The following is a 114,364-nucleotide window of genomic DNA, read 5'->3' on the forward strand; positions in this document are numbered from 1 at the left end:
CTGCGACGTCGACGACGACGTCCTGCCCGGCATGCAGCTGAAGTGGCTCAAGGCGTCGAACCAGCTCGACCGCTCCGAGGACATGGTCGAGAGCCTCGACCCGGACGGCTCCGACTACCGCGCCGACGGAGACGACTCCCAGGTCTGAGCCTGCGGAGCGTCAACCCACCGCGGTCCGCCGCCCCACGACGGGCATGCTGGGCACAGGCAGTCACCAACACCGAGGCAGGGACCACGTGCCGATCTTTGAAGTCAGGGACGGCGGGCTGACCAAGCTCGACCAGTCGAGCCTGGGAGCAGAGCACCTCTGGGAGCGCCGCGACCTCCAGGCCTACCTCCGCATGCACCTGCACCAGATCGAGGGCACGAGCGACCTCCTGGTCATCGCCGAGGAGTTCGCCGACTGGGCCGACTCCAAGCGTCGCATCGACCTGCTCGCCGTGGACCGGCGCGGGAACCTCGTCGTCATCGAGCTCAAGCGCGGCAGCACCGGCGAGCACATGGAGCTCCAGGCCGTTCGCTACGCCGCCATGGTCTCCACGCTGACCCTCGACCAGGCCGCGCACGCGTTCGCGCAGTTCCGGTCGACGACCGGCGAGGCGACCACGTCCGACGCCGCGCGCGATCTGATCATCGGGCACATCGACTCCGACCAGCCCGAGGAGGACTTCGGCCGTGACGTCCGCATCGTGCTGGTTTCAGAGGACTTCTCGCTCGAGGTCACCTCGGCGGTGATGTGGCTGAGCGCGAAGGGCGTCGACATCACGGCGATCCGGCTCTCCGTGCACAAGCTCGGCGACCGGGTGCTCCTCGACTTCCTCCAAGTCATCCCGTTCAAGGGCGCGGAGGACTACCAGGTCCGGGTGCGCAACAAGGAGCAGTCGGAGCAGGAGATCCGCCGCAACAAGGTCGACTGGAACGGCGAGTGGTACGTCGCCTACGGGGGTCGACCGTGGGACGAGGCCCGCGACCTCGGCTTCGTGAGCGCCGGCGGGCGGAGCCCGTCAGGTCGCCTCTTCAGTCGCGGCCTGTTCCGCCTCCCGGTGGGCGCCCGCATCTGGGTCCACGCTCCCGGCAAGGGCTACCTCGGAGTCGCCGAGGTCGCGGCCCACCCGGTCCCGTTCGCCGACTTCGAGGTGGTCGTCGACGGCGTGCGTCGCCGCTACTCGGAGGTGACGTCGTTCGACGAGTGGTACGGGCCGGAGCACGGCGACGCCACTGAGCACTTCGTCGCGGTCAGATGGGTGGAGCGGGTCGCGAGGGAGGGCGACGCCTTCAACGAGGCCGGACTGTTCGGCAACCAGAACATCGTCGTGCAGCCACAGGACCCGAAGTGGCTCCACACCGTCGATCGGCTCAAGCAGCGGTTCCCGTCGTGGGACGCGCAGGCGTGACGACGAACAGGGGCCGATGACTCCGCACCCCGCCGCCGGTCGAAGCTCCTGACGACAACCGAGGAGCACCACGTGACGCAACTGGTCAGGGTCCACAACGTCACCGTGTCGAGCGACGGCTACGCCGCGGGGGAGGGCCAGCGCCTCGAGCGACCGTTCGGCAGCGTCGACCCGATGGACCTCATGGGCTGGGCGGTGGGCACGGCGAGCTGGCCCGGGCGCAGCGAGCCCGGCGGCAGCCGCGGCATCGACGACCACTTGGTCCGCGAGTTCCACCGCGACATCGGCGCCGAAATTATGGGGCGCAACAAGTTCAGCCCCCACCGCGGACCGTGGGCCGACGAGGAGTGGCAGGGCTGGTGGGGCGACGATCCGCCGTTCCACACCCCGGTCTTCGTGATGACCCACCACCCGCGCCCCTCCTTCACCCTGGGCGACACGACGTTCCACTTCGTCGCCGGTGAACCCGCGTCGGTGGTGGCCCAGGCCCTCGAGGCCGCCGACGGCAAGGACGTCCGCCTCGGCGGCGGCGCCGACACCGTGCGCCAGTTCCTCAACGCCGGCCTGGTCGACACCCTCCACGTCGCGGTCGCCCCGATCGCGATCGGCGGCGGCTCCCGGCTCTGGACCTCGCCCGATGACCTCCTCGACCGCTACCACCGCGACGTCGTCCCGAGCCCGAGCGGCGTGGTCCACCACCTCTTCTGGCGCGACTGACCGTCCCCGGCCGGTCCGCACCGCGACCGGAACCACCCCGCGCCTACCGTGAGCGCGTGCCCCGCCCACCCGTACGCCGCCCCGGCCGGGCCGCCCACGCCGCCGCTCGCTGCGGCGCGGTCGCCCTGATGGTGCGGCCCGCCTACATCGCCACTGAGTTCATCGTCGCCGCAGCGACCACCGGGGGCTACAGCTTCGTCGCCGACTCGGTCAGCCGACTCGGTGAAGTCGGTTGCACCGCCGCGTACTGCTCACCGCGCCACGAGCTGATGAACCTCTCCTTCATCGGCTTCGGCCTGCTGCTGGCAATCGGCGCGCTGCTGCTCGCCCGGTCGCTCGGCTGGTGGGTCACCGCGCTGCTGGTGGTCTCCGGGCTGAGCTCCGTGGCCACCGGTCTCGCGCCACTCGACCGCGACGCCACCCTGCACGCCCTGGCCGCGACACCGCTCTTCGTGGCCCAGCCGCTCTCCCTACTGATCCTCGGTGCGCGTCTGCGACGCCGCGAGCCGCGGTTGGGGAGGGGCCTGCTCGCGACGGGGGCGGTGACGGCCGCCGCCGCGGTGACGTTCGTCCTGTCCGGCGAAGCGACGACATCCGGCCTGCTCGAGCGTCTGGCGCTGTGGCCGGTCCTCGTCGCGCTTGCAGTCGTCGCCTGGACCCGCATGCGGAGAAGCTCCGCGTTTTCGGCTCAGAGCTGACGGTGTTTCCGAAAGCCGCATCTCAGCAGCACCAGGCGCTGGCAGCATAGGTTCTGGCGGTCAGCCCTCCGCCGTCATCACCCCGCCCCTCCAGGCCGGCGATGGCTGGGTCATTCCGCCCAGAATGACGCACTGCTTACCCGAGGGCGGGATGCGCCGCCGTTCGGCTACGCGAGCGAGCAGGACGTGGCGTTCACCCGCCTCAGTGGACGCGTGTTTTGGATTCACGAGTGAATTGACCTTGCTGTCGGCGGTGGCGCCTAGTCTTTCGACAGTGCGACTCACCGCCATCTGGTGACGCGATCGCAAAACGAACGGGGACACCGGTGCGAATCAAGACGCTCTACATCAGGTTTTACAAGTCGTTCAACTATGACTATCTACGTAAGAGCCACCCCCAGGCCAAGCCCCACCCGTGGGACGTCTTCGACGGCGACAGGTTCTACCCGTTCGTCACCATCCCAATGGAACGCGGCATCACCACCGTCGTAGGAGCGAACGAGTCCGGCAAAAGCCAGACCCTCTCTGCCATCAAGTGCCTGCTCACCGGCGAAGGCATCCAGCGCAAAGACTTCTGCCGCTACTCCACATTCTTCTCCGTCAGTAAGGACATGGCGGTCCCCGAATTCGGTGGCGAGTTCAGTGACCTGACAAGCGAGGAGGCCACGACCATCCGGTCTCTGGCCGGACTCAACCAAGACAGCGCAGTCGACTCGTTTTGCCTGTTCCGCTTCAACAAGCGCAACGTCCTCTACGTCCGGCACGGCGGCGGCTGGGCTGAGCACGAACTCAAGGTCGCCGAGGCCAAGCAGATTTCACTGCCCACCTACTTCGAGATCGATGCCAACATCCCGCTTCCAGACAGCGTCCCCATCGACTACCTCACCGATACGCGAGTCGCCAAGAGCGCGCGACCCCGCAGACAGGCACTTCGCCTCGTCGAAGAGTTCCGCGATGTGTGGGACAACTTTGGCAAGAAGCCAGACACTGCAGAGCAGTTCGCGTCGACGCTGGCGGCCCGACTGACGGCCGGAGCGGGCGACGACGCTGATGACCAACTGGCCTCGCGACTGAAGCTCGCTGAAGACCTCCTAACCCGCGTAGCAGGGATAGACCGGTCCGCCTTCGAAGAACTCGCGAAGGCCGTCAAGAACTCCGAAGGCTATGCGAACGGTCTCGTCTCAAAGATGAACGTCCGGCTCGCAGAAGCCCTCAACTTCCCCAAGTGGTGGTCGCAGGACAGCGAGTTCTCCCTCTACCTCACCCTGCGCGACTTCGACCTCGTCTTCACCGTCCGCGACCGAACCGGGAGCGACTACTCCTTCGGGGAGCGCTCCGGCGGCATGAGTTACTTCCTGTCCTACTTCGTCCAGTACCTCTCGCACGTCCACTCCGGCGGGCAAGAAATTCTCCTGATGGACGAACCCGATGCCTACCTGTCCACAATGGGCCAACAGGACCTGCTCGGCATTTTCGACTCCTTCGCAGCACCAGAAGACCCGACGCACAACCCGGTGCAGGTTGTCTACGTCACTCACTCACCGTTCCTCATCGACAAGAATCACGGCGAGCGGATCCGCGTGCTGGAGAAAGGCGACGGCGAAGAAGGAACCCGCGTGGTCAGCAACGCCGCACGGAATCACTACGAGCCGCTCCGATCCGCGTTTGGAGCGTTCGTTGCCGAGACGACCTTCATCAGCAATTGCAACCTGATGTTGGAGGGCTCCGCCGACCAAGTGCTCCTCGCCGGGGTCAGCTCCATGTCGCGACGACTCGGCACCAACGGTGAGACGCTCGACCTGAACACGCTTAGCCTCGTGCCCTCCGGGGGAGCCGAGCACATCCCATACATGGTCTATCTCGCCACAGGCCGCGACGTCGACACCCCAGCCATCACCGTGCTCCTCGACGGCGATAAAGAAGCCGACGGCATCGCCGCAGAACTCAAGCGCGGCTACCGTGACCGACGACTGATCGACGACGACTTCATCATCCAAACCAGCGACCTCGACCTGACCGAACTCGACGTGGACGTCGACTCCGTTCGTGAGATGGAAGATCTGCTCCCGGCGGAAGTTGCTCTCCTTGCCCTGTATCAGTTCGCAACCGATGTCCTGTCTGAGCCCGACGCCAAGAAGTTCGTGGAGACGCTCACCGAGATCAAAGTGAAGACAGGAGACAAGGTCTTCAAGACAGCCCAAGTCGCTGCTACAGACACGGGAGCCGCGCTCGACGGCCCAGCCATTCGGCTCGACAAGGTTGGATTCGCCCGTGCCGTACTCCGCGTGCTCGATGACGAGGCCAACGCCGATCTGCGTGCTCGAACCTTGAAGAACTTCGAAGTCCTCTTCCGGCACATCAACACAGCCAAACGCTCCGCGGAACGGAAGAACACACGCGAGCGCACAACCAAGACCATGAACCGACTGCGCCGCAACTTTCTCAAGGACCATCCCAGCGGTGCGCGCCGCCGTGACGTTCAAGAACTGCTGGAGAACATCATTGCCCAACTCCAGGAGGGACCCGAAGCAGAGAAGATTCGAGACGACGTGCGTGCCATCCGCGCCGACTTCAAGGTCACCTCGGAACCCGCAACGCCGGTTGAAAAATACGACGACCTCAAGCAGCGTCTTGAGGCCCTCACCTACGCACCCGTGGTTCGGGTCCAGGAGAGCGCACCCGTGTGACCAGCTAGCAGCGGCGGGGACACTCGTTCGAGCAGATGGAAGAACACGGTCGCCCCTGGTGCGTCAGTCCGCCGCGATGCCCCGGGCTGAAAGCCCGCCGCCGACGCAACTGGAGTAGACCGTCGCCCAGCCCGGGCGCGCTGTCCACCCTGTTCAGCGGCATCACGCGCGGTCGAGTGGGAGCATGCCACCGACTTAGTGAGGTGGCGTCGGATGCCACACGAGCGGCACTTGCGGTTGGGTAGATGTATGACGGATCCAATTCCTGCCCCGATGGAGGGGATCTACCCACTTGGGTCCAATCCCGCCAGTGGTGTTTTCGGCGTGCACTCGGGCCGCATGTTGGTCGTCGGTCAAGACGAGCAGGGTGCCGACGTGGAGCTTGCTGCTGGCGAAGGGAGCGTCTGGCTCGACATGAACGACGGACTCACCATGCGGTGGCGCGTAGACACCCCGCAACGGCTGCAGCTGGAGGATGTTCGTCTGCGCCTTTCCCGACGCGGCCTTGGCTCGGTCGATGTCCCAGCCACCGTGACGAACTCGAGCGGATCGGGTCATATCAAGCCGGCCAACCTGGGAAGGTCGGAGAACTTGAGTCATGTGATCGTGCACTGGTTCAACACCCCAGCGATCCTCCCGAGCTCACCGCTGGCGCTGCCGAACGTGACGTTCGCCGGTCGCTGGGTCAGCGAAGCGGCCGGTTGGCGTCTCACGTTCGACCAACGTGCCGACCACACCCAAGCGACAGATCAGGTCCGCGGCACCTCCCGGTCGGTGTTCACACACGTCGGCAAGCTCGAGCGGATTGACGGCTCGGGCTTCACCGCCGATGAAGCCGATCATGTGCTCAGTGGTTGGCAGGTTGCCTTGTCGTTCGCGACCGGACGGTGGGTCGCCCCCGTACTGCCTGTTGGGTACCGGCCCGACGGTGCTCTCGCGTGGGAGCAGTGGGCTCCCTGGTACTGCAGCCGGTACCACGGCCACTTCGGATTCTGGGACACGCACAGGTCGGAGGACCTCAACGAGCTGTGCAGCAAGTTCATGACCCATTGGCTGGACCCGAGCCTGCACGCAGCGGCCCGTCACACTGCCCGCCACGCGATATGCGCGAGCAGTGACGACGCAATGCTGGAAGCCAAAGTGTCGCTGGCCCAGTCGGGCATCGAGTACTTGGCCTGGGTCCAGAACGTCATCGAAGGGACCTCCAGCGCTACGAGCTACAAGGGTTTGCCCGCGCACGCCAAGCTGAACGACATGCTCTCGGTTGCTCAGGTCCCGCTGATCATCCCACCAGAGTTGGAAGGTCTGGCTCGGTTGGCGCCCTCGAACATGCAGACCGGGCCCCTAGCGACAACCTGGCTGCGCAACAAGCTCGTCCATCCCAAGGATGCAGCCCAGCCGTACAAGATCGAATCCGCGTTGTGGTCATGTTGGCTGCTTTCGCTCGAGTACCTCGAGCTGCTTCTCTTACACCGCCTCGACTATCGCGGGCACTATCTCCCTAAACGCCCGCACATCTGGGCGCATCAGTCGATTCCCGTCCCCTGGGCTTAGTAGCCGGATTCGTCGCACCGTTATGTGACTCGGACCGCGGCGCGCCATCAAATCAGGACCAACGGTAATGTGGGTGCGCAGTGCCACGTCGCGACGTCCGTGTCTGTCGCACCGGGTAAGACATTCCGCCGCCTGTCGGGAACGTCTGGATCGGCCGAGTTGGGGGTGTAGACCGAGCGCGGGCTAGGTGGGCAGGGCTGAGGCGCCTACGCGGACTCAACCGCCCGTGCTCTTAAGCGCTTGTGTGCCTCGTAGACGAAGAACGCCTCGTGCTCGTTCGCATCCGCTCGATCCTTAAAGGTGGCAGCGGCTGCTTTGACGATGGTGGGCAATGCGGCCACACCGAACCCAGCCAAGGCGGTCACGCCCACGGTTCCTGCCGCTGCAGCAGCCGCGATCCCGACACCGATACCGATTGCCGCATCCGGTCCTTCGGCCAAGGTGCGCCCGAGGTTGCGCCTGAAAGGGCGCGAGTCAATTCGGTTCTTGAGTTCGTCAATTGAGGGAGCGACCTCGTTCTCCCACGCCAAGGACACGAGTCGCCGGCGTTCCGCAAGTGGCATCGACGAGTCGGCAGGAATGTCTGCACCCTTGCGCATGATGAACCTTCGGAACGGCGTCATATGTTCGGCTAGGTCGGCGCGCAGATCGACGACCTCGTCCAAGGTTGCGTCCGAGAGACCGTCAATCATCGCCATCAAATCGCTGGCATTGCGCAGCACGTTGGCCGAGCGAGGGTCTGAGATCATTCCGTGTGATCCGCTGACGCGTTCGCCGATGCCTGCGTCCAGCATGACTGAGCCAGAGTCCCCGTTTCCCTGCAGCGTCTCAACGAGGTCGATCCATCCGGCGTCGGCGGCGTTCGTGCGGAACTCGAACGACGCTTCCGGAATGCTGCGGCCCTCGCGACCTCGGGGATCCCAAGGTAGTTCCTCGACGATGCCCTGTTCCTGCAGCGCCTGGAGAGCCTTCGATTCAAGCGACCGAGCATTTTGACGATGGTAGGTGAGCTTGTTGTTGGCGAACTGGGAAATCGCTTCGCTGTTGAGCAGTCTCTCCTCGGGAAAGCCGGTCCTGGATCCGTACATGTCGACAACCAGACGGAGCTCCCGGTGAAGTCGGTCGTCGATGCCATACAGTTCCAACTCCGCCGGAGAGTTGCGTACCAAGACCCCGTGCACAGTGGCTGCGAGCGGGACCGGCAGCCGAGACTTCCAACTCTCGACCGCTTCGTTTGAGAGCAGGTCGACGCGCCAGGTTCGCAGCCGGATGTGATCCGCCAAGAGGAGCGCTGGCTTGACCACCTCCTCGTCGTAGCGCGCAACTGACCTAGCCCCCTCGGATGTCACGCCAGCCGGTCCTCCAACGCCCCACACAGGGTCGCTGAACACCGATAAGTCCACAACGTTCTCCATTCCCCCGGGGTGATCGACGCCCGGCGCCCGAGCATAGAACCGATGACCCGTGCCGAAAGGGCGCCGTCGAGACATCCCCATCTAGCCGCGGTGAGTACAGTCTTTCCGCCGCTTATGTGCCCGCTCGCGCCAGCGTCTCTCGGGCACCGCGTACGACCGCGCCGTCGATCAGCCGCCCCGAGTTGTCCAGGGCAACGCTGCTGCCTGAGGCCTCGTAGCGGCTGACGACGTCGTGAGCCGCGGCGACCTCGTCGGCGGTGGGGGTGAGGGCGTCGTGGATGACGGGCACCTGGGCGGGGTGGATCGCCGTACGGGAGCGGAAGCCGAGGTCGAGGGCGAGGCGGGTGCTCTCGGCGAAGGCCTCGAGGTCGCGGAAGTCGGTCGATGTCGGGGCGACCGGGGCCTTCAAGCCGGCGGCGGCGCCGGCGACGACGACCTGGGTGCGCAGGGCGAGGACCACGGCCTCGGTGCGGTGGGTGCGGGTGACGCGGAGGTCGCCCAGGAGGTCGACCTCGCCGATGCCGAAGGCGGTCAGGGCTGGGTGGGTGGACATCTGCTGGAGGGTCTGGAGGCCTTCGGCGGATTCGATGAGGGCTACGACGCTTGGTGGTTTCGAGACGCTCGCTGGCGCTCGCTCCTCAACCACCGGGTGATCGCTCGCTGGCGCTCGCTCCTCAACCACCGGGCGACCGGTCGCTGGCGCTCGCTCCTCAACCACCGCGGGGGTGGGTGGTTTCGAGACGCTCGCTGGCGCTCGCTCCTCAACCACCGCTTGCTCCTCGACCACCGGGCGACCGCTCGGGTCGTGGTTTCGAGACGCTCGCTGGCGCTCGCTCCTCAACCACCGGGGGTGGGCGGTGAGGGCGTCGAGGGCGGTGGGGGTGGCGGTGGCGAGGAAGAGGCCGTCGAGGTGGGGGTGGAGGACGGCGTCGAGGTCGGCGGTGAGGGCGGCGGGGTCGACGCGGACCCAGGCCTGGGCGCCGGTGGTGGGGTCGCGGGTGTCGAGCCAGCGGCGTACGGCCTCGCGGGCCTCGGCCTTGGCGGGCAGGGGCACGGCGTCCTCGAGGTCGAGGACGACGGCGTCGGCCTGGCCGCCGGCGGCCTTGTCGAAGAGGTCGGGGCGGTTGCCGGGCACGTAGAGGAAGGAGCGGGGGAGCACGGGGGTCCTTAGCGGAGGCGGTCGGTGATGTCGTTGGCGGCCTCGACCACCAGGCGGGTCTGGCGCTCGTCGGCGCCGTCGGCGAGGTCGGCGTAGCGGAAGACCGGGCCCGAGGAGCTGACCGAGCCCAGCACGTTGCCCGCGACGTCGAAGAAGGGCGCGGCGATCGAGGCGGCGCCGGTGTTGCGCTCGTTGAGGGAGACGGCGTAGCCGCGCTCGCGGGAGGTGGCGAGGTCGGCGAGGTAGGCCTCGACGTCGGTGTCGGGCTTGAGCGCGACCAGCTGGCGCACGGCCTCGTCGATGAGCGGCTGCGGCAGGTGGGCCAGGATCGCGCGGCTCGAGGCGCCCGAGTGGAGCGGGAAGCGGGGGCCGATCTCGACCACCATCTTGATCTCCTGCGGGCTCTCGAACTGGTCGAGGTAGATGCGCTGGTCGCCCACCAGCACCGAGAGCGTCGTGGTCTCCCGGGTCGCGTCGCGCAGCTTGCGCAGCACCGGCGAGGCCACCGAGCGCACGTCGAGCTGGCTCCAGGCCCGCGCGGCCAGCCCGGCCGCGGCCGGGCCGAGCACGTAGCTGGAGCCGCCCGGCACGGGCTGCACCAGCGAGCGCGACGACAGCGACTGCAGGATGCGGTGCACCACCGCCTTGCTCAGCGCCAGGTCGCGGGCGATGCGGGAGACGCCGAGGGGGTCCTCGGAGCGCGCGAAGAGCAGCAGCACGTCGGCGACCCGGTCGGCCGACTCCGTTCCGCCCGGGGTCTCCCGGGCGGCCTCTCCGCGGATCGGGTCTGTGCTCACGGCGCCTTCTTTCGTCGTAGCGTTTCGCTGACCGGAACTGTAACGCTTGCGTTTCGCGGGGGATAGCCCCTAGAAATCCCCGTGAGAGGCGTGCATACTCACTGGAACGTCGATCGAGGGCCACTCGGGTGCCCGTCAGACGCTCCGCTCAGCGGAACGCACCGACTCAGGCCACTGTTCCCCCAAGAGGAACGCACACTGTGCCCCAGGCACGAAAGGTTGGTCCAGCACCATGAAGAAGGTCTCCCTCGCCGCGGCGTTCGCCGCGAGCGCCCTCGCCCTCTCCGCCTGCGGCGGCTCCGGCTCCTCCGGCAGCGCCGACGGCGAGATCATGATCGGTGCGGTCCACCCGCTCACCGGCGCCCTGGCCGGGGTCGGCTCGCTGATGAACAACGGCGCCCAGATGGCCGTCGACGACATCAACGCCGCCGGCGGCATCGAGGCCCTCGACGGCGCCCAGCTCACCCTCGGCGAGGGCGACAGCAAGGGCGTGGCCGACAGCGGCCAGAGCGAGGCCCAGCGCCTGATCAGCGAGGGCGCGGTCGCCCTGGTCGGCACCTACCAGAGCGACGTCACCGCCAACGTCTCCGCCGTGGCCGAGCGCTCCGGCGTGCCGCTGGTCATCGACGTCGCGGTCGACGACTCGATCCTCGAGCAGGGCTACCAGAACACCTTCCGCATCCAGCCCAACGCCACGAGCATGGGCACCGACGGCGCCAAGGCGCTCATCGCGCTGGCCGAGGCCAACGACGAGCCGATCGAGTCGGTCTCCTACATCCACATCGAGGGCGCCTTCGGCCAGAGCGTCTTCGACGCCTTCGCCGAGGAGGCCGAGGCCAACGGCGTGGAGGTGCTGGAGGAGGTCACCTACCCCGGCACCAACTTCACCGACGCCACCACCCAGGTGCGCGAGGCCGCCGCGGCCGACCCCGACGTCATCGTCGCCACCGGCTACTACCCCGACAGCCTCCTCATCGCCCAGGCCGTCGAGGCCCTCGGCCCCGACGTCGACGCGGTCTACGGCGTGGCCAACGGCGGCTTCGACGACGGCGCCTTCCCCGGCGACGCCGGCCAGGCGGGCAACCAGGTGCTCAGCGCCAACTACCACTACGCCGCCACCGACGAGCGCGTGCAGGACATCCGCACCCGCTTCGAGGAGGAGTACGGCAAGCCCATGGAGACGGCCTCGATGCTGTCCTACCAGGCCGTCGTCGTCATCGCCCAGGCCCTCGAGGAGGCCGGCTCCGACGACCCCGAGGCCGTGCGCGAGGCGCTCGCCGGCATCGAGGTCGACGACCCGCTGCTGGCCTTCGACGGCCCCATCACCTTCGACGAGACCGGGCAGAACGAGAACGCCACCGTCATCGTCATGCAGATCCAGGACGGCGAGGTCGAGCAGGTCTTCCCCGAGGACTTCACGACCAGCGAGCCCGTCTACCCGACCAACCGCTGAGGCGGCCCCCGCCGTCAGGAACGGATGACACCCGGATGACAACGAGCCCCACCGCCACCGATCCCGGAGGCCCCACCATCGTGGAGCCCGACCGGGAGCGCCGCAGCCTGAAGCTGCCGGCGGCGCCCCTCTTCGTCCTGGCCGCCGTCGTGGTCGCGCTGGCCCTCGTCTACACCGTGGGCCAGCGCGAGACCGGCCTGGTCACCCAGTCGGTGGCCACCGGCCTCCTGCTCGGCGGGGTCTACGCCCTCGTCTCGGTCGGGCTCACGCTGATCTTCGGCGTGCTCGGCATCGTCAACTTCGCCCAGGGCGCCATGCTCACCATGGCGATGTTCCTGGTCTACGAGATGTCGACCTCCGGCGGCATCCCGGTCTACGTCGCGACGCTGCTGGCCGTGCCGGTGATGTTCCTCTTCGGCGTGCTGGTGCAGGCCACCCTGCTCAACAAGCTCACCATGGCCGGCAACGAGGAGGGCCCGCTGCTCATCACGCTCGGGCTCTCGCTGCTCATCGTCAACGTGCTGCTGATGATCTTCGGCGGCCGCCCGCTGCGCGTGCCGGGCTCGGTCAGCGGCCGCGTCGAGATCCTCGACGCGATCATGTCCTACGAGCGGCTCATCGCCTTCGGCGGAGCGCTGCTCGTGGCCGGGGCGCTCACCCTGCTGCTGCGCGGCACGTCCTTCGGCCTCTCCATCCGCGCGGTCTCCGCCAACACCCAAGGCGCCTCCCTGGTCGGCGTCGACGTCAGCCGGGTCTACGCCCTGACCTTCGGCATCGGCTCGGCCTGCGTGGCCGTGGCCGGCGGCCTCATGGCGCCCTTCCTCAGCCTGACCCCGTCGGTGGGCGAGCAGTTCACCATCCTCGCCTTCGTCATCGTCGTGCTCGGCGGCCTCGGCAACGTCGCCGGCGCCGTGGTCGGCGGGCTGATCATCGGCCTCGTGCAGACCGTCGGGGCGCTCTACCTGCCCGGCACCGGCTCGCTGATCCTGGTCTTCGGCGTCTTCGTCCTCGTCCTCTTCTTCCGCCCCCAGGGCATCTTCGGAGCGACCCGATGAGCGCCACCAGCACCGCCGGCACGCCCGGCACCCCCGACCCCGGCGCCACGCGCCGCCCCAGCGTCGGTCTCGACGACCCGCGCCTGAAGGACCGCTCCACCTCGCGCACCTACGCCGCGCTGGCGCTCATCGTCGCGCTGCTCGCCGTACTGCCCCTGCTCCTCGACGAGCAGACCGAGGCCGTGGCCATCCGCACCCTGATCTTCGCGATCCTGGCGGTGGGGTGGAACCTGATGAGCGGCTACGGCGGCATGTTCAGCTTCGGCCACGCCGCCTTCTTCGGCATCGGCGCCTACACCGACGCCTACCTCCTGGTCGAGCACGGCGTCTCGCCGTGGATCTCGATGCTGGTGGGCGCGACGATCTCCGCGGCCGCCGGCACCCTCATCGCCTTCCTGTGCCTGCGCTACCGCCTGGCCGGGGCCTACTTCGCGCTGGCCACCTTCGCCTTCGCCCAGGTCTTCCTGCTCGCGGTGCAGAACCTCGACTTCCTGCGCCGCACCGAGGGCTTCAACGTGCCCCTGCTGCTGGAGGACTCCTGGTCGATGATGCAGTTCGAGCAGGGCAGCCCGATCTACTTCTGGATCCCGCTCGCCGTGCTCGCCCTCGGCCTCTTCGGCACGGTCGCCTTCGTCAACTCCCGCGCGGGGCAGTACGTGCAGGCCGTGCGCGACGACGAGGTCGCCGCCGCCTCCCTCGGCATCCGCGTCATGCGCTACCGCCTCGTCACCGTCGCGCTCAGCTGCGCCTTCACCTCGCTGGCCGGCGCCTTCTACACCCAGTACTACTTCTTCGTCGGCCCCGAGCAGGCCTTCGGCTCCGGGGTCTCGGTCAACGCGATCGTGCCCGCCGTCATCGGCGGCATCGGCACCGTCTTCGGCCCGCTCGTCGGCGCCCTGGTCGTCGGCCCGCTCTCGGAGTGGATCGCCCAGATCCTGCGCGACCCGCCGGAGTCCCTCGCCTTCCTCCAGGGCGTGACCGGCCTCGACGTCGCCATCTACGCCGCCCTGCTCGTCCTCATCGTGCTGTTCATGCCCAAGGGCATCTACGGCACCCTGCGCGATCGGTTCCGCTCATGACGCTGCTGCACGTGGAGTCGCTGACCAAGACCTTCGCCGGCCTCACCGCCGTGCGCGACGTCGACGTCGACGTCACCGACGGGGAGTTCCTCGGCATCGTCGGGCCCAACGGCGCGGGCAAGACCACGCTCTTCTCGCTGCTCGCCGGCCAGCTCGAGCCCACCCGCGGCCGCGTCGTCTTCGACGGCCAGGACATCACCGGCTGGGGGCCGGCCAAGGTCGCCTCCGTCGGGCTGGTGCGCACCTTCCAGCTGATGCGGCCCTTCGAGTCGATGAGCGTGCTCGACAACGTCGCCATCGCCGCCCACGGCCGCCACCGCTCCCGCAAGGCCGCGCGCCGCGCCGCGCTGGAGGTCATCGACCGGGTGCAGCTGGACCGCTACGTCCACTCCCCGTCGGGCAGCCTGCCCACCGCCGGCCTCAAGCGCCTCGAGCTCGCCCGCGCCCTGGCCCTCGAGCCGCGGCTGCTGCTGCTCGACGAGGTGCTCGCCGGGCTCGTGCCCGCCGAGCGCGCCCCCATGATCGAGCTGCTGCGCGAGATCCACGCCGACGGGATGACGGTGATGTTCGTGGAGCACATCATGGCCGCGGTCATGGCGCTCTCCGAGCGCCTGCTGGTCATGGCCGAGGGCGCCGAGCTCGCCCTCGGCGACCCCCACGAGGTCATCACCGACCCCCGGGTCGTCGAGGCCTACCTCGGAGAGGACTACGCATGAGCACCCCCACTCCCACCCCGGGTACGGCGCCCGCGCCGCACCGCCCGCCGGGCGACTCCCTGCTGCAGCTGCGCGACCTGCACGCCGGCTATCGCCGCCTGGAGATCCTGCACGGCCTCGACCTGCACGTCGCGCGCGGCGAGATCGTCTCCCTCATCGGCGCCAACGGCGCGGGCAAGACCACCACGCTGCGCGCCGTCGCCGGGCTGGTCTCGGTCACCGGCGGCGAGATCCTCTTCGACGGCGCCGCGGTGCACAAGATGAAGCCCCACCAGGTCGTGCGCGCCGGGCTCGTCCACGTGGCCCAGGACCGCGCCCTCTTCGGCGACCTCCAGGTCATTGAGAACCTCGAGATGGGCGCCTACTCCCAGCCCCGCTCCACGGTGAAGGCCTCCCTGGAGGAGGTCTTCGACCTCTTCCCGATCCTCGCCGCGCGGCGCGCCCAGAAGGCCGAGACCATGTCGGGCGGGCAGCAGCAGATGCTGGCCATCGGGCGGGCCATGATGGCGCGGCCCACCTGCCTGACCCTCGACGAGCCCTCGGTGGGCCTCGCGCCCAACCTGGTCGCCCAGGTGCTCGAGGCCATCGGCCGCATCCGTGACTCCGGGGTCACCGTGCTCATCGTGGAGCAGAACGCCTCGCAGGCCCTCGCCATCTCCGACCGCGCCTACGTCATCGAGAGCGGCGCCATCGTGCTCGAGGGCACCGGCGCCGAGCTGGCCGACGACCCGCGCGTGCGCGAGGCCTACCTCGGGGTCTGACCCCGACCGCACAGCCCGACCGTCGGTCGAGGGGCGCGAGCAGAGAGAAGAGGAGGGGAGCGCGTGGAGTTCCTGGTGCACATCGAGATCGTCTGGCCGCCCGAGACGCCGGTCGAGCAGCGCGAGGAGGTCTTCGCCCGCGAGCTGGCCCAGGGCCAGCGCCTCGCCGCCGCCGGACAGCTGCGCCGGCTCTGGCGCATCCCGGGCCGCTGGGCCAACTGGAGCCTCTACGACGTCGCCGACGCCACCGAGCTGCACGCCTGCCTGACCTCGCTGCCGCTGCATCCGTGGATGGACATCACCGTCCACCCGCTCGCCGCGCACCCCAACGACCCCCGCGCCCTGGGCCTCGGCCCCGAGGCGCAGCCGCCCGGCGCGGCGACGGCGTACGCCGCCCCCGGCACGCCCGCACCGCCCGCCGGCCCGACCCACCCGACCCAGGGAGACCCCGCCTGATGCGACTGCTCGCCATCACCCCCATCGTCGTCGACGACGCCGAGCTGGCCCGGCGCCAGGCGCGCTACGACGCCCTCGCGCCCGCCGGCGTCACCGTCGTGCTCGAGCACCTCGACCCCGGCAGCTCCGGGGGAGGCGCGACGGGCGAGCCCGACGGCCAGACCCCGCGCCTGCCGCGCGCCCTCGACACCGCCGACGACGTGCGGGCCAGCGAGCGGGCGCTCCACGCCCGCTACGCCGCCGTCGACCCCACCGGCTGGGACGCCTACCTCCCCGACTGCGTGCTCGACCCGCTCGCCGACCTCGCCGAGGACGACGGCGAGGGGGCCGGGGGCGAGGGCCTGGCCGGGCTCGCGCGACCGGTGCTCGGCCTGGGCCGGCTCACCGCGGCCTTCGTCACCGGCCAGGGCGCCCGCCTCGGCGCCGTGGCCCGCAACGCCCCGATCGCGGCCGAGCTCGACCGCCGCCTGGGCCAGTACGCCGCCGCGACCGTCGCCCCGACCGCCGTGCTCGACCTGTCGGTCGACGACATCGCCGACGACGCCACCTGGGCCGCGGCGGTGGAGCGCGCCGTCGAGGACCTCGACTGCGACTTCGTGCTCAACGCGTGCTCGGCGGTCGACGTGGCCGAGCAGGCGCGGGCGCCGTACGTGCTCGACCCCACCGCCACCGCCCTGGCCCTCCTCGGGCTGCGGGCGCGGGTGACCGGCCGGCTCGACGACCCCGGCCCGGCCGCGAACGCCGGCACCGCCGCGACGGGGGCGACCCGATGAGCGCGGAGGGTCCCGACCTCGTCGTCGCCGGCGCCGGCGGCGGGCTGGTGGCCGCGCTGCGCGCCGCCTCGCTCGGCCTCTCGGTGCTGGTGGTGGAGCGCAACGAGCACTTCGCCCGCGGCAACAACACCGCCATGTCGACCGCGATGGTGCCCGGCGCCGGCACCCGCTGGCAGCGCGAGGCCGGGGTGGAGGACTCCGCCGAGCGCTTCGTCGACGACATCCGCGCCAAGACCCACGGCCAGGCCGACGAGCGGCTCGCCGTGGCCCTGGCCGGGGTCAGCGCCCGGCTGGTGGAGTGGCTGGCCGACGAGGCCGGGCTGCCGCTCTCGCTGGTCACCGACTTCGGCTACCCCGGCCACTCCGCGCTGCGCTGCCACACCGTGCCCGGCCGCGCCGGGCAGGCGATGCTGGCCGACCTCGTGCGCGCCGCGCGCGCCAGCGACCTCGTCGACCTGCTCGTGCCGGCCCGGCTCGTCGACGTCGTGCTCGACCACGACGGCGCGGTGTGCGAGGCCGTGGTCGAGACGCCCAACGGCGAGGAGCGCGTGCCGACCCGCGCCGTGCTGCTGGCCACCAACGGCTTCGGCGCCGACCGCCAGCTCGTGGCGCGCCACCTGCCCGAGATCGCCGGCGCGACCTACCACGGCAGCGAGGGCTCCACCGGCGACGCCCTGCGCCTGGGCGAGCGGCTCGGCGCGCAGACCGCCTACCTCGACTCCTACCAGGGCCACGCCGCCCTCACCCCCGCCGCCACCCTGGCCGGCTGGGCCACCGTCATGCACGGCGCCGTCGTCGTCGACACCACCGGGCGCCGCTTCGGCGACGAGACCACCGGCTACTCCGAGTACGCCGCGGCGCTCCAGGCCGCCGAGGGCGGGCGCGGCTGGCTGGTGCTCGACGAGCGGATCCACGAGGCGTGCCAGTCCTTCACCGACTACCGCGACACCGTCGAGTCGGGGGTCACCCGCACCGCCGCCGACGTGGCCGGGCTGGCCGCCGCGATCGACGTCGACGCCGGCGTGCTGGGCGCGACGCTCGAGGCGGCCCGCGCCGCGGCGAGCGGCGAGGCCGACGACCCGCACGGGCGCACGCGGTGGGAGGCGCCGCTGGCTGCGGCGTACCGCGCCGTGCCCGTCACGCCTGCGCTCTTCCACACCCAGGGCGGGCTGGTCGTCGACGAGCACGCCCGCGTGCAGCGCGCCGACGGCCCCGTGACCGGGCTCTACGCCGCCGGGGGCGCCGCCGCCGGTATCTCCGGGCACGGCGCCGCGGGCTACCTCGCCGGCAACGGCCTGCTCCCCGCCCTCGGGCTGTCGTTCCTCGCCGCCGAGCACGTGGTCGCGGGGCGCTGAGCCCGGGGGCGGCGCGTCTTACTGATCGTTGCGACTACTGGCAGGGCGTTGTGACGGTCAGGTAGTGGTCGCAACGGTCAGTAAGACGCGGACGCGGCCGCGGACGCCGCTGCCGCGGCGGGGGTCAGGCGCCGAGGGCGGCGGAGACGACGTCGCGGGCCTCGGCCTGCACCTGGGCGAGGTGGTCGGGGCCCTGGAAGGACTCGGCGTAGATCTTGTAGACGTCCTCCGTGCCCGACGGGCGCGCGGCGAACCACGCCGAATCCGTGGTCACCTTGAGCCCGCCGATGGCGGCGCCGTTGCCGGGGGCCTCGGTGAGCTTGGCGGTGATCTCCTCCCCGGCCAGGGTGGTGGCGGTGACGTCGTCGGGGGAGAGCGCGGCGAGCGCGGCCTTCTGCTCGCGGGTGGCGGGGGCGTCGATGCGGGCGTAGGCGGGGTCGCCGTGCTGCGCGACGAGGTCGGCGTAGTGCTGCGAGGGGGTCCTGCCGCTGGTGGCGAGGATCTCCGAGGCCAGCAGGCAGAGGATGAGGCCGTCCTTGTCGGTGGTCCAGGCCGAGCCGTCGCGTCGCAGGAACGACGCCCCGGCCGACTCCTCACCGCCGAAGCCGAAGGAGCCGTCGAGCAGCCCGGGCACGAACCACTTGAAGCCCACCGGCACCTCCACCAGCGGCGTGCCGATCGAGGCCGCGACCCGGTCGATCATCGACGACGACACCAGCGTCTTGCCGATGCGTGCCGAGGCCGGCCAGTCGGGGCGCGCGCCGCCGAAGAGCTGGCCGATGGCGACGGCGAGGAAGTGGTTGGGGTTCATCAGGCCGGCGTCGGGGGTGACGATGCCGTGGCGGTCGGCGTCGGCGTCGTTGCCGGTGGCGATGTCGTAGGCGTCCTTCTGCGCGACCAGCGAGGCCATCGCCGAGGGCGAGGAGCAGTCCATGCGGATCTTGCCGTCCCAGTCGAGGGTCATGAAGCGCCAGGTGGCGTCGACCAGCGGGTTGACCACGGTGAGGTCGAGGCCGTGGCGCTCGGCGATCTCGCCCCAGTAGTGCACCGCCGCGCCGCCGAGCGGGTCGGCGCCGATGCGCACGCCCGCGGAGCGGATCGCCTCGAGGTCGACCACCTGGGGCAGGTCGTCGACGTAGCCGCCCAGGAAGTCGTACGTCGACACCGCCGCCCGCGCCCGCGCGAAGGGCACGCGGCGCACGTCGTGCAGCCCCGCGGCGATCAGCTGGTTGGCGCGCGCGGCGATGACCTTCGTGGCGTCGGAGTCGGCGGGCCCGCCGTGGGGCGGGTTGTACTTGAAGCCGCCGTCGGCCGGCGGGTTGTGCGAGGGGGTCACGACGATGCCGTCGGCCAGGCCCGGCCCGCTCGTGCGGCCCCGGTTGGCGCGCAGGATCGCGTGGGAGACCGCGGGGGTGGGGGTGTAGGCGTCGCGGTCGTCGACGAGCACGGTGACGTCGTTGGCCACCAGGACCTCCAGCGCGGTGGCCCAGGCCGGCTCGGAGAGGCCGTGGGTGTCGCGGCCGATGAAGAGCGGGCCGTCGTAGCCCTGCTCGCGGCGGTAGTCGCAGATCGCCTGGGTCGTGGCCAGGATGTGCGCCTCGTTGAACGACGTCTTGAGCGAGGACCCGCGGTGCCCGGAGGTGCCGAAGGCGACCTGCTGGTCGACGTCGTCGGGGTCGGGCTCGCCGGTGTAGTAGGCGGTGACGAGGTGGGCGACGTCGACGAGGTCGGCGGGCTCGGCGGGCTGTCCGGCGCGGGGGCTGCTCATGGGGCTCATCATGGCCTCGAAAGCCCAGCGGGGGCACCACCCCTCGGCCTACGATCGCTCCATGTCGTCACTCCAGTCACACGCGTCCCACGGGGGCGGCGTGGTCGACGGAGTGACTGGCGGAGTGACTGGCGGTGTCGCTGGCGGGGCGACCGGCGGGTTGACGAGGGGTACGACGGGCCGGGTGGCGGGCGGCGCCGACGCCGGCCGGGTCGCTCACCGGGTCGCTCACGTGGTCACGGGCGCGGTGCGTCGCGGGGGTCCGGGGGCGTGAGGCACCAGCGCACGGCCGCCCTCGTCGGGGTGGCCGTCCTGTGGCTCGCCCTGGGCCCGTGGGTGCTGCTGCTCGCGCTGGCGAGCCTGCTCCACCCGGCGGTGCGCGCCTGGCTGCGACCGACCCCGCGGGTCGCCGCGGCGTGGGTCGGCGCGGTGGCCGCGGCCGTCGGCATCGCGGTGGTCGCCCCCGCCGGCTGGCTGCCTGTGCCGCCCGGGCCGGGCGCGCTGGTGACCCCGGCCTACGTCGGGCGACCCGTCGCCGCCCAGCCGCCGCTCGACGTCGCGGGCGGGCCGGGCCCGCGCGGGGAGTCGCCCGGGGTGACCTCGCGCTGGTTCGGCTGGGGCGGGCGCTGCTGGGGCGTCACCGCGGCCGGCGACGCGCTGCTCGCGCGCTGCGGCTCGACCCTCCGACTGGTCGGCGCCGACTCGCTGCGCGCTCGCGACACCCTCGACCTGGCCGCCGGAGGAGCCGGCGAGTCCGACTCTGCGGGCGGGTCCGACGGGGCGGCGGAGGAGCCCGCGGGCGCCTGCGCCTCGGCCTTCGCCACCACTTCCTCCGTGGCCTCCGTGCTCGGTGCCGGGGGCTCCGGCGCGGGCTCCGGGGGTGCGGCCGCGGGCGACGGCGGCGAGGCCGCTGGTGACGACGCCGCTGGGGACCTCCCGGCCACCGCCGACGGCACGGGCGCCGTGGTGCCGACCCTCGACCGGCGGGTGCTGGTCGTGGCGATCGGCGACGACGGGGGCGAGCTCACGGTGGTGCGCGACGTCGACGTCTCCGCCGCCGTGCCCGCCGGCGACTGCCTGGTCTCCGCCGCCGCGGCCGGCGGGCCGACGGGCGTGAGCGGCGGCGGCGGCGGGCGGCTGTGGTTCGTCACCCGCGACGGCCGCGTCGGCGTCGTCGACCCCGACGGCACCGTGCGCACCACCGACCTCGGCGAGACCGTCGGGCAGCCGCTCGTGGTCGCGCCCGCAGGTGGCTCTGCGGGCGGCTCGGCTGGCGACGCCGCGGGCGCCGCAGGAGGCACGACCGGCGGGTCGGCGGCCTCGCCCAGCGGTCCGGGCGGCGGCGCGGCGGGCGGATCGGCCGGCGGCTCGACCGGCGGATCGGCCGGCACCGCGGGGAGCGAGGTGCTCGTGAGCAGCACGGCCGCGACGTACCGCCTCGCGCTGCGCGGCGGGCGCCCCGCCGTGGTGTGGCGCGCGGCCTACGACCGCGGCCAGGAGGTCAAGGACGGGCAGCCCGACCAGGGCACCGGCACGCCGCCGGTGCCGCTGGCCGGCGGGCTGGTCGCCCTCACCGACAACGCAGAGCCGCGGATGCACCTGCGCGTGCTCGACGCGCGCAGCGGCTCCGAGGTCTGCTCGGCGGCGCTCTTCGAGGACGACCACAGCGCCACCCGCGGCCCGCTGGTCTCGGTGGGCCGCGGGGTCGTGGTCGCCAACACCGCCGGCTCCTCGGGTTGGTCGCCGACCCTGCTCGGCCGCGCGCCCAGCGGCGGCGTGGCCCGCGTCGACGTCGTCGACGGCGAGTGCGTGGAGCGTTGGAGCACCGACCTGGTCGCCCCGTCGGCCGGCGCCGTGGTCTCGCCGGTGACCGGGCTGGTCTACCTGCCGACCAAGCGGCGCAGCTGGTGGGGCGCCGACGCGTGGTACCTCACCGCCGTCGAGGCCGCCACCGGCCACACCGCCTTCGGCGTGCGCCTGGGCCTCGGCCCCCTCGTCGACCCCGCCGACCCCACCGGCTCCCCGGTGGCTCTCGGCCCCGACGGCGCGGCCTACGTCGGCACCCGTGGCGGCCTCGTCCGCGTCCGCGACGCCGACTGAGCCGTCGGCCGCCGTGCGGACCGGGATCGGGCTGGCCGGGTGGGCGGTCAGGGGTAGGTGATGCCGGTGGCCCGCTCGCTGACCTCCCACAGCCGGCGCTGGGCGTCGGCGTCGTGGGAGAGGGCGTTGCTGGTGACGACCTGGGGGGCGCCGCCGAGCTCGCCGAGCCCGCTCGGCCCGCAGTACGTCGAGCCCGGCAGGTCCGCCGTGGTCGCCATCAGCGTCGGCCAGGCGCCCGCGGCGGCCGACTGCGAGACCGCCCGCGTGGCGCCGCCGAGGATGGAGGCGAGGCCGCCGCTGGCCCGGCCGACCGCGCCGTTGGCCACCAGGTGGGTGCCCGCGAAGCCGGGGTGGGCCGCCAGCGCCTTGACCGGCAGGCCGGCCTCGCGGGCGCGCCGGTCGAGCTCGTAGGTGAAGAGCAGGTTGGCCAGCTTGGTCTGGCCGTAGACCAGCCAGCGGCTGTAGCGCCCGGAGGTGTCGCGGGGGTCGCCGAGCGGGGCGCGGCGCGCCATCCGGTGACCGAGGGAGGAGACGGCGACGACGCGGGCCTCGCCGCTGGCCACCAGCTGGGGCAGCAGCAGGCCGGTGAGCAGGAAGGGGCCGAGGTGGTTGGTGGCCAGCTGCAGCTCGAAGCCGTCGGCGGTGCGGGTCCGCGGGGTGGCCATGACCCCGGCGTTGTTGACCAGCGCGTGGATCGGCCCGAGGCGGGAGGCCTCGGTGGCGGCGCGGCGCACCGAGGCCAGGTCGGCCACGTCGAGCACGAGCCGCTCCACGCGGGGCTCGCTCACCTCGGCGCGGATGAGCCGGTCGGTCTCGGCCAGCTTCGACTCGGTGCGCCCGGCGAGCACGACGCGGGCGCCGCGGCGGGCCAGCTCGAGGGCGGTGTGGTGGCCCAGTCCACCGGCGCTGGTGCCGGTCACGACGATCGTGCGCCCGGCCTGGTCGGGGATGTCGGCGAGGCGCCAGGTGTCGGTGGCGGTCATGGGGTCTCCGGGCTCTGTGCGGGGCTGGGTGTCGGGCTGGTCGGGGTGGTGCCGGTCGTGGTGGGGCTGGGAGGGCGGGTGCGGGGATCTCGAGACGGTCGCTGGCGCTCCCTCCTCGATCGCCGTGGGGTGCCGGTGCGTGGCTCCCTCCTCGATCGCTGCGGGTGCCGGTGCGTGGCGCTCCTCGATCGCCGTGGTCGCCGGTGTGTGGCTCGCTCCTCGATCGCCGGGGAGGCGTCGGTCGTCGCGGGGTGACGACGCGGGTCAGGGGGTGGTGGCGATGCGGGCGAGGAGGGTCTCGGCGAGGTCGGCGTCGCCCTCGACGACCAGCCGCCCGTCGGCGCGCAGGCCGGCGAGGGTCTCGGTGCCGTGCAGGCGGCCCCCGGCGAGGCGCACGAAGGTGCCGCGGTCGGTGCGCAGCCGCAGGGTCGGGTCGGCGGGGGCGGCGTCGAGGCGGTGGCCGCGGCCGTCCTCGCCGATCCCGAAGGCCTTCGGCGCGTGGCCCTCCAGCTCCAGGACCAGCGTCGTGCCGGGGGCGGCGCCGGCGCGCTTGGCCAGCACGAAGCCGAGGCCGTCGGAGAGGTAGTCGGCGGTGTGCACCGCGGCCGGGGAGTCCTCGCCGCCGGGGCGCCCGACCGCGTCGCGCACGTCCTGCTCGTGCAGCCACACGTCGAGCGGGCGGTTGCGCAGCAGCGTGCGCCAGTCCCAGGGCATGCCGCCGAAAGCCACGTCGGGTCGCGCCGAGGCGTCGGTGGGCGGGTGCTCCTGCAGCCACGCGTGGCGGGTGGCCGTGGCGCGGCGGATCTCGTCGACGAGGGCCGCGGGCTGCGTCGTCCGCCGGTTGACCACGCCGATCTCGGTGTAGTGGCCCATCACGCCGCGCGCGTGGGCGGGCTCGCCGACCTCGGCGGTCTCCTCCTCGCCCGTGGCGAGCACGGTCTCGAGGTGGGCGACGTGGGCGGCCACGGCGCGCACGTCCCATCCGGGCAGCGCCGTGGGGCGCTCCCAGTCCTCGGGGGAGAGGGAGTCGAGCAGCGTGGTGAGGTCCTCGACGGCGCTCCACCACACGGCGACCCACCCGGCCAGCAGCTCACGGTCGTCCATGCCGTCACCCTAGGGCCCGCCCGGTCGCCGGCCGGGACGCCTCAGCCCGTGAACCGTACGGCGAGCAGCGCCACGTCGTCGTCGTGGGCGTGGTCGCTGTCGTCGGCGGCGTCGGCCAGCACGGCGTCGAGGAAGTCGGGCAGCGCCAGCGCGTGGTGGCGCGCGGCGACGGCGGCGAGGCGGGCCAGGCCGGCGTCGATGCTCTCGCGGCGGCGCTCGATGAGGCCGTCGGTGTAGAGCAGCAGCGTGGAGCCCGCCTCCACCCGCGCGGTGTGCTCGCGGCGCTCGACGGTGGCGTCGACCCCCACCATGAGGTCGGCCGGCTCGGGGGCGAGCAGGCGGGCGGTGCCGTGGGGGTCGAGCAGCAGCGGCGGCACGTGGCCGGCGTTGGTCCAGCGCAGCACGGCGTCCCCGGGCCGGGCGCCGTCGCCGGTGTCGGGCTGCACCCACAGGTGCACCAGGGTGGCCATGCCCTCCACGCCCAGGTCGCGCATGGCGGCGTCGAGGCGCGAGACGTTCTGCGCGGTGGCGTCGCCGTGCGACCAGGTCAGCGCGCGCAGCATCGTGCGCAGCGTGCCCATGGTGGCGGCCGCGGCGACGTCGTGGCCCACGACGTCGCCGATCATCAGGCTCGTGGCACCCGAGGCGAGGGTGACGGCGTCGTACCAGTCGCCGCCCACCTGGTCGCGCTCGGCCGCGGGGCGGTAGCGCGCGGCGAGGCTGAGGGCGCCGCCCTCGGGCAGTCGTGGCAGCAGGGCCCGCTGCAGCGTCACCAGCGAGTCGGCCTGCGACCCGGTGAGCAGGGCGCGGCGGGCGGCCTGCGCGGTGTAGGCGGCGAGCGCGCCGAGGGTGACGAGCTCGTCGTCGGTGAGGACGCGCCGCTCCTCCCAGACCAGCGCCATCGCGCCGAGCACCTCGCCGCGCTCGACGAGCGGCCAGAAGCTGCGCGCCTGGCCGACCTGCTCGCTGTAGTCGAGGTCGGGGTAGCGGCGGTTCTGCGTCTCGGTGTCGGGGAAGCTGATCGCCCGCTGGTCCACCACGCTGTGCCCCACGGGGTTGGAGTCGTCGAGGCCCAGGGCGTGGTTGAGCCGCGCCGAGCCCCAGGTGTCGCCCGCGGGGCTGACGTAGCGCAGCATCCCCCGGGTCGCGGGCTGGGCCAGCGGCAGGTCGGCGGAGCGGATCGGGTCGTGGGCGTCGGTGACCCACAGGCCGGCGCGGATGCAGCCGAGCTGCTCCAGGGCGGTGCGCTGGAGCGCGGCGGCCACGTCGGTGAGGGTGAGGGTGGCCGAGAGGGCCTCGCTGAGCGCGAGCAGCACTCTGCTGCGGCTGGAGAGGTCGTGGGCGCGACGCGCCGACTCCGAGGCCAGCTCGCGCAGCCGGCGCTCCGACAGCGCCGCCGAGCAGGCCGCGGCGACGTCCTCGAGCACCGCGAGGTCGTCGTCGCTCCAGGCCCGGGGCCGGTGGTCGATGGCGCACAGCGAGCCGACCACGAGGCCGGCGTGGTCGGTGAGCGGCCAGCCGGCGTAGGCGATCACGTCGAGGTCGACGACCGCGCCGTTGCCGCGCAGCCGGTCGTCGAGGCGGGTGTCCTCGATGACCAGGGGGGAGGCGTCGGCCACGACGTACTGGCACACCGAGTGCGACAGCGGGGTCTCGCGCACGGCCTCGACCTCGGCCGGCAGGCCCACGGCGCCGGGGAACCACTGCCGCTCGGGCTCGACCAGGGTCACCAGGGCCACCGGCACGTCGAGCAGGCGCTGCACCATGCGGGCATACGCGTCGTACGGCGCGGGGTCGAGGACCCCGGTCGTGACGACGCTGCTCATCGGCGGGGTCTCCTCGGTGTGGACAGGGTCGACGGTACCGCCTGCCGAGCCTCTCACCTGCGTCTTCGGCGGTTCTCCCCAGGCTGGCCCGCACGCGCCCGGCGCCCTCCCCCGACCGTCGGGGCGCCCTCCTGCGCACCCTCCTAGGCTGGAGCCCATGAGTCGTCGACCCCGTGTGCGCGCCCCCGAGCTGGTCGGGCGCGGCTGGCTGAACACCGACGGGCCGCTGGCCCTGCGCGACCTGCGCGGGCGCTTCGTGCTGCTCGACTTCTGGACCTTCTGCTGCGTCAACTGCCTCCACGTGCTCGACGAGCTGCGCCCGGTGGAGGAGCAGTGGGCCGAGGAGCTCGTCGTGGTCGGCGTGCACTCCCCGAAGTTCGTCCACGAGGCCGACCCCGACGCCCTGGCCGCCGCGGTGGAGCGCTACTCCGTGCACCACCCGGTGCTCGACGACCCCGACCTGGTCACCTGGCAGGCCTACACCGCCCGCGCCTGGCCGACCCTGGTGCTCATCGACCCCGAGGGCTACGTCGTCGCGCAGTACGCCGGGGAGGGCCACGCCCACGCCGTGGCCGCCCTGCTCGAGGAGCTCGTCGCCGAGCACCGCGAGCGCGGCACCCTGCAGCCGGCCGGCTCGCCCTACGTGCCGCCCGTGGTCGAGCCCACCGACCTGCGCTTCCCGGCCTCGGCGGTGCCGCTGCCGGGCGGGTCGGTGCTGGTGGCCGACGCCGGCCACGACGAGGTGGTCGAGCTCGACGCCGACGGCGCGGTGGTGCGCCGCGTCGACGGCTTCCGCGAGCCCAACGGGCTGTGCCTGCTGCCGTCCGACCTGGCCGCCGAGGTGGGCTACGACGTCGTCGTCGCCGACACCGTCGGCCACCGGCTCCAGGGGTTGACGCTGGCCACGGGGGAGACCCGCGTGCTCGCCGGCGACGGCCACCAGGCCACCGACCTCGACGGCACCAGCCGGCTCTCCTCGCCGTGGGACGTCGCCTGGTGGCGCGGACGGGTCTGGATCGCCATGGCCGGGGTGCACCAGCTGTGGACCTTCGACCCCCGCACCGGCGACGTCGAGGTCGCCGCAGGCACCAGCCACGAGGGCCTGCTCGACGGGCCGGGGCCCGAGGCGTGGTTCGCGCAGACCTCGCGGCTGGCCCCCGCCGGCGACCGGATGTGGCTGGCCGACTCCGAGACCTCCTCGCTGCGGTGGATCGACGCCGACGGGCAGGTCGGCACCGCGGTCGGCTCCGGTCTCTTCGAGTTCGGCTTCCGCGACGGTGCGGGCGGCGCCGACGGGCCCGCCTTGCTGCAGCACCCGCTCGGCGTCACGGTCCTGCCCGACGGGAGCGTCGCGGTGTGCGACACCTACAACGGCGCCGTGCGGCGCTGGGACCCCGCGACCGGCCGGCTCACCACGCTCGCCACCGACCTGGCCGAGCCCAGTGCGGCGTACGTCGAGGTCGGCGGGCAGCCCGGTGACGCCGCCGTGCTCGTCGTCGTGGAGTCGACCGCCCACCGCCTGACCCGTGTGCCGCTGGGGCGCGAGGTCGCCCGGGCCGGGGGGTTCGCCCACGTCACCCAGCGCCCGGTCACCGAGGTCGCCGGCGGCGTGGAGCTGGTGGTGAGCTTCGAGCCGCCGCCGGGGCAGAAGGTCGACGACCGCTTCGGCCCCGCCGCCCAGCTGGTGGTGGAGGCGACGCCGCCCGCGCTGCTGCGCTCGGGCTCGGGTCGCGGCACCGACCTCACCCGTGTGCTCGAGCTCGACCCCCACGTGGGCGAGGGCGTGCTCCACGTGGCGGCGCGCGCCGCCTCGTGCGACGCCGACGGCGGGGAGGGCGCGGCCTGCCGGATGCACCAGCAGGACTGGGGCGTGCCCGTGCGGATCGCCGCCGGAGCCCCTGCCGTGCTCGAGCTGCCGCTCGGTGGTGCCTCGTGAGCGCTGCCGCCGACCGGGCCGCGGACGCCGGTGCCGGGGGCGTGCGTCTCGACCCGGTCACGGGGGAGAACATCGACGCCCTGCTCGAGGTCGCCGTGCGCCCCGACCAGGACCACTTCGTCGGCTCGGTCGCGAAGTCGCTGGCCGAGGCCTACGCGCACGGTCCGGTCGCCTGGCCGCGGGCGATCGTCGCGACGCGGCCCTCGGGCGGGACCACCGGTGAGGCAGCCACCGGCGGTGCGGCCCCCGGTGACGACGGACCGTCCGCGCGGCCGACCCGGCCCTCGGGCGAGGAGGTCGTCGGCTTCGTCATGGCCTTCCTCGACGTGGAGTGGGACGACGACCCCGCCGACGTCCGCAGCGGTCTGTGGCGGCTCAACGTCGACGCCGCCCACCAGGGTCGCGGCCACGGCGCCGCCGCCGTGAGGGCGGTCTGCGCCGAGCTCCGCTCGCGTGGCTGCTCGGCGGCCTACGTCACCTACCACGAGGGCCCCGGCAGCCCCGCCCCCTTCTACGCGGGCCTCGGCTTCGTCCCCACCGGCGAGCTCAGCGAGGGTGAGACCGTCGCCCGTCTCGACCTCCACCAGGACGTCGCCGACCCGGGTGCGCGGGACGCGTAGGCGGGCCCGGCCGCACGCTCCGGCCGACCTGCGGGCGAGATCGCGTCGCGCTGCGCTCGCGTGCCGCGGCGCCCGTGGCGACTAGCCTCACCGTCGTGAGCGCCACCCTCCGGTCGATCCACCGCTACCCGGTCAAGTCCTGCCGCGGCGAGAGCCTCGCCGACGCGGCCGTCGAGCCCTGGGGCCTCGCGGGCGACCGGCGCTGGATGTTCGTCGACCCCGACGGTGACGCGCTCACCGCGCGCGAGGTCAACGGGCTGCTGCTCGTGCGCCCCGAGGAGACGGCGTACGGCGTGCGCCTGCACGCCCCCGGTGCCGAGCCGCTCGACGTCGCGCTGCCTGCCGGAGCCGAGCGGGTCACCGCGCACCTGTGGGGGTCGGTGCTCGACGTGGCCGTCGCCGGGCCCGACACCGACGACTGGAGCACCCGCGTGCTGGGCCGCCCGGCCCGGCTGGTGCACCTCGACGACCCGGCCCAGCGCCCGACCGACCCCCGTTTCTCGGACGCGGACGACCGGGTGTCGCTGGCCGACGGCTACCCGCTCCTCGTCACCACCGAGGCCTCGCTGGCCGCCCTCGACGACGCCGTGCTCGAGCGCAGCCAGGAGACCCACCAGCCCGCCGGTGAGCCGCTGGGCATGACCCGCTTCCGTCCCAACCTCGTCGTCGCCGGCACCAGCGCCTGGGCCGAGGACGACTGGCGCCGCGTCCAGGTCGGCGACGTCGTGCTCCGCGCCGTGAAGGGCTGTGCGCGCTGCGTGATGACCACCGTCGACCCCGACACCGCCGAGCGCGGCCGCGAGCCGATCGCCTCCCTGGCCCGGATCCGCCGCTGGGACGGCGCCACGTGGTTCGGGGTCAACCTCGTCCCCGACCTGACCGGTCTCCCCGCCGGGGCGCCACCGCCGGTCGTGCGCGTGGGCGACCCCGTCGTCGTCCTCGAGGCCGCTGCGCCCGGCGGCGGACCCGTGCGCCCCGCCTGAGCCCTCGGGCCTGGACCCTCGGGCCTTGACCCTCGGGCCTGGACCCTCGGGCCTGGACCCTCGGTCCTGGACCCTCGGTCCTGGACCCTCGGGCCTGACGCGTGGATCGCACGCACCAGCCGCCTGCGATCCACGCGCCGAGCCTGCGCTCGCGGAGTCGCTGAGTCGCGGAGTCGCTGAGTTGCGGAGTCGCGGCGACCCGGCCCGGACGACCTTTCTGCGTGCTAGGGGGAGGGGCACGACTGTGCCCCTGGCTCCAACCCCTGCCCGCCTGCTCGGCCGTCCCGCCCGCCTCGCAGCGACTCGGCCCGGGCCGGTCGCGACGTGACCGGGGTCGCCCCGCCCGGGGGGCCGGCTCCGTTTGCTGCTGGGAGCCCGGGGTATACCAGAGCGCGGGGGGAGGGGTTCCGCGTGCCGCGGCGCCCCTCGACTCGGCTCCCGTGCGAACCTGACGCCTCGCCCGATGGAGCCCTCGTGTCCCCCAGCGCCTCCCACGCCGCTCGCCCGGCCGGGCAGCTGGTCGACGCCGCGCCCGCTGGAGGGTTGGTCGCCGACTGGCACGACCTCGCCGCCCGTGCGCGCCACGCCAACCCCTTCCACGGCCCCGACATGCTGCCACCGGCGCTGCGCCACCTGGGCGGCGACGACGTGCGGCTCCTGACGGTGCGCGACGACGCCGGCCGCCTCGCGCTGCTGCTGCCCGTGGCCGGCCGCCGTCGTCACCGCCGCCTGCCCGTGCGGGCGACCACGACCTGGCAGCACACCCAGCACTTCCTCGGCACCCCGCTCGTGGCGCCGGAGCTCGGCGTCGGCGGGTGGCGTACGGCGCTCGAGCGCCTGGCCCGCGACGGCGAGGACCCCTGGCTGGTGCTGACCTCCCTCGACGCCGACGTGGCCCGCGACGTCGAGGCGGCGGCGGCCCGGACCGGTCGCTCGACCCGCCGCCTGGACTCCCTCCGGCGGGCGGTGACCCGCCGCGACCCGACCGGCGCCCCCTCGCCCGACCACCCCGTCGACCACCCCGTCGACCACCCCGTCGACTACGTCGCCCGGCAGCTGCCGGGCAAGCGCCGCAAGGAGCTGCGCCGGGTGTGGCGCCGCCTTGACGAGAGCGTCGGCGGAGGCCTGCAGGTCGTGGACCTGGCCGAGGCCGGCCGTGCCGACGAGGGCGTCGAGACCTTCCTGCGTCTCGAGGCCGCCGGGTGGAAGGGCGCCGACGGCGGCGCCATCGCCCACCACGCCGACCAGCGGGCGTTCTTCGTCGAGGCCTGTCGCGCCCTCCACGCCCGCGGCGCGCTCTCGGTGCTGGCCCTGCTCGCCGGCGACGGCAGCGCCGTCGCGGTGCTCGTCGACGTGCGCGAGGGCGACACGGTCTTCACCTGGAAGACGGCCTACGACGAGCAGCACGCCGCCCACTCCCCGGGCCTGCTGCTCTATGTCGAGCAGCTGCGCCGCTTCCCCGACACCGGCGCCGCGCTGGTCGACACCTGCGCCGACCCCGGGCACCCGATGGCCGACCGCCTGCACCCCGACCGCCGCGAGCTGGTCACCCTCGCCGTCGCGCTGCGGCCCGGGGCCGGCGAGTGGGCGGTCCGCACGGCACCCCGCCTGCTGGAGACCGTCGACGGGGTCCGCCACCGGTGGCGCGCCCGGCACGACCGCCCCGCTCCCGACCGCACCCGCGCCCCCACCGCGACGACGTCCGCCGCGCCACGCACCACCGTCACCGGCACCGCCAGCACCGCCACCGCACCCACGACCCCGGAAGAGGCACGACCATGACCCTGCTCCACCTCGACGAGCAGTCCACCGCCGCCCTGCGCACCGCCGGCGAGACCGGCGAGCCGCAGGAGGTCAGTCACCAGCTGCGCAGCCACGAGCTGCTCACCCTGGAGTCGCTGGCCGACCTCGCGGTGTCGCTGCCGGCCGACAGCATCGAGCACAACGTGGGCGCCCTGCCCGACGTGGTGGCCGACGGCAACGCCCCGCGGCTCGACCTGGAGCTGCGCGAGATGATCCTCGGCCTGGAGACCAACGGCGCGTGGTGCGTGATCAAGAACGTCGAGCAGGACCCGCGCTACAGCGCCCTCCTCGACGCCTGCCTCGACGAGATCGAGGACCTCGTCTCCGGGCCCGGCCAGGCCTACAACCGCGAGGGCTTCGTCTTCCTCTCCGCCCCGGGCTCGATGACGCCCAGCCACATCGACCCCGAGCACAACGTGCTGCTGCAGGTGCAGGGCAGCAAGACGATGATCACCGGCACCTGGATGAGCCCCGAGGCGCGCGCGGCCGAGGCGGAGCGCCTCGTGGCCGGCGGCCACCGCAACCTCAAGGCCGACGTGCAGGACCCCGTCGACCACGTGCTCGAGCCGGGCCGCGGCATCTACGTGCCGCCCTACACCCAGCACAAGGTCGTCAACGGCCCCGCGCTGTCGATCTCGCTCTCGGTGACGTGGCGCAGCCCGGCCCTGGCCACCGAGGCCAAGGTGCTGCGCGCCAACTCCTACCTCCGCAAGGCCGGTGTCACCCCCGCGGCCCCCGGCGCCCGCACCGGCGTCGACAAGGCCAAGGCCGGCGCCATCACCGCCGCGGAGAAGGCCAAGGCCGCCCTGCGGCGCGCCCGCTGAGACGCGACCGCCGGGGCCCGGCCCCGGGGCTCACCGCAGCGCGAGCGAGACCGCGATCAGCAGCATCACGACGCCGATGACCACGTCGAGCACCTGCCACGCCCGCGGCCGGGCGAAGAGGCCCGAGGCCAGCCGCGCGCCGTAGCCGAGCCCGGCGAACCACAGCACCGACGCCGCGCACGCGCCGGCGGCGAACCACCACCGTCCCTCGGGCCCGTGTGCGCTCGCGATCGAGCCGAGCAGCAGCACGGTGTCGAGGTAGACGTGCGGGTTGAGCCAGGTCAGCGCGGCCGCCGTCGCCACCGTCGAGCCGAGCGCGGCCGACGCGGCGCCGGTGGTGCGCAGCGCCGAGGAGCTGCGCGCGGCGAGCAGCGAGCGCAGGCCGTAGGCCGTCAGGAACGCCACCCCCAGCCACCGCACCACCTCGAGGGCGAGCGGGGCGCGCTCGACCAGGGTGCCGATGCCGGCGACCCCGGCGAGGATCAGCACGAGGTCGGAGACCGCGCACACCGCGACGACGGCCCCGACGTGGCGGCGCAGCAGTCCCTGGCGCAGCACGAAGGCGTTCTGCGCGCCGATGGCCACGATGAGGGAGAGCCCGGTGAGCAGGCCGGCGCCGAGGTCGAGGATCACGGCCCCGACGCTAGGGCCGTGCGGTGGTGAAGGCCAGCGAATGATCCTCAGGGTGCCTTAGCGTGGCTTCATGGACCTGCAGCCCGCCCAGCTCGCCGCCCTGGTGGCGATCGCCGACACCGGCAGCTTCGAGGCCGCGGCCCGCGCGCTGAGCGTGACGCCGAGCGCGGTCAGCCAGCGCATCCGTGCGTTGGAGTCGGCGGCGGGCCAGGTCCTCGTCCGGCGTACGGCGCCCTGCGCCCCCACGCCCGCGGGCGAGCGGCTGGTGCGGCTGGGGCGCGAGACCAGCCTGCTGTGGGCCGAGGCCCGCGAGGAGCTGAGCGCCAGCGGCGCGGTGGTGGAGCTGCGGGTGGCGGTCAACGCCGACTCGCTGGCCACGTGGTTCGGCGGGGTGCTCGGCGCCGTCGGCGGCTGGCCCGGTGTCGCGCTGCGCCTCGACGTCGAGGACCAGGCCACCTCGACCGAGCTGCTGCGCCGCGGCGAGGCCCTGGCCGCGGTCACCAGCGACCCCGTGGCGGTGCAGGGGTGCACGGTGGGGCCGCTGGGGGTGCTGCGCTACCGCCCGGCCGCCTCACCCGCCTTCGCGGAGCGCTGGGTGCGCGCGGGCCGGGCCGACTGGGCCGCGATGCCGGTGGTGGTCTTCAACGAGAAGGACGCTCTCCAGGACGACCTGCTCGCCGCCCGCGGCCACGTCCGGCCCCCGGTGGTGCACCGCGTGCCGACCTCCGCCGACTTCCACGAGGCGGTGCGCCGCGGGCTCGGCTGGGGGCTGGTGCCCGAGCCGCAGCTCGGGCCCGACCTCGCGTCCGGTCGGCTGGTGCTGCTCGCCGCCGGCGACCGACCGGGCCGCGACCGGGTCGACGTGGCGCTGCACTGGCAGCGCTGGCGGCTCGACTCGCCCCTGCTGGGGCGCCTCAGCGACGTGGTGAGGACCGAGGCGGCCGCCGCCCTGCGCCCCCTCACCCCCCGCCCCCGCTGACGCCCGCCCCGCCCGTCAGCCGCGCAGCCCGTCAGCCGTGACGCCGAGTCACCTCGTCGGCCGCCCCGTCACGACGGGTCGGCAGACGAGGCATCGGGGCGTGACAGCCGGCAGGTCGGCGGCGGCTCGGCGTGCAGGTCGGCCGCGGGCAGCCACGGCCCTACGGCGCGCCGCGGGGCTCGTCGCCGAGGTCGCGGACGCCCTCGGAGAGCTCGTCGACCACCAGCCGCTCGCGGTCGACCTGGTCGCCGCGGAAGGCGGCCCGGCCCACCATGTGGGCGGCGACGGGGGCGGTGGCCATCTGGAAGAGCACGACCAGCACGAGCATGCCCAGCGCCTCGGGCTCGCGCAGCCGCAGGGCGAGACCGGCGATGACGAGCACCAGGCCGAGCACCTGCGGCTTGGTCGCGGCGTGCATGCGGGTCAGCAGGTCGGGCAGGCGCACCATGCCGATCGCGGCGATGAGCGAGAGGGCGCAGCCGGCCAGCAGCAGCACCGACCCGACGACGTCGCTGACCTGCGCCGCCACCTCGGGCACCGAGGTCATGGCGGCCAGGGGGGTCAGGGCGGTCAGGGCGCTCACAGCCGGCCCCCCTCGGCCTCGTCGCCGCTCTCGGCGTCGACGTCGTCGCTGCCCTTGGCGAAGCGCGCCACCGCGACCGACCCGACGAAGCCGACCAGGGTCAGCACGAGCAGCACGGGCAGGGTGGTGGAGGTGTCGCGCTCGACGGCGTCGACGGCGATGGCGCAGATGACCACGGCGACGAGCACGTCGAGGGCGACGGTGCGGTCGAGCACGGTGGGGCCGCGGGTGATCCGCACGACGAGCAGCACGGCGGCGAGGCCGAGCATCACCACGCAGGCGGTGGTCACGAGGTCGCTGGGGCTCACGGGGCGGCCTCCCGGTCGCGGTCGGTGTCGCGTGACGGGGGTCCGGACGTGCGGCCGGCGGCCGACCCGCCCCCGGCCGACCCGCCCCCGCCGTCGGCGGCCAGCCCCGCCGCAGCGGCCGCGGCGGCGTCCGCGCCCGGGTCCTCGGGGGCGAAGGCGGCGAGCACCCGCGCCTCCAGGGCGAGCACGTCGTCGCGGTAGCGCTGGGCGGCGCCCTCGTCGGCGACGTCGAGCACGTGCAGGTAGAGGGTGTGGGTGGAGCGGCGGGTCTCGACGACCACGCTGCCGGGCACGAGCGAGACCAGGACGGCGACGGTGGTGAGCACCAGGTCCGACTCCGCGCGCAGCGGCACGGCCACCACGGCGCTGCGCGGCACGCAGCGCGGGCGCAGCACGATGAGCGCGACCTGCACGCTGGCGGCGACCACGTCGACCGCGAAGCGGCCCAGCAGTCGCGCCAGCGCGAGCGGGCGCAGCCGCCCGCCCAGCCGCAGACGCGGCATCGGGAAGACCAGGCACACCAGCACCGCCACGAGCACCCCGGAGAGCACGATCAGCACGTCGGGGAAGCCCCACAGCAGCGTCCAGACGACGGTCAGCCAGACCACCGAGACCGGCTGCACGGCGTGACGCCGCGAGGGGGTGCTGCTGCCGTCGCGGCGGGTGCGCATGCGCGGGCTCACGAGGGCACCTCGGCGAGCACGGTCTCGACGTAGGCCGTGCGCTCGCGCAGGTCGGCGGCCGCGCGGTCGGTGAAGCCGAAGAGCGGCCCGGCCACCACGCTGAGCACCAGGCTGAAGGCCACCAGCCCGGCGGTCGGCAGCACCATCGACAGCGGCAGCCGCTCGGGCAGGTCGCCGTCGCACAGGCGCTGGTGCAGGTCGCGGTCGGGCGTCTCGTCGCTGACGATCCGCTCGGCCTCGGCGACGTCGCTCACCGACAGCGCCGCACCGGGCAGGGGGCCGCCGTCGTCGGCGGCCACGCGGGCCAGCGAGCCGCCGCCGACCTGACCGGTGTGGGGGCCGGTGTCGAAGCCCGGGTCGGGCAGGCTGGCGGCGGCCTCGTGGGCCTCCTCGGGGGAGCGCCAGAAGGCCACGGCCCAGGTCTTGGCCACGGCGTAGAGGGTCAGCAGGCTGGTCGCCACGGCCCCGGCGACCAGGGCGTAGGCCAGGGGCGTCCCGACGTCGACGCCGGCCTGGAGCAGGCCGACCTTGCCCAGGAAGCCCGAGAGCGGCGGGATGCCGGCGAGGTTCATCGCCGGCACGAAGAAGAGCAGCCCCAGCAGCGGCGCGAGGCGCGCCAGCCCGCCGAGGCGGATCAGCGAGGTGCTGCCCGCGCGGCGCTCGACCAGACCGACGACGAGGAAGAGCGCGGTCTGGATGGTGATGTGGTGGGCGACGTAGAAGATCGCCCCGGAGACGCCGGCGTCGGTGGCCAGGCCGATGCCGAAGATCATGTAGCCGATGTGGCTGACCAGGGTGAAGGACAGCATGCGCTTGATGTCGCTCTGCGCGATGGCGCCGAGGATGCCCACGACCATGGTCAGCAGCGCCGCCCACAGCAGCAGGTCGGTGAGCGGGCTGTCGGGGAAGAGCAGCGTCTGCACGCGCAGGATGGCGTAGACGCCGACCTTGGTGAGCAGGCCCGCGAAGACGGCCGTGACCGGCGCCGGCGCGGTGGGGTAGCTGTCGGGCAGCCAGAACGACAGCGGGAAGACGGCCGCCTTGATCGCGAAGGTGGTCAGCAGCAGCAGCTGGAGCATCAGCGCGACGTGGTCGGGCAGCTCGGCGATGCGCTGGGAGAGCTGGGCCAGGTTGAGGCTGCCGGTGGCGGCGTAGACGACCGCGATGGAGATGAGGAAGAGCATCGAGGACATCAGGTTGACGACGACGTAGATCGTGCCGGCGCGGATGCGGGCCTCGGTGCCACCGAGGGTCAGCAGCACGTAGCTGGCGAAGAGCAGCATCTCGAAGCTCACGAAGAGGTTGAAGAGGTCGCCGGCCAGGAAGGCGTTGGAGACGCCGGCCACCAGCACCAGGAAGGTGGGGTGGTAGATCGACAGCGAGGCGTGCTCCTCGTCGTCGCCGGTCATGCCCTGACCCAGCGAGTACGCCAGGACCGCCGTGACCACCACGGCCGAGACCAGCAGCATCAGCGCCGAGAGCCGGTCGGCGACCAGCGAGACGCCCAGCGGTTCCGGCCAGCCGCCGATCCAGATCACCTGCGGGCCGCTGCGGTCGGCGGCCACCAGCAGCACCGCGGCCAGCACGGTGACCGCCACGAGGCTGCCGAGGCTGATCGCGCGCTGGAGCTGCGGGCGGTGCGAGAGCATGAGGGTGGCGCCGGCGCCGAGCAGCGGCAGCACGACGGGCAGGGGCACGAGGGCCTCGACGTTCACGGGCGGCTCCCCTCCTCGGCCGGGCGCTCGGAGGTGTCGGCGGAGTCGAGGTCGTAGCCCTGGGAGGACTCGTCGAGGTCGGCGCGGCGGCGGATCGAGGCGTCCTCGACGTCGTCCTGCACGTCGTCGTGGCCGTTGAGCTGCCAGCTGCGGTAGGCCATGGCCACCACGAAGGCGGTGGTGCCGAGGGTGATGACGATGGCGGTGAGCACGAGGGCCTGGGGCAGCGCGTCGCTGAGGCGGCCCTCGGCCTTCCCGACGATGGGGGCGTTGCCGGCCTTCCCGCCGGCCACGAGGTAGAGCAGGCTGATGCCGTTGCTGAGCACGACCAGCCCGACCAGCACGCGGGTGAGGCTGCGCTCGAGCAGCAGGTAGACCCCGCAGCCCACGAGCGCCGCCCCGGTCAGGGTGAGGGTGAGGTTGACCTCCTCCATCAGCGGGCTCCTTCCGGGGTGGCCTGGTCGGTGGGCTGGTCGGTCGGCTGGGTCGTGGGGCCGCGCGCGGGGTCGGGGGCGGTGTCGCCACGGCGCTCGGCCAGGGCGGCGCGCTCGTCGGCCAGGATGTGGCGGTCGATGCGCGAGCCGAGCGCGCGCAGCAGGTCGAGCACCAGGCCGATGACCACGAGGTAGACCCCGATGTCGAAGAAGACCGAGGTGACCAGGTGCGGCTCGCCCAGCGGGCCGAGGTGGATCGTGATGTCGGCGCTCTGCAGCACCGAGCCGCCGAAGGCCAGCGGCGCCATCGCGGAGGCGGCGGCCACGGCGAGACCGGCGCCGATGAGGCGGCCGGCGTCGATCGGGGCGGCCTCGTCGAGCTCGTAGCGCCCGCCCGCGAGGTAGCGCACGGCCAGCGCCAGCCCCGTGACCATGCCCGCGGCGAAGCCGCCGCCGGGCAGGTTGTGGCCGGCGATGAGCAGGTAGACCGAGAAGACGACCATGGCGTGGAAGAGCAGCCGGGTGATGACCTCGAAGACGATCGAGCGGCGGTCGGGGCTCAGGGTCCGCGAGCCGGGCAGCCAGGCGCGCCGGCCCGGGCGGGTCGGGATCTTGCGCACGCCCGCGGGGTAGGGGATCTCGTGCACGCGCCGGATCCCGGCGTCGCGGGCGGTGACGAAGACGAGGCTGGCGACGCCGGTCGCGGCGGCGACCAGCACCGAGAGCTCGCCGAGCGTGTCCCAGGCCCGCACGTCGACCAGCACGACGTTGACGATGTTCTTGCCCCCGCCGTACGACACCGCCTCGGGGGGGAAGGCGATCGAGACGGGGGCGGCGGTGCGCGCGGAGCCGGCGACGAGCATGAAGCCCGCGACCGCCGTGCCCACCGCGACGGCGAGCGCCACGCGCCACCAGCGGCTGCGGGCCAGCGGCCGGTCGGTGAAGTACTCCGGCAGCCGGCGCAGCACGAGCACGAAGACCAGCAGCGAGACGGTCTCGACGAGGATCTGGGTCAGCGCCAGGTCGGGGGCGCCGTGGAGCACGAAGAGCAGGGCCGCGCCGTAGCCGGTGACCCCGGCCAGCACGACCGCGCGGAGGCGGCGGCGGGCGCGGGTGGCCATGACCGCGGCGCCCACGGCGACCAGCCCGACGACGGCCTGCGCGGGGGTGTCCCAGGCGACGACGTCGATCTCGGAGGCGTCGGCCAGCAGCAGCGTCGAGCCCGGCACGACGAGCACGACGAGCAGGATGATCGCGAGGTACGTCGACACCGACCCGCGCTGGGTCAGGCCGGTGACCTCGACCGCGGCCCGGTCGACGCCGCGCATCACCAGCCGGTAGCCGTGCTCGAGGCTGCGGTCGGTGCCCCAGCTGCCCTGGAGGCGGGCCACGGGGGCGCGTCCGACGTGGGCCGCGGCGCCCAGGGCCAGCACGACCACCGAGAGCAGCAGCGCCAGGCCGGGGCCGTGCCACAGCGTCAGCTCGGGCTCGTGGGCTCCCTCGGGGAAGACCTCGACCGCGGGGGCGAGCAGCCCGGTGAGGGTCGGCCCGAGCAGGCCGAGCGCGACGGTGAGGCCGGTCAGCAGCACCGGGCCGGCGGCGAACCCGGCCGGCACGTGGTCGACCCGGGTCGGCTCCACCCCGGGCTTGGTGGCGAAGGCGCCCCACACGAAGCGGGCGGAGTAGGCCGCGGTGAGCACCGAGCCGGCCACGACGCCGAGCAGCACGGCCCAGCCGGCGACGGGGCCCAGACCGGTGCCCTCGCCCTCGCGGGCCAGGTCGACCAGGGCCACCAGGGAGGCCTCCTTCGACACGAAGCCCAGCAGCGGCGGCACCCCGGCCATCGAGGCGGCGGCCAGTGTCGCGGCCGCCGCCAGCACGGGCAGGCGCCGGCCGAGGCCGGAGAGCTCGTGCATGTCGCGGGTGCCGGTGGAGCGGTCGATGACGCCGACGACGAGGAAGAGCGCGGCCTTGAAGAGCGTGTGGGCCAGCAGCAGCCCGAGGCCGGCCAGGGTGGCGCTGCGCGTGCCGAGACCCAGCACGACGAGCAGGAAGCCCAGCTGGCTCACCGTGCCGTAGGCCAGCAGCAGCTTGACGTCGATCTGGCGCAGCGCGCGCCAGCCGCCGAGCAGCATGGTGGCCACCCCCAGCACGAGCAGGGCCGGGCGCCAGCCGGCGGAGGCCGCGAAGGCGGGGGCGAGCAGGGCCACGAGGTAGACGCCGGCCTTCACCATCGAGGCGGCGTGGAGGTAGGCGCTCACCGGGGTCGGGGCGACCATCGCCCCCGGCAGCCAGAAGTGGAAGGGCAGCAGCGCCGACTTGGTCGCGGCGCCCACGAGCACCAGGAGCACGGCCACGGTCACCGCGGTGCCGGTGGGCGGGTCGGCCAGGATCTCGCTGATGCGGAAGGTGCCGGCGGCGTGGCCGAGCAGCAGCATCCCGACCAGCATGGCCAGACCGCCGAAGGTCGTGACGAGCAGTGCCTGGAGCGCCGACTGGCGGTGGGCGCGCCGGGTGGGGTCGTGGCCGATGAGCACGAAGGAGAAGACCGTGGTCAGCTCCCAGAAGACGTAGACCAGCAGCAGGTCGTCGGCCAGGACCAGCCCGAGCATCGCGCCGACGAAGGCGACCAGCACGCCGGCGAAGCGGCCCAGGTCGCGCGAGTCGGGGGAGAAGTACCACCGGCAGTAGGCCAGCACGACCGCCCCGATCCCGGCCACCACCAGCACCAGCAGCCACTGCAGGGCGCCCATGCGGAAGGCGAGGTCGAGCCCCAGCGAGGGCACCCACCCGGTGACCTCGACGCGCGCCCGACCGTCGGCGACGCGTGAGGTCTGCGTCAGGGCCCACACGGTGGTCGCCGCGGGCACGGTGGCGACCAGCCAGAAGGCCCGGAGGCCGAGGGTGCGGACGAGGACGGGGCACAGCGCCGCCACCAGGAGGTGGGCGGTCACGAGGAGCAGCAAGCGGGGCCCTTCCGGGTCCGAGGAGCGAGAGGCGTGCCTCGATCCTACGGGGCCGCGGGGGACCACGGGTCCCCCCGACGGGGGGCCGGGACGCACGCCGACCCGCCCGGAGGACCGGGCGGGTCGGCGGTGGTGCGGGGTGGTAGGGCTCCGGGCGGGGCTCCGGGCAGGGGGCCTGCCGGGGGTCAGCCGGCGATCGGCCGGTGGGTCAGAACGACGCCTCGTCGAGGTCCATCAGGTCCAGGCCGGTGGCCTCGGCGATGGCGCGCTCGGCGCTGATCTTGGGCAGGTTGTACTGCGCGAAGAACTGCGCGGCGGCGACCTTGCCCTCGTAGAACGCCTTGTCCTTGGCGCTCGGCTCGCCGCCGAGCTTCTCCAGCGCGACCTCGGCCTGGCGCAGCAGCAGCCAGCCGCAGACCACGTCGCCCAGGGCCATCAGCAGGCGGCTGGTGTTGAGGCCGACCTTGTAGATGTTGCGGATCTCGTCCTGGGCCGACATCAGGTCGTTGATCATGTGCCCGACCATGGCGTTGGTGTCCTCGAGCGCGGTCGCGAGCAGCGCGCGCTCGTTCTTCAGCCGGCCGTTGCCGCCCTCGGCGTCGAGGAAGGCCTGGACCTGGCCGGCGAGGTGGCCCAGCGCCCGGCCCTGGTCCTTGACGATCTTGCGGAAGAAGAAGTCCTGGCCCTGGATCGCGGTCGTGCCCTCGTAGAGGGTGTCGATCTTGGCGTCGCGGACGTACTGCTCGATGGGGTACTCCTGCAGGAAGCCGGAGCCGCCGAAGGTCTGCAGCGACTCGGTGCCCAGCAGCACCCACGAGCGCTCCGAGCCGTAGCCCTTGACGATCGGCAGGAGCAGGTCGTTGACCGCGGCGGCGAGCTTGACCTCGTCGGTGTCGGTCGTGCCGGCGTGCTCGGCGAGCATCACCTGGTCCTGGTAGGAGGCGGTGTAGAGCACCAGGGCGCGCATGGCCTCGGAGAAGGACTTCTGCACCATCAGCGAGCGGCGCACGTCGGGGTGGTGGGTGATGGTGACGCGCGGGGCGGTCTTGTCGCCCGACTGGGTCAGGTCGGCGCCCTGCTGGCGGGTCTTGGCGTAGTCGAGGGCGTTGAGGTAGCCGGTCGACAGCGTCGCGATGGCCTTCGTGCCCACCATCATGCGGGCGTTCTCGATGACCTGGAACATCTGCGCGATGCCGTTGTGCACCTCGCCGAGCAGCCAGCCCTTGGCCGGCTCGCCGCCGCCGACGGAGGGGTCGCCGAAGGTGACCTCGCAGGTGTTGGAGACCTTGATCCCCATCTTGTGCTCGACGTTGGTGACGTAGACGCCGTTGCGCTCGCCGGTGAGCTCACCGGTCTGGTGGTCGAAGTGGTGCTGGGGGAGCAGGAAGAGCGAGAGGCCCTTGGTGCCGGGCCCGCCGACGCCCTCGACGCCCACGGGGCGGGCGAGCACGAGGTGCATGATGTTCTCGCTCATGTCGTGCTCGGCCGAGGTGATGAAGCGCTTGACGCCCTCGATGTTCCAGGAGCCGTCCTCGTTGGGCGTGGCCTTGGCGCGGCCCGCGCCGACGTCGGAGCCGGCGTCGGGCTCGGTGAGCACCATGGTGGCGCCCCACTGGCGCTCGACCATGATCTCGGCGATGCGCTTGTCGCGCTCGTTGCCGTTGCGGTGGACCACGCCGGCGAAGGGGGCGCCCGCGCCGTACATCCACACGGGGGCGTTGGCGCCGAGCACCAGCTCGCCGAGGGCCCACACCAGCGAGGAGGGGGCCGGGGTGCCGCCGAGCTCCTCGGAGATCTGCAGGCGCCAGTACTCGGAGTCCATCCAGGCCTGGTAGCTCTTCTTGAACGACGCGGGGATCGGCGCGGTGTTGGTGGCCGGGTCGAAGACCGGCGGGTTGCGGTCGCTGTCCTCGTACGACGCGGCCAGCTCCTCGCGGGAGAGGCGGTCGACCTCGGCGAGGATCTCGCGGGCGGTGTCGCCGTCGACCTCCGCGAAGGGGCCGGTGCCGAGGATCTCGTCGCGTCCGAGCACCTCGAAGAGGTTGAACTCGATGTCGCGCAGGTTGCTCTTGTAGTGGCTCACTGATCCACACCTTCTGGTTCGTCGCTGGGGTTCGGTCGCCGGTGGGCGGGCCGGTCGGGGTGCTGCCGGTGGTGCTGCCGGCGGTGGCGCCGGGGACCGGTGGTGACGTCGGTTACCCGTCGGTTTACTGGTCGGTAACATCATGGTAGGAGCGGCCGCTCGCCCGCGCAAGCGAACGGTCGGGGTCGCGACGGCCCGCGGGTGGGTCTGCGGGAACAGGTGGTGGGGCGCGCCGCTGCGCGCTAAAGTCGACCGTCTTGATCGAATTAGTCGGTCGACGGCGCGTGCGCCCCGACCGACGCCGACCGGAGGGGGACGTGGTGCGCAGGCTGGTCGTGCTCGCCCTGGTCGGACTGGCCGCGCAGCTGGTCGACGGCTCGGTCGGCATGGGCTACGGCGTCACCTCGGCGACGCTGCTGCTGGCGGCCGGGATGGGCCCGGCCGCGGCCTCGGCGGCGATCCACCTCTCCGAGATCGGCACGACGCTGGTCTCCGGGGCCGCCCACCACGCGCTGGGCAACACCGACTGGCGCACGGTCGGCATCCTCGCCGTGCCCGGCTTCGTGGGCGCCTTCGCGGGCGCGACCTTCCTGGTGGGCCTCGACGCCGACGTGGCGGTGCCGGTGGTCGCCGTCGTGCTGCTCGTGCTGGGCTGCTGGGTCACGCTGCGCTTCCTCGCCCAGGGCACCCGCACCCCGCGCCCCGGCCCGCCCCCGCGGGCCGCGCTCCTCGCGCCCGTCGGCCTGGTGGCCGGTGCCCTCGACGCCGTCGGCGGGGGCGGCTGGGGCCCGGTCGGCACCAGCACGCTGCTCTCCTCGGGCCGCCTCGAGCCGCGCAAGGTCGTCGGGTCCGTCGACACCGCCGAGTTCGTGGTCGCCGTGGGCGGCTCGCTCGGCTTCCTCCTCGGCCTCGGTCGGGCCGGCATCGACGGCGCGGTCGTGCTCGCGCTCATGCTCGGCGGGGCCGTGGCCGCCCCGGTGGCCGCCCTCGTCGTGCGGCACCTGCCCGCCCGGGTGCTGGGCGTCGTCGCCGGCGGCGTCATCGTGCTCACCAACGTCACCACCCTGGCCGGCCTGCGCGACGCCGACGCCGTCACCACGGGGCTGCTCGCCGCCCTCGTGGTGGTGCTGTGGGTGCTGTGGGTCGCCTGGGCGGTGCGGCTCGAGCAGTTCGCGCGTGAGGGGGTGCGGCTCGACGTGCCCGACGTACGCCGGGCGCAGCGGGCGCACTGACCCGGCCCGGCACGTGCCCGGTCAGGGCTACTGAGTCGCGTGAGTCGCCAAGGTCGACTGGAGGGGTCGACTCATCTGACAGACTGGCCCCATGCGCGTCTCCGCCAAGTCCGACTACGCCCTGCGGGCCCTCATCGAGATGGCCTCGCGCGCCGACGGTCGCGCGGTCAGCGCCGAGGAGCTCGGCCGGCTCCAGGAGATCCCCCACGGCTTCCTGCAGGCGATCCTCGCCGACCTGCGACGCGCCGGCATCGTGATGTCGCAGCGCGGTCAGTCCGGCGGCTGGCGCATGGGGCGCGCCGCGGGCGACGTGTCGGTGGCCGACGTCATCCGGGCCGTCGACGGCCCGCTGGTCTCGGTCTACGGCCTGCGCCCGGAGGCCGTGACCTACAACGAGGCCGCGGGGGAGCTGCAGCACGTCTGGATCGCCGCCCGCCGCGCCCTGCGCGACGTCTTCGAGCAGGTCTCCATCCAGCAGCTCGCCGACCGCGAGCTGCCCAGCACCGTCACCGAGCGGACCTCCGACGAGGACGCCTGGCAGCCGCACTGACCTGCGGCGACCTGCCCGCGGCCGCTGGTCGTGCGGGCTCGGGCCCCGGTCCGTCAGCCCCCGTCGGCTGGGCCGGCTGGGCCGGCTGGGCCGGCTGCGGTGGCGGCGGCCAGCCGGGTCTTGAGCTTGGTGCGCTTGCGCTCGAGCTTCGCGGTACGGCGGGCGAGGGCGTCGTTCTCCTCGCGCAGGCGGGCCACCTCGACCAGCAGGTCGGCGACCGAGTCGGTCACCGAGGCCAGCCGCGCGCCGGGGCCGACCTCGTCGGGGTCGACCGCGCGGGTCGGCAGCGCCGGCACGAGGTCGGCGGCATCGCCGTACAGCAGCCAGCCGGCGTCGGCCACCGCCTTGGCCCAGCGCTCGGCGAGGTCGCGCAGCTCGCCGTGGAGCTCGGCGGGGAGCGTCGGGAGCTCCGGGCCCGAGGCCTCCTCCTCGCGGCGGGCCAGGTGGTCCGACACCACGCGTCGCTGCGCGCCGGGGGCCACGCGGCCGTCGACGGCCCGGTTGACCCCGCGCAGCACGGCCAGGCCGGTCGCGTCGAGCCGGGCGCCGGGGTCGGTGTCGACCTCGGTGAGCGGGAGCGCAGCGGCGTCGAAGCCGACCACGCGACCGAGGTCGGCCCACACCGAGGCGGCGCGGTCGCGGCGGGAGACGGGGGCGCTGGCGTCGTCGGCGCGGGGTGCGACGACCACGTGCACCCGGTCGGGGCGGCGCAGCGCGGCGGACCACCGGTGCAGCACGCCCTCGAGGTCGTGCTCGGCCCAGAAGGCGACGGACTCGGGCGCCTCGCGGGCGGGGTCGAGCACCCGACGGGTCCAGCGGCGCAGCGAGCGGGTGGCCCCGGCGCGGATGGTGTCGGCCCAGGCGCCCACCAGCTGGGAGGCGGGGTCGGCGACGACGGCCACGACGTGCACCTCCCACCCGCTCAGCGCGTCGAGGAGCAGGGCGATCTGGTCGGTGTCGGCGCCGGCGAGGTGCTCCTCGCCCAGCACGACGCTCTCGCCCTTCGCGCAGGCCTTCCGGGCGCGGTGGCACAGGGCCGCCCAGGTGCCCTCGACCTCGCGGCGGCGGTAGCCGTGCTGCTTGTGGTCGCGCCGCAGCTCGACGGCGGCCCGCAGCACCTCGTCGCCGGCGCGGGTCGGCACGTGCACGCCCGCGGCGGCGAGCGCCGAGGCGTGGTGGGCGAGCGCCGCGGGGAGGAAGGCGCCGCCGGCGCCGGGAAGACCGATGTGGAGGTAGATCCTGCGCTTGGCCATGGCCCGCACGGTGGCAGCGGCGGGCGGCCGGCCGGTGAACTCCCGGCCACGACCGGTGGGCGGCTCGGTGCGGTGCGCCGCGCGCCGCCGGTCGACGCCCCCGCCCGCGTCCTACTGACCGTTGCGACCACTGGCAGGGCGTCACAACGGTCGGCCAGTGGTCGCAACGGTCAGTAGGACGGCCGGCGCGCGGCCAGGACGGGCGGAGTCAGTCCTGGCAGTGGCGCCGGGCCCAGTCGACGAGGGGTCGCAGGGTGCGCCAGTCGTCGCGGACGAGGTCGAGGGCGGCGGGGGTGTGGATGACCGGCTCGAAGCCGTGGGACCGCCCGACGGTCAGGGAGCGGTGGCGCAGCAGGTCGATGCGCGGGTGGTCGGCGTCGTAGCCGCGCGGCGAGGTCTTGAGCCGGTCGCCGCCCACCTCGAAGCCCTCGCCGACCAGCGTGGCGAGGAGCGACTCGAGCTCCGCGCCGTAGAGGTCGTGGGCGACGGCGGCGCGGAAGGCCTGGAGCCGACCCCCCGAGGCCTCGTAGAAGCCGGCGCCGGTGCGCAGGCCGCGCGGGGAGAGCTCGACGTACCACCCGGTCGACGGGCCCGCGGCCGCGAAGGCGCCCTGGTGGGTCTTGTAGGGCGTCTTGTCCTTGGCGAAGCGCACGTCGCGGTAGGGACGGAAGACCTTCACCGCCCCGAACTCCGGGGCCAGCACCTCGGCGAGCGCGGCGAAGGGGGCCTTCACCGACTCCTCGTAGACCCCGCGGTGCCTCTCCCAGAACGACTTGGTGTTGTCGACCTCGAGGTCGTCGTAGAAGTCGAGCGCTGCGACGGGGAAACCGGTGAACTCCACCCGGCGAGCCTAGGCCGCGCCGGCGCGCGACCCGGGCGGGCCCGGGTCGCGGGGGAGCCCGGGCCGGGTCAGGGGGTGGCGCCGGCGCCGTCGTCGTCCCAGGCCTGGTGGCCGAGGTCGTCGCGCTGGTCGGTGTCGAGGCCCAGCAGCTCACGGGCGGTCCGGTGGTCGTCGGGGCCGCCCGCGGCGGTCATGACGGCGCGGGCCTCGGACTCGATGGTGTCGGGCGGCACGACGACGAGACGGACCCGCCGACCCGAGGCCAGCTTGGCCACGACGAGGTGGGTGTCGTCGCTGGGGAAGGAGCCGGTCTTGACCGTGCCGCGGGCCGCGCGGACCCGGCGCGGGGTGGCGACGCCCTCCGGGTCGTCCCAGTCGGGGCGGGAGAACAGCAGCCGGTCGAGGCGCCCGACCTCGACGGGGAAGTGGTCGACGAGGTCGGCGACCTCGGTGACCAGGTCGCGCGAGCGTGGCCACCACGCGCCGTCGACGGGACCCTGGGGATCCTCGGCGATGCTCAGGCGCAGCGGCTGGCTGGCGACGGCGGTGCCGCCCGGCGCGGAGGCGACCGGGGCAGCGGGGGACGGGGCGTGCGGTGACGTCGTCATGACGTCCACCTTCCGCACCTGCGTCTCGGCGGACCCGACGGGCCCGGCGTCGCGGGTGATGCTCCCCACCGTACTCCTGCCCGGGGGCGCCTGCCGGTCGCGGGAGGAGCATTGGAGCGGACGGCGTCAGCGAGTGGCGGCCCGGGCGAGGACCGGGAGCCGGGCCGGGTGGCAGCCGCGACGCTAGGAGCCCCGGGGCGGGGGCGGGGGGCGGCGCTTCGACCGGTCGAGGGGTCGTGGTGCGGCCGGGGAGCCGCCAGGGCGGTCGGGCCCGGTCGTGATGGCGGTGAGGTCCCAGCCGGGCGGGATGGCGGCCATGATGTCGGTGACCATCGAGAGGTAGTCGGTGCCCTGGCGCACGTAGCACTCCTGCGCTGGTCCGCCGGGTGGTCCCGCCGTGGCTTCGATCCTCACGTCGTGAGGCTAGGGGGCCGGTGGTGAGCTGTGCCCCGCTCGGACGGCTCCGGGGGGACAGCGCCGTCCGAGCGGGGACCGCGCCGCGAGGAGACCTCGGGGCGAGACCGTCAAATTTCTGTGACAAGCCCCACTGTGCCCCCGGCGTCACCCCGTGTAAAGCCCCCCGTCGCCGGGGTCACCGGGGGACGGTGGCGCTGCCGAGGGCCGACCGCCGCCACGCGGGCGGGGATGTGACGGCGATCGACCGCCGGTGCCTCCCCCCGGATCGCACCGACCCCTCCGGTCTAGCAGGTGTCGGAGCCGCGCGCCACGTCGTCGGGCGGCCCGGAGGTCCGACCGACCCGGAGGGTGCCGGCGGGGTGCAGCGCCGCTGGAGCAGGAACCGGCAGGCGGCCCGGGTGGGGGCCGGCCTGCCGGTGTGTGGAGCGGATGACGAGACTCGAACTCGCGACATCGACCTTGGGAAGGTCGCGCTCTACCAACTGAGCTACATCCGCAACATCACCGAGGGGCGGCCCCGGCGACGGCGTCATGCTAGACGATCACGCCCCGGAGGGTGCAGAGGAGGGTGCGGACCGGGCGGTCAGGTCGCGGGTCAGCGTCGGGTGCTTGGGGGAGAGGCCGTCGCCGGAGGAGCGTCCGGTGAGCCGTCGGTGCACCCACGGTACTGCGCTCTCGCGCAGCCACGTCGCGTGCGCGGCGGCCTGCTCGCGTCGCGTCGTCGGCGCGGCCTCGCGCAGGGGCAGCGGCGCGAGGTCGTGCGCGACGCCGAGGGCGTCGAGCACCTCGACGGCCATCCGCTGGTGGCCGGCGGGGCCCATGTGCATGCGGTCCTCGTCCCACAGCCGCCAGTCGCGGTACTCCTTGAGGCGCCAGAAGTCGACGATGGTGGCGCCGTGGCGGTCGGCGGCCTCGCGCACCAGCTCGTTGTAGAGCGCGAAGCGGGGGCGCACCGGGCGGTAGATCGCCGAGCCGCCCGGGTCGAAGGCGGTCCACACCAGCAGGCGCGCGCCGGTGGCGGCGAGGCGGCCGAGCGCGGCGTCGTAGCGCTCGGCGAGGGCGTCGAGGTCGACCGAGGGGCGCAGGATGTCGTTGGCGCCGGCGTAGATCGTGACCAGGTCGGGCTCGAGGGCCAGCGCCGGCTCGAGCTGCTCGGCGAGGATCCCGTCGAGCTTGCGGCCGCGGATGGCGAGGTTGGCGTAGCCGAAGTCGGGCGAGGCCGCGCCGAGGACCTCGGCGACGCGGTCGGCCCAGCCCCGCAGGCCGTTGGGGCGGTCGGGGTCGGGGTCGCCGACGCCCTCGGTGAAGGAGTCGCCCAGGGCGACGTAGCGCTGGTAGGTCACCGATCCATGATGCGGGAGCGGGCCGAGCCCCGGACGTCAGGGTCCGGTCGGCGCGGGGCCGGTAGGTTGAGGCGCGTGCTGCTCAGCGACCGCGACATCCTGGCCGAGATCGACGGCGGCCGTGTGGCCCTCGACCCGTGGGAGCCGCAGATGCTCCAGCCGTCGAGCATCGACGTGCGCCTCGACCGGTACTTCCGTGTCTTCGAGAACCACAAGTACCCCCACATCGACCCCGCGGCCGACCAGTCCGACCTCACCCGGATCGTCGAGCCCGAGGGCGACGAGGCGTTCATCCTGCACCCGGGCGAGTTCGTGCTGGGGTCGACGTACGAGGTCGTGACGCTGCCCGACGACATCGCGGCGCGCGTGGAGGGCAAGTCCTCGCTGGGGCGCCTCGGGCTGCTGACCCACGCCACCGCCGGCTTCGTCGACCCCGGCTTCTCCGGCCACGTCACCCTGGAGCTGGCCAACGTGGCGACGCTGCCGATCAAGCTCTACCCCGGCATGAAGATCGGGCAGTTCTGCTTCTTCCGGCTCTCCTCGCCCTCCGAGCACCCCTATGGCTCGGAGAGGTACGGCTCGCGCTACCAGGGCCAGCGCGGCCCGACGCCGTCGCGCTCCTTCCAGGGCTTCCACCGCACCTCGATCTGAGGCGGCCGCGGCCCCGGTCGCCGCGAGCAGGACGATCGGGGCCGGACAGTCGGAGCAGGACGGTCGAGGCAGCCCGTCGCGGCGTCAGGTAAGGTTTGCCTTACCTCATCTCGACCGCTCCGGGAGCACCCCATGGCCACAGCCACCTCCACCGCGCGCACGGCGCTGCCGATGCTGCTGGAGACGGTGACCGTGCGCCGTGTCGAGCGGCTCTCGCCCAGCTTCGTGCGCCTCGAGCTCGGCGCACCTGCGCTGGCCGACCTCGGCGTCGACGGCCCGCTGCTCGACCAGCGCTTCAAGCTCGTCCTGCCCGACGGCGACGGGCCGCTGCCGTCCTTCGAGGCCGCCGACAGCGGCTGGTACGCCGCCTGGCAGGCCCTGCCGCAGGCCGAGCGCGGCCACATGCGCACCTACACCATCCGCGACATCGTCGGCGAGGGCGAGGACACCCGCCTGGTCGTCGACGTCGTGCTCCACGACGAGGGCCCCGACGGCGAGCACCCGCTCGGCCCCGGCGCTCGCTGGGCCTCGCGCGCTCGCGTCGGCGACCGGGCCGTCGTGCTCGCCCCGCGCCGTGGCGTGGCCTACGGCGGCATCGAGTTCGCCCCCACGCCGGGCGCCCGCGTGCTCCTCGTCGGCGACGAGACCGCCGTGCCGGCCGTCGCGGGCATCCTCGCGGGCCTCGACGCCGACGCCGAGGGTCACGCCTTCGTCGAGGTGCCCTGCGCCGCCGACGTGCAGGACCTGCCGCGCCCGGCCGGCGTCGAGCTGACCTGGCTGCCCCGCGACGGCGCGCCCCGCGGGGTGGCGCTGCAGCGCGAGGTGCTGGCCTGCCTGGAGTCGCCCGTGGTGCCGATCGGGCAGGTGGAGGTCGACGAGGTCGACCCCGACCTGTGGGAGACCCCGACGTACTCCTCCTCCGGCGAGGTCGTCGCCGAGGACGGCGGGGGCGGGGCCGGCGGGCCGGGCGCGCGTCGCTCGGAGCGGGCGGCCGCCGACCGGCAGGCGGTCTACGCCTGGATCGCCGGGGAGTCGAAGGTCGTCACCGGGCTGCGCCGTGTCATGGTGCGCGACCTCGGCATGGACCGCCGCCAGGTGGCCTTCATGGGCTACTGGCGCGAGGGCGTCGCGATGCGCTCCTGACCCGCCCGGTGCCGGCCCCGGTCGATCGGGCCGCGGGGTCGGGTCGTGCGTGGGGCCGGGGGCGTGCGCCGGACGTGCGTCCGGTGGGCTTCCTGGGGGGCCTTCGGTGGACGGTCAGGCGTCGAGGGCGTCGGCGACGCGGCGCAGGCCGCGGGCGAGTCGGCGGCGGCGCGGCACGGTGGGCAGGTGGCGCTCGTCGGCACGGGCGACGCGGTCGGCCACGACCTGGCGGGCCTCGTCGCGGTGGATGCTGGGCGGGTAGCTCATGGTGGGTCCTTCGGTCGCTGGGAGGTGCCGGGTGTGGGCCGCCTCGGAACGGCGGGGTCGGGCCGGCTGGTCAGGGTGGGCTGGTCTGGTGGGCTGATCAGGGCGGGGTCGGCCGGTCTAGGTCGGCCGGTCGGGGTCGGCTCGTGCCACGCTCGCGGCTGACCCAGGGGCAGGATCGAGCGCTCGGCGCGCGGCGTCGGTTCCGGCCTCAGCGCCGTGAGAGGCGCACGTCGCCCGAGACGGTGGTGGCGCGCACGAGCAGGTGGTCCTGGCCCGGGGCCGGCTCGCCGACCGCCTCGAGCTCGGAGGCGACCTCGCCGCTGACGGAGCCGACGTCGGTCCAGGTGGGGAGGCCGGCGGGCACGCCGACGTGCACGTCGCCCGAGGCGCTGCGCGCGGAGACCGAGCCGTGCTCGGCCCGCTCGACGGTGAGGTCGCCGCTGGCGGTGCTGAAGGAGAGCGCCCCCTGGAGGCTGCCGACGTGGAGGTCGCCCGAGCCGGTCTTCACGACGAGCTCGTGGGTGCAGGCCTTCACGGTGACGTCGCCCGACCCGGTGGAGACCTGGGCCGCGCCGCCGACCCGTCCGAGCTCCACGTCCCCGGAGCCCGACTGCACGGTGACGTCGGCGCAGCGTGGGAGCCGGACGTCGCCGGAGCCGGTCTCGACGCGGGAGGCCCCGGCGAGGTCCTCGACGGTCACGTCGCCCGAAGCGCCCTGCACGGTCGCGGTGGCGAGGGGGCCGACGGCGCTCAGCTCGCTGGAGCCGAGCCGCGCGGTCAGGCGGGAGCCGGCCGGCACGCGGATCGTGAGGTGGTAGTGGCCCTCGGCGCTGCGCCCGGTGGGTGCCGCGACCTCGACCCGGCCGTCCTCGGAGCGGACGTCGACGGTGTCGGGGGCGGGGCCCGTGACCGAGACGGTGACCGGCTCGGCGTCGCCGGCGGCTGCGGGTGTCGCGGTGACGGCGTTGACGGTGACGACGCCCCGGGGGTTGCGGACGACGAGGTCGACGGGTCCGTCGACGTCGAGGCGGTGCTCGCGGGTGCTGCTCATGGCTGCTCCTGGGTGGTCGGGGTGCGGGTGGTGCACGGGGTGGGTCGGTGCGCGGTGTGGGGCGGTGGACGTCATGCGGAGAGTGGAGGCGCATCCACGGGTCGCATGACGCACGGCGCGGCGAGCGGGTGGGTGTGCGGGGTGGGGCGGTGGACGTCGTGCGGAGGGTGGAGGCGCATCCACGGGTCGCATGACGCACGGCGCGGCGAGCGGGGGGTGTGCGGGGTGGGGCGGTGGACGTCGTGCGGAGGGTGGATGCGCTTCTACGGGTCGCATGACGCACGGCGCGGCGAGCGGGGGGTGTGCGGGGTGGCGGGGATGGGGCGTCGCGCGTCTCGTGGGCCGTCGGCGCGCGGCGTCGTGGGGGTGCGGTCAGACCCAGCCGGTAAGCCGGCGGCTGCCGGGCCGGCGGGTGAAGACCGGCCCGCCCCCGGGGCCCGGCTGGGCGCCGGGGTGGGCGGTGCTGGTGAGGTCGAGCGGCTCGGAGGGCTGCTGCGTGGCTCGTCGTACGGCGTGGACGAGCCAGGTGTTGAGCGACTGCCCGGCCTCGGCGGCGAGCTCCTCCGCGCGCGCCTTGACCGGCTCCGGGAGTCGCAGCGTGACCCGTGAGACCGCCGCGTCGTCGAGCTCCTCCGAGGGCGGGGCCGGCGGCGCGGGGGATGCGGGCGGGGCCGGCGGCAGCAGCGGCGCGGGGGGCGTGGCGTCGACGACGAAGGCCAGCTCCCGCCCGTCGAGGCGTACGTCGACGCCGCCGACCGGCATCTCTGCCGTGATCTGGGCCGCCGCGTGGGAGATGGCCTCCATGAGCGCGAGCCGCGCGGCCGGGTCGAGCGCGTGGCCCAGCCGCTGGGCCAGCGCACGGGCCTCCTCGCCCGAGGCGTCGGCCGCGGCGAGGAGGTCGCGGCGGAGGCTGTCGACGTACGGGGTCAGGTCCATGCGCACCACCATGACATCACAGTGACGTCATGGCAAGGGCATGGCGACATCAGATGACGTCGTCGTGGCGCTGATGGTTGACGCCGTCACCCGAGGGGGTGGCGCTGGTCGGCACGGCCGGGCGTATGTTCAGCAGGTTTGCTCATCCCCGAAAGGACGCTGCATGTCGATCTCCGCCCCCACGGCGATGGCCGGCGACACGCTGATCTCAGCCCACTTCGTCGACTACCTGCTCATTGCCATCTACTTCGCCTTCGTGCTCGGGATCGGCGTCGTGGCCCGCCGCAACGTCTCCGACTCGGTGGACTTCTTCCTCTCCGGCCGCTCGCTGCCCGCCTGGGTGACCGGCCTGGCCTTCATCTCCGCCAACCTCGGTGCGGTCGAGATCATGGGCATGTCGGCCAACGGTGCGCAGTACGGCCTGCCGGCGGTGCACTACTTCTGGGTCGGGGCCATCCCGGCCATGCTGTTCCTGGGCGTCGTGATGATGCCGTTCTACTACGGCTCGAAGGTGCGCTCGGTCCCCGAGTTCATGCTGCGCCGCTTCGGCACCGGCGCCCACCTGGTCAACGCGGTCTCCTTCGCCGTGGCGCAGCTGCTCATCGCCGGCATCAACCTCTATCTGCTCGGCAGCATCATCCAGGCCCTGCTGGGGTGGAACCTCACCCTCGCCCTGGTCGTCGCCGCGGTCATCGTGCTCTCCTACATCACCCTCGGCGGGCTGAGCGCGGCCATCTACAACGAGGTGCTCCAGTTCTTCGTCATCGTCGCGGCGCTGCTGCCGCTGACCCTGATCGGGCTCAACCGCGTCGGCGGCTGGGACGGGCTCAAGGCCGGCATCACCGAGGCCGCGGGCAAGGGCGACGCCCCCTCGGCCGCCGAGCAGCTCAACTCCTGGCCCGGCACCGCGCTGACCGGCTTCGACTCCGAGCTGCTCTCGGTGATCGGCATCGTCTTCGGTCTCGGCTTCGTGCTGTCCTTCGGCTACTGGACGACCAACTTCGTCGAGGTCCAGCGCGCGATGGCCACCAACTCGATCTCGGCGGCCCGCAAGACCCCGATCATCGGCGCCTTCCCCAAGATCCTCATCCCCTTCATCACGATCCTGCCCGGCATGATCGCCGCCGTCCTGGTCTCGGACATCGCGCGCACCAAGGCCGGCGAGACGGTGGCGGGCGGAGCCGACGGCACGGTGAAGTACAACGACTCGCTGATCCTGCTGATGCGCGACGTGCTGCCCAACGGCCTGCTCGGCGTGGCCATCGCCGGTCTGCTGGCGGCCTTCATGGCCGGCATGGCGGCCAACATCTCGGCCTTCAACACCGTGCTCAGCTTCGACCTCTGGGAGCGCTACGTCGTCAAGGACCGCTCCGACGGCTACTACCTGCGCGTCGGACGCTGGGCCACGGTCGCGGCCACGGCGATCGCCATCGCCACCGCCCAGCTCGCGGCGAGCTTCTCCAACATCATGGACTACCTGCAGACGCTCTTCGGGTTCTTCAACGCCCCGCTCTTCGCCACCTTCATCCTCGGCATGTTCTGGAAGCGGATGACGCCCACGGCCGGCTGGACCGGCCTCGTGTCGGGCACCCTGGCGGCCGTCGTCGTCGCCTTCCTGTCGGAGGGCACCCTGGGCTCGCTGAGCATCGGAGTCCTGCCCCTCAGCGGCCAGGGTGCCTCCTTCGTGGCCGCCGGTGCCGCCTTCGTGGTCGACATCGTGGTCAGCGTGGTCGTCACCTCGATGACCAAGCCGAAGCCCTACGCCGAGCTCAAGGGCCTCGTCTACTCCGAGACCCCCCGCGAAGACCTCGTCGACCCCGACGAGGCGTCGCACCCGTGGTACCAGCGCACCATGCCGCTCGCCGGCCTCGCGCTCGCCCTCGTCGTCGTCCTCAACGTGGTCTTCTGACCCCCACCTGATCGGAGATCGTCATGGCCCGGAGCCAGCACACCGCGGGTGCCTTCGACATCCGCAACATCATCGGTGCCCTCATCGGCATCTACGGCGTCATCCTCACGTTCATGGGCATCTTCGGAGACCCCGAGACCGAGAAGACGGGTGGCTGGAACGCCAACCTGTGGGCGGGCATCGCGATGCTCGTCGTCGGCGCGGTCTTCCTGGCGTGGGCGCGTCTGCGCCCCGTCGTCGTCCCCGAGGACCCGCAGGGCTGAACCGCCCCGCCCCGCCCGCGGCCCGCGTCGACCTCCGTCGGCGCGGGCCGCGGTGCGTCTGGGTGCGTCTGGCTGCCTCCAGAGGGGGGCGGGCGGTGCGTCCTGCGCGCATGGTCGGTGCTGGCCGTCGTCGCCGTGCGAGTGCGCGGGTCGAGCGATGGCGGGGGTCCGGGGGTCTGGGGCCAGTGCCGGGTGCCGGGGGCGGGGTCGGCGCGCGGTGGTCGGTGTCGTCGGCTCGGCCGCTGGGGGCTTTGCGCGGTCAGGACTGTCGGTCGGGCCGGTGGGGTGCGTGGATCGCGCCATCGTGGGGGCGGGGGTGCCGAGCCACGCAATTGCGCGGGTTGGGCGGTGGTGGTGCGGGTGCGGGTGCGGGTGCGTCGGTCGCGGTGGACTCGCCTGCTGGGGGCTTTGCGCGGTCGGGACTGTCGCTCGGGCCGGTGGGGTGCGTGGATCGCGCAATCGTGTGCGGGGGATGGTGCCCAGCCGCGCAATTGCGCGGATTGAGCGGTGGCGGGGGCGCGAGGGGCGGGGTGCGTCGGCGTCGCCGCGACTCGTCTGTCGGAGGCTTTGCGCGGTCGGGACTGTCGCTCGGGCCGGTGGGGTGCGTGGATCGCGCAATCGTGTGGTCGGGGTGGTGCTCAGCCTCGCAATTGCGCGGTTTGGGCGGTGGTGGGGGCCGGGGTGCGGGTGGGCGCTCCCGGCCGCCGGGGGAGAGCGTCATGCGAGGAGTGGATGCGATCCACCCTTCGCATGACGTCCCGCCCCGCCCCGGCCGCCGGCCCCGGCCCGGCCGCCCGCCCCGCCCCGGCCGCCGGCCCCGCCCCGGCCGCCGGCCGCGGCCCGGGCTCGAGACCGGTGCGGTCAGCGGGTCAGGGGAGGCGTCCGAGCACGAGGGCCACCAGGGTCAGCAGGAGGGGGCTCAGGGAGGCGGGGATCAGTACGGCGAGGGCGGCGGTGCGGCCCGCGCGGGCGGCGCGATCCACCCCGGCGGTGTGGGCGGCGGGGAGGGAGGGGCGCGAGGTCGTCATCGCCGCTGGGACGCGTCCGGAGAACGGATGGTTGCCGTCGAGCGTCGCCGTCGTGCCCCCGTCCCCTGGGCCGGCGGGTCCGGGCCCAGAAAGCACGTGGCCCGCACCGACGGGTCGGTGCGGGCCACGGGGGTGCGGCGCTCGCCGCGGGTGACTCAGAGGTCGAAGAGCGAGCTCGACCCGGAGATGTCGGCGTCGGTGCGGGGGGTGTGGGCCGCGCCGTTGCTCGCCGCCTTCGGCTTCTCGTCCTCGGGATCCGCGCTCTGGGGCTTCTCGCTCTCGGGCTGGGCGGGCTCGTCCTGCGCCGCGTCGTCCTCGGCGTCGGCCAGGGCCTGCTCGGCCTGCTCCTCGGCGTCGTCCGTCGCGTCGTCGGTCTCGGCCACGATCGCCTCGGCCTCCGGCTGGGCCGGGGCGTCGTCGGTGGCGGCGGCCTGGGTGGCCGCCGCGCTCAGGGCCGCTCCCGCGGAGGTGTCCTCCGCGACCGGCGTCGCGGCCGGGGCCTCGTCGGCCACCGTGCTCCCGGAGGTGTCCGCGGAGGTGTCCTCGGACGCCGTGCCGACCGCGCTCGGGGCCGTCGGCGGCTGCGGGGCCGCGACGGGCTCGGGAGCCTCGATGTCGAAGAGCGAGCCGCCCTCCGGGATCCCGGCCCGCGGGGTGACCGAGGCCGCCGGGGCGGCCGGCGCTGCCGGGGCGACCGGTGCCGGCTTCTCCGCGGGGGCGCTGCTGGCGGCGGCGTCCTCGCCCGGTGCGTCCGGGGTCTCGCTCGTGCTGTCGGCCGGGGTCGCGCTGGCCGCCTCGGACGCGACGGGAGCGGCCGGTGCACTGGTCCGCGACGCGGGAGCGGCGATGTCGAAGAGCGACCCACCCGAGCCCAGGCCGGCGACCGGAGCGGCCGGCTCGACCGGGGCGGCCGGCTCGACCGGAGCGGCCGTCGCCTGCGCCGCCGGCGCCTCGGGCTCAGCGGCCTCGGGCCCAGCGGTCTCGGGCTCGGAGGTCTCGACCGGGGCGCTCGCGGCCGGCTTCGCCGGGGCGGGCTCAGCGGCCGGGATGTCGAAGAGCGAGCCACCGGCTCCGAGGTCGGTGCTCGGCGTCGGAGCCGCCGACGGAGCCGGCTCCGTCGCGGCGGGCGAGGCGGCGGCCGGGTCGGCCTTCGCCTCGGGAGCCGCCGCGGGCTTCGCCGCCGGCTCGTCGGCCGGGATGTCGAAGAGCGATCCGCCCGACGAGACGGCCGGCGGGTCGGCCGGCTTCTCCGCGGGCGCCTCCTGCGACGGAGCCGGCGTCGCGGCGGGCTGGTCGCCGCCGAGGTCGAAGAGCGAGCCGCCGGACGTAGAGCCGCCGGACGTGGAGCCGCCGGACGTGGAGCCGCTGGTGGACGGCGCGTCCTCGGCGGGGGTCGTCTTCGCCGCCGGCTGGTCGCCGCCGAGGTCGAAGAGCGAGCCGCCCGCGGAGGTCGGCTCGGCGGCCTTGGCCTCGGCCGGCACGGACTTGCCGGGGGCAGCGGTCGCGGGGGTGTCGAAGAGCGAGGCGCCCTGGGTCGCGCCGGCCGGCTTGTCGTCGGCGGCCGCGGCCTCGGGGCTGTCGAAGAGCGACGAGCCCCCGCTGGCCTTCGCCAGCGGTCCGACGTCCTGGGTCTCGACCACCGTGTCGTCGGTGATGGTCTCGTCGCCGGCCCCGGGCTCGGCCTTGGTCTCGACCGGGCGCTCGAGGGTCGTGGTGCCGCCAGCCTGGGCCGCAACCGCGGGAGCGGCGGCCGCGCCCGCACCGGGCGCCAGCTTGGTGGCCTGCTCGCCCTTGACCGACGCCAGCAGCATCTGCGCGACGTCGAGGACCTCGACCTCCTCGCGGGCCTCGCCCTTGGACTGCTTCATGGTGAGGCCGTCGGAGAGCATGACGCGGCAGAAGGGGCAGCCGACGGCGATCTGGTCGGCGCCGGTCTCGACCGCCTCGTTCGTGCGGTTCATGTTGATCCGCTCGCCGATGTTCTCCTCCATCCACATGCGCGCGCCGCCGGCGCCGCAGCAGAAGGAGCGCTCGGAGTTGCGCTCCATCTCGACGACCTCGGCGCCGGGCAGGATCTGGAGCAGCTCGCGCGGGGGCGTGTAGACGCCGTTGTGGCGACCGATGTAGCAGGGGTCGTGGTAGGTGATGGAGCGCTTCTGCGCGCCGGCGCCCTCCTTGACCGGGGTCAGCTTCCCCTCGCGCACCAGCCGGTTGAGCAGCTGGGTGTGGTGCACGACCTCGAGCTCGACCCCGAACTCCTTGTACTCGTTCTTGAGGGTGTTGAAGCAGTGGGCGCAGGTCGAGACGACCTTCTTGACCTTGTACTCCTTGAGCGTCTCCGCGTTCTGCTGGGCCAGGCCCTGGAAGACGAACTCGTTGCCGGCGCGCCGGGCGGGGTCACCGGTGCAGGTCTCGCCGTTGCCCAGCACGCCGAAGGAGACGCCGGCCATGTCGAGCAGCTCGGCGACGGCGCGGGTGGTCTTCTTCGCGCGGTCCTCGTAGGCGCCGGCGCAGCCGACCCAGAACAGCCAGTCGACCTCGTCGAGCGACTCGATGGTCTCGCCGACGACCTTGACCTCGACGTCGAGACCCTTGGCCCAGTCGAGGCGGGCGTTGGGCGACATGTTCCACGGGTTGCCCTTGTTCTCCAGCCCCTTGAAGAGGCCGTTGAGCTCGGCGGGGAAGTTCGACTCCACCAGGATCTGGTGGCGGCGCATGTCGATGATGTGGTCGACGTGCTCGATGTCGACGGGGCACTGCTGCACGCAGGCACCGCAGGAGGTGCAGTTCCACAGCACGTCGGGGTCGATCACGGCGGCGCCGGAGTCGGGGTTGTAGAACCAGTCGTCACCGGTGTCGCCGACCAGCGGCCGCTCGACCTCGAGGGCCAGGGCGCTGTCGTTCTCCAGCAGCGCGGCGCGGTCGCCCTCGGCGGCCTTGAGGTACGGCGCCTTCGCGTAGGCGTGGTCGCGCATCGCGGTGATGAGGAGCTTGGGGGAGAGGGGCTTCTCGGTGTTCCAGGCCGGGCACTGGCTCTGGCATCGGCCGCACTCGGTGCAGGTGGTGAAGTCGAGGATGCCCTTCCAGCTGAAGTCCTCGATGGCGCCGACGCCGAGCTTGGAGTCCTCGTCGAGGTCCTCGAGGTCCTCGAGGCTGACGACCTTGCCACCGCTGGTGAGGGGCTTGACGCCGCCCAGCGCGGTGCGGCCGGAGCCCTCGCGCTTGAACCAGATGTTGGGCCAGGCGGTGAAGCGGTGCCAGGCCACGCCCATGGTGAGGTTCAGCGAGATGACGATGAGCCAGATCATGGCCAGGACGATCTTGATCATCGCGATGACGATGATGATGTTCTCCAGCGTCTCCGGGTCGGTGCCGTAGAGCACGTCGCCGAAGAACGAGCTGACCGGGAAGTGGAAGCGGCTGTACTTCTCCACGTCCTCGCCGCCGAGGGCCTGGCCGAGGTTGTACTCCGCGCCGCGGATGAAGAGGATCGCGGAGCCCTCGAGCAGCGCCATGGCCTCGACGAAGTAGGCCTGCCACATCGTGGAGCGGTAGAAGCGGGAGTTGCGGCCCTCGCGGCGCGGGTGGTGCTTCTGGCGGTAGATCGCGAGGTAGACGATGCCGACCGTGCCGAGCACGCCGAGGATCTCGCCGAGCCACTCGTAGAGGAAGAAGTGGCCGATGACCGGGAGCTGGAACTCGGGGTCGAAGAGTTGGAAGTACGCCGTGAAGACCGCGGCGCCCAGCACGATGAAGGCCAGGTAGACGAACCAGTGCATCACGCCGACGACGCTCCACTGGAGCATCCGGGTGTGCAGGAACGTCTCCTTGACCATGGTCAGCGTGCGCTGGACCGGTTGGTCGGTGCGACCGGTGGTCGGCTGCCCGATCCGCACCGTGGCGACGATCGAGCGCACGGCCCTCACGGTCAGCACGACGGCGACGGCGGTCAGCGCCAGGGAGACGACGATGGCGAAGATCTGCATCGGAACGGGTGGCCCTTCCTCGACGGAGCACGTCCCGGGGCGGCCGTGACGTGCCCGCGAGCCTAGGGCCGAGCGAGCAGGACCGTCAGGCCCTCCGGGGGGTGAGAAGAATCCTACCGGTAGGTAACTTGATCCGGTCGTGTCGGCGTGGACACACCTCCTGCGGTCCCTGTCGTCGACCGCCGACGACGGGCCGGCGCCGCGCTCCGGCCAGGGGGTCGCCCGGGGCCGGGGTGGGCCCCAGGTCAGTCGACCGCTGGTCGCTCGGGGCGTGCTGCGGGGTGTCCGCCCAGGCGTCGGGTGAGCAGGTCGGCGGTGCGGCCGACCTCGCGGGCGACCAGGGCGGGCGACACCTCGCCGGCGGGGTAGGTGACGGCCAGGCCGGCGACCGGGTGCCCGTTGTGGTCGAGGACGGCGGCGGCGGTGCTGGCCATGCCCGGGGTCACCTCGCCGTCCTCGGTGGCGTGGCCGCGCCGACGGGTCTCGACCAGCACCGCGCGCAGCTCGCCTAGCGTGCGGGGACCGCTGCCGTGGCGGTCGACGAAGGCGTCGGGCGAGGGGTAGAGCGCCCGCACCTGCGCGGCCGGCAGACCCGCCAGCACGGCCCGCCCGCTCGCGGTCAGGTGGGCGGGCAGGCGCACGCCCACGTCGGTGACCAGCGGCGGGCGGCCCGGGGCGCGCTCCTCGACGACGTAGAGCACGTCACGACCGTGCAGCACGGCGAGGTGGGCGGTCTGGCCGACGCGGTCGACCAGCGCGGCGAGCGCCCGTCGCGACAGGCGCTGCAGCGGCTCCTGGCGGGAGTAGCCGCTGCCGACCTCGAAGGCCGCGACGCCCAGGCCGTAGCGGTGCTCCTCGGCCAGGTGCGTCACGAACCCCTCGGCGATCATCGCCGCGAGCAGGTGGTACGCCGTGCTGCGCGGCAGCCCGACCTCCCGCGCGATCCGCTCGAGCGGCACGGGGTCGGGCTGGGTCGCCAGGAAGCGCAGCACCCGCAGCGCGCGGGTCGCCGCCGGCACCTGCGACCCGCCGGTGGCGGTCGTCGGCTGCCTCGGCTCGTCCACCCCGGCAGCCTCTCAGACCCGGGCGGCCGCATGGTGCTGTGGCGGGCGCCGCGGTCGGGGCTCAGGGGGAGCGGTGGCGCCCCTGGCCGGCGTCGGGGCCGGCGGCGGGCTCGGTCTCGCCCACGGGGGCGGCGCGGCGGCCGGGGGCGGGCTGGGTGCCGGGCTCGACCGGGGCCATGCCGGGCTGGTCGGAGGCCTCCGGCTTCGGCGGGAAGGCCGGTGCGGTGGCGGAGGTCGCGGAGGCCTCCGTGGTCGCGGGGGCGCCGGTGGCCGTGCCGGCTGCGGGGGTGGCGCCCGCCGGCTCGCCGGGCAGGTCGGTGGGGCTGCCGGTCACGGGCGCCGGGGTGGCGGCCCGGTCGGGGTCGAGCTGGTCGGCCTCGCGCAGGGCGTCCTCCTGGTGGGCCTCGGCGACGGTGGCCTCGTGGCGGGCGGCCTCGGCGCGCTCGCGGGCGCGGTCGGCCTGCATCTGCGCGACGCGGGCCTCCTCCTCGGCGGCCTCCGCCCGCTGGCGGGCCTCGGCGATGGAGCCGCCCTGACGCTGGGCCTGGCCGCGCAGCTGGCCGGCCTGCTCGAGGCGGACCTCCTGGAGCCGGGCGTTGCGGCGCCCGACGAGCACGACGGTGGCCACGACGGCGGCCAGCACGAGCACGGCCAGGACGACGACGACGGTGATGGTGGTCATGGGACTCCTCGGGTTGAACCCTCGACCCTGCCCCTCCCCGGACCCCCGCGGCTTCACCCGCCCGGGTCCCCTGCGCTCATCCCTCGCGCCGGGCGCCGCCTCAGCGCAGGGCGCGCTCCCCCCGCACCGGCACGAGGGCGACCGCGGCCAGCGGGCAGAGGGCGGCCAGGGCGAAGGCGGCGGCGTACCCCGCCTGCGCCACGAGCAGGCCGGCGACGGGCGGGACGGCGGAGGCGGCGAGGTACTGCGCGGTGTTCTGCGCACCCAGCGCCCGCCCCGACCAGAACGGCCCGGCCCGCTCGGCGACGGCGGTGAAGGCCAGGCCGTTGTCGGCGACCGTGACCACGGTGGCGAGCACCACCAGCGGCACGGCCACGGCCGCGTCGAGCCCGGCGGCGAGGCCGAGGGCGGCCATGGAGAGCCCCGCCGCCACCGTGACCCAGCGCAGCGGGCGGATCCGGCTCCCGACGACGTCGCTGAGCTGTCCGACCGCCACCCGCCCGAGCGCCCCGAGCAGCTGGGAGACGGCGACGAGCGTGCCCGCCGCGGCCGCCGACCAGCCGCGGTCCTGCACGAGCCAGACGAGGGCGAAGGTCCACACGAGGAACTGCGGCACGACCAGGAGCACCGACACGGCGTGCACGCGGGCCAGGAAGCCGTCCTCGCGGTAGGGGTTGGGGGCGCTGCCCTCGCGACGCTCGGGCCGCGGCGGGTCGACGACCACCGCGGCGACCAGGGCGGCGGCCAGCAGCGCGGCCGCGACGGGCACCCCGAGGGCCGCCGTGACGCCGCGGGTCTCGGCGACCACGGCGATGGTGACGGCCGCGATCCCGACCCCGGCCGGCTGGGCCATCTGCCGGATGCCCATGGCCAGGCCGCGACGGTGCGGCGGGAACCACCCGACGACCACCCGCCCGCTGGCCGAGGCGGTGCTCGCCGCGGCCGCCCCGGCCGCGGCCAGCGCCAGCGCCAGCGCGACCACACCGCCTCCGGCCATGGCGACGCCGCCGAGCGCGGCGGTGAGCACGAGCCCGACCAGCAGCGTGGCGCGCTCGCCGCGGGCGTCGGCCAGCGCCCCCCACGCCACCAGCGTCAGGGTGACGCCGAGCGTCGGTGCGGCGGCGACGAGACCGGCCTGGGCGAGGCTGAGCCCGCCGTCGGCGACGAGCACGGGGATGAGGAACGCGGGCCCGTGGATGGTGATGCCGGCCGCCGCCTGCGCCGTCGTCGAGGCCGCCAGCATGGCCCAGCGGCGGGCCGCGCCGACCTCGGTCGCCGGCCGGTTCGCGGTCGAGGGCGGGGTGGTCACCGGTCCAGTACAAGCCCCGCCGGGCCCGGACGCGCGCCGCGTCCCAGTCCGCGGCCGGGGCCGGTCCGCCCCGGAGCAGGGCCGGGTACGCCGACCGGCCCGGCCCCCTGCGTGAGGGGACCGGGCCGGTCGGGTGGGGACGGGTGCCGCGTGGCGCGGCGGTGGAGCGGCGGGCCGGTGGCGACCGCCGCGGCGGCTCAGCTGCCGAGCGGCTGGATGCGGAGCTTGGCCTCGCCGATGTTGACGACCGAGTCGACGTCGTCGCCGCCGGCCTCGAGCAGCGTGATGCGCAGCGCGACGACCTTCATGCCCCAGGCGGTCTTGCGCTTGAGGTTGAACTCCAGCTTGACCAGGCCGACGCCGGGGATCTCGATGGTCTCGGGCAGCTGGTCGAGCTCCTGGGCCTGACCGCCGGCGGTGATGCCGACGAACTTCGTGAAGCCGTTCTTGGTCACCTTGCTGCCCTTGCGGACCACGTTGACCTTGGCCTGGAGGCCCTCGATGACCAGGGCGTCGCCGCCGAGGGAGATCTTGGCGACGCCGGACTCCTCGGTGCCGCTCGCGCGGCCCTTGACCTGGTTGGCGCGCTGCTGGCTGTAGGCGCCGTCGACGACGACCTGGTCGGCCAGGTTGACGCTGGCGGCGCTCTTCTTCTTCAGCTCGCCGTCGGTGCCGGTGCACGGCATGATCGAGTTGACGGCGCGGCCGACCCGGATGAGGTCGCCGATGACGTCGGCGCGCACGGGGCTGGAGTTGCCGTTGAAGATCCCGGAGACCGCGCCACGCTCGAGCTTGGCGGCGCTGCGGGCGACCTTGACGGTGGTGTCGGTCGGGATGACGTGGATGAAGAGGGCGTTGGCGTAGGCCGTGGCGCCCTGGCGGTTCTTCTTCTCGATGCTCTTGCCCAGCGAGATGGTGGCCAGGCCGGGGATGGTGATCGGCTGGTCCGGGGTGGGCAGGGGCACGGTCTGCGCGGGCAGGCCGCCGGCGGGCTGGAGCTTGATGCCGAGGACCGAGGTGTTGGTGGCGGTCTTGAAGCCCTTGTCGGGTCCCGACTTGGTGTAGGTGACGCGCGAGGTGGCCGAGACCCCGGTGATCGACAGCGACCCGAGGGGGGTGTCGAGGATCGAGACGTCGGCGACGGAGTGCTTGGCCAGGGAGAACACCTTGTTCTTGCGCTGGCGGGTCTGCACGTCGGTGCGGACGCCCGAGATGGTGCCGAGGCCGGGCACGTTGACCTCGGCGATGTAGTTGTCGCGGGTCTTGCCGGCCTGGTTGGTGCACGCGATGGTGCTGAAGCCGGTGGTGCCGGAGTCGGCCGGGACCATGCCGCCCTCGACCAGGGTGCCGTAGCCGGTCGCGGTGAAGGCGAAGTTGGTGTTGGTGAGCTTGGCCGAGCTGTCACCGCCGGCGGCGGGGGCCGCCGTCGAGGTGGGGGCCATCATGAGGGCGGTCGAGGTCGCGACGGCGAGCGCCGTCGCGACGGGGACCAGGCGAGAACGCATAGAGACTCCTGCTGCTGAGGGGGAGGGCGCGCCGACCTCCCTCAGCCGGACGCGGGTAAGACACATCTCAGATGTGACTTCCGCCATTTATTCTGCACACCGAGGGGGTCCCGCGGGCTAGACCGCCTAAATTCGTGAGACTTGGATCCGATCCAGTGCGGTTGGCGCTCCGCGCGGGGCGACCAGAGCGCCCGATCGCCCTGGTGGCGCCGGTGCCGGCCGCCGTCTCGTCAGGTTGACAGGGCCTCCGTCGGGCCGACAGGTGGTCGAGACCACCGCGGTGGTGTCGTGCGGCGGCCCCGGCCGATTCGTCTCGGATCCGAGACAGTGGCGGTCGGCCGGCCCTGTCGGCGACCCGGCCGGCTGCCGAGACTGGGCCCATGGACACCGTCACCGACCCCAGCACCGACCACCGGAGCCACGACGCCGAGCGGGCCGCCGGCGACCACGGCGCGGCCGTGGTCGTCGGCACCGGTCCGGTCACCCCCGCCGAGGTCGTGGCCGTCGCCCGCGATGGCGCCCCCGTCGTGCTCGCTCCCGAGGCCCGCAGCGCCATCGGCTCCGCCCGCGAGGTGGTGGAGCTGCTGGCGGCCGGCGACGTGCCGGCGTACGGCGTGAGCACCGGCTTCGGGGCGCTCGCGACCCGCCACATCCCGGTCGCGCAGCGGGCGCAGCTGCAGCGCTCCCTGGTGCGCAGCCACGCCGCGGGCTCGGGGCCGGAGGTCGAGGTGGAGGTGACCCGCGCGCTCATGCTGCTGCGGCTCTCGACCCTGGCCACCGGGCGCACCGGGGTCAGGCTCGAGACCGCGGAGCTGCTCGCGGCGCTGCTGACCCACCGGATCACGCCGGTGGTGCACGAGCACGGGTCGCTGGGCTGCTCCGGCGACCTCGCGCCGCTGTCGCACTGCGCGCTGGCCCTCATGGGCGAGGGGCCCGTGCGCGACGCCGAGGGGGTGCTGCGCCCGGCCGCCGAGGCGCTGGCCGCGGCCGGGCTGCGACCCGTCGAGCTGGCCGAGAAGGAGGGCCTGGCCCTCATCAACGGCACCGACGGCATGCTCGGCATGCTGGTGATGGCGATCGCCGACCTGCGCCGCCTGCTGCGCACCGCCGACGTGGCCGCCGCGATGTCGGTGGAGGGCCAGCTCGGCACCGACCGGGTCTTCGCCGCCGCGCTGCAGGCCCTGCGCCCCCACCCGGGGCAGGGCGCCTCGGCCGCCAACCTGGTCGCGCTGCTCGCCGACTCCCCGCTGATGGACTCCCACCGCGGCCCGGAGTGCCACCGCGTGCAGGACGCCTACTCGCTGCGCTGCTCGCCGCAGGTGCACGGCGCCGCCCGCGACACCGTCGACCACGCCGCGCGGGTGGCCGAGGTGGAGCTGGCCTCGGCCGTCGACAACCCGGTCGTGCTCGGCGACACCGTGGAGTCCAACGGCAACTTCCACGGCGCCCCGGTCGCCTACGTGCTCGACTTCCTGGCCATCGTGGCCGCCGACGTCGCCTCGATCAGCGAGCGGCGCACCGACCGCTTCCTCGACCGGGCGCGCAGCCACGGGCTCCCGCCCTTCCTCGCCCACGACCCCGGGGTCGACAGCGGGCTGATGATCGCGCAGTACACGCAGGCCGCGATCGTCTCCGAGCTCAAGCGGCTCGCCGCGCCGGCCTCGGTCGACTCGATCCCGAGCTCGGCGATGCAGGAGGACCACGTGTCGATGGGCTGGGGCGCCGCCCGCAAGCTGCGCCGCGCCGTCGACGGCCTGACCCGCGTGGTGGCGATCGAGGTGATGACCGCGGCCCGCGCCCTCGACCTGCGCTCCACCACCGGCGACACCGCGGGCCTCGCGCCCTCCCCGGCCACCGGCGCCGTCATGCGGCTGCTGCGCGAGCACGGTCTCGACGGCCCCGGCCCCGACCGCCACCTCGCCCCGGAGATCGAGGTCGCCGTCGGTCTCGTGGCCTCGGGCGCCGTCGTGGCCGCCGCCGAGTCGGTCACCGGAGCGCTGCGATGAGCGGGGACGTCCGCACGCCCGCCGGTGCCGCGAGCGCGGGTGCCGCGAGCGGCGAGGCCGGGGGCGGCAACCCGCGGCTGCCGATCCGGGCCGCGCGCGGCACGACGCTGACCGCGCGGTCGTGGCAGACCGAGGCCGCGCTGCGGATGCTGATGAACAACCTCGACCCCGACAACGCCGAGCGGCCCGAGGACCTCGTCGTCTACGGCGGCACCGGCCGCGCCGCCCGCAGCTGGGAGGCCTACGACGCCCTGGTGCGGACCCTCACCACCCTCGGCGACGACGAGACGATGCTCGTGCAGAGCGGCAAGCCGGTGGGGGTGATGCGCACGCACACGTGGGCGCCGCGCGTGCTGATCGCCAACTCCCACCTCGTCGGAGACTGGGCCACCTGGGAGGAGTTCCGTCGCCTGGAGGACCTGGGGCTGACGATGTACGGCCAGATGACGGCCGGGTCGTGGATCTACATCGGCACCCAGGGGATCCTCCAGGGCACCTTCGAGACCTTCGCCGCCGTGGCCAACAAGATCGGGGGCGGCACCCTGGCCGGCACCATCACCCTCACCGCCGGGCTCGGCGGCATGGGCGGGGCGCAGCCGCTGGCGGTGACCATGAACGACGGCGTGGCGCTGTGCGTCGAGGTCGACCAGGCGCGCATCACCCGGCGCCTGGAGCACCGCTACCTCGACGTGCAGGCCGACTCCCTCGAGCACGCGCTCGCCCTCGCCGTCGAGGCCCGTGACGCCCGGCGGCCGCTGTCGATCGGCGTGCTCGGCAACGCGGCCGAGGTCGTCCCCGCGCTGCTCGCGCAGGGTGCGCCGATCGACGTCGTCACCGACCAGACCTCCGCCCACGACCCGCTGTCCTACCTCCCCGTCGGCGTGGACCCCGCGGCCTGGCGCGAGGAGGCCGCCCGCGACCCCGAGGGCTTCACGCTGCGTGCCCGGGAGTCGATGGCCGCGCACGTCGCGGCCATGGTCGGCTTCCAGGACGCCGGCGCCGAGGTCTTCGACTACGGCAACTCGATCCGCGACGAGGCCCGCAAGGGCGGCTGCGAGCGCGCCTTCGCCTTCCCCGGCTTCGTGCCGGCCTACATCCGGCCGCAGTTCTGCGAGGGTCGCGGGCCCTTCCGGTGGGCCGCGCTCTCCGGCGACCCGGCCGACATCGCCGCGACCGACCGCGCCGTGCTCGAGCTCTTCCCCGCCGAGGAGAGCGCCGCCAACGCCCGGCTCCACCGCTGGATCGCGATGGCGCAGGAGCGGGTGCAGTTCCAGGGCCTCCCGGCCCGGATCTGCTGGCTGGGCCAGGGCGAGCGGGCCCGCGCGGGCCGGCGCTTCAACGAGATGGTGGCCTCCGGGGAGCTCTCGGCGCCGGTGGTCATCGGCCGCGACCACCTCGACTGCGGCTCGGTGGCCTCGCCCTACCGCGAGACCGAGGCGATGCTCGACGGCTCCGACGCCATCGCCGACTGGGCCTTGCTCAACGCATTGGTCAGCACCGCCTCCGGTGCGTCGTGGGTCTCGCTCCACCACGGTGGCGGTGTCGGCATGGGCCGCTCGATCCACGCCGGCCAGGTGTGCGTGGCCGACGGCACCCCGCTGGCCGCCGAGAAGCTCGAGCGGGTGCTGACCAACGACCCGGCCATGGGCGTCATCCGCCACGTCGACGCGGGCTACTCCCGCGCCGGCGAGGTCGCCGCCGAGCGGGGCGTCACGGTGCCGATGGAGCCGGTCGTCCGCGACTGAGGCCCTCGGAGTCGTGGGCGGAGTCGTCGGTGGAGTCGCGGCCGGAGTCGCGGCCGGAGTCGCGGCCGGAGTCGCGGGCCGCCGTACGCCGCTCCCACGCGCTGCAGCCGACCGCGACGGCGAGGGCGAGCGCCGCGCCGGCGAGGGTGTCGACGACGTAGTGCTCGCCGCCGTGGACGAGCGCCACGCACATCGCCAGCGGGTAGGCCAGGAGCAGCCACCGCCACCGCGAGCGCAGTCGCCCGAGCGCGAAGAAGGCCACCAGAAAGGCGGTGCCGGCGTGCAGGGAGGGCATGGCGGCGACCTTGTTGGACATGCCGAGCAGCACCATGCTCTGCCGGTGGAGCCCGAGCTCCGACCAGCCGCGGCCGCTGATCCGCTCCACCGGGGGCAGCGCGCCGAGGTCGGCGGCCATCCAGGGCGGCGCCATGGGGTAGAGGGCGTACACGACCAACCCGCACAGGTTGAGCACCACCAGCCGCCGCATCCAGGCCAGCCACACGACGCGGTCGCGCAGCCACAGCACCCCGGCGAGCACCAGGGCGAGGAGGAAGTGCGAGGCGTAGACGGTGGTGAGCGCGACGTCCCACCACCGCGGCGCGCCGTCGGGGTCGCACGGCACCCCGCACAGCTCGCGCTGCAGCCACACCGTCGGCACCGTGCCTCCGCCGAGCCAGGCGTCGAGGCGCACGGGGGTCTCGACGTGCACCGGCACGCCGGTCTGGTCGGCCAGGCCCCGCAGGAGCCAGTAGACGACCAGCAGCAGCACCGGGCGCCACCAGTCGCGGGCGAAGTCCCAGCGGCGCGCGGGCGGGGCGTCGGCGTGCCAGGCCAGCGCGACCAGCCAGAGCCACAGCGCCACGCCGACGGTGTCGTTGGGGATGCCGACGAGCGCGACCCACACCGCCAGCAGGGCGGCCACCGCGGCGAGGGCCCGGGCGCGCGCCACGGGGCGGGTCGGCGGGAAGGGCGCGAGGTCGCGCGGGAGCCCGTCGGTGCGACCGGTGAGCGGCGACCTCACCGGCGCACCTCGAGCACCGTGTAGCCCGCGACCACGGCGACCTCGCGGTAGTGGGCGGCCACCGCGGGCTCGGCCGCGTCGGGGTCGACGCCCCAGGTGAGGAGGGAGCGACCGGCGACCACCAGCCAGGTCGGGCGCCGCGGGCCCTCCAGCACCGCGGCGAGCTCGCGCAGGTCGGGGTCGGAGACGCGCACCGGCAGGCTCCACAGCTGCTCGTAGGGACTCGACATCCCCGCCGCCCACAGCACGTTGGGCTCCCCGAAGGCCACCACCGCGGTGTCGCCCGGTCGGCCGTGGTCGACCAGCCACGCCGACACCTCGAGCTCGGAGCGCTCGATCGGGTGCACCCCCACCCACCCGACCGCGACCGCGGCCGACAGGGCCGTGCCGGCGTACGCCGCGACCAGCGCGCGCCGCCGCCAGCCGGGAGACCGGGGCGGGGTGCGTGCGGCCAGGGCGGCGACGAGCACGATGCCGGGCACCAGGCCGGTCAGGTAGTGCAGCCAGTAGCTGCCCCCCAGCGCCACCCCCACGCACTCCCAGGCCAGCACGGCGGCGGCGGCCCAGCGCAGGTCGAGCCGGTCGGGCCCGAGGGGCACCGCGCGGCGCAAGGACGGCGCGAGGGCGGCCAGCAGCAGCGGGGCGCCGCTGGCGAGCAGCGCCACGAGCATCACCACGAACCGGTCGGCCGACGACGGTGGGTCGGCTGTGGCGATGACCCGGCCCGCCTGGCTGCGGAAGGTCACGACGGCCCGCCACAGCTCGACCGGTCCGGTGCCGCGGGCCGCCGCACCGACCAGCGCGAGGACGAGGGCCGCGAGGCCGCCGGCGACCGCGCCGGCCAGCAGTGGCCGGAGCCGCTCGGCGCCGCGACGGGCGAGGAGCCCGGTGACGGCCAGGGCGGCGAGGAGCACGCCGGCGTCCAGGAGGTTCTGCTTCGTGAGCGCGGCGGCCACGGCGGCCGCGCCGGCCAGGGCGCCCAGGAGGGCGGCCCGCCGTGCGTCGGGCGCGGTGAGCGCTGCGAGGGTCGCGGCCGTGCCGGCCAGCAGGAAGGGCACGCCCAGGATCTCCGCGTCGACCACCGTGCCACCGAAGAGCGGGGTGGCCGTCAGCGCGGCCGCCGCACCGGCCGCCATCAGCGGCCCCCTGCGGGTGCCGGGTGCGGCGATCCGCCCGACGAGGCCGGCCAGCAGCACGCAGGCCACCACCGCCAGCGCGCCGAGCAGCCGCAGCCCGACGAGACCGCCGAGGTGTTCGGCCGCCGCCACCAGGGCGAGCAGCACCGGCGGGCGGTCGACGAAGTAGTCGCCGTAGACCGACGAGCCCGGCGCCCACTGCGCCGCCACCAGCAGCAGACCGCCCTCGTCGGGCCCGACGTCGCGGCCGACGAAGGGCAGCCAGCCCAGGGTCGCCGCCGCCGCCATCGCGACCACCAGCGGCCAGGTGCGGCCGGACGCGCTCGCGGGGGGTCGCTGCACGTCGGGTGCGGGGCGGGGCGCGACCGGACCGGGGGACATGGCGTCAGTGTGCGCCGCGCGGCGCCGGGCCGTCAGGGGCGAGCACGGATCGGCGTGTGGTCTGCGTCTCTGCGGGGGTGGCGGGGGTGACGGGGGGTGGCGGAGGTGGTCGCGGCGGGAGGCGTGCGGCGGCGAGGGCCCGGGGATCTCCGGGGTGGGGTGGTTCCGAGACTGTGAGGACCGTGTTGCAGCCCCGTCGATGACGGGCCTGTGGTCTGGCGGCTGCGGGCGTGAACCGTCTCGTGACTGGTCCCGTGCCGTCGACCGACGTGTCCGCTGGTGGTCGCCGGCCCCGGCACCGATCGGAGGTGCCGGCCTGATCAGGAGTTCGACCGATCGGGCTTCTCGCTGGGATCGATCCGCCGAGCAGCCTGGTGACCGGCCCGTGGGTCGGCCCGGGGGCGGCGTCGGTGAGTGGCGGCAGACGACACCTGTGGCGGCCGTCGACCCGTCGTACGCCGCCACTTCTCGGGCGGGCCGGCCGGGGATCCGAGGCGGCCCCGCGTGGCGGGGTCGGTGGTGGCGGCGCTCGTGGTGGCCGCCTGTGGGGCGAGTGGCGGGAGACAACACCTGCGGCGGCCGTCGACCCGTCGTACGCCGCCACTTCTCGGGCGGGCCGGCCCGGGACCCGAGGCGGCCCCGCGTTGCGGGGCCGGTGGTGGCGGCGCTCGTGGTGACCGACTGTGCGTAGTGGCGGGAGACGACACCTGCGGCGGCCGTCGACCCGTCGTACGCCGCCACTTCTCTGGCGGGCCGGCCGGGGATCCGAGGCGGCCCCGCGTGGCCGGTCGGTGGTGGCGGCGCTCGCGGTGACCGACCGTGCGTGGCTGGGTGCCCGACACCTCCGACGACGACTCGCACCCGGACCGGGGCACGAGGTGACGACCCGGAGGAGCGTCGGTCGCTGGGGTGGTGTCGAGACGGTCGCTGGCGCTCCCTGCTCGACCACCGGGGCGGGTGACGCTGCCCGCTCAACCAGCGTGGGGGCGGGGCGAGTCGAGGACGAGGGTGATCGGGCCGTCGTTGACGGAGGTGACGGCCATGTCGGCGCCGAAGACGCCGCGGGCGACCTCGGCGCCGAGACGCTCGAGCTCGGCACAGACCGCGTCGTAGAGCGGCTCGCTGACCGGGCCGGGAGCGGCCGCGTGCCAGGTGGGCCGGCGACCCTTGCGCGCGTCGCCGTAGAGCGTGAACTGGCTGACGACCAGCACCGGGGCCCCGGCCTCGGAGGCGGAGACCTCGCCGCGCAGCAGCCGCAGCTCCCACACCTTGCGGGCCACCCAGGCCACGTCGGCGGGCCCGTCGTCGTGGGTGACGCCGAGGTAGACCAGCAGGCCCGGCCGCTCGATCGCCCCCACCACCGCGGGGCCGTCGACCCCCGCCACCTCGACGCGCGCCGACGTCACCCGCTGCACCACCGCTCTCACGCGTCCCATCATCGCTGCCCGCGTCGGCCGCCGCGCCGGCCGCCACGTCGGGCGCCCGGGAGCGCGCCATGATGGCGGCGTGCCCGACCCCGCGTCCCGACCCGAGCCCGAGGTGGACCAGGAGGCCGCGGAGGCCACCGAGGCCGCGCGGCTCTTCGCGCGGGTGCCGCTGGGCCACAGCACCGTGCGCTACGCCGGGCGCACCTGGTCGCTGACCCGCAGCGAGCAGGTCGGCGGCCGCTCGCAGAAGGTGTGGGCCGAGGAGCGCGGCGGCACGGCGGTGGTGAGCGCCAACCTCTACTCGCCCGGCGACGGCGTCGACCGCTTCCGCCCGTGCGAGATGCCGGCGGCGGTGGTGCTGGACTTCCTCGCCGGCTGGGAGCCAACCTGAGGCGTGGCCCACCCGCCGATGTTCGACGACGACGACCCCGCCCTGCTGCAGCTGCGCACGCTCGCGCTGGCCCTGCCCGACGCCGCGACGAAGGTCTCCCACGGCCGCCCCGCCTTCTTCGCCGCCCCGCGCGGCAAGGTCTTCGCCTACTACGGCGGCTCCCGGCGCGTCGACGGCGCCTGGGTGCAGCACCCCCGCTGCGTGGTGGTGCTGCTCGAGCCCGGCGAGCGCGAGGCCGTGCTGGACGACCCCCGCTCGTTCGTGCCGGCCTACCTGGGTCCCTCGGGCTGGGTCGGCCTCGACCTCGCCGCACCCGGGTCGCCGGGGTGGGAGGAGCAATGGGCCGAGGTGGCCGAGCTGGTCGACGCGTCCTACCGGCGCACCGCGGGCCCGCGGCGGGTGGCCCGGCTCGACGCGGGCGAGCGGCACGAGGGCTGAGGCCCGCGCCCCGCGCGGCGCGCCCCCGACGGGCGGGGGGGAGGGCAGGATGGCGCCGTGACGAGACGCGGACTGGTCCTGGGCGGCGGCGGCATCACCGGGATCGCCTGGGAGACCGGCCTGCTCGCCGGCCTGGCCGAGGCGGGGGTCGACCTGACCGTCGCCGACCGGGTCGTCGGCACGTCGGCGGGCTCCATCGTGGGGGCGCAGGTCACCAGCGGCGTCGGCCTCGAGGAGCTCTACCGCCGTCAGCTGCTGCCCCCCACCGACACCGACCCGCCGGCGCGGATCGGGGTGGGCGTGGTGGCGCAGTTCGCGCTGGGGCTGCTGGCCTCGCGCGGCGACGTCGAGCGCTTCGGCCGGGTGCTGGGGCGGCGCGCCGTACGCCTGGCGGCCGCGGGGCGCACCCCCAGCGTCGAGGAGCGCTACGCGCAGGTGCGACGCCGCCTCACCAGCACCACCTGGCCCGAGCGCGACCTCGTCGTGACCGCCGTCGAGGTCGCCACCGGGGAGCTGGTGCGCTTCGGGCCCGGCGGCGACGTGGGCCTCGAGGACGCCGTCAACGCCAGCTGCGCCGTGCCGTGCGTCTACCCGCCCATCCCGATCCTGGGGCGCACCTACGTCGACGGCGGCGTGCGCTCGGGCACCAACGCCGACCTCGCGGAGGGCTGCGACCCCGTGGTCGTGCTCGCCCCCGCCGACCGGGGCGTCGGGCCACTGCGCAGCGCGCGCCAGCAGCTCACCGACCTGGGCGTGGCCCACCTGGTGATCACGCCCGACGCCGACGCCCGGGCGGCCATCGGCCGCAACGTGCTCGACCCCGCGGCGCGCCCGCCCTCGGCCCGCGCCGGGCACGCCCAGGCCGCCGCGTGGGTCGACCGGGTGCGCGACCTCTGGGGCTGACCGGCTGCGCCGCGCCACACGACGACGACCCCCGACCGAGGGCCGGGGGTCGTCGTGCGGCGCGGTCGTGCCGCGGTCGTGCTGGTCGCCGAGCGGGGGTCAGAAGACCCGCCGTCGGGTGCCTCCGATCGGCACGAGGTTCAGGACCAGACCGACGACCAGCAGGATGATGCCGATCGTCGTCAGCAGCGGGATGGACGCGAAGATGCCGATGAGCAGCAGGATAAGTCCGATGAGGACCATGTGAGACTCCCTCCAGAGTGTGGAGTCCCAGGTCTACTCCTCGACCACTGTGACGGCGCTCACCTCTGGGGGTGACCGTGCATCGTCGTCCCAGGTCAGGCGGCCGCCGAGCGGCTCACGGCCGGGTCACGAGCGGTGCGGCGGCGCCGCTGCGCGCGTCGAGAACGTACGGCGTCGTGGTGGCGACCGCCCGCAGGCCGAGCCGCTCGAGGATCGGACGGGAGTGGGGCGAGGTGTCGAGGCGCACGTAGCGGTGGCCGCGGTCGCGGGCCAGCGCGGCGCGGTGCGCGACCGTCGCCCGGTAGAGCCCACGGCGCCGCCACTGCGGCAGCGTCGAGCCGCCCCACATGCTGGCGAAGTCGGTGCCGCGGGTGTAGCGCAGCCACCCGGCGCACAGCACCGGTCCCGTGGGCGACTCCTCCGCCACGACGACGTCGACCGCGTCGGGGTCGGCGCGCACCTCGGCGGCGAGCGAGCCGTCGTCGCGGCCCTCGCCCCAGATCGTGCGCAGGAGGTCGTCGACCCGCGCGAGGTCCTCCTCGCTGCTCACCTGCCGCAGGGCGACGCCGTCGGGAAGCGCGACGTCGTGGACCAGCCCGGCGACCTCGCCGAGCAGCAGCGTCTCCTCGTCCTCGGCGACGAAGCCCGCCGCGACGAGCCGGTCGGCGAGGTCGGCGGGGGAGTCGTAGGAGTAGGTCTTCCACTCCACCTGCTCCCCGCGCCCGGAGAAGAACGCCACCTGCCGCGCGATCCAGTGGTCGGGGTCCGCGCCGAGACCCTCCGGGCACTCGACCATGCAGTACGACGACCCGGGCGTCGCCGGGTAGCGGCGACGCACCGGGCCGTCGCTGTCGAGGACGATGCCGGGTGCGGGCTCGTCCTCCCGCCCGGCGAGGCGGATGCTGGTGTGGAACGCGTCGAGGAGGCTCACGCCCCCATCAGACCACCGCCGGGATCACCGCCGGGGTCACTGCAGCGCGGTGATCGCCTCGTGGATGCGCAGCGTGCGGGTCGCGGACTCGACGTGGAGGTTCTCCACCATCTTGCCGCGGTAGGTCACCACGCCCGAGCCCCGACCGTCCTCCCACGCCTGGAGCACGCCGCGGGCGTCCTCGACCGCCTCGGGGCTCGGGGCGAAGGCGGTGTTGGCGCCCTCGACCTGGCCGGGGTGGATGAGGGTCTTGCCGTCGAAGCCCAGCTCGCGGCCCTGGCGGCACTCGGCGAGGAACCCGTCGGCGTCCTTCACGTCGTTGTAGACCCCGTCGAGGATCGCGACGCCGGCGGCCCGGGCGGCCAGCAGCGACAGCGACAGCGAGGTGAGCAGCGGCGCGCGGCCGGGCACGTGCTCGGCGTAGAGCTCCTTGACCAGGTCGTTGGTGCCCATCACCAGCACCGCGAGCCGGTCGGAGGCGGCGGCGATCTCGCGCACGTCGAGGATGGCCTGCGGGGTCTCGACCATGGCCCACAGCCGGGTGTGGTCGGGGGCGCCGGCATTCTCCAGGGCGGCGACCAGGGCGCGGACCTCGGCGGCGCTGCCGACCTTCGGCACCACGACGCCGGCGGGGCCGGCCTGGGCGGCGGCCACGAGGTCGGCGTCGTGCCACTCGGTGCCGAGGCCGTTGACGCGGATGGTCACGGTGCGCCGGCCGTACTCGCCCGACGCCACGGCGGCCGCGGCCGCCTCGCGCGCCGCGGGCTTGGCGTCGGGGGCGACGGCGTCCTCGAGGTCGAGGATGAGCCCGTCGCACGGCAGCGACTTGGCCTTCTCCAGGGCCCGCTCGTTGGAGCTGGGCATGTAGAGCACCGAGCGCAGCGGGGTGTGCGCGGGGGTCTCGGGCGCGGTGGGGTGCTCGGTCATCTCAGTCCTCCGACCCGGCGGCGGCGTACTGCTCGGCGAGCTCGGGGTCGATGGCGGCCAGCTGCTCGGCCAGCTCCACCATGACCAGGCACTGCTTGAGGGAGGCGTCGTCCTCCATCTTGCCGTCGAGCATCACCGCGCCCGTGCCGTCGCCCATGGCCGCGACCACGCGCCGGGCGTGCGCGACGTCCTCGACCGACGGGCTGAAGACCCGGTGGGCGATGGCGATCTGCTTGGGGTGCAGGCTCCACGTGCCGACGCAGCCGAGCAGGAAGGCGTTGCGGAACTGGTCCTCGCACGCCACGACGTCGGCGATGTCGCCGAAGGGGCCGTAGTAGGGGTAGATGCCGTGCATCGCGCAGGCGTCGACCATGCGGGCGATGGTGTAGTGCCACAGGTCCTGCTGGAAGACCGAGCGCGGGGCCTCGATCTCGGCGACGCCGAGCTCGTTGCGGGGAGGGTCCTGGCGCACGAGGTAGCCGGGGTGCCCGCCGCCGACGCGGGTGGTCTTCATGCGGCGGTCGGCGGCCAGGTCGGCCGGGCCCAGGCTGAGGCCCTGCATGCGCGGGCTCGCGCCGCAGATCTCCTCGACGTTGGCCATGCCGCGCGCGGTCTCGAGGATGGCGTGCACCAGGATCGGCCGGTCGAGACCGGCCTTGGCCTCGAGCTGGGCCAGCAGGCGGTCGACGTAGTGGATGTCCTCGGCGCCCTGCACCTTCGGCACCATGACCACGTCGAGCGTGTGGCCGATCGCCGGCACCAGCGTGGTGAGGTCGTCGAGGGCCCACGGGCTGTCGAGGGAGTTGATGCGCGTCCACAGCTGCGTGGGGCTGTCGGGCCCGCCGAGACCCTCGGTCTCCTGGCCGATCCGCACGAGGCCCTCGCGCGCGGCCACCTTGTTGTCGGCCTTGACCGCGTCCTCGAGGTTGCCCAGCAGGACGTCGACGCCGCCGACCATCTGCGGGATCTTGGCCGCCATCTTCGCGTTGCTCGGGTCGAAGAAGTGGATCGCCCGGCTGGGGCGGGCCGGGATGTCGGTGGGCGGGGTGGGCGCACCCACCGCGAGGGGCCGGAAGAAGTCCTTGCTGGGTCGCATGCGCGCGAACGTAGCAGCGCGCGGTTACCGGCGGGTATGACCGATCTCTCGCCGGACGTCGGCCCCGCGCGCCGCGTCGGCGCCGGGCCGCCGCCGCGTCATCGCGAGGTGCTGCTGCGGCCCGCGGCCAGGCGCTGCCGGGCGGTCCGGGTGCGCTCGTCGACGGGTGCGGAGCCGGTGGCCGCGGCCAGGCCGAAGCGGGGCATGTCGACGTAGACGGCCTCGCGCTCGCCCGGGTGGCTGACGTAGGTCTCGTGGAAGACGCCGACCGCCCGGCCACCGGCGGCGGCGCGCCGCTGGAAGCGCCGCCAGGCGGCGAGGTGGGGGGCGTCGCGGTCGGCGGCGAAGCGCTGGAGGTGGTCAGGGCTGCGCCAGTAGCTCACCACCAGCATGGTGCGGCCCGCCCAGAGGTGGTGCCCGAGCAGCCCGGCCTCGGGGTGCCGCTCGAGGTGGGTCAGCATGCGGGGCATGGCGAGGAAGACCGGCAGCCACCGGTGCACCTTCCACGGCTGGTTGAAGCGCATCCCGACGAGGAACACGGTGACGTCGTCCTCGCTGGGCGTCGTGTGACGGCCCTCCTGCAGGGATCCCATGGTCGACCTCCTGGTATGACACTGTTATAGAACAGTGTGATGCTAGGGTCCGCCCGTGGCAAGACCCCGTGTGTACGACGACCGGCTCCGCGGGGCGCTCGTCGCGGCCGCGGCGGCCTCGATCGCCGAGGGCGGGGTCGACGGCCTGTCGCTGCGGGCAGTCGCCGCGGCCGCGGGCACCTCGACCAACGCGGTCTACACCCTCTTCGGCGGCAAGGAGCACCTGGTGGCGGCCGTGCTGGAGGAGGCGAGCGAGGGGTTCGCGGCGGCGCAGCGGGCGGTCGGCGCCACCGACGACGCCCTGGCCGACCTCCTCGCGCTGGGGCACGCCTACCGCGACTGGGCGCTGGCGCACCCCGAGCTCTACACGGTGCTGATGGGTGGGCGCGTGCGCGCGGAGGGGCTGCGGGGTCGCCGCTGGGTGGAGGACCCCACCGCCGTGCCGCTGGTGACGGCGGTGCGGCGGGCCGGGTCTGCCGGTCTGCTGCGCTCCGACGACCCCGAGCAGGTGGCCGTCACCCTCTGGGCGGGGGTGCACGGGATGGTGAGCCTGGAGATCGCGCTGTGGGATGACCTCGGCCCCGCCGATCGCGCCCGACGGTTCGCTGACCACCTCGTCGCGCTGGCCTACCGGTGGTGCCCCTCGGTGTGGGACGAGGCAGGGCGGGGCGCCGCCGGGACGGGCGCACCCCCGCCCGGGTCGTCGTCCGGACCAGGCTAGGAGCCCGTGGCCCGCCGGCGACGCCACCAGCGGCGCCGCGGAGCGGGAGCCGCCGCGGCCTGGGCGGCGAGGGCCCGGCGCTGGGCCTCGCGCCGCTCCTCGCGGCGCGCGCGCCAGCCGGCGAGGGTGGCGTCGACGTCGCGCGGCATGGTGATGAGGGGCGGGCCGTCGGTGGGGGTGTAGCGGGCGTGCAGCACGCGGGCGTTGAAGTCCTCGACCGCCCGGCGGGCCTCGGCCTCCATCGTGAAGGTGTCGAGGCGCGCGTCGAGCTCGGCGTCCTCCTTGCGCAGGGCCAGGCTCGGCGGCAGCACCCCGGTGATCTGCTCGCGCTCGACGAGCTTCTTGACCCACCAGTCGGGGTCGTGGTCGGTGCCGAGGCCCTGGATCGGCTTGCCGGCGCCGGGCAGGTCGTCGAAGTCGCCGCGGGCCATGGCCACGCGGATCTGCTGGTCGACCCAGCTGGACTGGTGCTGGATGCGGGCGGCCGCCGCGCTCTGTCCGCTGCGCTTGCGCCGCTCGCGCTCGTCGGCGGCCTGGTCCCTGCGGGCCGCCCGGGTCTCGTCGGTCATGTGACCTCACCTCCGCGTCCCCCAGCCTACGGACCCCCCGGGGACGAGTCGTCTCGGATCCGAGACGCCTCGGCGGCCCGGTGCGTTGACCGGCCGCGCGGCGGCCGGTGGACTGGCTCGGTGCCGCTACCCGTCGTCGTCCCTGTCGGCGCCTTCGGCGCCGCCCGTGCCGGTGCCCCAGCGGCCGCGGTGGAGGACCTGCTCCAGGGGCCGGCGCCCACGGCGAGCCGGGGAGCCGGCGCTGCCGGTGTCGGCGACCCGGTGGCCCAGGGTGACGACCCCGATCGGGTCGACCTCGTCGGGCAGTCCGAACGCCTCGCGCAGCGCGGCCTCGCGCCCCGGGGGCACCCCGAAGAAGCAGGCCCCCAGGCCCTCGTCGACCGCGGTCTGGAGGATGAGCAGGCTGGCCATCGCGGCGTCCATGTGCCAGTAGGGCTTGGCCCAGCGCGCCTCCGCACGGTCCTCCCAGCCCTTGTCGGGCTCGGCGTAGCGGGCCAGGTAGGCCGCCTTGCTGCTGCACGGCACGATCACCACCGGCGCGGTCATCATGCCCGCCAGCCACGGGCCGGGGTCGTGCACGTCGTCGCTGGTGGCCTCCCAGAAGCGGCGCACGTCGGCGGGGTCCTCCAGCACCAGGAAGCCCCAGCCCTGGCTGTAGCCGGCGCTCGGTGCACGGGTCGCGTGCTCGATCGCGCGGGTCACCAGGGCCGGGTCGACCGGTCGGTCGCTGTAGCGGCGCACCATGCGGCGACGCCGCACCACGTCTCGGAACTCCACGGAGGTCACTGTGCCCGACACCCCCGCTGAGCGGCCCGCCGGCCGTCGTCCCGACTTCGAGGCGATGTGGCGCGACCTCGTGCCCGTCGGCCGCTCGGCGCGCACCGGCGGCTACCACCGGCGGCCGTGGGACGGCGCCGAGCGCGAGCTGCGCGCGTGGTTCCTGGAGCAGTGCGCGGGCCGCGGGCTCGACGTACGGGTCGACGGGCTGGGCAGCGTCGTGGCGTGGTGGCGCCCGGAGGGGGCGAGCGGTCCGGGCGTGCTGACCGGCTCGCACCTCGACTCCGTCGACGACGGCGGGGCCTACGACGGTCCGCTCGGCGTCGTCTCGGCCCTGGCCGCGCTCGACCGGCTGCGCGAGCGGGGTGCTCGGCCCGGTCGGCCGGTCGGGGTGTCGGTGTTCGCGGAGGAGGAGGGCTCGCGCTTCGGGCGGGCCTGCCTGGGCTCGCGGTGGGCCACCGGCAGGGCGGCGTGGGCCGACCTGCGCGAGCTCGTCGACCCCGACGGCGTGCGGCTGCCCGACGCGCTGGAGGCGGCCGGGCTGGGGCAGGGGCTCGAGGAGGGGCCGGGCGCAGGGTCGGGTGCCGGGTCGGGCGGAGGGCCGGGGGCCGGTCTGCTCGAGGGCGTCGGGACCTTCGTCGAGCTGCACGTCGAGCAGGGCCGGGCGCTGGTCGACCTCGACGCTCCGGTGGGCATGGCCCGGGGCATCTGGCCGCACGGGCGCTGGCGGCTCGACCTCGAGGGCCGCGCCGACCACGCCGGCACGACCCGCATGGAGGACCGCGCCGACCCGGTGCTGACGTTCGCGATGACCGCGCTCGCGGCCGGCAAGCAGGCGCGGTTGGCCGGGGCCCGCGCCACGATCGGGCGGGTCGAGGTGACGCCGGGGTCGACCAACGTCATCGCGTCGAGGGTCAGCGCCTGGCTCGACGCCCGCGCCGCGAGCGAGCCCGAGCTGGAGGCGCTGGTCGCCGCGATCACCGCCCAGGCCGCCGCCCGCGCCGAGCGCGACGGCACCTCGCTGGCCGTGCACCCCGAGTCGGTCTCGGGAGCGGTGGGCTTCGACCCGGCGCTGGTCGGGGTCCTCGACGCGGCCGCGCGCGGCTGGCCGGTGCTCGACACGCAGGCCGGCCACGACGCGGGCGTGCTCGCCGCGGCCGGCGTGCCGACGGCCATGATCTTCGTGCGCAACCCCACCGGCGTCTCGCACTCCCCGGCCGAGCACGCCGAGGTCGCCGACTGCCTCGCCGGCGTCGAGGCGCTGACCGACGCGCTCGAGGTGCTGGCGCGGTGAGCGGACTCGTCTTCGGCTCCGCGCCCGGCTCCGCGCCCGGCTCTGCGACCGGCCCTGCGACCGGCCCTGCGACCGGCGGCGCGCCCCGGGGGGCCACCCGCCCGGCCGGCGCCGGGAGCGGCGCGGCCACCACGGCGTACGTGCTGCGGCGGGCGTGGGTCGGCGGCGCCACCCGCGACGACGTCCTGGTGGAGGTGGCCGACGGTCGCTTCACGCGCGTGGAGCCGGGGGGAGCGGTGGGCGAGGGGCGCGCGGCGGTGGTGCTCGACGGCCTGGTGGTGCCCGGGCAGGCCAACGCCCACAGCCACGCCTTCCACCGCGCCCTGCGGGGGCGCACCCAGCGCGGCCGGGGCACGTTCTGGACCTGGCGCGAGCAGATGTACGCCGTCGCCGCGCGGCTGGACCCCGACTCCTACCACCGCCTCGCCCGGGCCGTCCTCGGGGAGATCGTCGCCTCGGGCGTGACGACCCTCGGCGAGTTCCACTACCTCCACCACCGACCCGACGGCACGCCCTACCCCGACCACGCGATGGAGCTCGCCCTCGTCGAGGCCGCCCGTGCGGTCGGACTGCGGCTGACCCTGCTCGACACCTGCTACCTCAGCAGCGGCTTCGGCGCCCCCGTCGAGGGCGTGCAGCGGCGGTGCAGCGACGGCTCCGCGCAGGCCTGGGCCGAGCGGCGCGCCGCGCTGGTCGAGCGGCTGGCCGGGGTCGACGACGTGGTCGTGGGCGCGGCGATCCACTCCGTGCGGGCGGTGCCCCGGGCCGACCTGCCGACCGTGGTGGCCGCGGCCGCCGGCGACCCGCTGCACGTGCACCTCTCCGAGCAGCCGGCCGAGAACGCCGCCTGCCTCGCCGCCTACGGCGTCACCCCGACCCGCCTGCTCGCCGACGCCGGCGCGCTCGGCCCCCGGACCACCGCGGTCCACGCCACCCACCTCACCGACGCCGACGTCGACCTGCTCGGCGGCTCCGGCACCCGCGTCTGCCCGTGCCCGACCACCGAGCGCGACCTCGGCGACGGCGTCGGCCCCGCGCGCCGTCTCGCCGACGCGGGAGCGGTCCTCTCGCTGGGCAGCGACAGCCACGCCGTGGTCGACCCGTGGGAGGAGATGCGCGCCCTGGAGCTCGACGAGCGGCTGACCTCGCGCCGCCGTGGTCACTGGAGCGCGGACGAGCTCCTCGCGGCCGGCACCGACCACGCCGGGCTCGGCTTCCCCGACGCCGGACGCCTCGAGGTCGGCGCCCGGGCCGACCTGGTCGTGCTCGACACGTCCTCCCCGCGCACGGCCGGCACCGGCGACGACGAGCACACCGCCGTCTTCGCCGCGAGCGCCGCCGACGTCCTCGCCGTCATGGTCGACGGTCGCTGGGTCGTCGGCCCCGCGGCCCCGGCCCCCGCCCAGCCCCTCGGCGCCGCCCTGGCCGCCGCGATCCAGGAGGTCCTGCCGTGACCGGCGGCCCGCACAGCCCCCTCACCCCGCCCGGTTTCACCCCAGCCATCCCGACCGGCCCGTCCGGTGCGGGCGGGGCCGCCGGGCCGACCACCCTGCTCACCGGCATTGGGGAGCTGGTGACCAACGACCCCGGGGACGACGACACGCTCGGGCTGCGCCACGACGCGGCGCTGCTGGTCGAGCGCGGACGGGTCGCGTGGGTGGGGCCGGCGGCGTCGGCACCGGCGGCCGACCTGCGCGTGGACCTGGGCGGGCGGGCCGTGCTGCCGGGCTTCGTCGACTCCCACTCCCACCTCGTGCACGCCGGCGACCGGGCCGCGGAGTTCGAGGCACGGATGGCCGGGCGTCCCTACGCCGCCGGCGGCATCCGCACCACGGTCGCCGCGACCCGTGCCGCCACCGACGAGCAGCTGACCGCCACGGTGGCGCGCCTGGTCGCGGAGATGCGTCGGCAGGGCACGACGACGCTGGAGACCAAGAGCGGCTACGGCCTGACCGTGCGCGACGAGGCGCGCTCGCTCGCGGTGGCGCGCCAGTTCACCGAGGAGACGACGTACCTGGGGGCCCACGTCGTGCCCGCCGAGCTCGCCGACGACCCGGCGGCCTACGTCGACCTCGTCACCGGGCCGATGCTCGAGGCAGCCGCGCCCCACGCCCGGTGGATCGACGTCTTCTGCGAGACCGGCGCCTTCGACGCCGACCAGGCCAGCGCGGTGCTCGCCGCGGGAGCGGCGGTCGGGCTGCGGGGGCGCCTGCACGCCAACCAGCTCGGACCCGGGCCCGGGGTGCTGCTGGCCGCCGAGCTCGGGCTGGCCGCCGTCGACCACTGCACCTACCTCACCGACGCCGACGTCGACGCGCTGCGCGAGACGGGCACGGTCGCGACCCTGCTGCCGGGCGTGGAGTTCTCCACCCGGCAGCCCTACCCCGACGCCCGCAGGCTGCTCGACGCCGGTGTGCGGGTGGCACTGGCCAGCGACTGCAACCCCGGCTCCAGCTTCACCAGCAGCATGGCCTTCTGCATCGCCCTGGCCGTGCGCGAGATGGGGCTCACCGCGGCTGAGGCCGTGCACGCGGCCACGGCGGTCGGGGCGGCCGCGCTCGACCGCGACGACGTCGGACGGCTCACCGTCGGGGCCCGCGCCGACCTCGTCGTGCTCGACGCGCCGAGCCACGTGCACCTGGCCTACCGGCCCGGGGTGCCCCTCGTGCAGGCGGTCTGGGTCGGTGGTCGGCAGGTGGTGTGAGCGGGCGGCCTGGGGCCCGGGCTGCGCCCGGCCCGTGCTGCGCCCGTCCCGTGCTGCGCCCGGCTCCGTGCCCGCGCCCGGCCCTGCGCCCCGCGCTCGCCCCTGCGCCCCGCGCTCGCCCCTGCGCCCCGCGCTCGCCCCTGCGCCCCGCGCTCGCCCCTGCGCCCCGCGCTCGCCCCTGCGCCCCGCGCTCGCCCCTGCGCCCCGCGCTCGCCCCTGCGCCCCGTGCCGGATCCTCGCGCATGACCGTGCCGAGGCGCGAGCCACGCCGCGTGGTCTGATGGGCCGGTGGACCTCCGCTGCGCCGCCGCCAGCCTCGCCGACGACGAGCCGCTCGCCGGCAGCGCGCCCACCGACCGTCGCTGGCTCTTCCTCGAGCAGCCCGGGCCGTGGGGGCGCAAGGCGCTCCGAGAGTCGCGCCTGCCCGAGTCCGCCCGCGCCCACCTGGCCGGCCTGCGCGACGTGCGCGTCCAGCTGCTCCGTCGCCCCGGCGCCCGGACGCCGCTGCCCGGCGAGGTCACACCGGCCCGTGTGGTCGTGGCCCACCTCGACGACGGGGAGGCGCCGCGGGTCTGGTCGGCCACGCTGCCCTCGGCCGACGCCGTCACCGGGGTCGACCCCCACGACCCCGAGGGCTCCGGGCTGCTGCCCCACCGCCACGACGCGGAGCCGCTGTGGCTGGTGTGCACCAACGGCTCGCGCGACCTGTGCTGCGCCGAGCTCGGTCGCCCGGTCGCCGCGGCGCTGGCCGCCCGCTGGCCCGAGGGCACCTGGGAGACCACCCACCTCGGCGGCCACCGTTTCTCCGGGACCCTGCTGGCCCTCCCCAGCGGACTGGCCCTCGGCCGGGTCGGCGCCGATGACGCCGTGGCGGTGGCCGAGGCCGTCGTGGCCGGTGCGCTCCCGCCCGGGCGCGTACGGGGGCGCGCCGGGCGGTCCGCGCCCGAGCAGGTCGCCGAGCTGGCGGCGCGCGAGCGGCTCGGGCTGGCCCACGACGTGCCGCTCGCGGTCAGCCGCGAGGAGCTCCCGCCGCTGCGTGTCGAGGGGCAGGCCGAAGCACAGGCCGACGCGCGGGCGGAAGCACAGGCGGAGGGACAGCGGGCGGTGCTGCGGGTCGTCGACCCCGCGGGTGCGTTCGCGGCGACTGTCCACCTGTCGTCCACGGTGGCAGCCCGCCTCGGGTCCTGCGGCGACGCCCGGGCCAAGCCGGCGACGAGCTGGCACGCCGACCACGTGCGGCTCGACCGCGGGGGAGAGACCTGCTGAGTCGACTCCAGGGGTGGTGGATCGTTCGTTCCGTCCGCGGATCCTCACCGCCGCGTTCCCACCGCCGCAGGCACGCCCGGCCCGCGCGCCGACCGAGCGTGCGTGGTGGCTCGGCTCCACGTGAGGCGCTCGCGGGTTGATCGAACGTTCGTTCAACGGGTTGGGGTGACTGGAGGGCTCCGCCCCTGGGGTCGCTGCCGGTCGGTGTCGTCTGTCGCTCCCGTTTCGCGGTGGAGTCGCTCCCGGGTTGATGGAACGTGCGTTCAACGTCTCGGCATGACTGGAGGGCTCCGCCCCTGGGGTCGCTGCCGGTCGGTGTCGTCTGTCGCTCCCGTTTCGCGGTGGAGTCGCTCCCGGGTTGATCGAACGTTCGTTCAACGTCTCGGCATGACCGGAGGGCTCCGCCCCTGGGTTCGCTGCTGGTCGGTGTCGTCTGTCGCTCCCGCTTCGAGGGCGCCGCTCACGCGTTGATCGAACGTTCGTTCAACCTGCGGACACCCACCGCGGACCGCCCGACGAGCGACCGGCGGCCACGAGGGGCGGCCGGCAGCGAGCCGGCCCGTGGAGAGGCGGCCGGTGGCGACCGGGTCTGTGGAGAGCCGGCGGCGCGCTGCGTCCGACCGTGCTGGGATGACGTCGTGCCCCGGATCCTCGACACCACCTACCGCGTCGAGGAGCTCACGGCCGCCGTGTCGCGGCTGGTGACGCGTGACGGGGTGGAGGCCCTGTCGCTGCGCCGGATCGCGGCCGAGGCCGACCTCAGCCCGAGCACCGTGCTGCACCACCTCGGCGGACGGGAGCGGCTGATGCAGCTGATGTGCGTCCGGGCCTGGGCCGGTGTGCGAGCGACCAGCGACTTCGGCGGCAGGGGTCGGGGGGACGGTCCCCTCGCGACGCTGCTGCCCGACGGCGAGGAGGGACGCCGCGCGGTCAGGGTGTGGCTGGCTCTCTGCGAGCTCGCCCGGGCCGACGACGCCCTCGCCGCGGCGGTCGCGCAGGCCCGGACCCAGGAGCGCCACTGGATCCGACACCTGACCGGCCTCGACGACGAGGTCGCCCTCGACGTGCTCCAAGGTCTGGTCGACGGGCTCCGGGTCGCGCTCTGCGACCGGCAGGACCCGTGCTCGCCGCAGCGGGCGGTCGACGCCCTCGGCTGGGCCACCATCGCGCTCCTGCGCCAGCACGGGCCGGTCCGCGAGCCACGCCGGCCCGCGGCCCCCGACCAGGCCGACCACCCCGGGCCCGGGCCCACCGACCGACGGTCCCGCGACCCCGGACCCGGCGGACCCGAGTCCGGCGACCCCGAGCCCAGCGGTCAGTAGCCGGCCGGCTTGCCCGCCCTCTCCAGCCAGGTGCGGAAGAGCGGCGACAGCTCGCGACCGGAGACCCGCTCCGCGAGCCGCACGAGCTGCGCGGTGCGCACGCTGCCGTCCTCGTTGCGCTGCGCCCACAGCCGCACGATCCGGAAGAAGTCGTCGCCGCCGACCTCCTTGCGCAGTGCGTGCAACGTCATCGCCCCGCGGTTGTAGACCGGGCTGCCGAAGAGGTCGGCGGCGTCGGTGAACTCGGTGGGCGCCGGGCGCCACAGGGCGCCCGAGGCCGGGGTGGCGTACAGGTCGTCGAAGTGCTCCTGGGCGGTGTCACCGCCGTGGCGGGCGTCCCAGAGCCACTCGGCGTAGGTCGCGAAGCCCTCGGCCAGCCAGATGTCGTGCCAGTCGACCAGGGTCACGGAGTCGCCGAACCACTGGTGCGCGGTCTCGTGGACGAGCGCACCGTCGGCGGCGCCGACCGAGGGGTAGAACGGGCGGGTCTGGGTCTCCAGCGCGTAGCCCACGTCGGCGTCGTCGACGACCAGCCCGGCGGCGTCGAAGGGGTAGGGGCCGAAGAGCCTCTCCTGGAAGGCGATCACCTTCGGCAGCAGCCGCCGCGCCGCGGCGGCGTCGCCGCCGGTGACGTCGGTGAAGGACCAGATCGGGATCGTGCGGCCGTCGACCGACTCGGTCTGCGACTCGAAGACGTCGAACTGCCCGATCGAGACCATGGCCAGGTAGGTCGCCATCGGGTCGTCGGCCCGCCAGGTCCACGTGGTGGTGAGGCCCTCGTCGCGCTGGGAGACGAGCACGCCGTTGGCGGTGGCCTCGTAGCCGGTGGGCACGGTGAGGCGGAAGGTGTAGCGCGCCTTGTCGCCGGGGGTGTTGTTGGAGGGGATCCAGGTCATCGTGCCGACCGGCTCGCCCAGCGCGGTGGCGCCGTCGGCCGTGCGGACCCAGCCCTCGGTGGACCCGTCGGGGTCGATGTGCTCCTGCGGCTCCCCGGCGTAGTCGACGCGCACCGTGAAGCGCCCCCGGTCGAGTCCGCCGTCGGGGCGCACCGTGAGCTCGTGGCCGTCGCGCGAGAAGGCGGCCTGCTCGCCGTCGACCAGCACCCGCGACACGTCGAGACCCTCGAGGTCGAGGTCGAAGCGGCCCAGGTCGCGCGCCGCGACGGCGACGATCCGCGTCGTGGCGGTGAGCCGGTTGGTCACGGGCGTGTAGTCGAGCGACACGTCGTAGGACCGGACCTGGTAGCGCGCGTCGCCCTGCCGCGGGAAGAGCGTGTCACCGCCCGCACCGGCCTCGCTGCCGGCCTGGGCCGCGTACGCCGCCGGTGGCGCGAGCGCCACCACCCCGGTCGAGGCGAGGGCGAGGGTGGCCAGGGAGAGTCCGAGTCGTCGCAGCACGTCTCGGACCCTACGCCCGCCCGACCCCGCCGGCACGCCTCAGCCGCGCCGCCGCATCGGCACGTGGGGGATGCCGTCCTCCAGGAACTCCGGCCCGTCGACGGCGAAGCCGAAGCCGGCGTACCAGCCCGCCAGCGGCGCCTGGGCGTCGAGCACGACGTCACGGCGCACCCCGCTCCCGGTCTCGGCCCCGGTCTCGCTCCCTGCCCCGTCGCACAGCGCCACGCACGCCTTCATCAGCGCGCCGCTGAGCCCCCGCCCGCGCCCCGCGGGATGCAGCACGACCCGACCGATGCGCCACGTGTCGCCGTCGTCGAGCACCCGGGCGTAGCCCAGCACCGGGACCTCGTCGGGCCGCTCGGGGTCGGGGAGCACGACGTGGCGGGTGCCGGGCTCGGTGTCACGGCCGTCGAGGTCGGGGTAGGGGCAGGCCTGCTCGACCACGAAGACCTCCTGCCGCAGCCGCCACACGGCGTAGGCGACCGCCGGCGCGAGCCCCGCGAAGTCGCTCGACCACACCACCGGGCCGCCCGACGAACCGCCCGCCGCACCGCTCACGGGGCCGCTCACCGGGCCGACCCCCGCAGGAAGTCCTCGACGGTGCGCCGGGCCCGACGCGCCTCGGGGATGAGCGGCAGGATCGGGTAGACGTGGATGAGGTCGGGCTCCTCGACGTAGGTGAGGTCCCACCCGGCCTCGGCCGCCCGCCGCGCCAGCAGCCGTACGCCGGGGACGAGCAGGTCGCGCGTGCCGCAGAGCACGAGCGCCGGCGGCAGGCCGGAGAGGTCGCCCAGCGCCGGGGAGACCTCGGGGCGGGCCAGGTCGTCGGGGGAGCCGGCCCACCAGTCGGCGTAGGCGTGCAGCTTGGACTCGAAGAGCCACGGGTCGCGCGCCGCGAACCACCGGGTCGCCGGCGTGGAGGTGGTGAGGTCGACCCAGGGGGAGAGCAGCAGCAGCCGCTCCAGCGACCCCGCCGGGTCGAGACCGCGGTCGCGCACGCTCTGGGCCACGGCCAGCGCGATGCCGCCGCCGGCGGAGTCGCCGCCCAGCAGCACCGGGCCGTGGGCGCAGGCGCGCGCGACGACGTCGACGAGCCGGTCGTGGGAGTCGGCCCAGGTGCTGCCCGGGGCCAGCGGGTAGTCGGGCAGCACGACCCGCACCCCGAGCCGGCGGGCGAGCGCGGCGGCGTAGCGCACGTGGAAGGGGTCGATGCCGGCGATGTAGGCGCCGCCGTGCATCCACACCAGGGTCCGCTCGGGCTCGACCCCGCGCGGGGCGAGCACGTGCACGTCGAAGCCGGCGGAGGAGTCGGTGACCAGGGTGAAGCGCCGCGCGAAGCCGGGCACCAGCCCCGTCGCCAGCCCGGGCGCGCGGCGTGCCTGCCCCTCGAGCACGCGCTCGCGCTCCTCGGGCAGCGAGCTCAGCTCGCCGGCCCGGCGCAGTCGGGGGATGAGGGTCGCGAGGAGCTGGTGGCGGAGGCTCGGCACGCCGGAAGCCTCTCAGACCCCGCCAGCAGCGCCCACCGACCGGGCGCCGGGTGGCCACGGCCCGGCGCCCGACCGTGCCGGACCGGACGGCGACCCGCCGCCGACCTGCCGGCGACCTACACTGGCCGCAGAAGACAGGGGAGCACGACCGGCCACCGGTGGCGTGCTGAGAGTGCGGACGACGAGTCGCGTCGTACCGCAGACCCTCCGAACCTGCTCCGGTTAGCACCGGCGAAGGGAGTCCACATGAGGCGTGCGCGCGCACTCACCGTCCTGACCACCGCGGTGGTCCTCGGCCTCACCCCGGCCTGCTCGCTGGTCGGCAGCGGCGACGACGACCCGACCGCCGCCGACACGGGCGGTGCGGGCTCCTCCACCGGCGCCGGCGGCACCGAGGGGGCCACCGGCGACGGCAGCGAGGTCGTGCTGGTCACCCACGAGTCGTTCTTCCTGCCCCAGAAGGTCGAGCGGGCCTTCGAGCAGCAGTCGGGCTACGACCTCGTGGTCCGAGCCTCCGGTGACGCCGGCAGCCTCACCAACAGGCTGGTCCTGACCCAGGACTCCCCGACCGGCGACGTGGCCTTCGGCGTCGACAACACCTTCGCCTCCCGCGCGCTGGAGGAGGGCGTCTTCGCCCCCTACGCCTTCGACGCCCCCGCCGGGGTCTCCGACTACGCCGTGCCCGGCGACGACGAGCAGGCCCTGACCGCCGTCGACAACGGCAACGTGTGCGTCAACGTCGACGAGACGTGGTTCGCCGAGCGCGAGCTCGAGCCGCCGGCCTCGCTCGACGACCTCACCGACCCCGCCTACCGCGACCTGCTCGTCGTGCCCGGAGCCACGACCAGCTCCCCGGGCCTGGCCTTCCTGCTGGCCACGATCGCGGAGTACGGCGAGGACTGGCCCGACTACTGGGCCGACCTCATGGACAACGGCGCCAAGCTCGTCGACGGCTGGTCGGACGCCTACCAGACCGACTTCACCCAGGGCGGCGGCTCCGGCGACCGCCCGGTCGTGGTCTCCTACGACTCCTCCCCGGCCTTCACCCTTGCCGACGACGGCACCTCGACCACCCGGGCGCTGCTCGACACCTGCTTCCAGCAGGTCGAGTACGTCGGGGTCCTGGCGGGCGCGGAGAACGTGGCCGGGGCCGAGGCGCTGGTGCGTTTCATGACCGGGCCGGAGGTGCAGGCCGCGCTGCCGGAGTCGATGTACGTCTTCCCGGTCGTCGAGGGCACCGAGCTGCCGGCCGACTGGGCGCAGCACGCCGAGCGCCCCACCGACCCCTACGAGGTCGACCCCGCCGAGATCGCCACCGAGCGCGCCACGTGGCTGCAGGAGTGGACGGACGTCGTCACCCGGTGAGACGTGGGCTGACCCTGCTGGCGCTCGCGGCGCTGCCGGTGGCGGTGCTGGCGGTCTTCTTCGTGCTGCCGGTGAGCGGCATGCTCGCGCGGGGCTTCGTCGTCGACGGCGTGCTCGACCCGGGCGCCGTGCTCGAGGTGCTGGGCCGCGAGCGGGTGCACCGGGTGCTGTGGTTCACCGTCTGGTCGGCGACGGTGGCCACGGCGCTGTCGGTGCTGCTGGGCCTTCCGGCCGCCTTCGCCCTGCACCGCCTCGACTTCCCGCTGCGCCGTGTGGTGCGCGCCGCGCTGCTCGTGCCCTTCGTGCTGCCGACCGTGGTCGTCGGCATCGCCTTCCGCCAGCTGCTGGGCGAGGCGGGCCCGCTGGCCTTCCTCGGCCTCGACGGCAGCCCGGTGGCGATCGTGGCGGGCCTGGTCTTCTTCAACGTCGCCGTGGTCATCCGCGGCGTGGGCGCGGCGTGGGAGTCGCTCGACCCGCGCCCGGGCGAGGCGGCCGCGGCGCTGGGTGCGAGCCCGCTGCAGGTGCTGCGCACCGTGACGCTGCCGGCGCTGCGCCCGGCGATCGTGTCGTCGGCCAGCGTGGTCTTCCTCTTCTGCGCCACCGCCTTCGGCGTCGTGCTGACCCTGGGCGGGCTCCGCTACTCCTCGGTGGAGACCGAGATCTACCTGCTCACCACCAACCTGCTCGACCTCCAGGCGGCCGCGGCCCTGTCGATCCTGCAGCTCGTGGCGGTCACCGCGCTGCTGCTGGTGGCCGCGCGGCTGCGGGCGGTGCCCGACCCGACGCTGGCGCGCGTCGTGCCCCGCCCGCGCCGCCCCCGCCGCGGCGACCTCCCCCAGCTGGGCGCCACCGCGCTGCTGCTCGTGGTGGTCGCCGCGCCCGTGGCGGTGCTGGTGAGCGGCTCGCTGCGCGTCGACGACGCCTGGAGCCTGGGCAACTACCGCGCCCTGCGCACCCCCGGCGAGGGCGGCGCCCTGCTGGTGCCGGTGACCGACGCGCTGCTCACCTCGCTGCGCACCGCGGTGGACGCGACCTGGATGTCGCTGACCCTGGGCCTGCTGGTGGCCGTCGTGGTCACCCGGGGCTCCCGCGGGCGGGCCGAGCGGCGGGTGCGTGCGGCCCTCGACGGCTTCTTCATGCTGCCCCTGGGCGTCTCGGCGGTGACGCTCGGCTTCGGCTTCCTCATCACCCTCGACTCCCCGCCGCTCGACCTGCGCGACTCCCCGCTGCTGGTGCCGGTGGCCCAGGCGCTGGTGGCGCTGCCGCTGGTGGTGCGCACGATCGCCCCCGTGCTCGGCGGCGTCGACGACCGGCAGCGCCAGGCGGCCGCCTCGCTGGGCGCCGGGGCCTGGCGCACCGTGCTCACCGTCGACCTGCCGGTGGTGTGGCGCCCCCTGCTGGCCGCCGCCGGCTTCGCCTTCGCGGTGTCGCTGGGGGAGTTCGGGGCCACGTCCTTCCTCGCGCGCGAGGAGTCCCCGACCCTGCCGGTGGTCATCTACCGCCTCATCGGCAGCCCCGGAGCCATGAACTACGGCATGGCCCTGGCCGCCTCCGTGGTGCTGGCCGCGGCCACGGCCGGTGTGATGCTGGCCGTCGAGCGGCTGCGCGTGCCGTCGCTGGGGGCCCTGTGACCGGCCCTGTGACCGGCCCTGTGACCGGCCCCGTGACCGGCCCGACGACAGGAGGAGCGCGATGCTCGCGCTGAGCGACGTCTCGGTGTCCTACGACGGCCGCCCGGCCGTGAGCGGGGTCGACCTCGACCTCCCCGACGGGCAGGTGCTCGCCGTGCTGGGACCCTCGGGGTGCGGCAAGTCGACGCTGCTGCGCGCGGTGGCCGGCCTCGAGCCCGCGACGGGCCGGATCGCGTGGGACGGCGACGACCTGGCCCGCGTGCCGACCCACAGGCGGGGCTTCGCGCTGATGTTCCAGGACGGGCAGCTCTTCGGCCACCTCACCGTCGGGCGCAACGTCGGCTACGCCCTGCGCCTGCGGCGCCGCTCGCGCTCCGGGGCCCGCGAGGAGGCCCGCCGCGTCAAGGAGCTGCTCGAGCTGGTCGGGCTCACCGGCTACGCCGACCGGCTGCCCGGCACGCTGTCGGGCGGGGAGCGCCAGCGGGTGGCGCTGGCCCGCTCGCTGGCCGTCGAGCCCCGGCTGCTGCTGCTCGACGAGCCGCTGTCGGCCCTCGACGCCGGGCTGCGCGAGCGGCTGGCCGTGGAGCTGCGCGACATCCTGCGCCGCGCCGGCACGACCGCGCTGATGGTGACCCATGACCACGAGGAGGCCTTCACCGTGGCCGACCGGCTCGCGGTGATGCGGGAGGGGCGCCTGGTGCAGCACGGTGACATCGGCGAGGTGTGGCGCCACCCCGTCGACGAGGCCACCGCCCTCTTCCTGGGCTACGCCCGCGTCCTGCACGGCCCCGCGGCCGACCGGGTGCTGGCGGCGGCCGGCCGGCCCGTCGCCGCGGGCGGGGCCACGGCGGTCGCCGTACGCCGCTCCGCGCTGCAGCTGGCCGCCCCCGGGCAGCCGGGCGCGCAGGCGGGTGCGCAGGAGGGCGCGCTGGCGGCGACGGTGCGCTCGCTGCGGGGCACGCCGGAGCAGCTGCGGCTGGTGCTCGACGTCGACGGGGTGGGCGAGGTCGACGCCGTGGCGGGCCTCGACCACCGCGTGGCGCCGGGCGACCGGGTGGGCGTGGTGGTGGACGCCACGCGGCTCGCGGTGCTCCCCGGGGCGCGCGGAGGGGGCGAAGCGTAGGGACAGTCCTTACACTGACCTGCGTGTATCGCCGCGCCTACGTCCTCCTCGTGGTCACCGCGATCGGGATGGGCCTGTGGGCCGTCATCACCGCCGCCGTGCTCGACCAGGGCCTCGTCGACCCCGAGGGCAGCTTCCTCGGCCCGTCGTGGCTGCGCCTGCCGCTGCTGCTGCTCGGCGCGCTGCTGCTCGACCTGCTGCCACGCACGCTGTGGTACTCCAAGGGCCGCCCGACGCTGATGCCGGCGATCGTGCGCGAGCGCCTGCGCTCGCACTGGAACAAGGAGCGCCTGACGCTGGTCGCGCTCGGCATCATCTGCTTCTACGTCGTCTACGTCTGCTACCGCAACATCAAGTCCTACCTCCCGCTCGTCTCCGACCGGATGTACGACCGCGAGCTGCACCTGCTCGACCGCGCCCTCTTCTTCGGCAACGACCCCGCGATCGTGCTGCACGACCTGCTCGGCACCACCGTCGCCGCCCACCTGCTCAGCTACATCTACCTGTGGTTCCTGCCGCTGGTGCCGCTGGCGGTCACGGCCTGGCTGGTGTGGTCGCGCAACATGTCCTACGGCTACTGGTTCGTCACCTCGCAGTGCGTGGCCTGGACCCTCGGCACGATCTCCTACTACGCCCTGCCCACCCTGGGCCCGGGCCTGGAGTACGTCGCGATCTACCAGCCGCTGGCCGACACACCGACGACGTCGTTGATGGAGTCGCTGGTCTACACCCGGCAGAGCTACATGATCCCGGGCCTGGAGGGCCAGGTGCAGTCGGTCGCCGGCTTCGCCAGCCTCCACACCGCCATCACGCTGCTGGTGGCCCTCATGGTGCAGTTCACGCTGCAGAACCGCATCCTGAAGGTCGTCTTCTGGGTCAACTTCGGCGTCACCGTCGTCGCCACCCTCTACTTCGGCTGGCACTACATCGCCGACGACATCGCCGGCATCATGATCGCGCTGGTCGCCTTCTACGTCGGCGGCCTGGCCAGCGGGCAGAAGTTCGACCGCTACCCGCTGCAGTCGCACCCGACGACCACCACCTCCAAGGTGCCGGTCTCCCGCGACTGAGCCCCCGCCCCGGCCGCGCCCGCCGGCGCGCCCGGGTCTCACCCGTGAGGGCGGCAGATCCGGCGTTTTCCTGGGCGCCCCGGTGACCCGCGAGTAGCGTCGGGGCATGTCGAGCGACACCGTCAGTACCACCGTCACCCCGTCGGCCGCCACCGAGGCCCCCGCCCCGGCCGCGGGCACGCCCGAGCCGGAGCGTCACCGCTCGGGCTACCGCCAGCCCGAGGTCGACGTGGCGGCGATGACCCGCCTGCTCGACGGCAAGTACGCCGAGGTGCGCCAGCTGGTGCGCGACAGCCTCGTCGACCACGCGCAGGTGCTGCGCGACGCCGAGACGATGACGCCCGACGAGTTCCGCGAGCGGGTCAAGGACGTCGTGGTCGAGATCGCCTCGACCGGCCAGAGCGGGCTCGGGTTCCCCGAGGAGTACGGCGGCGGCGGCGACGTCGGCGCCTCGGTGGCCGCCTTCGAGACCCTCGCGCTGGGCGACCTCTCGGTGCTGGTGAAGACCGGGGTGCAGTTCGGCCTCTTCGGCGGCGCCGTGCTCCAGCTCGGCACCAAGGAGCACCACGACCGCTACCTGCCCGACCTCATCGCCGGGCGGCTGCTGGGCTGCTTCGCGATGACCGAGACCGGCCACGGGTCCAACGTGCAGGCCCTCGGCACCGTCGCGACCTTCGACCTGGCCACCCAGGAGTTCGTGATCACCACGACCTCGGAGGAGGCCGGCAAGGACTACATCGGCAACGCCGCCGTCCACGGCACGGTCGCCGTGGTCTTCGCCCAGCTTGAGATCGGCGGGGAGTCGCAGGGCGTCCACGCCTTCGTGGTGCCGATCCGCGTCGACGGCGAGCCCGCACCGGGCGTGCGCATCGAGGACGACGGCCCCAAGATGGGCCTCGACGGGGTCGACAACGGCCGGCTGTGGGTCGACCACGTGCGGGTGCCGCGCACGAGCCTGCTCAACCGCTTCGCCGACGTCACGCCCGCCGGGGTCTACGAGAGTGCGATCGAGAGCCCCAACCGCCGCTTCTTCACCATGCTGGGCACCCTCATCCAGGGCCGCGTCTGCGTCGGCGGCGCCGGCATCAACGCCGCCAAGGTCGCGATCGCGATCGCGGTCAGGTACGGCGACCGGCGCCGCCAGTTCGAGGCCTCCGACCCCGAGCAGGAGGAGCTGCTGCTCGACTACGGCGTGCACCAGCGCCGGCTGCTGCCGCTGCTGGCCCGCACCTACGCGCTCCACTTCGCCCAGGAGGTCGTCGCCGCCGACCTGCACGCCGTGGCCACCGCCGCCGGCGGCGACGAGGTCGAGGCCGAGACGGCCAAGCGCGAGCTGGAGTCGCGTGCCGCCGGCACCAAGGCGCTCGGCACCTGGCACGCCACCCGCACCATCCAGGAGTGCCGTGAGGCCTGCGGCGGCGCGGGCTACCTCGCCGAGAACCGCTTCGCCGCGCTCAAGGCCGACACCGACGTCTTCACCACCTTCGAGGGCGACAACACCGTGCTCATGCAGCTGGTGGCCAAGGGCCTGCTCACCGGCTACGCCAGCGAGTTCGAGGACATGGACCAGTTCGGCATGGTGCGCTTCGTCGCCGGCCTCGCCGTCGAGACCGTCGTGGAGAAGACGGCCGTGCACAAGCTGGTGCAGCGGCTGCGCGACGTCCTGCCCGGCGGCGACGAGTGGGACCAGGAGGCCGGGCTGCTCGACCCCGAGTACCAGCTCGGCATGCTCCGCTTCCGCGAGGAGCACATGGTCAGCGGCGTCGCGCGGCGCCTCAAGCGCGGCATCGACGGCGGCATGAACGCCGGCCAGGTCTTCTCGCGCGTGCAGGACCACGTGATCGGCGCGGCCCACGCCCACATGGAGCGGCTCGTGCTCGAGGCCTTCGTGGCCAAGGTGCGCGCCCTGCCCGACGGCGACCAGAAGGTGGCCCTCAACCTGCTCTGCGACCTGCACGCGCTCTCGGTCATCGAGGCCGACCGGGCGTGGTTCATGGAGCACGGCCGGCTCTCGGTGCAGCGCTCCAAGGCGATCAGCCGTGAGGTCTCCTCGCTGTGCCGCAAGGTCCGCCCGATCGCGGTCGACCTCGTCGACGCCCTCGGCGTGCCCGAGGAGATGCTGCGCTCGCCGGGCCTGGTCGGCCCCGTCGGCACCCCGCGCGAGTCCTCGGTGCGCGCCGCCGCGGAGCGGGCCGGGGCCTGATGGCGCGCCCGCGCGGGCCGGCCCGCCTGGTCTCCGCCGTCGGCGGTGCGCTCGGCTCGGCGTACGTCGGGGCGCGTGCGGCCGGCGGGCAGGTCGCGCGCCTGCCCGGGCGGGTCACCGGCGGCTGGGAGGGCGACCCGCTGTGGGGTGCGTTCTACGACTGGACCGTCGAGCACCCCGGCGTCGGCGGGCCGCTGTGGCGCCTGGGCCTGGGCACCGACCAGCAGCTGCTCTTCACCGCCGCCGAGGAGGTCGGCCACCTGCCCGACGGCGCCCGCGTGCTCGACGTGCCGTGCGGCGGCGGGGTGGCGCTGCGCTCGCTGCGCGCCGACCAGCAGGTGGAGGTGGTGGCCGTCGACATCGCCGAGGTGATGCTCGAGCGGACCCGTCGCGCCGCCCACGACCGCAAGGTCGACCACCTGGTCACCACGGTGGCCGCCGACGTGGCCGACCTGCCCTTCGACGACGCCTCCTTCGACCTCGTCGTCAGCCTCATGGGGCTGCACTGCTTCCCCGACCCCGCCGCGGCGGTGGCCGAGCTCGCGCGGGTGCTGCGGCCCGGCGGCGTGCTCAGCGCGAGCCTGCTGCTGCGCGGCACCGTGCCGGCGCTGTCACCGGCCTGGCAGGTCGGCCGCGCCAGCGGGCTGCTCGGGCCGGGCTGCTCCAGCGTCGAGCTGCGCAGCTGGCTGGCCCGCGGCGGCGTCCAGGACGTCACCCTCCAGGTCAGCGGCGCCGTGGCCTACGTGCGCGGCGTCCGCCGCCGCCCCTGACGCACCGCAGCCCCCGCCCGGGTGACCGGACGGGGGCTGCGGGAGGGCGTCGGCTCAGTGGCCGGTCTTCTTGAAGCGCTCGAAGGAGGCGTGGACCTCGGCCTCGGCCTCGGTGCGGCCGACCCACTCCGCGCCCTCGACGGACTTGCCGGGCTCGAGGTCCTTGTAGACCTCGAAGAAGTGCTGGATCTCGAGGCGGTCGAACTTCGAGACGTGGCTGATGTCGCGCAGGTGCTCCTGGCGCGGGTCGGTCGCCGGCACGCAGAGGACCTTGTCGTCGCCGCCGGCCTCGTCGGTCATGCGGAACATGCCGATCGCGCGGCACTTGATCAGGCAGCCCGGGAAGGTCGGCTCCTGGAGGATGACCAGGGCGTCGAGCGGGTCGCCGTCCATGCCGAGGGTGTCCTCGATGTAGCCGTAGTCGGCGGGGTACTGCGTGGAGGTGAAGAGGGTGCGGTCCAGGCGGATGCGCCCCGACTCGTGGTCGACCTCGTACTTGTTGCGCTGACCCTTGGGGATCTCCACGAGCACGTCGAACTCCAGCACAGTCAGCCTCCGCTTGTGTCGGCCCGTCGTGGGCCGGATGTCGGTGGGCCCTCGACCGGTCGGGTCGGGGGCCAGGTCCTCGGGCCCGACGTGGGCCCGGCGGCGATTGTCGCGCACAATGACCCGAAACGCTGCAGCGGGAAGGGGTTTCGGTGGGTCGACGTGACGCAGGCCACGCTCCGCGGCGGCGTGGCGGGCGCCTCGTGGCGGTGGTCCTCGTGCTCGCGCTCGGCGCCGGCGGGGCCGCGGCGTGGCGCACCGGCGTGCTCGACGACGCCGCCCGCGAGGTCGGCGACCGCCTCGCCGCGCTCACCGGCGACCCCGCGCCCGGACCCGACGACCCCTCCCGCGTCCCGCCGCCCGACGGCCTCGACCTCCCCGACCTCGACGAGCCGGCGCCCGTCGCCGCCGAGGCCGACCCGCGCGCCCTCGACCGTGCCGCCGTACGACGCACGCTCGCGGCCGCGCTCGGCGACCGCGACCTCGGGCGCCACGTGGTCGCCGCGGTGGCCGGCCTCGGCGACGGCGCCGCGGGGTCGGCGCCGGTGGGCCTGGTGGCCCGCGGGCGGACGCCGGCCGCCGTGCCCGCCTCCACCACCAAGCTGCTCACCGCCGTGGGCGCGCTCAGCGTGCTCGACCCCGCGACCACCTTCGAGACCCGGGTCGTGCGCCGCGGGTCGACGCTGACCCTCGTCGGCGGGGGAGACCCGTTCCTGGCCCGGACCCCGGCGGCTGCCGAGGGCGCGGCGTACCCCCGGCGGGCCGACGTGACCACGCTGGCGCGCCGCACGGCCGCGGCGCTGCGGGGCACGGGCGCCGCACCGCTGCGCCTCACCTACGACGCCAGCCTCTTCACCGGCCCCGCGGTCAACCCGTCGTGGCCCGCCGACTACGTGCCCGACGGGGTCGTGGCGCCGATCTCGGCGCTGTGGGTCGACGAGGGCCGTCCCGCCGGCGGCGTCGGCCGCGTGGCCGACCCGGCGCGCGAGGCCGCCGACGTCTTCGCGGCCGCGCTGCGACAGGCCGGCGTGGCGGTGCAGGGCCGCCCGCGGCGCGCCCAGGCCGCGGTCGGTGCCGACCCGGTGGCCGAGGTGAGCAGCGCGCCGCTGCCCGAGATCGTCGACCAGCTGCTCCAGGTCAGCGACAACGAGGCCACCGAGGTGCTGCTGCGCCACGTCGGCCTGGCCAGCGGGGGAGAGGGCAGCAGCGCGGCCGGGGTGGCCGGCGTCGCCGAGGTGCTGCGCGACCTCGGCGTGCCGGTGCCGGTGCGCCAGCTCGACGGCAGCGGGCTGTCGCGGGAGAACCTCATCGCCCCCGAGACGCTGGTCGGCGTGCTGCGCGCGGTCGGCACCTCCGCCGAGGACTCCCCGCTGCGCGCCGTGCTCGGCGGCCTGCCGGTGGCCGGCTTCACCGGCTCGCTCGCGCTGCGCTTCGACGACGTGGCCCCGGACGCGGTCGGCGGCGTGCGCGCCAAGACCGGCACCCTCACCGGGGTGAGCAGCCTGGCCGGCGTCGCGGTCGACCGCCGGGGCACGCCGCTGGTCTTCGCGCTGATGGCCGACCGGATCCGCGAGGTCGACACCCTCGACGCCCGGGCCGCCCTCGACCGCGCCGCCGCCGCCCTCGCGGCCTGCACCTGCTCGTGACCCGCGCCCGGGTCAGGTCGCCACGGATAGGTTCGGGGCCATGAGCACCCCCACGCCGGAGACCCCGGAGATCATCGACTGGGACCTCGCGGTCTCGCTGGGCTCGCGCCTGGCCGGCGACGGCCCCACGGTCGGGCGGGCCGAGGCGACGGCCGTCGTGGAGGAGCTGCGCGCCGGCGCCCACCGCTCCACCGGGCTGGTGCGCGACTTCACCGGCCTCGACGCCCCCGACGGCACCGCGCCGGTCCTCGTGGTCGACCGTGCCGGGTGGGTGCAGGCCAACGCCGACGGCTTCAAGGCGGTGCTGGCCCCGGTCGTGGCCAAGCTGGTGGAGAAGAAGCCCCCCTCGGGGCTCTCGCTGGCCCTGGGCTCGCGGATCACCGGTCTCGAGGTCGGCGGGCTGCTCGGCTTCCTCGGCGGCAAGGTGCTGGGCCAGTTCGACCCGTTCTTCGCCCCGTCGGGCCGGCTGCTGCTGGTCGCCCCCAACATCGTGCACGTCGAGCGGGAGCTGGGCGTCGACCCCACCGACTTCCGGCTCTGGGTCTGCCTGCACGAGGAGACCCACCGCGTGCAGTTCACCGCCGTGCCCTGGATGCGCGACCACCTCTTCTCCCTGGTCGGCCAGGTCGCCGACACCATGGACTCCTCCCGCATGCTCGACGACGGCCTCAAGCGGGTCAGCGAGGTGCTGCGCTCGCGCGGTCGCGACGGCGAGGGCGGCTCGCTGATGGACCTGGTGAGCAGCCCCGAGCAGAAGGAGCTGATGGACCGGGTCACCGGCGTCATGAGCCTGCTCGAGGGCCACGCCGACGTGGTCATGGACGGCGTCGGCCCCCGCGTCATCCCGAGCGTCGAGCACATCCGCGGCCGCTTCGACGAGCGCCGCAAGGGCGTCGGCGCCCTCGACCGCCTGTTGCGCCGCCTGCTCGGCCTCGACGCCAAGATGGCGCAGTACCGCGACGGCGCCGCCTTCGTGCGCACCGTCGTCGACCGGGTCGGCATGGAGCAGTTCAACGCCGTGTGGGCCGGCCCGCAGAACCTCCCGAGCAAGGCCGAGATCCACGACCCGTCCGCCTGGGTCGCCCGGGTCCTCTGAGACCGGCCGGGTCGAGCGCGATGCCCAGGCTGCACCCCGCGGTCGCCGCGGTCCGCCTCGCCGTACGCCGGGAGCTGGCCGACCTCCCGGCGGGCGCGACGGTGGTGGTGGCCTGCTCCGGCGGGCCCGACTCGCTCGCGCTGCTGGCCGCCACGGTGCACGAGTCGCGGGCGGGGGGCTGGCGCGTCGTCGGGGTCACGGTCGACCACGGCCTGCAGGAGGGCTCGGCCGAGCAGGCCGCCCGCGTGGTGGAGCAGATGGCCGCGCTGGGCGCCGACGAGACGGCGGGGGCGCGGGTGCAGGTCGTGCTCGACGGCGAGGGTCCCGAGGGAGCGGCGCGGCGGGCCCGCTACGCCGTGCTCGACCGGGTCGGCGCCCACTTCGACGCCGCCGCGGTGCTGCTCGGCCACACCCGCGACGACCAGGCCGAGACGGTGCTGCTGGGGCTGGCCCGCGGCTCCGGCGCCCGCTCCCTGGCCGGGATGCGCCGCCGCTTCGACCGCTACCGCCGCCCGCTGCTCGAGGTCGCCCGCGACGACACGGTCACCGCCTGCCAGGTCGAGGGCCTCGACGTCTGGGACGACCCGCACAACCACGACCCGGGCTACGCGCGGGTCCGGGTGCGCCGCGCCGTGCTGCCCGCCCTCGAGGAGCACCTGGGCCCCGGCGTGGCCGCGGCCCTGGCCCGCACGGCCGAGCAGCTGCGCGCCGACGCCGACCTGCTCGACGACCTCGCCGAGGTCGAGCACGCCCGGCTGGTCCGCCCCGACGGCGCCCTGCCGGTGGCCGAGCTCGCCGACCGGCCCGACGCCCTGCGCCGCCGCGTCCTGCGCCTGGCCGCCCTCGACGCCGGGGCACCGGCCGCCGAGCTCCTCCACGAGCACGTGCGCGCCCTCGACGCGCTCGTCACCGACTGGCACGGCCAGCGCTGGATCGACCTCCCCGGGCCCCTGCGCGGCACCCGCGCCGACGGCCTGCTGCGGATCACGGCGCCCCCGGTGGCCTGACCGGGCCCGACCGGGACGGGCGGTCCAGACCGCTCGACGTCCCGCGGGCAGGGCTGGGCGAACGCCTCAGGTCGGCGACCCGGCGTGCCGATGGTCTGCGTGGCAGCCCCCCGGCCGCCCCCGGCCCACCCCGCCGGACCCGACCCCCTCGGGCCCCCGCCCGCCGCTCCCCCCGGAGACCCCCCGATGAAGATGCTCACGACCTCGCTCGTCGCCGCCGCCACCCTCGCCGCCACGGCGATGCTCGCTCCCGGCACCACGGCCACCGCGTCCAGCCTGGGCGTCGCCCCCCGGGTCGCCGGCACGGGCGGGGCGATGGTGCAGGGCGCGGTCGTCGACCAGCGCGGTCGCCACGTCGACGACGTCGAGGTGCGCGCCGTCGACCTGGCCACCGGCGACGTCGTGGCCAGCGACCTGTCCTACGCCTCGCCCGACAACGACATCGCGCACGGCTACTTCGCCCTGCGTGTGCGCAGCGGCAGCTACGAGGTCACCTTCTCCAAGCCCGGCTACGACACGGAGACCGTCGTCGTCGACCGCGCCCGCCGCGAGAAGGCCGGCATCGGCGAGGTCGAGCTGACCAAGCGGCCGGTCGCCTCCGACACCGACGCCCGTGCCCCGCGCCGCGTCGAGCTCGGCGACAAGGTGCGCGTCAGCGTGCGCGTGAGCGCCGCCGGCGACCCCGCGACCCCCAGCGGCTCCGTCGTGCTCACCGCCGGTCGTCGCGTCGTCGAGCGCGGCCAGCTGCGCGACAACGGCACCGTCGTGCTCGACCTGGGTCGTCTCGGCCGGGGCGACTACACCTTCGTCGCCAGCTACGCCGGCAACGACCTGCTCAAGGGCTCCAGCTCCGCGCGGGTGCCGGTCGAGGTCTACAAGCCCCGCCGTCGCCACTGACCCGCCGTCGCCGCCGACCCGCAGCGCCCCTAGGCTCTGCGCCATGGACTCTGCCCACGTGGAGAACGACCTCGTCAACGTGCTGTTCACCGAGGCCCAGATCCAGGAGCGGCTCGGTGAGCTCGCCGCCCGGATCGAGGACGACTACGCCGGCAAGGACCTGCTGATCGTCGGCATCCTGCGCGGTGCGGTGATGGTGATGGCCGACATGGCCCGCAGCTTCAGCCGCCACCTCGAGATGGACTGGATGGCGGTGTCGTCCTACGGCTCCGGCACCAAGTCGAGCGGCGTCGTGCGGATCCTCAAGGACCTCGACACCGACATCTCCGGGCGTCACGTGATCATCGTCGACGAGATCATCGACACCGGCCTGACCCTGTCGTGGCTGACCTCCAACCTCACCAGCCGCAACCCCGCGAGCGTGGAGATCTGCACCCTGCTGCGCAAGCCCGAGGCCCTGCAGATGCCCGTCGACGTCAAGTACGTCGGCTGGGACATCCCCAACGAGTTCGTCGTGGGCTACGGGCTGGACTACAAGGAGCAGTACCGCAACCTGCGCGACATCGGCACGCTCGCGCCGCACGTCTACTCCTGACCGCCGCCCCACCGGGCCCGGCCGGGCCGAGCGGGCCGACCCGGCGCCGCGTCTCTCAGGCCGCTCTCAACCGAGCGCCTGAGAGACTGGACCACGCCTGCCACCTGTACCGTCGTGGGTTCAGCCGTGCACAAGACGAGAGAAGTCCGTGAAGCGCATTTTCAAGGGTCCCTGGTTGTGGATCGTCGTCGCCGTGGTGGGTGTCCTGCTCGCCCTGCAGTTCCTCGCGCCCAACAGCGGTGGCGACGAGATCGACGCCTCGACGATGAGCAAGTACATCGCCGACGGCGACGTCAAGGAGATCACCTTCGTCGGGGGTGACCAGCAGATCAAGGCCGTCCTCGACGACGGCGTGCGCGACGAGGGCTCCGAGGTCACCACCTACTGGATCAACGGCACCCAGCGCGACCTCGTCAACGCCGCGCAGGCGCAGTACCGCGCCGGCACGATCGACGACGTCAAGACCGAGATCTCGCGACCCAGCCTGCTCAGCTCGTTCCTCTTCTCCGTGCTGCCCATCGTGATCATCGTGATCATCTTCCTGTGGCTGCTCAACAGCATGCAGGGCGGCGGCGGCCGCGGCGTCATGCAGTTCGCCAAGTCCAAGGCCAAGCTGATCTCCAAGGACATGCCGAAGTCGACGTTCAACGACGTGGCCGGCTGCGAGGAGGCCATCGAGGAGCTCGGCGAGATCAAGGAGTTCCTCCAGGAGCCGGCGAAGTTCCAGGCCGTCGGGGCCAAGATCCCCAAGGGCGTGCTGCTCTACGGCCCTCCCGGCACCGGCAAGACCCTGCTGGCGCGCGCCGTGGCCGGCGAGGCCGGCGTGCCCTTCTACTCCATCTCCGGCTCCGACTTCGTCGAGATGTTCGTCGGTGTCGGCGCCTCCCGCGTGCGCGACCTGTTCGAGCAGGCCAAGGAGAACGCCCCGGCCATCGTCTTCATCGACGAGATCGACGCCGTGGGTCGTCACCGCGGCGCCGGCATGGGCGGCGGCCACGACGAGCGCGAGCAGACCCTCAACCAGCTGCTCGTCGAGATGGACGGCTTCGACGTGCGCGGCGGGGTCATCCTCATCGCCGCCACCAACCGCCCCGACGTGCTCGACCCCGCGCTGCTGCGCCCGGGCCGCTTCGACCGCCAGATCCAGGTCGACGCCCCCGACCTCTCGGGGCGCCACCAGATCCTCCAGGTGCACTCGCGCGGCAAGCCCATGTCGCCCGACATCGACCTGCTCTCCGTGGCGCGCCGCACCCCGGGCTTCACCGGCGCCGACCTGGCCAACGTGCTCAACGAGGCGGCGCTGCTCACCGCGCGCACCAACGACAAGCTGATCACCGACGCCGCCCTCGACGAGGCCATCGACCGCGTCATCGCCGGCCCGCAGCGCCGCACCCGCCTGATGAGCGAGAAGGAGAAGCTCATCACGGCCTACCACGAGGGCGGCCACGCCCTCGTCGCCGCTGCCCTGCCCGGCACCGACCCGGTGCACAAGATCACGATCCTCCCGCGCGGTCGCGCGCTGGGCTACACGATGGTGCTGCCCGACGAGGACAAGTACTCCCAGACCCGCTCGGAGATGCTCGACAAGCTGGCCTACATGCTCGGCGGGCGCGCCGCGGAGGAGATGATCTTCCACGACCCCACCACCGGCGCCGGCAACGACATCGAGAAGGCCACCAACCTCGCGCGGGCCATGGTCACCCAGTACGGCATGACCGACCGCCTCGGGGCCATCAAGCTCGGCGAGACCCAGGGCGAGCCGTTCCTGGGCCGCGACATGGGCCACTCGCGCAACTACTCCGAGGACGTCGCCGCGATCGTCGACGAGGAGACGAAGAACTTCCTCGCCGTCGCCCACCAGGAGGCCTTCGACATCCTCGAGGAGAACCGCGACGTGCTCGACGCCCTCGTGCTCGAGCTGCTCGACAAGGAGACCCTCGACAAGGCCGAGGTGGCCCGCGTCTTCGAGCCGCTGCGCCGCCGCCCGGTGCGCCCGGCCTGGACCGGCTCGCCCGACCGTCGCCCCTCCGACATCCCGGCCGTGGAGATCCCTCAGGCCATCCGCGACCGCGCCCGCAGCAACGGCGCCCCCGCCGACCAACCCGCCGGCGTCGTGCTGACCCCGCCCGGGGCCGGCGGCGACGTCCACGGCGACCCCGGCCTCGGCCCCGACGGCACCCCGCCGGCGCCTCCCACCCCGCCGAGCCCCGGCTCGCCCACGCAGCAGGGATGACCTCGTGACCGACCGCATCAGCGCCCCCGAGCGCGCCCCCGAGGAGATCCCCGCCTTCGACCACGAGCGCGCCGAGGCCGCCGTGCGCGAGCTGCTCTGCGCGATCGGCGAGGACCCCGACCGCGAGGGCCTGCGCGAGACCCCGGCCCGCGTCGCCCGCGCCTACGCCGAGCTCACCGCCGGCCTGCGGATGACCCCGCAGGAGGTGCTCTCGACCACCTTCGACCTCGGCCACGACGAGATGGTCCTCGTGCGCGACATCGAGCTGTGGTCGATGTGCGAGCACCACCTCGTGCCCTTCACCGGGGTCGCACACGTCGGCTACATCCCGGCCGCGAGCGGCAAGATCACGGGACTGTCCAAGCTGGCGCGCCTGGTCGACGTCTACTCCAAGCGCCCGCAGGTGCAGGAGCGGCTCACCACCCAGGTCGCCGACGCGCTCATGGACATCCTGGAAGCCCGCGGCGTCATCGTCGTGATCGAGGCCGAGCACCTGTGCATGACCATGCGCGGGGTCAGGAAGCACGGCGCGCGCACCATCACCTCCGCCGTGCGCGGCATCATGCACAGCGGCCCCACCCGCGCCGAGGCGATGGCGCTGATCCGCGGCACCCACTGACGTGACCGGCGACCGCCCGGGCGGCGCTCCGGCCCCGCCGGCCGCTCCGGCCCCGCAGACCACGCCGGGGGCGACCTCCCCGGCGGCCGCGTCGCTGCGGCTGCCGCTCGACCGGCCCCGCGTCATGGGCGTCGTCAACGTCACCCCCGACTCCTTCTCCGACGGCGGGCGCTACGTCGAGCCCGCGGCCGCCGTCGCCCACGGGCGCCGGCTGCTGGCCGACGGCGCCGACGTCCTCGACATCGGCGGGGAGTCGACCCGCCCCGGCGCGACCCGGCCGCTGGTGGCCGAGGAACTGGCCCGGGTGGTGCCGGTGATCGCCGCGCTGGCCGCCGAGGGTGCCGTGGTCTCGGTCGACACCATGCGCGCCGAGGTCGCCGCAGCGGCGCTGGAGGCCGGCGCGGTGATCGTCAACGACGTCTCCGGCGGGCTGGCCGACCCCGAGATCCTGACCGTGACGGCGGCCGCGGGCGCGACGTACGTGGCGATGCACTGGCGCGCCCACGCCGACCACATGCGCGACTTCGCCGTCTACGACGGCCCCGGCGGGGTGGTGGCGGCGGTCTGCGAGGAGCTGGAGGAGCGGGTCGAGGCGATCCGCGCCGCCGGCGTGGCCGACGACCGGATCGTGCTCGACCCCGGGCTGGGCTTCGCCAAGCGCGGCGAGCACAACTGGGAGCTGCTGCGCGACCTTGACCCGGTGCTGGCGCTGGGCCACCCGGTGCTGGTGGGCGCGAGCCGCAAGTCCTTCCTGGGCGCCCTGCTGGCTGGCCCCGACGGCGCGCCGCGCGAGCCCGAGGGGCGCGAGCACGCCCACGCCGTGGTGCTCGCCCACCTCGCGGGGGCCGGTGCGTGGGGCGTGCGGGTCCACGACGTACGGTCGGCGCGCGACGCGCTGGCCGCGGCCCGGATGCTCCGGGCCCCCTCCGCGCAGCCCGACGACAGGAGTCCCGCATGAGCCCGCGCACGAGTGACGAGCTGGCCGTGCTCGGGGTGGAGTGCTGGGGCCACCACGGGGTCTTCGAGTTCGAGCGGCGCGAGGGCCAGACCTTCGTCATCGACCTCGTGCTGGGCCTCGACACCACCCCCGCGGCCGCCTCCGACGACTTGCACGACACCGTCGACTACGGGAGTCTCGTGGCCGACGTGAAGGCCGCCGTCGAGCGTGACCCGGTCGACCTGATCGAGACGCTCGCAGGACGCGTGGCCGACGTCTGCTTGAGGGATCACCGTGTTGAATGGGCGCGGGTGACGATCCACAAGCCGGATGCACCCATCGAGGCGACGTTCGCGGACGTCGCACTGACGATCACCCGAAGACGCGAGGACGCGACGTGACCGAAACCCCCAACCCGCACATCATCGACGCCGACACCCTCACCGGTGAGATGCGCCCGATCCGTCGCGCGGTGCTGGCCATCGGGTCCAACCTCGGGGAGCGCCTCGCCGCCCTCCAGGGCGCGGTCAACGCCATCGCCGACACCCCCGACGTGTGGGTCACCGGCGTCTCCCCGGTCTACGAGACCGAGCCCGTGGGCTGCCCCGAGGGGTCGGAGAAGTTCCTCAACGCCGTGGTGCTCATCGACACCACGCTGGCCGCCAACCGCCTCATGGACCGCGCGCTGGCCATCGAGGACGCCTTCGAGCGTGAGCGCACCGACGTGCCCAACTCCCCGCGCACCCTCGACGTCGACCTGGTCGTCGTCGGCGACCGTCGCAGCGACGAGCCGTCGCTGCGCCTGCCCCACCCGCGGGCCAAGGAGCGGGCCTTCGTGCTCAAGCCCTGGTTCGACCTCGAGCCCGACGCCACGCTGCCCGAGGCCGGCCCCATCGCCGAGCTGCTCACCGCGGTCGGCATGGACGGCGTCGCCCTGCGCGACGACCTCCACCTCGAGGTCGAGTGAGTCGTGGCCCCCGGGCCCGACCGCACCCCTGACCCCGGCGACGGACCGGAGCGTCCCTCCGGTGACCCGGAGGACCCCCGGCGGCTGAGGCCGACCTCGCCGGCGGCGCTGACCGCGACGGGCGTGGTCGCCCTCGTCGTGGGCTGGCTGCTGCGTCCGGTCCTCGAGGCGGTCTCGGGCTCGGCGCCGCAGATGTCGTGGGCCCAGCCCGCCACGCTGCTGGTCGTGGCCGCGGCCGTGGCCTGGACGGCCTGGGCCACGTGGCGCGCGCTCCAGGTGCGCCACGAGCGCATGGAGGCCCACCGGGCCGTCAACCGCCTCGCGCTCGGGCGCGCGAGCGCCTACGTCGGCGCCCTGGTCGGCGGGCTCTACGCCGGCTACGCCGTCAGCTGGCTGGGGCTGCGCGCCGAGCTCGCCGAGGCCCGGGCGATCCGCTCGGCCGTCGCCGCACTGGCCGGGGTGGTCATCCTGGTCGCAGGGCTGGTCCTGGAGCGCGCGTGTCGCGTCCGTGGCGACGACCCGTCGCCCTAGTCTGGTCGCCATGACCTCCCCCTCGGCCCCGTCCGTCACACCCGCCACGGAGCCGAGCACGGGACGCACCCCCTCGAGCAGCCCCACGAGCGCCCCTACGAGCACCCCGACGAGCACCCCGACGAGCGTGTCGGCCTCGCGGCGACGCCAGCGCAGCACCCGCCTGACGGTCGCCACCCTGCTGCTCGTGGTCGCGGCCGTGGTCGTGCTCGCCGCGGCCCTGTCCGGCTCGTGGGTCGCCGGCGTCGTCGCCGGGGTGAGCGCGGTCCTGCTGGGCGCGGCCGCCACCCGCATCACCTACTCCGAGCTGCTCCAGTCGCGTCGTGACGCCAACCGCGACCGCGCCGAGCAGGCCCAGGCCTACCGCCGCATGGCCGAGGAGCGCTCGGTGGAGCACGCCGCCCACGTCGCCGCGCAGGTCGGCGACGTCCGCTCCGAGCTCGGGGCCCGCCTCGCCGAGCGCGAGACCGCCCTCTCCGAGCTCGAGGCCGAGCTGGCCAAGCTCCAGAAGCACGACGCCGAGACCACCCGCCGCCTGCTCGCGGAGACCAAGCGCGCCCAGGAGCTCGAGCGCGAGGGCGCCCTCACCGCCCGCAGCCTCGACGCCGCCGAGGAGCGCGCCGCCGAGGCGATCGTGCGGATGGCCGAGCTCGAGGCCGAGATCGACGTGCTGCGCGCCGAGGTCGAGACCGTCACCGCCGCCTGGCGCAGCGCCGAGGCCACCCGCCGCCGCCGCGCGTGAGCCCAGCCTCCCGGCCCGGGCGGCCCGCGGGCCCCGCGGGTGCCGCGTCGCTCCACGGGGTGGTCCACCGCGGCCGCGGCGTACGGCAGGATGACTCCTCGTGATCCCCGAGGAGTCCCGGTTCGAAGAAGACCCCGTCGAGCTGGTCCCCGACCCTCCCGGTCTCCCGGCCGACTGGAGCGTCGACAGCCCCGACCCGGCCGACCGGGCCGAGGTCGAGCGGCTCACCACGCTGCTGCGGGCCCACGAGCGCCACGGCCGCGGCTGGGCCGGCGCCAGCGTCGACGACGTGCTCGTCGAGGTCTCCGAGCGCGGACTGCGCACGCGGCAGAACGTCGTGGTGCGCGACGCCGACGGGCTGATCCGTGCCTGGGGCAGCGTGCACGACCGCGCCGGCGGCCGGATGCTCTTCGTCCACGTCGTCGAGCGCGACCTGCCCGCCCGCACGGCCGACGCCTGCTCCGACGTGCTCGTCGAGTGGGCCGTGGGCCAGGCCCGTGCCGTCGGCGAGGCGCGCGGTCTCGAGGTGCAGCAGATCGACACCGGCGCCTTCGAGGGCGACGAGCGCCAGGCCCGCTGGCTCACCGAGGGCGGCTTCGCCAAGGTCCGCACCTGGTGGCAGATGAGCCGCCCGGTCACCGCCGAGGAGGCCTCGCTGGTGCCCGACCCCGCGCTGTGGGAGCGCAAGGGCGTGCGCTTCCGCCAGGTGCGACGCGCCGGCGGCGGCATGCCCGACGACGAGGACCTGCGCGACGTCCACGACGTCCTGGAGGAGGCCTTCCTCGACCACTTCAACTCGTGGGAGGAGACCTTCGACGAGTTCCTGCACCGGCTGCGCGAGGACCCCGGCCACCGCTGGGACCACTGGTGGCTGGCCGAGCTGCTCGACGGCGCCGACGACGGCGCCGCACCCCAGGCGGTCGGTGCGCTGGTCGGCACGGTCTCGGAGAGCGCCGACGGGCCCGACGGGTCCTACGTCTCCTACATCGGCGTGCGGGAGGCGGCGCGCGGCCGCGGGGTGGCCAAGGGCCTGCTGCGCACGATCATCGCCGACGCCGCCGGCCGCGACCGCGACCGCGTGGGCCTCGAGGTCGACGCCGACTCCTCCACCGGCGCCGACGGGCTCTACACCTCGATGGGCTGGGTGACGACGTACGTCACCGAGTCCTGGCACCGCGACGTGCCGGTGGCCCCCGCCGACCAGGCCTGAGGGCCCGGCCGGGCCGCGAGGGCCCCCGTCCGCGGGGACGGGGCCGTGCCTCAGCCCAGTGAGGCGCGCAGGGCGCGGTGCACGCCGTTGGGCGTGAGCACGCCGACGAAGCGCGCGCCGTCCTTGACCCCGACCATGCCCTTGTCGTCGCGCAGCAGCACGGCCAGCGCCTCCTCCAGGGTGGCGCCGACGTCGACCGCCGCGCCCAGCTGACCGGCGCTGACACCGTCGAGGGGCTCGAGGTGGGCGGGGTCGATCGGGGTGACGGTGAGTCGGCGCAGCCCGCGGGTCGAGCCCACGAAGTCGGCCACGAAGTCGTCGGCGGGGCGGCCGAGGAGCTCCGCGGGGGTGGCGTACTGCGCCAGGCGGCCGCCGGTGGCGAAGACCGCGACGCGGTCGCCCATGCGCACGGCCTCGTCGATGTCGTGGGTGACCAGCACGACGGTCTTGCCCAGGTCGCGCTGCAGGCGCAGGAACTCGTCCTGGAGCCTGACCCGCACGACAGGGTCGACGGCGCCGAAGGGCTCGTCCATGAGCAGCACCGGCGGGTCGGCGGCCAGCGCGCGGGCCACGCCCACACGCTGGCGCTGGCCGCCGGAGAGCTGGTGGGGGTAGCGGTCGCCGTAGGTCGACGGGTCGAGCCCGACGAGGTCCATGAGCTCCTCGGCGCGGCGGCGGGCGGTCGCCTTGGACTCGCCGTAGAGCAGCGGCACGGTCATCACGTTGGTGACGATGCGCTGGTGCGGGAAGAGGCCCACCTGCTGGATGACGTAGCCGATGCCGCGGCGCAGCTCGACGGGGTCGACGCCCGTGACGTCGGCGCCGTCGATCTCGATGCGCCCGGTGGTCGGCTCGATGAGCCGGTTGACCATCTTCAGCGTCGTCGACTTGCCGCAGCCCGACGGGCCGACCAGGCAGACCAGCTCGCCGCGTCCGACCTCGAGGTCGAGCTCGTGGACCGCCACGGTGCCGTCGGGGTAGGTCTTGCCCACGCCCGAGAGCCGGATCATCGGCTGGCTCGCGGGGGAGCCGGTAGGTTCCATGCGGTGACCCTACTCGTGCAGGCCGCGGCGCTGGTCGTGCCGACCGCCGACGCCGGGCCGTCCTGCTACAGCCGTCTGACCAACGAGTGGTTCTGCTGGCAGTACGTCACCGACCGGCAGTCCGAGATCGTCGACGCCACCGTGGAGCACGTGTGGATCACCGTGGCCGCCGTGCTGGCGGGCCTGCTGATCTCCTTCCCGCTGGCCGTGCTCGCCCGGCGCCTGCCCCGGCTGGAGTCGACCATCCTCGCGGTCTCGACCGGCATCTACACCGTGCCGTCGCTGGCCCTGCTCCCGCTGCTGGTGCCCTTCACGGGCCTCTCGCCCACGACGGTGGTCATCGGGCTGGCGCTCTACGCGCTGACCATCCTCGTGCGCGCCTTCCTCGAGGGGCTGCGCTCGGTGCCCGACGAGGTCCGTGAGTCGGCCACCGGCCTGGGCTACGGCCCGGGCCGCCTGCTGCTGCGCGTGGAGCTGCCGCTGGCGCTGCCGGTCGTCATGGCCGGGCTGCGCGTGGCCACCGTCTCCACGGTCGCGCTCACCACGGTCGGCTCCCTGGTCTCCTACGGCGGCCTGGGCAACCTCATCAAGGACGGCGTGCTGACCGACTTCCGCGCCGAGCTGCTCACCGCGGCGGTGCTGTGCGTCGTGCTCGCGATCGTCCTCGACGTGCTGCTCGTGGCGACCCAGCGGGTGCTGACGCCCTGGACCCGGGGGGTGCGGGCATGAGGGTGCTCCAGGACGCGTGGGCCTACCTCACGACCGCTGGGAGCTGGACCGGCGACGGCGGCATGCTCGAGCTGCTGCTCCAGCAGCTGCTCCTCACCGTCACCGCCCTCGGGCTGGCCGCCGCCCTCGGGCTCCCCGTGGCGCTGTGGCTGGGCCACCTGGGCCGGGGCGGCTTCCTGGCCATCAACATCTCCAACATCGGTCGGGCCGTGCCGACCTTCGCCCTCCTCGCGCTCCTCGTCACCGCCGACGCCTGGGGCTGGACCCAGGGCTGGTTCCCCGGGGTGCGCGAGGCGGGGCCCTACGGCCGCGCCGGCCTCGCGACGCTGGTCGCGCTGACCCTCTTCGCCCTGCCCCCGATCATCACCAACGCCTACGTCGCCGTGCGCGAGGTGCCCGCCGACGTGCGCCAGGCCGCCGACGGCATGGGCATGACGGGGCTGCAGAAGTTCCGCCGCGTCGAGCTGCCCCTGGCCACGCCGCTGGTGGTCTCCGGGCTGCGCCTGGCCCTGGTGCAGGTGTGGGCCACCGCCACCATCGCCGCGCTCGTGGCCGGGCCCGGGCTGGGCCGGGTCATCACCGACGGCTTCGTGCGCAACCAGTACGGCCAGGGCATCGCCGGCGCGGTGGTCGTGGCCGTGGTCGCGCTGCTGCTCGAGCTGGTCGCCGCCCTCGCGCAGCGCCTCGCCACCCCTCCCGGGTCGCCGGGTGCGCGTCCCACGGGTCGGCCTCGCCGGTCCGGGGGAGCCCCGGCGTCGGTCGCGGCGCCTACAGTCTCCTCCTAGCCGACGCCGTCGGCCCCTGACGCGGGTCCGCCCGCCGACCGGACACGCGCGGGCGCCGCCCGCGGGACACAGAAGGTGCACCCCATGAAGCTGCGACGTTCCCTGGCCGCGGTGCTCTCCGCCGGCACCCTGCTGGCCGCGAGCGCCTGTGCCGGCGACGAGCTCGACGACACGGCCTCCGACGACGCCTCCTCGTCGTCGTCCCCCTCGGAGTCCACGGGCTCCGAGCCCGCCGCCGGTGGCGGCCCCGTCACCATCGCGAGCCAGAACTTCCCCGAGGCGGCCCTGGTCGCCTCGATGTACGAGCAGCTGCTCGCCGACGCGGGCTACGAGCCCACCGTCAACCTCGTCGACGCCCGCGACGCCTACCTCGGCACCTTCCCCGGTGACGTCGACGTCGTCCCGGAGTACGTCGGCGGCATCGTCAACGCCCTCAACGCCCGGGAGAACGGCGACGACGCCGAGCCCTTCGAGACCGGTGACGGCGAGGAGCTGAAGGCCGACGGCGCCGACCTGCTCGAGGCCGCCGGCATCACCCTGCTCGACGTCTCGCCCGCCACCGACACCAACGCGTTCTTCGTGACCCAGGACTACGCCGAGGAGAACGACGTCGACGAGCTCTCCGACCTCGAGGGCGAGTCGGTCGTGCTGGCCGCGGCCCCCGACTGCGAGGGACGCCTCGACTGCGAGGGCGGCCTGGTCGACGAGTACGGCATCGACGTCACCGAGGTGCTGCCCCTGGGCTACGCCAGCGACCAGACCTACCAGTCGGTCCTCGACGGCGAGTCGGAGCTCGGCGAGACCAGCACCACCGACGGCACGCTGGAGTCCCTCGGGCTCGTCGTGCTCGAGGACGACCAGGAGATCCAGCCCGCCCAGAACCTCGTGCCGGCCGTCTCCGACGAGTTCCTCGACGCCAACCCGGGCGTCGCCGACGTGCTCAACCCGCTCATGGCCGCGCTGACCACCGAGAAGCTCACCGAGCTCAACGGCCGGATCTCGGTCGACCGCGAGCAGACCGAGGACGTCGCCCTCGACTTCCTGCAGTCCGAGGGCCTGCTCTGACGCACGCCCCCTGGGGCACCACCGGTCCCACCAGCACCACCCGGGCCGTCCGACCCCGCCACCCGCGGCACCTGTCGGCCCAGACCCGCACCTGTCGGCCCGCGCGTGGGCCGACAGGTGCGGGTTTCACCGGTCAGCCGGTGAAACCCGCGGGCACGCCGTACGCCCCGCCGCCCGCGGCACCTGTCGGCCCGGACCCGCACTGGTCGGCCCGTGCGTGGGCCGACAGGTGCGGGTTTCACCAGCCGGCTGGTGAAACCCGCCGCCGCGCCGATCGACCGCCTCAGACCTCGTTCGCCCGCAGGGCGACGGCGGCGGGGTCGAGGGTGGCGGGGTCGAGG

105 protein-coding genes, 1 tRNA gene and 1 riboswitch (2 of these 107 only partly in view) are annotated in these 114,364 nt (G+C 74.4%); of the genes, 60 read left to right on the top strand and 46 right to left on the bottom strand.

The genetic code is table 11. The annotated features are described in order from the left end of the window. The 6 genes from IR170_RS07480 to IR170_RS07505 all read left to right on the top strand — a co-directional run. Positions 1-148 carry the end of a hypothetical protein gene (locus IR170_RS07480; RefSeq protein ID WP_193661862.1) on the top strand. 467 nt of this gene lie to the left of the window's left edge, so the window shows 148 of its 615 coding nt (coding positions 468-615); its start codon lies beyond the left edge, outside the window; it ends in the stop codon at positions 146-148. Between the two features lie 88 nt (positions 149-236). Beyond that, positions 237-1,394 carry a PDDEXK family nuclease gene (locus IR170_RS07485; RefSeq protein WP_193661863.1) on the top strand — a complete coding sequence of 386 codons (1,158 nt, stop codon included), beginning with the start codon at positions 237-239 and terminating at the stop codon, positions 1,392-1,394. A gap of 72 nt (positions 1,395-1,466) precedes the next feature. Further along, positions 1,467-2,111, top strand: coding sequence for a dihydrofolate reductase family protein (locus IR170_RS07490; RefSeq protein ID WP_193661864.1), 645 nt, complete (start codon positions 1,467-1,469; stop codon positions 2,109-2,111). Between the two features lie 56 nt (positions 2,112-2,167). Then, positions 2,168-2,809 (top strand): DUF998 domain-containing protein, encoded by a 642-nt coding sequence (locus tag IR170_RS07495; protein WP_193661865.1) that lies wholly within the window; start codon positions 2,168-2,170, stop codon positions 2,807-2,809. A gap of 326 nt (positions 2,810-3,135) precedes the next feature. Then, positions 3,136-5,496, top strand: a complete 2,361-nt coding sequence (locus IR170_RS07500; protein WP_193661866.1) for an AAA family ATPase — start codon at positions 3,136-3,138, stop codon at positions 5,494-5,496. A 273-nt stretch (positions 5,497-5,769) separates the two neighbouring features. Beyond that, positions 5,770-7,050, top strand: coding sequence for a hypothetical protein (locus tag IR170_RS07505; RefSeq protein WP_193661867.1), 1,281 nt, complete (start codon positions 5,770-5,772; stop codon positions 7,048-7,050). A 206-nt stretch (positions 7,051-7,256) separates the two neighbouring features. On the opposite strand, the gene IR170_RS07510 is transcribed toward IR170_RS07505, so the two are convergent. The 3 genes from IR170_RS07510 to IR170_RS20245 all read right to left on the bottom strand — a co-directional run bounded on the left by IR170_RS07510 (position 7,257) and on the right by IR170_RS20245 (position 10,421). Continuing rightward, the gene (locus IR170_RS07510) at positions 7,257-8,399 is read right to left on the bottom strand and encodes a hypothetical protein (protein WP_193661868.1); all 1,143 of its coding nucleotides are present in this window, start codon (positions 8,397-8,399) and stop codon (positions 7,257-7,259) included. Positions 8,400-8,577: 178 nt separating this feature from the next. Continuing rightward, positions 8,578-9,624, bottom strand: coding sequence for an HpcH/HpaI aldolase/citrate lyase family protein (locus IR170_RS07515; protein WP_193661869.1), 1,047 nt, complete (start codon positions 9,622-9,624; stop codon positions 8,578-8,580). 8 nt (positions 9,625-9,632) lie between these two features. Then, positions 9,633-10,421 carry an IclR family transcriptional regulator gene (locus tag IR170_RS20245; protein ID WP_056864942.1) on the bottom strand — a complete coding sequence of 263 codons (789 nt, stop codon included), beginning with the start codon at positions 10,419-10,421 and terminating at the stop codon, positions 9,633-9,635. A 232-nt stretch (positions 10,422-10,653) separates the two neighbouring features. Here IR170_RS20245 and IR170_RS07525 point away from each other — a divergent pair, with 232 nt between their 5' ends. The 8 genes from IR170_RS07525 (at position 10,654) to IR170_RS07560 (ending at position 18,069) form a co-directional block, all read left to right on the top strand. Continuing rightward, complete coding sequence (locus tag IR170_RS07525) at positions 10,654-11,874, top strand: ABC transporter substrate-binding protein (RefSeq protein ID WP_193661870.1); 1,221 nt, start codon at positions 10,654-10,656, stop codon at positions 11,872-11,874. 35 nt (positions 11,875-11,909) lie between these two features. Continuing rightward, positions 11,910-12,929, top strand: a complete 1,020-nt coding sequence (locus tag IR170_RS07530) for a branched-chain amino acid ABC transporter permease (protein WP_193661871.1) — start codon at positions 11,910-11,912, stop codon at positions 12,927-12,929. Next, positions 12,926-14,008: a branched-chain amino acid ABC transporter permease gene (locus IR170_RS07535; protein WP_193661872.1), complete on the top strand. Its 1,083-nt coding sequence runs from the start codon at positions 12,926-12,928 to the stop codon at positions 14,006-14,008. The genes IR170_RS07530 and IR170_RS07535 overlap by 4 nt, the downstream gene beginning before the upstream one ends. Then, entirely contained in the window at positions 14,005-14,724 is a 720-nt protein-coding gene (locus tag IR170_RS07540) for an ABC transporter ATP-binding protein (RefSeq protein ID WP_082503315.1), read from the top strand. Before IR170_RS07535 ends, IR170_RS07540 begins: the two co-directional genes overlap by 4 nt. After that, entirely contained in the window at positions 14,721-15,485 is a 765-nt protein-coding gene (locus tag IR170_RS07545) for an ABC transporter ATP-binding protein (protein ID WP_227488781.1), read from the top strand. The genes IR170_RS07540 and IR170_RS07545 overlap by 4 nt, the downstream gene beginning before the upstream one ends. A 63-nt stretch (positions 15,486-15,548) precedes the next feature. Then, positions 15,549-15,941: a muconolactone Delta-isomerase gene (locus IR170_RS07550; RefSeq protein WP_193661873.1), complete on the top strand. Its 393-nt coding sequence runs from the start codon at positions 15,549-15,551 to the stop codon at positions 15,939-15,941. Further along, a complete protein-coding gene (locus IR170_RS07555) occupies positions 15,941-16,714 on the top strand; it encodes a hydantoin racemase (protein ID WP_193661874.1) in 774 nt (257 codons plus the stop codon). Before IR170_RS07550 ends, IR170_RS07555 begins: the two co-directional genes overlap by 1 nt. After that, positions 16,711-18,069, top strand: coding sequence for an FAD-dependent oxidoreductase (locus tag IR170_RS07560; protein ID WP_193661875.1), 1,359 nt, complete (start codon positions 16,711-16,713; stop codon positions 18,067-18,069). Before IR170_RS07555 ends, IR170_RS07560 begins: the two co-directional genes overlap by 4 nt. A 124-nt stretch (positions 18,070-18,193) precedes the next feature. Here IR170_RS07560 and pgm read toward each other — a convergent pair whose 3' ends face one another. Continuing rightward, the gene (pgm, locus tag IR170_RS07565; protein WP_193661876.1) at positions 18,194-19,837 is read right to left on the bottom strand and encodes a phosphoglucomutase (alpha-D-glucose-1,6-bisphosphate-dependent); all 1,644 of its coding nucleotides are present in this window, start codon (positions 19,835-19,837) and stop codon (positions 18,194-18,196) included. 270 nt (positions 19,838-20,107) lie between these two features. Between pgm and IR170_RS07570 the strand changes: the two genes are divergently transcribed. Further along, positions 20,108-21,937, top strand: a complete 1,830-nt coding sequence (locus IR170_RS07570; protein WP_193661877.1) for a hypothetical protein — start codon at positions 20,108-20,110, stop codon at positions 21,935-21,937. A 47-nt stretch (positions 21,938-21,984) separates the two neighbouring features. Here the strand turns inward: IR170_RS07570 and IR170_RS07575 are convergent, their stop codons facing one another. The 3 genes from IR170_RS07575 to IR170_RS07585 all read right to left on the bottom strand — a co-directional run bounded on the left by IR170_RS07575 (position 21,985) and on the right by IR170_RS07585 (position 25,850). Next, the gene (locus tag IR170_RS07575) at positions 21,985-22,920 is read right to left on the bottom strand and encodes an oxidoreductase (protein WP_193661878.1); all 936 of its coding nucleotides are present in this window, start codon (positions 22,918-22,920) and stop codon (positions 21,985-21,987) included. A gap of 264 nt (positions 22,921-23,184) precedes the next feature. After that, positions 23,185-24,024 carry a maleylpyruvate isomerase family mycothiol-dependent enzyme gene (locus tag IR170_RS07580; RefSeq protein WP_193661879.1) on the bottom strand — a complete coding sequence of 280 codons (840 nt, stop codon included), beginning with the start codon at positions 24,022-24,024 and terminating at the stop codon, positions 23,185-23,187. 41 nt (positions 24,025-24,065) lie between these two features. Next, complete coding sequence (locus tag IR170_RS07585) at positions 24,066-25,850, bottom strand: GAF domain-containing SpoIIE family protein phosphatase (RefSeq protein WP_193661880.1); 1,785 nt, start codon at positions 25,848-25,850, stop codon at positions 24,066-24,068. 157 nt (positions 25,851-26,007) lie between these two features. On the opposite strand from IR170_RS07585, the gene IR170_RS07590 reads away from it, so the two are divergent. From IR170_RS07590 to IR170_RS07610, 5 genes are all read left to right on the top strand, one after another. After that, positions 26,008-27,786: a thioredoxin-like domain-containing protein gene (locus IR170_RS07590; protein ID WP_193661881.1), complete on the top strand. Its 1,779-nt coding sequence runs from the start codon at positions 26,008-26,010 to the stop codon at positions 27,784-27,786. Continuing rightward, entirely contained in the window at positions 27,783-28,406 is a 624-nt protein-coding gene (locus tag IR170_RS07595) for a GNAT family N-acetyltransferase (protein ID WP_319804956.1), read from the top strand. Before IR170_RS07590 ends, IR170_RS07595 begins: the two co-directional genes overlap by 4 nt. Positions 28,407-28,501: 95 nt before the next feature. Next, the gene (locus IR170_RS07600) at positions 28,502-29,389 is read left to right on the top strand and encodes an MOSC domain-containing protein (protein ID WP_319804957.1); all 888 of its coding nucleotides are present in this window, start codon (positions 28,502-28,504) and stop codon (positions 29,387-29,389) included. 474 nt (positions 29,390-29,863) lie between these two features. After that, complete coding sequence (locus IR170_RS07605) at positions 29,864-31,171, top strand: GNAT family N-acetyltransferase (RefSeq protein WP_193661883.1); 1,308 nt, start codon at positions 29,864-29,866, stop codon at positions 31,169-31,171. After that, positions 31,168-32,016, top strand: coding sequence for a JmjC domain-containing protein (locus IR170_RS07610; RefSeq protein ID WP_193661884.1), 849 nt, complete (start codon positions 31,168-31,170; stop codon positions 32,014-32,016). Before IR170_RS07605 ends, IR170_RS07610 begins: the two co-directional genes overlap by 4 nt. Positions 32,017-32,046: 30 nt before the next feature. Here IR170_RS07610 and IR170_RS07615 read toward each other — a convergent pair whose 3' ends face one another. Then, entirely contained in the window at positions 32,047-32,646 is a 600-nt protein-coding gene (locus tag IR170_RS07615) for a LysE/ArgO family amino acid transporter (protein ID WP_374108190.1), read from the bottom strand. Between the two features lie 73 nt (positions 32,647-32,719). On the opposite strand from IR170_RS07615, the gene IR170_RS07620 reads away from it, so the two are divergent. Then, entirely contained in the window at positions 32,720-33,628 is a 909-nt protein-coding gene (locus IR170_RS07620) for a LysR family transcriptional regulator ArgP (RefSeq protein WP_193661886.1), read from the top strand. 160 nt (positions 33,629-33,788) lie between these two features. Here IR170_RS07620 and mnhG read toward each other — a convergent pair whose 3' ends face one another. The 7 genes from mnhG to IR170_RS07655 form a co-directional block, all read right to left on the bottom strand. Continuing rightward, positions 33,789-34,211, bottom strand: a complete 423-nt coding sequence (gene mnhG / locus IR170_RS07625; protein WP_319804958.1) for a monovalent cation/H(+) antiporter subunit G — start codon at positions 34,209-34,211, stop codon at positions 33,789-33,791. Further along, positions 34,208-34,519: a monovalent cation/H+ antiporter complex subunit F gene (locus IR170_RS07630; RefSeq protein ID WP_228941562.1), complete on the bottom strand. Its 312-nt coding sequence runs from the start codon at positions 34,517-34,519 to the stop codon at positions 34,208-34,210. Before IR170_RS07630 ends, mnhG begins: the two co-directional genes overlap by 4 nt. After that, complete coding sequence (locus IR170_RS07635) at positions 34,516-35,202, bottom strand: Na+/H+ antiporter subunit E (RefSeq protein ID WP_319804959.1); 687 nt, start codon at positions 35,200-35,202, stop codon at positions 34,516-34,518. Before IR170_RS07635 ends, IR170_RS07630 begins: the two co-directional genes overlap by 4 nt. Beyond that, the gene (locus IR170_RS07640) at positions 35,199-36,917 is read right to left on the bottom strand and encodes a Na+/H+ antiporter subunit D (RefSeq protein WP_193661887.1); all 1,719 of its coding nucleotides are present in this window, start codon (positions 36,915-36,917) and stop codon (positions 35,199-35,201) included. Before IR170_RS07640 ends, IR170_RS07635 begins: the two co-directional genes overlap by 4 nt. Next, positions 36,914-37,351, bottom strand: coding sequence for a Na(+)/H(+) antiporter subunit C (locus tag IR170_RS07645; protein WP_056905258.1), 438 nt, complete (start codon positions 37,349-37,351; stop codon positions 36,914-36,916). Before IR170_RS07645 ends, IR170_RS07640 begins: the two co-directional genes overlap by 4 nt. Then, a complete protein-coding gene (locus IR170_RS07650; protein ID WP_193661888.1) occupies positions 37,351-40,317 on the bottom strand; it encodes a Na+/H+ antiporter subunit A in 2,967 nt (988 codons plus the stop codon). Before IR170_RS07650 ends, IR170_RS07645 begins: the two co-directional genes overlap by 1 nt. A gap of 208 nt (positions 40,318-40,525) precedes the next feature. Further along, positions 40,526-42,400, bottom strand: coding sequence for an acyl-CoA dehydrogenase (locus IR170_RS07655; protein ID WP_193661889.1), 1,875 nt, complete (start codon positions 42,398-42,400; stop codon positions 40,526-40,528). 320 nt (positions 42,401-42,720) lie between these two features. Here IR170_RS07655 and IR170_RS07660 point away from each other — a divergent pair, with 320 nt between their 5' ends. Both IR170_RS07660 and IR170_RS07665 read left to right on the top strand, forming a co-directional pair. Continuing rightward, positions 42,721-43,632, top strand: coding sequence for a sulfite exporter TauE/SafE family protein (locus IR170_RS07660; RefSeq protein WP_193661890.1), 912 nt, complete (start codon positions 42,721-42,723; stop codon positions 43,630-43,632). Between the two features lie 91 nt (positions 43,633-43,723). Then, on the top strand, positions 43,724-44,182 hold the full coding sequence (locus tag IR170_RS07665; RefSeq protein ID WP_056864920.1) for an RrF2 family transcriptional regulator: 459 nt from the start codon (positions 43,724-43,726) through the stop codon (positions 44,180-44,182). Between the two features lie 53 nt (positions 44,183-44,235). Here the strand turns inward: IR170_RS07665 and IR170_RS07670 are convergent, their stop codons facing one another. The 6 genes from IR170_RS07670 to IR170_RS07695 all read right to left on the bottom strand — a co-directional run bounded on the left by IR170_RS07670 (position 44,236) and on the right by IR170_RS07695 (position 48,644). Then, positions 44,236-45,435, bottom strand: coding sequence for a hypothetical protein (locus IR170_RS07670; protein ID WP_193661891.1), 1,200 nt, complete (start codon positions 45,433-45,435; stop codon positions 44,236-44,238). Positions 45,436-45,643: 208 nt separating this feature from the next. Continuing rightward, positions 45,644-46,276, bottom strand: coding sequence for a DUF2461 domain-containing protein (locus tag IR170_RS07675; protein WP_193661892.1), 633 nt, complete (start codon positions 46,274-46,276; stop codon positions 45,644-45,646). A 68-nt stretch (positions 46,277-46,344) separates the two neighbouring features. Next, positions 46,345-46,884 carry a DUF5994 family protein gene (locus IR170_RS07680; protein ID WP_193661893.1) on the bottom strand — a complete coding sequence of 180 codons (540 nt, stop codon included), beginning with the start codon at positions 46,882-46,884 and terminating at the stop codon, positions 46,345-46,347. A 183-nt stretch (positions 46,885-47,067) separates the two neighbouring features. After that, the gene (locus IR170_RS07685) at positions 47,068-47,298 is read right to left on the bottom strand and encodes a hypothetical protein (protein WP_193661894.1); all 231 of its coding nucleotides are present in this window, start codon (positions 47,296-47,298) and stop codon (positions 47,068-47,070) included. A 424-nt stretch (positions 47,299-47,722) separates the two neighbouring features. Then, a tRNA-Gly gene (locus IR170_RS07690) sits at positions 47,723-47,798 on the bottom strand. Positions 47,799-47,843: 45 nt separating this feature from the next. After that, positions 47,844-48,644: an SGNH/GDSL hydrolase family protein gene (locus IR170_RS07695; RefSeq protein ID WP_193661895.1), complete on the bottom strand. Its 801-nt coding sequence runs from the start codon at positions 48,642-48,644 to the stop codon at positions 47,844-47,846. 75 nt (positions 48,645-48,719) lie between these two features. On the opposite strand from IR170_RS07695, the gene dcd reads away from it, so the two are divergent. Together dcd and IR170_RS07705 are read left to right on the top strand one after the other, a co-directional pair. After that, positions 48,720-49,295 carry a dCTP deaminase gene (gene dcd / locus IR170_RS07700; RefSeq protein ID WP_056864915.1) on the top strand — a complete coding sequence of 192 codons (576 nt, stop codon included), beginning with the start codon at positions 48,720-48,722 and terminating at the stop codon, positions 49,293-49,295. A 132-nt stretch (positions 49,296-49,427) separates the two neighbouring features. Next, positions 49,428-50,438, top strand: a complete 1,011-nt coding sequence (locus IR170_RS07705) for a siderophore-interacting protein (protein WP_227488782.1) — start codon at positions 49,428-49,430, stop codon at positions 50,436-50,438. A gap of 114 nt (positions 50,439-50,552) precedes the next feature. On the opposite strand, the gene IR170_RS07710 is transcribed toward IR170_RS07705, so the two are convergent. The 3 genes from IR170_RS07710 to IR170_RS07720 form a co-directional block, all read right to left on the bottom strand. Next, positions 50,553-50,705, bottom strand: coding sequence for a hypothetical protein (locus IR170_RS07710; RefSeq protein WP_193661896.1), 153 nt, complete (start codon positions 50,703-50,705; stop codon positions 50,553-50,555). 208 nt (positions 50,706-50,913) lie between these two features. After that, complete coding sequence (locus IR170_RS07715) at positions 50,914-51,756, bottom strand: DUF4097 family beta strand repeat-containing protein (RefSeq protein ID WP_193661897.1); 843 nt, start codon at positions 51,754-51,756, stop codon at positions 50,914-50,916. A gap of 372 nt (positions 51,757-52,128) precedes the next feature. Next, positions 52,129-52,692 (bottom strand): pilus assembly protein HicB, encoded by a 564-nt coding sequence (locus IR170_RS07720; RefSeq protein ID WP_193661898.1) that lies wholly within the window; start codon positions 52,690-52,692, stop codon positions 52,129-52,131. A gap of 187 nt (positions 52,693-52,879) precedes the next feature. Here IR170_RS07720 and IR170_RS07725 point away from each other — a divergent pair, with 187 nt between their 5' ends. Together IR170_RS07725 and IR170_RS07730 are read left to right on the top strand one after the other, a co-directional pair. Next, on the top strand, positions 52,880-54,601 hold the full coding sequence (locus tag IR170_RS07725; protein ID WP_193662112.1) for a sodium:solute symporter family protein: 1,722 nt from the start codon (positions 52,880-52,882) through the stop codon (positions 54,599-54,601). Between the two features lie 23 nt (positions 54,602-54,624). After that, positions 54,625-54,864: a hypothetical protein gene (locus IR170_RS07730; protein WP_056864913.1), complete on the top strand. Its 240-nt coding sequence runs from the start codon at positions 54,625-54,627 to the stop codon at positions 54,862-54,864. An 869-nt stretch (positions 54,865-55,733) separates the two neighbouring features. On the opposite strand, the gene IR170_RS07735 is transcribed toward IR170_RS07730, so the two are convergent. From IR170_RS07735 to IR170_RS07760, 6 genes are all read right to left on the bottom strand, one after another. Then, positions 55,734-55,892: a hypothetical protein gene (locus tag IR170_RS07735; protein WP_193661899.1), complete on the bottom strand. Its 159-nt coding sequence runs from the start codon at positions 55,890-55,892 to the stop codon at positions 55,734-55,736. A 155-nt stretch (positions 55,893-56,047) separates the two neighbouring features. Further along, a complete protein-coding gene (locus tag IR170_RS07740; protein WP_193661900.1) occupies positions 56,048-59,878 on the bottom strand; it encodes a heterodisulfide reductase-related iron-sulfur binding cluster in 3,831 nt (1,276 codons plus the stop codon). A 245-nt stretch (positions 59,879-60,123) separates the two neighbouring features. After that, positions 60,124-60,942: an IclR family transcriptional regulator gene (locus IR170_RS07745; RefSeq protein WP_193661901.1), complete on the bottom strand. Its 819-nt coding sequence runs from the start codon at positions 60,940-60,942 to the stop codon at positions 60,124-60,126. 61 nt (positions 60,943-61,003) lie between these two features. Further along, entirely contained in the window at positions 61,004-61,624 is a 621-nt protein-coding gene (locus IR170_RS07750; RefSeq protein WP_193661902.1) for a hypothetical protein, read from the bottom strand. A gap of 100 nt (positions 61,625-61,724) precedes the next feature. Then, on the bottom strand, positions 61,725-62,933 hold the full coding sequence (locus IR170_RS07755; RefSeq protein WP_319804960.1) for an MFS transporter: 1,209 nt from the start codon (positions 62,931-62,933) through the stop codon (positions 61,725-61,727). Between the two features lie 197 nt (positions 62,934-63,130). Then, positions 63,131-64,438, bottom strand: coding sequence for a choice-of-anchor P family protein (locus IR170_RS07760; protein ID WP_193661903.1), 1,308 nt, complete (start codon positions 64,436-64,438; stop codon positions 63,131-63,133). Positions 64,439-64,818: 380 nt separating this feature from the next. Between IR170_RS07760 and hutH the strand changes: the two genes are divergently transcribed. Together hutH and hutU are read left to right on the top strand one after the other, a co-directional pair. Further along, positions 64,819-66,444, top strand: a complete 1,626-nt coding sequence (hutH, locus tag IR170_RS07765; protein ID WP_193661904.1) for a histidine ammonia-lyase — start codon at positions 64,819-64,821, stop codon at positions 66,442-66,444. Further along, the gene (gene hutU, locus IR170_RS07770) at positions 66,441-68,189 is read left to right on the top strand and encodes a urocanate hydratase (protein ID WP_193661905.1); all 1,749 of its coding nucleotides are present in this window, start codon (positions 66,441-66,443) and stop codon (positions 68,187-68,189) included. Before hutH ends, hutU begins: the two co-directional genes overlap by 4 nt. Here hutU and IR170_RS20250 read toward each other — a convergent pair. The 3 genes from IR170_RS20250 to dtd all read right to left on the bottom strand — a co-directional run bounded on the left by IR170_RS20250 (position 68,155) and on the right by dtd (position 72,154). Further along, the gene (locus IR170_RS20250; protein WP_193661906.1) at positions 68,155-69,210 is read right to left on the bottom strand and encodes a phosphatase PAP2 family protein; all 1,056 of its coding nucleotides are present in this window, start codon (positions 69,208-69,210) and stop codon (positions 68,155-68,157) included. The two genes, hutU and IR170_RS20250, sit on opposite strands and share 35 nt — an antisense overlap. Continuing rightward, the gene (locus IR170_RS07780) at positions 69,207-70,727 is read right to left on the bottom strand and encodes a hypothetical protein (protein WP_193661907.1); all 1,521 of its coding nucleotides are present in this window, start codon (positions 70,725-70,727) and stop codon (positions 69,207-69,209) included. The genes IR170_RS20250 and IR170_RS07780 overlap by 4 nt, the downstream gene beginning before the upstream one ends. A 971-nt stretch (positions 70,728-71,698) precedes the next feature. Continuing rightward, positions 71,699-72,154 (bottom strand): D-aminoacyl-tRNA deacylase, encoded by a 456-nt coding sequence (dtd, locus tag IR170_RS07785; RefSeq protein ID WP_193661908.1) that lies wholly within the window; start codon positions 72,152-72,154, stop codon positions 71,699-71,701. 79 nt (positions 72,155-72,233) lie between these two features. On the opposite strand from dtd, the gene IR170_RS07790 reads away from it, so the two are divergent. The 3 genes from IR170_RS07790 to IR170_RS07800 are packed head-to-tail and all read left to right on the top strand — an operon-like array spanning position 72,234 to position 73,886. After that, positions 72,234-72,545 (top strand): peptide methionine sulfoxide reductase, encoded by a 312-nt coding sequence (locus IR170_RS07790; RefSeq protein ID WP_193661909.1) that lies wholly within the window; start codon positions 72,234-72,236, stop codon positions 72,543-72,545. Positions 72,546-72,548: 3 nt separating this feature from the next. Beyond that, positions 72,549-72,983, top strand: a complete 435-nt coding sequence (locus IR170_RS07795) for an MmcQ/YjbR family DNA-binding protein (protein ID WP_319804961.1) — start codon at positions 72,549-72,551, stop codon at positions 72,981-72,983. Positions 72,984-73,040: 57 nt separating this feature from the next. Further along, positions 73,041-73,886 (top strand): patatin-like phospholipase family protein, encoded by an 846-nt coding sequence (locus IR170_RS07800; RefSeq protein ID WP_193661910.1) that lies wholly within the window; start codon positions 73,041-73,043, stop codon positions 73,884-73,886. A 99-nt stretch (positions 73,887-73,985) separates the two neighbouring features. Here IR170_RS07800 and IR170_RS07805 read toward each other — a convergent pair whose 3' ends face one another. The 5 genes from IR170_RS07805 to IR170_RS07825 all read right to left on the bottom strand — a co-directional run bounded on the left by IR170_RS07805 (position 73,986) and on the right by IR170_RS07825 (position 77,676). Then, complete coding sequence (locus IR170_RS07805) at positions 73,986-74,129, bottom strand: hypothetical protein (RefSeq protein ID WP_193661911.1); 144 nt, start codon at positions 74,127-74,129, stop codon at positions 73,986-73,988. Between the two features lie 115 nt (positions 74,130-74,244). Further along, positions 74,245-75,060, bottom strand: coding sequence for a GNAT family N-acetyltransferase (locus tag IR170_RS07810; protein ID WP_193661912.1), 816 nt, complete (start codon positions 75,058-75,060; stop codon positions 74,245-74,247). Between the two features lie 36 nt (positions 75,061-75,096). Next, on the bottom strand, positions 75,097-75,987 hold the full coding sequence (locus tag IR170_RS07815; protein ID WP_193661913.1) for an HpcH/HpaI aldolase/citrate lyase family protein: 891 nt from the start codon (positions 75,985-75,987) through the stop codon (positions 75,097-75,099). A 1-nt stretch (position 75,988) separates the two neighbouring features. Then, positions 75,989-77,083, bottom strand: a complete 1,095-nt coding sequence (locus IR170_RS07820) for an HpcH/HpaI aldolase/citrate lyase family protein (RefSeq protein ID WP_193661914.1) — start codon at positions 77,081-77,083, stop codon at positions 75,989-75,991. 98 nt (positions 77,084-77,181) lie between these two features. Continuing rightward, complete coding sequence (locus tag IR170_RS07825) at positions 77,182-77,676, bottom strand: DUF4188 domain-containing protein (protein WP_193661915.1); 495 nt, start codon at positions 77,674-77,676, stop codon at positions 77,182-77,184. Between the two features lie 55 nt (positions 77,677-77,731). Between IR170_RS07825 and IR170_RS20255 the strand changes: the two genes are divergently transcribed. After that, positions 77,732-78,397 carry a TetR/AcrR family transcriptional regulator gene (locus IR170_RS20255; RefSeq protein ID WP_193661916.1) on the top strand — a complete coding sequence of 222 codons (666 nt, stop codon included), beginning with the start codon at positions 77,732-77,734 and terminating at the stop codon, positions 78,395-78,397. Here the strand turns inward: IR170_RS20255 and IR170_RS07835 are convergent. Both IR170_RS07835 and IR170_RS07840 read right to left on the bottom strand, forming a co-directional pair. Beyond that, positions 78,394-78,966 (bottom strand): DnaJ family domain-containing protein, encoded by a 573-nt coding sequence (locus IR170_RS07835; RefSeq protein WP_193661917.1) that lies wholly within the window; start codon positions 78,964-78,966, stop codon positions 78,394-78,396. The genes IR170_RS20255 and IR170_RS07835 overlap by 4 nt on opposite strands. A 126-nt stretch (positions 78,967-79,092) precedes the next feature. Continuing rightward, on the bottom strand, positions 79,093-79,743 hold the full coding sequence (locus IR170_RS07840) for a nitroreductase family protein (protein ID WP_193661918.1): 651 nt from the start codon (positions 79,741-79,743) through the stop codon (positions 79,093-79,095). Positions 79,744-79,753: 10 nt separating this feature from the next. Between IR170_RS07840 and IR170_RS07845 the strand changes: the two genes are divergently transcribed. The 5 genes from IR170_RS07845 (at position 79,754) to IR170_RS07865 (ending at position 86,329) form a co-directional block, all read left to right on the top strand. After that, positions 79,754-81,037 carry an allantoate amidohydrolase gene (locus tag IR170_RS07845; RefSeq protein WP_319804962.1) on the top strand — a complete coding sequence of 428 codons (1,284 nt, stop codon included), beginning with the start codon at positions 79,754-79,756 and terminating at the stop codon, positions 81,035-81,037. Continuing rightward, positions 81,034-82,491, top strand: a complete 1,458-nt coding sequence (locus IR170_RS07850) for a formimidoylglutamate deiminase (protein WP_319804963.1) — start codon at positions 81,034-81,036, stop codon at positions 82,489-82,491. The genes IR170_RS07845 and IR170_RS07850 overlap by 4 nt, the downstream gene beginning before the upstream one ends. Positions 82,492-82,586: 95 nt before the next feature. Then, a complete protein-coding gene (gene hutI / locus IR170_RS07855; RefSeq protein WP_406603377.1) occupies positions 82,587-83,741 on the top strand; it encodes an imidazolonepropionase in 1,155 nt (384 codons plus the stop codon). 288 nt (positions 83,742-84,029) lie between these two features. Further along, positions 84,030-85,007: a sucrase ferredoxin gene (locus IR170_RS07860; RefSeq protein ID WP_193661919.1), complete on the top strand. Its 978-nt coding sequence runs from the start codon at positions 84,030-84,032 to the stop codon at positions 85,005-85,007. Between the two features lie 638 nt (positions 85,008-85,645). After that, a complete protein-coding gene (locus IR170_RS07865) occupies positions 85,646-86,329 on the top strand; it encodes a TetR family transcriptional regulator C-terminal domain-containing protein (RefSeq protein WP_193661920.1) in 684 nt (227 codons plus the stop codon). Here IR170_RS07865 and IR170_RS07870 read toward each other — a convergent pair. From IR170_RS07870 to IR170_RS07880, 3 genes are read right to left on the bottom strand one after another with little or no spacing between them, the layout of a single operon-like run. Next, positions 86,323-87,726 (bottom strand): M1 family metallopeptidase, encoded by a 1,404-nt coding sequence (locus IR170_RS07870; protein WP_193661921.1) that lies wholly within the window; start codon positions 87,724-87,726, stop codon positions 86,323-86,325. The genes IR170_RS07865 and IR170_RS07870 overlap by 7 nt on opposite strands. A 39-nt stretch (positions 87,727-87,765) precedes the next feature. Continuing rightward, positions 87,766-88,296 carry a GNAT family N-acetyltransferase gene (locus tag IR170_RS20260; protein ID WP_319804964.1) on the bottom strand — a complete coding sequence of 177 codons (531 nt, stop codon included), beginning with the start codon at positions 88,294-88,296 and terminating at the stop codon, positions 87,766-87,768. Then, the gene (locus IR170_RS07880) at positions 88,293-89,213 is read right to left on the bottom strand and encodes an alpha/beta hydrolase (protein WP_193661922.1); all 921 of its coding nucleotides are present in this window, start codon (positions 89,211-89,213) and stop codon (positions 88,293-88,295) included. Before IR170_RS07880 ends, IR170_RS20260 begins: the two co-directional genes overlap by 4 nt. A 126-nt stretch (positions 89,214-89,339) precedes the next feature. Then, a riboswitch (TPP riboswitch) is annotated at positions 89,340-89,470 on the top strand. On the opposite strand from IR170_RS07880, the gene IR170_RS07885 reads away from it, so the two are divergent. From IR170_RS07885 to IR170_RS07910, 6 genes are all read left to right on the top strand, one after another. After that, a complete protein-coding gene (locus IR170_RS07885) occupies positions 89,460-90,578 on the top strand; it encodes a thiamine ABC transporter substrate-binding protein (protein ID WP_193661923.1) in 1,119 nt (372 codons plus the stop codon). Its footprint overlaps the riboswitch before it by 11 nt. Beyond that, on the top strand, positions 90,575-92,209 hold the full coding sequence (locus IR170_RS07890) for an ABC transporter permease (protein WP_056864893.1): 1,635 nt from the start codon (positions 90,575-90,577) through the stop codon (positions 92,207-92,209). Before IR170_RS07885 ends, IR170_RS07890 begins: the two co-directional genes overlap by 4 nt. Before the next feature lie 61 nt (positions 92,210-92,270). Next, positions 92,271-93,332, top strand: a complete 1,062-nt coding sequence (locus IR170_RS07895; protein ID WP_193661924.1) for an ABC transporter ATP-binding protein — start codon at positions 92,271-92,273, stop codon at positions 93,330-93,332. 23 nt (positions 93,333-93,355) lie between these two features. Further along, positions 93,356-94,402: a phosphatase PAP2 family protein gene (locus IR170_RS07900; RefSeq protein ID WP_193661925.1), complete on the top strand. Its 1,047-nt coding sequence runs from the start codon at positions 93,356-93,358 to the stop codon at positions 94,400-94,402. A gap of 106 nt (positions 94,403-94,508) precedes the next feature. After that, complete coding sequence (locus tag IR170_RS07905; RefSeq protein WP_193661926.1) at positions 94,509-96,605, top strand: acyl-CoA dehydrogenase family protein; 2,097 nt, start codon at positions 94,509-94,511, stop codon at positions 96,603-96,605. Beyond that, positions 96,605-97,375, top strand: coding sequence for a class I SAM-dependent methyltransferase (locus tag IR170_RS07910; protein WP_193661927.1), 771 nt, complete (start codon positions 96,605-96,607; stop codon positions 97,373-97,375). The genes IR170_RS07905 and IR170_RS07910 overlap by 1 nt, the downstream gene beginning before the upstream one ends. Before the next feature lie 54 nt (positions 97,376-97,429). Here the strand turns inward: IR170_RS07910 and IR170_RS07915 are convergent, their stop codons facing one another. Then, the gene (locus IR170_RS07915) at positions 97,430-97,918 is read right to left on the bottom strand and encodes an inorganic diphosphatase (RefSeq protein ID WP_193662119.1); all 489 of its coding nucleotides are present in this window, start codon (positions 97,916-97,918) and stop codon (positions 97,430-97,432) included. Positions 97,919-98,073: 155 nt separating this feature from the next. Between IR170_RS07915 and dacB the strand changes: the two genes are divergently transcribed. The 13 genes from dacB (at position 98,074) to IR170_RS20265 (ending at position 110,401) form a co-directional block, all read left to right on the top strand. Next, entirely contained in the window at positions 98,074-99,567 is a 1,494-nt protein-coding gene (gene dacB, locus IR170_RS07920; protein WP_193661928.1) for a D-alanyl-D-alanine carboxypeptidase/D-alanyl-D-alanine endopeptidase, read from the top strand. Between the two features lie 40 nt (positions 99,568-99,607). Next, a complete protein-coding gene (locus tag IR170_RS07925) occupies positions 99,608-100,663 on the top strand; it encodes a zinc-dependent metalloprotease (RefSeq protein ID WP_193661929.1) in 1,056 nt (351 codons plus the stop codon). Between the two features lie 20 nt (positions 100,664-100,683). Next, on the top strand, positions 100,684-101,670 hold the full coding sequence (gene tilS / locus IR170_RS07930) for a tRNA lysidine(34) synthetase TilS (RefSeq protein ID WP_193661930.1): 987 nt from the start codon (positions 100,684-100,686) through the stop codon (positions 101,668-101,670). Positions 101,671-101,856: 186 nt separating this feature from the next. Beyond that, positions 101,857-102,567, top strand: a complete 711-nt coding sequence (locus IR170_RS07935) for an Ig-like domain repeat protein (protein WP_193661931.1) — start codon at positions 101,857-101,859, stop codon at positions 102,565-102,567. 43 nt (positions 102,568-102,610) lie between these two features. Further along, the gene (gene hpt, locus IR170_RS07940) at positions 102,611-103,162 is read left to right on the top strand and encodes a hypoxanthine phosphoribosyltransferase (protein WP_056864886.1); all 552 of its coding nucleotides are present in this window, start codon (positions 102,611-102,613) and stop codon (positions 103,160-103,162) included. Positions 103,163-103,310: 148 nt separating this feature from the next. After that, complete coding sequence (ftsH, locus tag IR170_RS07945) at positions 103,311-105,395, top strand: ATP-dependent zinc metalloprotease FtsH (protein ID WP_193661932.1); 2,085 nt, start codon at positions 103,311-103,313, stop codon at positions 105,393-105,395. 4 nt (positions 105,396-105,399) lie between these two features. Then, complete coding sequence (folE, locus tag IR170_RS07950; protein WP_319804965.1) at positions 105,400-106,014, top strand: GTP cyclohydrolase I FolE; 615 nt, start codon at positions 105,400-105,402, stop codon at positions 106,012-106,014. 124 nt (positions 106,015-106,138) lie between these two features. Next, positions 106,139-106,972: a dihydropteroate synthase gene (folP, locus tag IR170_RS07955; protein ID WP_193662121.1), complete on the top strand. Its 834-nt coding sequence runs from the start codon at positions 106,139-106,141 to the stop codon at positions 106,970-106,972. Next, entirely contained in the window at positions 106,969-107,352 is a 384-nt protein-coding gene (gene folB, locus IR170_RS07960) for a dihydroneopterin aldolase (protein WP_056864883.1), read from the top strand. Before folP ends, folB begins: the two co-directional genes overlap by 4 nt. Next, positions 107,349-107,918 (top strand): 2-amino-4-hydroxy-6-hydroxymethyldihydropteridine diphosphokinase, encoded by a 570-nt coding sequence (gene folK, locus IR170_RS07965; RefSeq protein ID WP_193661933.1) that lies wholly within the window; start codon positions 107,349-107,351, stop codon positions 107,916-107,918. The genes folB and folK overlap by 4 nt, the downstream gene beginning before the upstream one ends. A 3-nt stretch (positions 107,919-107,921) precedes the next feature. Continuing rightward, the gene (locus IR170_RS07970) at positions 107,922-108,449 is read left to right on the top strand and encodes a DUF3180 domain-containing protein (RefSeq protein ID WP_193661934.1); all 528 of its coding nucleotides are present in this window, start codon (positions 107,922-107,924) and stop codon (positions 108,447-108,449) included. Between the two features lie 10 nt (positions 108,450-108,459). After that, positions 108,460-109,191 (top strand): hypothetical protein, encoded by a 732-nt coding sequence (locus tag IR170_RS07975; protein ID WP_227488784.1) that lies wholly within the window; start codon positions 108,460-108,462, stop codon positions 109,189-109,191. Positions 109,192-109,291: 100 nt separating this feature from the next. Beyond that, the gene (locus tag IR170_RS20265; protein WP_319804966.1) at positions 109,292-110,401 is read left to right on the top strand and encodes a GNAT family N-acetyltransferase; all 1,110 of its coding nucleotides are present in this window, start codon (positions 109,292-109,294) and stop codon (positions 110,399-110,401) included. A 50-nt stretch (positions 110,402-110,451) separates the two neighbouring features. Here the strand turns inward: IR170_RS20265 and IR170_RS07985 are convergent, their stop codons facing one another. Continuing rightward, on the bottom strand, positions 110,452-111,444 hold the full coding sequence (locus tag IR170_RS07985; protein WP_200919156.1) for an ABC transporter ATP-binding protein: 993 nt from the start codon (positions 111,442-111,444) through the stop codon (positions 110,452-110,454). 3 nt (positions 111,445-111,447) lie between these two features. Between IR170_RS07985 and IR170_RS07990 the strand changes: the two genes are divergently transcribed. The 3 genes from IR170_RS07990 (at position 111,448) to IR170_RS08000 (ending at position 114,023) form a co-directional block, all read left to right on the top strand. Further along, complete coding sequence (locus tag IR170_RS07990) at positions 111,448-112,173, top strand: ABC transporter permease (protein ID WP_251532666.1); 726 nt, start codon at positions 111,448-111,450, stop codon at positions 112,171-112,173. Then, entirely contained in the window at positions 112,170-112,958 is a 789-nt protein-coding gene (locus IR170_RS07995) for an ABC transporter permease (protein ID WP_193661935.1), read from the top strand. Before IR170_RS07990 ends, IR170_RS07995 begins: the two co-directional genes overlap by 4 nt. Positions 112,959-113,042: 84 nt before the next feature. Then, on the top strand, positions 113,043-114,023 hold the full coding sequence (locus IR170_RS08000) for an ABC transporter substrate-binding protein (RefSeq protein WP_056864879.1): 981 nt from the start codon (positions 113,043-113,045) through the stop codon (positions 114,021-114,023). 283 nt (positions 114,024-114,306) lie between these two features. Here IR170_RS08000 and IR170_RS19900 read toward each other — a convergent pair whose 3' ends face one another. After that, positions 114,307-114,364, bottom strand: the 3' end of a protein-coding gene (locus tag IR170_RS19900) for a glycosyltransferase family 2 protein (RefSeq protein ID WP_319804967.1). It continues 1,067 nt past the right edge of the window; only the last 58 of its 1,125 coding nucleotides appear in the window; its start codon lies beyond the right edge, outside the window; the stop codon is at positions 114,307-114,309.

The organism is Nocardioides kribbensis (genome assembly GCF_015070375.1).
In the GTDB taxonomy this organism is placed as follows: Bacteria; Actinomycetota; Actinomycetes; order Propionibacteriales; family Nocardioidaceae; genus Nocardioides; species Nocardioides kribbensis.

What these genes read in the sequence shown, in the direction of transcription:
- IR170_RS07985 (WP_200919156.1), bottom strand. Translation starts at nt 111,444, where the DNA reads ATGGAACCTACCGGCTCCCCCGCGAGCCAGCCGATGATCCGGCTCTCG.
- IR170_RS07750 (WP_193661902.1), bottom strand. Translation starts at nt 61,624, where the DNA reads ATGACCACCATCACCGTCGTCGTCGTCCTGGCCGTGCTCGTGCTGGCC.
- IR170_RS07580 (WP_193661879.1), bottom strand. Translation starts at nt 24,024, where the DNA reads ATGGACGACCGTGAGCTGCTGGCCGGGTGGGTCGCCGTGTGGTGGAGC.
- IR170_RS07815 (WP_193661913.1), bottom strand. Translation starts at nt 75,987, where the DNA reads ATGACCGAGCACCCCACCGCGCCCGAGACCCCCGCGCACACCCCGCTG.
- IR170_RS07905 (WP_193661926.1), top strand. Translation starts at nt 94,509, where the DNA reads ATGTCGAGCGACACCGTCAGTACCACCGTCACCCCGTCGGCCGCCACC.
- IR170_RS07925 (WP_193661929.1), top strand. Translation starts at nt 99,608, where the DNA reads ATGAGCACCCCCACGCCGGAGACCCCGGAGATCATCGACTGGGACCTC.
- IR170_RS07725 (WP_193662112.1), top strand. Translation starts at nt 52,880, where the DNA reads ATGGCCGGCGACACGCTGATCTCAGCCCACTTCGTCGACTACCTGCTC.
- IR170_RS07545 (WP_227488781.1), top strand. Translation starts at nt 14,721, where the DNA reads ATGAGCACCCCCACTCCCACCCCGGGTACGGCGCCCGCGCCGCACCGC.
- IR170_RS07665 (WP_056864920.1), top strand. Translation starts at nt 43,724, where the DNA reads ATGCGCGTCTCCGCCAAGTCCGACTACGCCCTGCGGGCCCTCATCGAG.
- IR170_RS07885 (WP_193661923.1), top strand. Translation starts at nt 89,460, where the DNA reads ATGAGGCGTGCGCGCGCACTCACCGTCCTGACCACCGCGGTGGTCCTC.
- IR170_RS07530 (WP_193661871.1), top strand. Translation starts at nt 11,910, where the DNA reads ATGACAACGAGCCCCACCGCCACCGATCCCGGAGGCCCCACCATCGTG.
- IR170_RS08000 (WP_056864879.1), top strand. Translation starts at nt 113,043, where the DNA reads ATGAAGCTGCGACGTTCCCTGGCCGCGGTGCTCTCCGCCGGCACCCTG.
- IR170_RS07620 (WP_193661886.1), top strand. Translation starts at nt 32,720, where the DNA reads ATGGACCTGCAGCCCGCCCAGCTCGCCGCCCTGGTGGCGATCGCCGAC.
- IR170_RS07645 (WP_056905258.1), bottom strand. Translation starts at nt 37,351, where the DNA reads ATGGAGGAGGTCAACCTCACCCTCACCCTGACCGGGGCGGCGCTCGTG.
- IR170_RS07535 (WP_193661872.1), top strand. Translation starts at nt 12,926, where the DNA reads ATGAGCGCCACCAGCACCGCCGGCACGCCCGGCACCCCCGACCCCGGC.
- IR170_RS07805 (WP_193661911.1), bottom strand. Translation starts at nt 74,129, where the DNA reads ATGGTCCTCATCGGACTTATCCTGCTGCTCATCGGCATCTTCGCGTCC.
- hpt (WP_056864886.1), top strand. Translation starts at nt 102,611, where the DNA reads ATGGACTCTGCCCACGTGGAGAACGACCTCGTCAACGTGCTGTTCACC.
- IR170_RS07730 (WP_056864913.1), top strand. Translation starts at nt 54,625, where the DNA reads ATGGCCCGGAGCCAGCACACCGCGGGTGCCTTCGACATCCGCAACATC.
- IR170_RS07935 (WP_193661931.1), top strand. Translation starts at nt 101,857, where the DNA reads ATGAAGATGCTCACGACCTCGCTCGTCGCCGCCGCCACCCTCGCCGCC.
- IR170_RS07740 (WP_193661900.1), bottom strand. Translation starts at nt 59,878, where the DNA reads ATGCAGATCTTCGCCATCGTCGTCTCCCTGGCGCTGACCGCCGTCGCC.
- IR170_RS07525 (WP_193661870.1), top strand. Translation starts at nt 10,654, where the DNA reads ATGAAGAAGGTCTCCCTCGCCGCGGCGTTCGCCGCGAGCGCCCTCGCC.
- tilS (WP_193661930.1), top strand. Translation starts at nt 100,684, where the DNA reads ATGCCCAGGCTGCACCCCGCGGTCGCCGCGGTCCGCCTCGCCGTACGC.
- IR170_RS07680 (WP_193661893.1), bottom strand. Translation starts at nt 46,884, where the DNA reads ATGACGACGTCACCGCACGCCCCGTCCCCCGCTGCCCCGGTCGCCTCC.
- IR170_RS07735 (WP_193661899.1), bottom strand. Translation starts at nt 55,892, where the DNA reads ATGACGACCTCGCGCCCCTCCCTCCCCGCCGCCCACACCGCCGGGGTG.
- IR170_RS07610 (WP_193661884.1), top strand. Translation starts at nt 31,168, where the DNA reads ATGACCCTGCTCCACCTCGACGAGCAGTCCACCGCCGCCCTGCGCACC.
- IR170_RS07555 (WP_193661874.1), top strand. Translation starts at nt 15,941, where the DNA reads ATGCGACTGCTCGCCATCACCCCCATCGTCGTCGACGACGCCGAGCTG.
- folP (WP_193662121.1), top strand. Translation starts at nt 106,139, where the DNA reads ATGGGCGTCGTCAACGTCACCCCCGACTCCTTCTCCGACGGCGGGCGC.
- IR170_RS07825 (WP_193661915.1), bottom strand. Translation starts at nt 77,676, where the DNA reads ATGGGATCCCTGCAGGAGGGCCGTCACACGACGCCCAGCGAGGACGAC.
- IR170_RS07720 (WP_193661898.1), bottom strand. Translation starts at nt 52,692, where the DNA reads ATGGACCTGACCCCGTACGTCGACAGCCTCCGCCGCGACCTCCTCGCC.
- hutH (WP_193661904.1), top strand. Translation starts at nt 64,819, where the DNA reads ATGGACACCGTCACCGACCCCAGCACCGACCACCGGAGCCACGACGCC.
- IR170_RS07975 (WP_227488784.1), top strand. Translation starts at nt 108,460, where the DNA reads ATGACCTCCCCCTCGGCCCCGTCCGTCACACCCGCCACGGAGCCGAGC.
- pgm (WP_193661876.1), bottom strand. Translation starts at nt 19,837, where the DNA reads ATGAGCAGCCCCCGCGCCGGACAGCCCGCCGAGCCCGCCGACCTCGTC.
- IR170_RS07760 (WP_193661903.1), bottom strand. Translation starts at nt 64,438, where the DNA reads ATGCGTTCTCGCCTGGTCCCCGTCGCGACGGCGCTCGCCGTCGCGACC.
- IR170_RS07710 (WP_193661896.1), bottom strand. Translation starts at nt 50,705, where the DNA reads ATGAGCTACCCGCCCAGCATCCACCGCGACGAGGCCCGCCAGGTCGTG.
- IR170_RS07705 (WP_227488782.1), top strand. Translation starts at nt 49,428, where the DNA reads ATGGCCACAGCCACCTCCACCGCGCGCACGGCGCTGCCGATGCTGCTG.
- IR170_RS07585 (WP_193661880.1), bottom strand. Translation starts at nt 25,850, where the DNA reads ATGAGCAGCGTCGTCACGACCGGGGTCCTCGACCCCGCGCCGTACGAC.
- IR170_RS07820 (WP_193661914.1), bottom strand. Translation starts at nt 77,083, where the DNA reads ATGCGACCCAGCAAGGACTTCTTCCGGCCCCTCGCGGTGGGTGCGCCC.
- IR170_RS07780 (WP_193661907.1), bottom strand. Translation starts at nt 70,727, where the DNA reads ATGTCCCCCGGTCCGGTCGCGCCCCGCCCCGCACCCGACGTGCAGCGA.
- IR170_RS07540 (WP_082503315.1), top strand. Translation starts at nt 14,005, where the DNA reads ATGACGCTGCTGCACGTGGAGTCGCTGACCAAGACCTTCGCCGGCCTC.
- IR170_RS07575 (WP_193661878.1), bottom strand. Translation starts at nt 22,920, where the DNA reads ATGACCGCCACCGACACCTGGCGCCTCGCCGACATCCCCGACCAGGCC.
- IR170_RS07715 (WP_193661897.1), bottom strand. Translation starts at nt 51,756, where the DNA reads ATGAGCAGCACCCGCGAGCACCGCCTCGACGTCGACGGACCCGTCGAC.
- hutU (WP_193661905.1), top strand. Translation starts at nt 66,441, where the DNA reads ATGAGCGGGGACGTCCGCACGCCCGCCGGTGCCGCGAGCGCGGGTGCC.
- IR170_RS07670 (WP_193661891.1), bottom strand. Translation starts at nt 45,435, where the DNA reads ATGGCCAAGCGCAGGATCTACCTCCACATCGGTCTTCCCGGCGCCGGC.
- IR170_RS07995 (WP_193661935.1), top strand. Translation starts at nt 112,170, where the DNA reads ATGAGGGTGCTCCAGGACGCGTGGGCCTACCTCACGACCGCTGGGAGC.
- IR170_RS07505 (WP_193661867.1), top strand. Translation starts at nt 5,770, where the DNA reads ATGGAGGGGATCTACCCACTTGGGTCCAATCCCGCCAGTGGTGTTTTC.
- IR170_RS07910 (WP_193661927.1), top strand. Translation starts at nt 96,605, where the DNA reads ATGGCGCGCCCGCGCGGGCCGGCCCGCCTGGTCTCCGCCGTCGGCGGT.
- IR170_RS07590 (WP_193661881.1), top strand. Translation starts at nt 26,008, where the DNA reads ATGAGTCGTCGACCCCGTGTGCGCGCCCCCGAGCTGGTCGGGCGCGGC.
- folB (WP_056864883.1), top strand. Translation starts at nt 106,969, where the DNA reads ATGAGCCCGCGCACGAGTGACGAGCTGGCCGTGCTCGGGGTGGAGTGC.
- IR170_RS07895 (WP_193661924.1), top strand. Translation starts at nt 92,271, where the DNA reads ATGCTCGCGCTGAGCGACGTCTCGGTGTCCTACGACGGCCGCCCGGCC.
- IR170_RS07835 (WP_193661917.1), bottom strand. Translation starts at nt 78,966, where the DNA reads ATGACCGACGAGACCCGGGCGGCCCGCAGGGACCAGGCCGCCGACGAG.
- IR170_RS07560 (WP_193661875.1), top strand. Translation starts at nt 16,711, where the DNA reads ATGAGCGCGGAGGGTCCCGACCTCGTCGTCGCCGGCGCCGGCGGCGGG.